The organism is Natranaeroarchaeum sulfidigenes, from assembly GCF_017094485.1.
Lineage (GTDB): Archaea > Halobacteriota > Halobacteria > Halobacteriales > Natronoarchaeaceae > Natranaeroarchaeum > Natranaeroarchaeum sulfidigenes.
The window spans coordinates 1,564,796-1,680,138 of record NZ_CP064786.1 but is presented as its reverse complement, the minus strand read 5'-3'; the positions used below and the strand labels follow the sequence as shown (position 1 = coordinate 1,680,138).

The 115,343-nt window shown below is 53.0% G+C and carries 93 protein-coding genes and 4 pseudogenes (2 of these 97 running past the window's edge); 49 read left to right on the top strand and 48 right to left on the bottom strand.

Annotated elements, in window-relative coordinates; translation table 11 throughout:
• Positions 1-179 carry the start of a DNA mismatch repair protein MutS gene (gene mutS / locus AArcS_RS08710; RefSeq protein ID WP_238477034.1) on the bottom strand. The gene continues 2,548 nt to the left of window position 1, outside the view, so only the first 179 of its 2,727 coding nucleotides appear in the window; the start codon lies at positions 177-179; its stop codon lies off the left edge, out of view.
• A 155-nt stretch (positions 180-334) separates the two neighbouring features.
• Between mutS and AArcS_RS08705 the strand changes: the two genes are divergently transcribed.
• Both AArcS_RS08705 and AArcS_RS08700 read left to right on the top strand, forming a co-directional pair.
• A complete protein-coding gene (locus tag AArcS_RS08705) occupies positions 335-565 on the top strand; it encodes a hypothetical protein (RefSeq protein WP_238477033.1) in 231 nt (76 codons plus the stop codon).
• Positions 562-954 (top strand): PIN domain-containing protein, encoded by a 393-nt coding sequence (locus AArcS_RS08700; protein WP_238477032.1) that lies wholly within the window; start codon positions 562-564, stop codon positions 952-954. The genes AArcS_RS08705 and AArcS_RS08700 overlap by 4 nt, the downstream gene beginning before the upstream one ends.
• A 47-nt stretch (positions 955-1,001) precedes the next feature.
• On the opposite strand, the gene AArcS_RS08695 is transcribed toward AArcS_RS08700, so the two are convergent.
• On the bottom strand, positions 1,002-1,793 hold the full coding sequence (locus AArcS_RS08695) for a mechanosensitive ion channel family protein (protein ID WP_238477031.1): 792 nt from the start codon (positions 1,791-1,793) through the stop codon (positions 1,002-1,004).
• Position 1,794: 1 nt separating this feature from the next.
• A complete protein-coding gene (gene dacZ, locus AArcS_RS08690; protein ID WP_238477030.1) occupies positions 1,795-2,610 on the bottom strand; it encodes a diadenylate cyclase DacZ in 816 nt (271 codons plus the stop codon).
• A 119-nt stretch (positions 2,611-2,729) separates the two neighbouring features.
• Here dacZ and AArcS_RS08685 point away from each other — a divergent pair, with 119 nt between their 5' ends.
• Both AArcS_RS08685 and AArcS_RS08680 read left to right on the top strand, forming a co-directional pair.
• Entirely contained in the window at positions 2,730-3,701 is a 972-nt protein-coding gene (locus AArcS_RS08685) for a deoxyhypusine synthase (protein WP_238477029.1), read from the top strand.
• Between the two features lie 40 nt (positions 3,702-3,741).
• Positions 3,742-4,467, top strand: coding sequence for a ribosome assembly factor SBDS (locus AArcS_RS08680; protein ID WP_238477028.1), 726 nt, complete (start codon positions 3,742-3,744; stop codon positions 4,465-4,467).
• Here AArcS_RS08680 and AArcS_RS08675 read toward each other — a convergent pair.
• Positions 4,464-4,769 carry an FUN14 domain-containing protein gene (locus AArcS_RS08675; protein WP_238477027.1) on the bottom strand — a complete coding sequence of 102 codons (306 nt, stop codon included), beginning with the start codon at positions 4,767-4,769 and terminating at the stop codon, positions 4,464-4,466. The two genes, AArcS_RS08680 and AArcS_RS08675, sit on opposite strands and share 4 nt — an antisense overlap.
• A 131-nt stretch (positions 4,770-4,900) precedes the next feature.
• Here AArcS_RS08675 and AArcS_RS08670 point away from each other — a divergent pair, with 131 nt between their 5' ends.
• From AArcS_RS08670 to AArcS_RS08660, 3 genes are read left to right on the top strand one after another with little or no spacing between them, the layout of a single operon-like run.
• Positions 4,901-6,352, top strand: coding sequence for an ATPase domain-containing protein (locus tag AArcS_RS08670; protein WP_238477025.1), 1,452 nt, complete (start codon positions 4,901-4,903; stop codon positions 6,350-6,352).
• Positions 6,342-8,546, top strand: a complete 2,205-nt coding sequence (locus tag AArcS_RS08665) for a PAS domain-containing protein (RefSeq protein ID WP_238477024.1) — start codon at positions 6,342-6,344, stop codon at positions 8,544-8,546. The genes AArcS_RS08670 and AArcS_RS08665 overlap by 11 nt, the downstream gene beginning before the upstream one ends.
• A 53-nt stretch (positions 8,547-8,599) precedes the next feature.
• The gene (locus AArcS_RS08660) at positions 8,600-9,565 is read left to right on the top strand and encodes an aldo/keto reductase (protein WP_238477023.1); all 966 of its coding nucleotides are present in this window, start codon (positions 8,600-8,602) and stop codon (positions 9,563-9,565) included.
• Between the two features lie 874 nt (positions 9,566-10,439).
• On the opposite strand, the gene AArcS_RS08655 is transcribed toward AArcS_RS08660, so the two are convergent.
• The 3 genes from AArcS_RS08655 to AArcS_RS08645 all read right to left on the bottom strand — a co-directional run bounded on the left by AArcS_RS08655 (position 10,440) and on the right by AArcS_RS08645 (position 13,455).
• On the bottom strand, positions 10,440-10,958 hold the full coding sequence (locus tag AArcS_RS08655) for a hypothetical protein (protein WP_238477022.1): 519 nt from the start codon (positions 10,956-10,958) through the stop codon (positions 10,440-10,442).
• 139 nt (positions 10,959-11,097) lie between these two features.
• The gene (locus AArcS_RS08650) at positions 11,098-12,546 is read right to left on the bottom strand and encodes a hypothetical protein (protein WP_238477021.1); all 1,449 of its coding nucleotides are present in this window, start codon (positions 12,544-12,546) and stop codon (positions 11,098-11,100) included.
• A 168-nt stretch (positions 12,547-12,714) separates the two neighbouring features.
• Positions 12,715-13,455, bottom strand: coding sequence for a DUF429 domain-containing protein (locus AArcS_RS08645; RefSeq protein ID WP_238477020.1), 741 nt, complete (start codon positions 13,453-13,455; stop codon positions 12,715-12,717).
• A 101-nt stretch (positions 13,456-13,556) separates the two neighbouring features.
• Here AArcS_RS08645 and AArcS_RS08640 point away from each other — a divergent pair, with 101 nt between their 5' ends.
• The 5 genes and pseudogenes from AArcS_RS08640 (at position 13,557) to AArcS_RS08620 (ending at position 18,995) form a co-directional block, all read left to right on the top strand.
• Positions 13,557-14,141: a DUF7437 domain-containing protein gene (locus AArcS_RS08640; protein ID WP_238477019.1), complete on the top strand. Its 585-nt coding sequence runs from the start codon at positions 13,557-13,559 to the stop codon at positions 14,139-14,141.
• Positions 14,142-14,152: 11 nt separating this feature from the next.
• Positions 14,153-14,347, top strand: a pseudogene (locus AArcS_RS15965) (PIN domain-containing protein); the annotation flags it as partial.
• Positions 14,348-14,791: 444 nt separating this feature from the next.
• Complete coding sequence (locus AArcS_RS08630; protein ID WP_238477018.1) at positions 14,792-16,567, top strand: transposase; 1,776 nt, start codon at positions 14,792-14,794, stop codon at positions 16,565-16,567.
• Positions 16,567-17,337, top strand: coding sequence for a beta clamp domain-containing protein (locus AArcS_RS08625; RefSeq protein ID WP_238477017.1), 771 nt, complete (start codon positions 16,567-16,569; stop codon positions 17,335-17,337). Before AArcS_RS08630 ends, AArcS_RS08625 begins: the two co-directional genes overlap by 1 nt.
• 614 nt (positions 17,338-17,951) lie before the next feature.
• Complete coding sequence (locus tag AArcS_RS08620; protein ID WP_238477016.1) at positions 17,952-18,995, top strand: HNH endonuclease; 1,044 nt, start codon at positions 17,952-17,954, stop codon at positions 18,993-18,995.
• An 83-nt stretch (positions 18,996-19,078) separates the two neighbouring features.
• Here AArcS_RS08620 and AArcS_RS08615 read toward each other — a convergent pair whose 3' ends face one another.
• Genes AArcS_RS08615 through AArcS_RS08605 form a run of 3 tightly spaced genes read right to left on the bottom strand, consistent with a single transcriptional unit; the run spans position 19,079 to position 22,020 of the window.
• A complete protein-coding gene (locus tag AArcS_RS08615) occupies positions 19,079-20,800 on the bottom strand; it encodes a HEAT repeat domain-containing protein (RefSeq protein ID WP_238477015.1) in 1,722 nt (573 codons plus the stop codon).
• Positions 20,800-21,708 carry an ADP-ribosylglycohydrolase family protein gene (locus AArcS_RS08610; protein WP_238477014.1) on the bottom strand — a complete coding sequence of 303 codons (909 nt, stop codon included), beginning with the start codon at positions 21,706-21,708 and terminating at the stop codon, positions 20,800-20,802. Before AArcS_RS08610 ends, AArcS_RS08615 begins: the two co-directional genes overlap by 1 nt.
• A 42-nt stretch (positions 21,709-21,750) precedes the next feature.
• Positions 21,751-22,020 (bottom strand): DUF8110 family protein, encoded by a 270-nt coding sequence (locus AArcS_RS08605; protein ID WP_238477012.1) that lies wholly within the window; start codon positions 22,018-22,020, stop codon positions 21,751-21,753.
• 194 nt (positions 22,021-22,214) lie between these two features.
• Between AArcS_RS08605 and AArcS_RS08600 the strand changes: the two genes are divergently transcribed.
• Positions 22,215-22,835 (top strand): hypothetical protein, encoded by a 621-nt coding sequence (locus AArcS_RS08600; RefSeq protein ID WP_238477011.1) that lies wholly within the window; start codon positions 22,215-22,217, stop codon positions 22,833-22,835.
• A complete protein-coding gene (locus AArcS_RS08595) occupies positions 22,832-23,599 on the top strand; it encodes a metallophosphoesterase family protein (protein ID WP_238477010.1) in 768 nt (255 codons plus the stop codon). The genes AArcS_RS08600 and AArcS_RS08595 overlap by 4 nt, the downstream gene beginning before the upstream one ends.
• Positions 23,600-23,616: 17 nt before the next feature.
• Here AArcS_RS08595 and AArcS_RS08590 read toward each other — a convergent pair whose 3' ends face one another.
• The 7 genes from AArcS_RS08590 to AArcS_RS08560 form a co-directional block, all read right to left on the bottom strand.
• Entirely contained in the window at positions 23,617-25,857 is a 2,241-nt protein-coding gene (locus tag AArcS_RS08590; RefSeq protein WP_238477009.1) for a methyltransferase domain-containing protein, read from the bottom strand.
• Positions 25,858-25,957: 100 nt separating this feature from the next.
• Complete coding sequence (locus tag AArcS_RS08585; RefSeq protein ID WP_238477008.1) at positions 25,958-26,551, bottom strand: hypothetical protein; 594 nt, start codon at positions 26,549-26,551, stop codon at positions 25,958-25,960.
• A 91-nt stretch (positions 26,552-26,642) separates the two neighbouring features.
• Positions 26,643-27,704 (bottom strand): ADP-ribosylglycohydrolase family protein, encoded by a 1,062-nt coding sequence (locus AArcS_RS08580; RefSeq protein WP_238477007.1) that lies wholly within the window; start codon positions 27,702-27,704, stop codon positions 26,643-26,645.
• A gap of 185 nt (positions 27,705-27,889) precedes the next feature.
• Positions 27,890-28,438 (bottom strand): GNAT family N-acetyltransferase, encoded by a 549-nt coding sequence (locus tag AArcS_RS08575; protein ID WP_238477006.1) that lies wholly within the window; start codon positions 28,436-28,438, stop codon positions 27,890-27,892.
• A complete protein-coding gene (locus AArcS_RS08570; RefSeq protein ID WP_238477005.1) occupies positions 28,435-29,970 on the bottom strand; it encodes a methyltransferase in 1,536 nt (511 codons plus the stop codon). The genes AArcS_RS08575 and AArcS_RS08570 overlap by 4 nt, the downstream gene beginning before the upstream one ends.
• A 158-nt stretch (positions 29,971-30,128) precedes the next feature.
• The gene (locus AArcS_RS08565; RefSeq protein WP_238477004.1) at positions 30,129-30,938 is read right to left on the bottom strand and encodes a M55 family metallopeptidase; all 810 of its coding nucleotides are present in this window, start codon (positions 30,936-30,938) and stop codon (positions 30,129-30,131) included.
• A 171-nt stretch (positions 30,939-31,109) separates the two neighbouring features.
• Complete coding sequence (locus AArcS_RS08560; RefSeq protein WP_238477003.1) at positions 31,110-32,051, bottom strand: hypothetical protein; 942 nt, start codon at positions 32,049-32,051, stop codon at positions 31,110-31,112.
• Between the two features lie 363 nt (positions 32,052-32,414).
• Here AArcS_RS08560 and AArcS_RS08555 point away from each other — a divergent pair, with 363 nt between their 5' ends.
• Entirely contained in the window at positions 32,415-34,049 is a 1,635-nt protein-coding gene (locus tag AArcS_RS08555) for an Hsp70 family protein (protein ID WP_238477001.1), read from the top strand.
• Positions 34,050-34,054: 5 nt separating this feature from the next.
• Here the strand turns inward: AArcS_RS08555 and grpE are convergent, their stop codons facing one another.
• The 3 genes from grpE to AArcS_RS08540 all read right to left on the bottom strand — a co-directional run bounded on the left by grpE (position 34,055) and on the right by AArcS_RS08540 (position 37,310).
• Positions 34,055-34,876: a nucleotide exchange factor GrpE gene (gene grpE, locus AArcS_RS08550; RefSeq protein WP_238477000.1), complete on the bottom strand. Its 822-nt coding sequence runs from the start codon at positions 34,874-34,876 to the stop codon at positions 34,055-34,057.
• Between the two features lie 50 nt (positions 34,877-34,926).
• Entirely contained in the window at positions 34,927-36,096 is a 1,170-nt protein-coding gene (locus AArcS_RS08545; protein WP_238476999.1) for a vWA domain-containing protein, read from the bottom strand.
• 329 nt (positions 36,097-36,425) lie between these two features.
• On the bottom strand, positions 36,426-37,310 hold the full coding sequence (locus tag AArcS_RS08540) for a hypothetical protein (RefSeq protein WP_238476998.1): 885 nt from the start codon (positions 37,308-37,310) through the stop codon (positions 36,426-36,428).
• A gap of 191 nt (positions 37,311-37,501) precedes the next feature.
• Between AArcS_RS08540 and AArcS_RS08535 the strand changes: the two are divergent.
• From AArcS_RS08535 to AArcS_RS08525, 3 genes and pseudogenes are all read left to right on the top strand, one after another.
• Positions 37,502-37,672: pseudogene (locus tag AArcS_RS08535) on the top strand (IS5/IS1182 family transposase); the annotation flags it as partial.
• 104 nt (positions 37,673-37,776) lie between these two features.
• Complete coding sequence (locus AArcS_RS08530; RefSeq protein ID WP_238476997.1) at positions 37,777-38,931, top strand: transglutaminase-like domain-containing protein; 1,155 nt, start codon at positions 37,777-37,779, stop codon at positions 38,929-38,931.
• Between the two features lie 249 nt (positions 38,932-39,180).
• A complete protein-coding gene (locus tag AArcS_RS08525) occupies positions 39,181-39,792 on the top strand; it encodes an SIMPL domain-containing protein (protein ID WP_238476996.1) in 612 nt (203 codons plus the stop codon).
• Between the two features lie 45 nt (positions 39,793-39,837).
• On the opposite strand, the gene AArcS_RS08520 is transcribed toward AArcS_RS08525, so the two are convergent.
• On the bottom strand, positions 39,838-40,413 hold the full coding sequence (locus AArcS_RS08520) for a metallophosphoesterase (RefSeq protein WP_238476995.1): 576 nt from the start codon (positions 40,411-40,413) through the stop codon (positions 39,838-39,840).
• A 134-nt stretch (positions 40,414-40,547) separates the two neighbouring features.
• On the opposite strand from AArcS_RS08520, the gene AArcS_RS08515 reads away from it, so the two are divergent.
• Positions 40,548-42,110, top strand: coding sequence for a hypothetical protein (locus AArcS_RS08515; protein WP_238476994.1), 1,563 nt, complete (start codon positions 40,548-40,550; stop codon positions 42,108-42,110).
• A gap of 37 nt (positions 42,111-42,147) precedes the next feature.
• Here AArcS_RS08515 and AArcS_RS08510 read toward each other — a convergent pair whose 3' ends face one another.
• The 3 genes from AArcS_RS08510 to AArcS_RS08500 all read right to left on the bottom strand — a co-directional run bounded on the left by AArcS_RS08510 (position 42,148) and on the right by AArcS_RS08500 (position 46,828).
• Positions 42,148-43,050 (bottom strand): hypothetical protein, encoded by a 903-nt coding sequence (locus AArcS_RS08510; protein WP_238476993.1) that lies wholly within the window; start codon positions 43,048-43,050, stop codon positions 42,148-42,150.
• A 120-nt stretch (positions 43,051-43,170) separates the two neighbouring features.
• Positions 43,171-45,708: a tubulin-like doman-containing protein gene (locus AArcS_RS08505; protein WP_238476991.1), complete on the bottom strand. Its 2,538-nt coding sequence runs from the start codon at positions 45,706-45,708 to the stop codon at positions 43,171-43,173.
• A gap of 235 nt (positions 45,709-45,943) precedes the next feature.
• Positions 45,944-46,828, bottom strand: a complete 885-nt coding sequence (locus AArcS_RS08500; RefSeq protein WP_238476989.1) for an IS1595 family transposase — start codon at positions 46,826-46,828, stop codon at positions 45,944-45,946.
• Between the two features lie 421 nt (positions 46,829-47,249).
• Between AArcS_RS08500 and AArcS_RS08495 the strand changes: the two genes are divergently transcribed.
• The 3 genes from AArcS_RS08495 (at position 47,250) to AArcS_RS08485 (ending at position 49,231) form a co-directional block, all read left to right on the top strand.
• Entirely contained in the window at positions 47,250-48,206 is a 957-nt protein-coding gene (locus AArcS_RS08495) for an AAA family ATPase (RefSeq protein WP_238476988.1), read from the top strand.
• A 264-nt stretch (positions 48,207-48,470) separates the two neighbouring features.
• Positions 48,471-48,740, top strand: a complete 270-nt coding sequence (locus AArcS_RS08490) for an AbrB/MazE/SpoVT family DNA-binding domain-containing protein (protein WP_004216296.1) — start codon at positions 48,471-48,473, stop codon at positions 48,738-48,740.
• Between the two features lie 11 nt (positions 48,741-48,751).
• Positions 48,752-49,231: a type II toxin-antitoxin system VapC family toxin gene (locus tag AArcS_RS08485; protein ID WP_375139657.1), complete on the top strand. Its 480-nt coding sequence runs from the start codon at positions 48,752-48,754 to the stop codon at positions 49,229-49,231.
• A 202-nt stretch (positions 49,232-49,433) separates the two neighbouring features.
• Here AArcS_RS08485 and AArcS_RS08480 read toward each other — a convergent pair whose 3' ends face one another.
• Genes AArcS_RS08480 through AArcS_RS08465 form a run of 4 tightly spaced genes read right to left on the bottom strand, consistent with a single transcriptional unit; the run spans position 49,434 to position 54,224 of the window.
• The gene (locus AArcS_RS08480) at positions 49,434-51,086 is read right to left on the bottom strand and encodes a DUF7519 family protein (protein ID WP_238476986.1); all 1,653 of its coding nucleotides are present in this window, start codon (positions 51,084-51,086) and stop codon (positions 49,434-49,436) included.
• Positions 51,083-52,396, bottom strand: coding sequence for a DUF58 domain-containing protein (locus AArcS_RS08475; RefSeq protein WP_238476985.1), 1,314 nt, complete (start codon positions 52,394-52,396; stop codon positions 51,083-51,085). The genes AArcS_RS08480 and AArcS_RS08475 overlap by 4 nt, the downstream gene beginning before the upstream one ends.
• On the bottom strand, positions 52,393-53,034 hold the full coding sequence (locus tag AArcS_RS08470; RefSeq protein WP_238476984.1) for a DUF7269 family protein: 642 nt from the start codon (positions 53,032-53,034) through the stop codon (positions 52,393-52,395). Before AArcS_RS08470 ends, AArcS_RS08475 begins: the two co-directional genes overlap by 4 nt.
• Positions 53,031-54,224, bottom strand: a complete 1,194-nt coding sequence (locus AArcS_RS08465) for a hypothetical protein (RefSeq protein ID WP_238476983.1) — start codon at positions 54,222-54,224, stop codon at positions 53,031-53,033. The genes AArcS_RS08470 and AArcS_RS08465 overlap by 4 nt, the downstream gene beginning before the upstream one ends.
• Positions 54,225-54,408: 184 nt before the next feature.
• Here AArcS_RS08465 and AArcS_RS08460 point away from each other — a divergent pair, with 184 nt between their 5' ends.
• The 8 genes and pseudogenes from AArcS_RS08460 (at position 54,409) to AArcS_RS08430 (ending at position 60,111) form a co-directional block, all read left to right on the top strand.
• The gene (locus tag AArcS_RS08460) at positions 54,409-54,720 is read left to right on the top strand and encodes a hypothetical protein (RefSeq protein ID WP_238476982.1); all 312 of its coding nucleotides are present in this window, start codon (positions 54,409-54,411) and stop codon (positions 54,718-54,720) included.
• Positions 54,721-54,750: 30 nt separating this feature from the next.
• A pseudogene (locus AArcS_RS15960) lies at positions 54,751-54,942 on the top strand (hypothetical protein); the annotation flags it as partial.
• A gap of 451 nt (positions 54,943-55,393) precedes the next feature.
• Positions 55,394-55,735, top strand: a complete 342-nt coding sequence (locus AArcS_RS08455) for a hypothetical protein (protein ID WP_238476981.1) — start codon at positions 55,394-55,396, stop codon at positions 55,733-55,735.
• A 137-nt stretch (positions 55,736-55,872) separates the two neighbouring features.
• Positions 55,873-56,112, top strand: a complete 240-nt coding sequence (locus tag AArcS_RS08450) for a winged helix-turn-helix transcriptional regulator (RefSeq protein ID WP_238476980.1) — start codon at positions 55,873-55,875, stop codon at positions 56,110-56,112.
• Positions 56,109-56,381, top strand: coding sequence for a type II toxin-antitoxin system HicB family antitoxin (locus AArcS_RS08445; RefSeq protein WP_238476979.1), 273 nt, complete (start codon positions 56,109-56,111; stop codon positions 56,379-56,381). The genes AArcS_RS08450 and AArcS_RS08445 overlap by 4 nt, the downstream gene beginning before the upstream one ends.
• Before the next feature lie 48 nt (positions 56,382-56,429).
• Entirely contained in the window at positions 56,430-56,651 is a 222-nt protein-coding gene (locus AArcS_RS08440; protein WP_375139599.1) for a type II toxin-antitoxin system HicA family toxin, read from the top strand.
• 785 nt (positions 56,652-57,436) lie between these two features.
• The gene (locus AArcS_RS08435) at positions 57,437-58,426 is read left to right on the top strand and encodes a hypothetical protein (protein ID WP_238476977.1); all 990 of its coding nucleotides are present in this window, start codon (positions 57,437-57,439) and stop codon (positions 58,424-58,426) included.
• Between the two features lie 431 nt (positions 58,427-58,857).
• Positions 58,858-60,111, top strand: coding sequence for a competence protein CoiA family protein (locus tag AArcS_RS08430; RefSeq protein WP_238476976.1), 1,254 nt, complete (start codon positions 58,858-58,860; stop codon positions 60,109-60,111).
• A 22-nt stretch (positions 60,112-60,133) separates the two neighbouring features.
• Here the strand turns inward: AArcS_RS08430 and AArcS_RS08425 are convergent, their stop codons facing one another.
• From AArcS_RS08425 to AArcS_RS08390, 8 genes are all read right to left on the bottom strand, one after another.
• Positions 60,134-61,198 carry an HNH endonuclease gene (locus AArcS_RS08425; protein ID WP_238476975.1) on the bottom strand — a complete coding sequence of 355 codons (1,065 nt, stop codon included), beginning with the start codon at positions 61,196-61,198 and terminating at the stop codon, positions 60,134-60,136.
• A 176-nt stretch (positions 61,199-61,374) separates the two neighbouring features.
• A complete protein-coding gene (locus AArcS_RS08420; protein ID WP_238476974.1) occupies positions 61,375-62,040 on the bottom strand; it encodes a ribonuclease H-like domain-containing protein in 666 nt (221 codons plus the stop codon).
• The gene (locus AArcS_RS08415) at positions 62,040-62,975 is read right to left on the bottom strand and encodes a hypothetical protein (RefSeq protein ID WP_238476972.1); all 936 of its coding nucleotides are present in this window, start codon (positions 62,973-62,975) and stop codon (positions 62,040-62,042) included. Before AArcS_RS08415 ends, AArcS_RS08420 begins: the two co-directional genes overlap by 1 nt.
• A gap of 6 nt (positions 62,976-62,981) precedes the next feature.
• Positions 62,982-63,308, bottom strand: a complete 327-nt coding sequence (locus AArcS_RS08410) for a hypothetical protein (protein ID WP_238476971.1) — start codon at positions 63,306-63,308, stop codon at positions 62,982-62,984.
• Positions 63,298-64,140 carry a DUF8168 family protein gene (locus tag AArcS_RS08405; RefSeq protein ID WP_238476970.1) on the bottom strand — a complete coding sequence of 281 codons (843 nt, stop codon included), beginning with the start codon at positions 64,138-64,140 and terminating at the stop codon, positions 63,298-63,300. Before AArcS_RS08405 ends, AArcS_RS08410 begins: the two co-directional genes overlap by 11 nt.
• Positions 64,133-64,507, bottom strand: coding sequence for a hypothetical protein (locus AArcS_RS08400; RefSeq protein ID WP_238476969.1), 375 nt, complete (start codon positions 64,505-64,507; stop codon positions 64,133-64,135). The genes AArcS_RS08405 and AArcS_RS08400 overlap by 8 nt, the downstream gene beginning before the upstream one ends.
• Positions 64,504-65,478, bottom strand: coding sequence for a hypothetical protein (locus AArcS_RS08395; RefSeq protein WP_238476968.1), 975 nt, complete (start codon positions 65,476-65,478; stop codon positions 64,504-64,506). Before AArcS_RS08395 ends, AArcS_RS08400 begins: the two co-directional genes overlap by 4 nt.
• Entirely contained in the window at positions 65,475-65,915 is a 441-nt protein-coding gene (locus tag AArcS_RS08390) for a DUF8112 family protein (protein WP_238476967.1), read from the bottom strand. The genes AArcS_RS08395 and AArcS_RS08390 overlap by 4 nt, the downstream gene beginning before the upstream one ends.
• Before the next feature lie 588 nt (positions 65,916-66,503).
• Between AArcS_RS08390 and AArcS_RS08385 the strand changes: the two genes are divergently transcribed.
• From AArcS_RS08385 to AArcS_RS08375, 3 genes are read left to right on the top strand one after another with little or no spacing between them, the layout of a single operon-like run.
• On the top strand, positions 66,504-70,385 hold the full coding sequence (locus tag AArcS_RS08385; RefSeq protein ID WP_238476966.1) for an Eco57I restriction-modification methylase domain-containing protein: 3,882 nt from the start codon (positions 66,504-66,506) through the stop codon (positions 70,383-70,385).
• A gap of 6 nt (positions 70,386-70,391) precedes the next feature.
• Positions 70,392-73,898 (top strand): helicase-related protein, encoded by a 3,507-nt coding sequence (locus AArcS_RS08380; RefSeq protein WP_238476965.1) that lies wholly within the window; start codon positions 70,392-70,394, stop codon positions 73,896-73,898.
• A 52-nt stretch (positions 73,899-73,950) separates the two neighbouring features.
• On the top strand, positions 73,951-74,301 hold the full coding sequence (locus AArcS_RS08375; protein WP_238476964.1) for a hypothetical protein: 351 nt from the start codon (positions 73,951-73,953) through the stop codon (positions 74,299-74,301).
• Between the two features lie 131 nt (positions 74,302-74,432).
• On the opposite strand, the gene AArcS_RS08370 is transcribed toward AArcS_RS08375, so the two are convergent.
• Positions 74,433-74,762: a hypothetical protein gene (locus AArcS_RS08370; RefSeq protein WP_238476962.1), complete on the bottom strand. Its 330-nt coding sequence runs from the start codon at positions 74,760-74,762 to the stop codon at positions 74,433-74,435.
• Between the two features lie 313 nt (positions 74,763-75,075).
• Here AArcS_RS08370 and AArcS_RS08365 point away from each other — a divergent pair, with 313 nt between their 5' ends.
• The 5 genes from AArcS_RS08365 (at position 75,076) to AArcS_RS08345 (ending at position 80,834) form a co-directional block, all read left to right on the top strand.
• Positions 75,076-75,300: a hypothetical protein gene (locus AArcS_RS08365; protein WP_238476961.1), complete on the top strand. Its 225-nt coding sequence runs from the start codon at positions 75,076-75,078 to the stop codon at positions 75,298-75,300.
• A gap of 14 nt (positions 75,301-75,314) precedes the next feature.
• Positions 75,315-75,596: an HNH endonuclease gene (locus AArcS_RS08360; protein WP_238476960.1), complete on the top strand. Its 282-nt coding sequence runs from the start codon at positions 75,315-75,317 to the stop codon at positions 75,594-75,596.
• Positions 75,597-75,971: 375 nt separating this feature from the next.
• The gene (locus AArcS_RS08355; protein ID WP_238476958.1) at positions 75,972-76,640 is read left to right on the top strand and encodes a hypothetical protein; all 669 of its coding nucleotides are present in this window, start codon (positions 75,972-75,974) and stop codon (positions 76,638-76,640) included.
• Positions 76,641-76,986: 346 nt separating this feature from the next.
• Positions 76,987-78,405, top strand: a complete 1,419-nt coding sequence (locus AArcS_RS08350) for a ribonuclease H-like domain-containing protein (protein ID WP_238476956.1) — start codon at positions 76,987-76,989, stop codon at positions 78,403-78,405.
• Positions 78,405-80,834 (top strand): DEAD/DEAH box helicase, encoded by a 2,430-nt coding sequence (locus AArcS_RS08345; RefSeq protein ID WP_238476954.1) that lies wholly within the window; start codon positions 78,405-78,407, stop codon positions 80,832-80,834. Before AArcS_RS08350 ends, AArcS_RS08345 begins: the two co-directional genes overlap by 1 nt.
• A gap of 184 nt (positions 80,835-81,018) precedes the next feature.
• On the opposite strand, the gene AArcS_RS08340 is transcribed toward AArcS_RS08345, so the two are convergent.
• Both AArcS_RS08340 and AArcS_RS08335 read right to left on the bottom strand, forming a co-directional pair.
• Entirely contained in the window at positions 81,019-81,756 is a 738-nt protein-coding gene (locus tag AArcS_RS08340) for a hypothetical protein (protein WP_238476953.1), read from the bottom strand.
• Position 81,757: 1 nt separating this feature from the next.
• Positions 81,758-83,146 (bottom strand): ATP-binding protein, encoded by a 1,389-nt coding sequence (locus AArcS_RS08335; protein ID WP_238476952.1) that lies wholly within the window; start codon positions 83,144-83,146, stop codon positions 81,758-81,760.
• A 550-nt stretch (positions 83,147-83,696) separates the two neighbouring features.
• Here AArcS_RS08335 and AArcS_RS08330 point away from each other — a divergent pair.
• A complete protein-coding gene (locus AArcS_RS08330) occupies positions 83,697-84,707 on the top strand; it encodes a hypothetical protein (protein WP_238476951.1) in 1,011 nt (336 codons plus the stop codon).
• Between the two features lie 255 nt (positions 84,708-84,962).
• Here the strand turns inward: AArcS_RS08330 and AArcS_RS08325 are convergent, their stop codons facing one another.
• The gene (locus AArcS_RS08325; RefSeq protein WP_238476950.1) at positions 84,963-86,048 is read right to left on the bottom strand and encodes an endonuclease NucS domain-containing protein; all 1,086 of its coding nucleotides are present in this window, start codon (positions 86,046-86,048) and stop codon (positions 84,963-84,965) included.
• 156 nt (positions 86,049-86,204) lie between these two features.
• On the opposite strand from AArcS_RS08325, the gene AArcS_RS08320 reads away from it, so the two are divergent.
• Positions 86,205-87,158: an HNH endonuclease gene (locus AArcS_RS08320; RefSeq protein WP_375139656.1), complete on the top strand. Its 954-nt coding sequence runs from the start codon at positions 86,205-86,207 to the stop codon at positions 87,156-87,158.
• 937 nt (positions 87,159-88,095) lie between these two features.
• On the opposite strand, the gene AArcS_RS08315 is transcribed toward AArcS_RS08320, so the two are convergent.
• Complete coding sequence (locus AArcS_RS08315; protein ID WP_238476948.1) at positions 88,096-88,470, bottom strand: hypothetical protein; 375 nt, start codon at positions 88,468-88,470, stop codon at positions 88,096-88,098.
• Positions 88,471-88,527: 57 nt separating this feature from the next.
• Between AArcS_RS08315 and AArcS_RS08310 the strand changes: the two genes are divergently transcribed.
• Positions 88,528-88,800 (top strand): hypothetical protein, encoded by a 273-nt coding sequence (locus AArcS_RS08310; RefSeq protein ID WP_238476947.1) that lies wholly within the window; start codon positions 88,528-88,530, stop codon positions 88,798-88,800.
• 91 nt (positions 88,801-88,891) lie between these two features.
• On the opposite strand, the gene AArcS_RS08305 is transcribed toward AArcS_RS08310, so the two are convergent.
• The 4 genes and pseudogenes from AArcS_RS08305 to AArcS_RS08290 form a co-directional block, all read right to left on the bottom strand.
• Positions 88,892-90,538: a histidine kinase N-terminal 7TM domain-containing protein gene (locus AArcS_RS08305; RefSeq protein WP_259372664.1), complete on the bottom strand. Its 1,647-nt coding sequence runs from the start codon at positions 90,536-90,538 to the stop codon at positions 88,892-88,894.
• A 153-nt stretch (positions 90,539-90,691) separates the two neighbouring features.
• A pseudogene (locus AArcS_RS08300) lies at positions 90,692-91,513 on the bottom strand (IS5 family transposase).
• Between the two features lie 4 nt (positions 91,514-91,517).
• On the bottom strand, positions 91,518-92,219 hold the full coding sequence (locus AArcS_RS08295) for a hypothetical protein (RefSeq protein ID WP_238476945.1): 702 nt from the start codon (positions 92,217-92,219) through the stop codon (positions 91,518-91,520).
• Positions 92,209-94,335: an AAA family ATPase gene (locus AArcS_RS08290; RefSeq protein WP_238476943.1), complete on the bottom strand. Its 2,127-nt coding sequence runs from the start codon at positions 94,333-94,335 to the stop codon at positions 92,209-92,211. Before AArcS_RS08290 ends, AArcS_RS08295 begins: the two co-directional genes overlap by 11 nt.
• A gap of 1,222 nt (positions 94,336-95,557) precedes the next feature.
• On the opposite strand from AArcS_RS08290, the gene AArcS_RS08285 reads away from it, so the two are divergent.
• The 4 genes from AArcS_RS08285 to AArcS_RS08270 all read left to right on the top strand — a co-directional run bounded on the left by AArcS_RS08285 (position 95,558) and on the right by AArcS_RS08270 (position 102,120).
• Positions 95,558-96,910 (top strand): hypothetical protein, encoded by a 1,353-nt coding sequence (locus AArcS_RS08285; RefSeq protein ID WP_238476942.1) that lies wholly within the window; start codon positions 95,558-95,560, stop codon positions 96,908-96,910.
• Between the two features lie 312 nt (positions 96,911-97,222).
• The gene (locus AArcS_RS08280; RefSeq protein ID WP_238476941.1) at positions 97,223-98,470 is read left to right on the top strand and encodes a PD-(D/E)XK nuclease family protein; all 1,248 of its coding nucleotides are present in this window, start codon (positions 97,223-97,225) and stop codon (positions 98,468-98,470) included.
• Between the two features lie 227 nt (positions 98,471-98,697).
• Positions 98,698-98,955 carry a DUF8139 family protein gene (locus tag AArcS_RS08275; RefSeq protein ID WP_238476940.1) on the top strand — a complete coding sequence of 86 codons (258 nt, stop codon included), beginning with the start codon at positions 98,698-98,700 and terminating at the stop codon, positions 98,953-98,955.
• 678 nt (positions 98,956-99,633) lie between these two features.
• Entirely contained in the window at positions 99,634-102,120 is a 2,487-nt protein-coding gene (locus AArcS_RS08270) for an MBL fold metallo-hydrolase (RefSeq protein WP_238476938.1), read from the top strand.
• A 114-nt stretch (positions 102,121-102,234) separates the two neighbouring features.
• On the opposite strand, the gene AArcS_RS08265 is transcribed toward AArcS_RS08270, so the two are convergent.
• Positions 102,235-102,666: a hypothetical protein gene (locus AArcS_RS08265; protein ID WP_238476937.1), complete on the bottom strand. Its 432-nt coding sequence runs from the start codon at positions 102,664-102,666 to the stop codon at positions 102,235-102,237.
• Positions 102,667-103,063: 397 nt separating this feature from the next.
• Between AArcS_RS08265 and AArcS_RS08260 the strand changes: the two genes are divergently transcribed.
• The gene (locus AArcS_RS08260) at positions 103,064-104,815 is read left to right on the top strand and encodes a hypothetical protein (protein ID WP_238476936.1); all 1,752 of its coding nucleotides are present in this window, start codon (positions 103,064-103,066) and stop codon (positions 104,813-104,815) included.
• Positions 104,816-105,023: 208 nt separating this feature from the next.
• Here the strand turns inward: AArcS_RS08260 and AArcS_RS08255 are convergent, their stop codons facing one another.
• Positions 105,024-105,248, bottom strand: coding sequence for a hypothetical protein (locus tag AArcS_RS08255; protein WP_238476934.1), 225 nt, complete (start codon positions 105,246-105,248; stop codon positions 105,024-105,026).
• A 375-nt stretch (positions 105,249-105,623) separates the two neighbouring features.
• Here AArcS_RS08255 and AArcS_RS08245 point away from each other — a divergent pair, with 375 nt between their 5' ends.
• The gene (locus tag AArcS_RS08245) at positions 105,624-110,429 is read left to right on the top strand and encodes a bifunctional RecB family nuclease/DEAD/DEAH box helicase (RefSeq protein WP_238476933.1); all 4,806 of its coding nucleotides are present in this window, start codon (positions 105,624-105,626) and stop codon (positions 110,427-110,429) included.
• A gap of 13 nt (positions 110,430-110,442) precedes the next feature.
• Here AArcS_RS08245 and AArcS_RS08240 read toward each other — a convergent pair whose 3' ends face one another.
• On the bottom strand, positions 110,443-110,937 hold the full coding sequence (locus tag AArcS_RS08240) for a hypothetical protein (RefSeq protein ID WP_238476932.1): 495 nt from the start codon (positions 110,935-110,937) through the stop codon (positions 110,443-110,445).
• A 620-nt stretch (positions 110,938-111,557) separates the two neighbouring features.
• On the opposite strand from AArcS_RS08240, the gene AArcS_RS08235 reads away from it, so the two are divergent.
• Both AArcS_RS08235 and AArcS_RS08230 read left to right on the top strand, forming a co-directional pair.
• Positions 111,558-112,853 (top strand): metallophosphoesterase family protein, encoded by a 1,296-nt coding sequence (locus AArcS_RS08235; RefSeq protein WP_238476931.1) that lies wholly within the window; start codon positions 111,558-111,560, stop codon positions 112,851-112,853.
• Positions 112,850-115,343, top strand: the 5' portion of a protein-coding gene (locus AArcS_RS08230; protein WP_238476930.1) for an ATP-binding protein. It continues 989 nt past the right edge of the window; 2,494 of the gene's 3,483 nt are visible here — the first part of the coding sequence; it begins with the start codon at positions 112,850-112,852; its stop codon lies off the right edge, out of view. The genes AArcS_RS08235 and AArcS_RS08230 overlap by 4 nt, the downstream gene beginning before the upstream one ends.

Here is a 115,343-nt window from a genome sequence, read left to right as displayed (position 1 = left end):
TCCAGAAGACGTGAGATGGCCTCGGCGGCCTCGCAGAAGGCCTCGTAGAAGTCGCCGACCTGAAACAGCACGAGTGAGTCCTCGTACTCCGAACAGAGCTCGTAGTACTGCGAGAGCATCGGCGTCAGCTCGTCGCTCCGCTCGGCCATCTTCTCGGGCGGTCCAAGCGCCGCGTCCATACGTATGGGCGGTGGCTCCGCGCAAAAATACTCTCCGCTTGCCAGTACCTGCTGAGAGAAGCTACGGCTGGTCGATAGTTGAGTGTGGTATCTCAATGATAGCCGACAGATTCGCCCGAAGTTTGATTGTTCCGTATACACGAGTATACGACAGGATGAGTAAATCAGTCCGCATCTCCGAGGAGTTCCACGAATTCGTATATGCACACAAGCGAGACGACGAGACCATGGAGGAGACCCTTCGACGTCTTATTGGGGGGCCGAATCCTGAGGATGTTGCCGGGATACTGTCGAGCGATACGGCAGCGATCATGCGAGACAATCTCGAAGAGAAGGAGGGTGCAGACGCCGAGGACAAACGCGAACTTCGGAAACGGTTCGAATGATCCTCGATACCTCGTTTCTCATTGATCTCTTCGAGGGCAAACAGAATGCATTCGAGAAGGGTGTCGAGCTTTCAGACGGACAGACAGTTCAGCGGATTCCCTCGCCAGTCGTCATGGAACTCACCTACGGATCCGAGTTTGGAGAGGAATCGGAGCGTCGAAAGGTCCGTAACGCCCTCGGAATGTATCCGGTTGTCGAACAGAATGAACGGATTGCGCGCCGCGCCGGACAGTTACTCGCGGGTGCTGACAAGCGAGCCGCCAGTGACAGTGGAATCGACAAGGTTGATCCGATGGTTGCAGCGGTTTCGGACATCTACGATGAGCCAGTCCTCACCGCCAACGTCAGGGACTTCGACGCACTCGGTGTTGCTGTGGAGACGTACTGACGTATTTTTCCGGGGTGGGCGCTGTGACCGCACAACCGGGGCTCCGATCAGTTCCGCATCCGGGCTATACCGTCCTCGAAAATGACCCGGTTCGGCACAATAAACTCGGCGTCGTCGTTCTCGATCCGCGTCGTCAAAAGCGTCATCTCCTGAACGATCCCCTGTCGGTCGCCGATCCGGACTTCGTCACCGATTCCGTAGGGCTGGTTGAGCAGGAGATACATCCCCGCGGCCCCTGATGATAGGAAATCCTTGAACGCCAGCCCGCCGATCAGGACGACACCGAAGACGTAGACGGTCAACAGGACGAGCAGCGCCGTCGTGTTGACGCCGACCTGTCCCAGCGCGATCAACAGGGCGATGTAGAGCACGCTGTACTTGACGATCAGCGGGAGGATGTTGATCTCGGGGAGCTTGACGTTTTTGAGGCGTTCGCTCACCGCCAGCTCGGCCTTGTCCGCGAGGATGAAGCCCGCGATCATCACGAGAACAGCGATGAACAGCCGGGGGACGAACTCGGCAACACCGAACCAGAACGTCGGCGCATCGAAAATGCCGGAGATGTGGATCGCCGTCAGAATCGTGACGCCGTAGATGAACCACGAGGTAATGCGTGCGATGAGCGAGACGGTCGAAGTGCCGATACTTCGCGCAGTGCGCTCGAAGGGTGTCCCTTCGACAGCATCCCCGATCCCCGCCGTCATGAGGATTTGCTTGTTAATCCGGCCGACCGCGACGCCGAGCAACAGTCCCAGAACCAGCACCAACAATCCAAGTACGATCGGCTGCTGGAGGAGCGTCCCGATCGTGCCAAGCTCACCGAGCGTCTGGTCGAACATCTCAGTAGTTCTCCGGATCTATCTCCAGAATCAGTTCGCCGCCCTTGAACGCCCGAACCAGACCGTCGCTCTCGCTCAACACGATCGCCGTCGCGTTCGTATCCCGGGTAATCGCCCCTGCTGCCATGTGTCGTGCACCCAGTCCCTTTGGGATGTCGACGCCCTCGGCGGCGGGTTCGAGATACCGGTAGGCGCTGACGATCTTCCCGGCGTCGCTGATGACAAAAGCTCCGTCGAGGCGGGAAAACTCCTTTAACATCACAGTCACGATCGGGTCGCCGACATGGACGTGGGACTTCTCGAAGGGGTTGTAGCTGAGCGGCCGGGACTTGTTCATCACCTTCCCGGCGTCCCCGACGACGAACAGCGCGCCGACGGGCTTGCCCTTCTGTCCCTTCTGGCCGAGTTCGATCGCCACTTCGAATACCGCACGGATTACGGACGGCTCCGCCCGGGACTGGGTAAAGAGGTCGTAGATCCCCGAGTTCTCACCAGCGCTCACCCGGACACGAGCGACCGTGTCGATATCGTCATCCGAGAACAGTTTTGCGCCACAGATTAGCTCGTCTCCCTCCTCGACCAGGTCGTCGTCGAGCGCACCCTCGATGGCGAAGGTTAGCTGGTCGGCGACATCCTCGAATGCCAGCGGGAGTTCGACGAACCGGTCCGCGCCGTGCTCGTTGTCCGGTGCGGCGACGATAACGTCGAGGTCTTCCAGATCGGTAAACGTCTGGTAGTACGAACTGCTCGGCGAGAACAGGACGATCCCGTCCGCGTCGGTAAAGAGGTCCCCGAATAACTCACTGACATCCGACATTGCTCGTACTCACTCTGCGTGACGGCAAAAGGTTTTGGTCATGAGAGGCAACGCCTGCGTCCGTGTTCCCGCTCGATCGAACTCAATCGATTCAAGGTCCGTCGTTCGCTAGAGCCGGTATGACCGACGACTCACGGGAGCACGTACTCCCCGATAGCGACCAAGAACTGGAGACCGCGGATGTCGAAGGGTTCGATTTTACCGGCGACATCACCCTCGATACCGTCCTCAATTCGTACGCAACGACCGGGTTTCAGGCGACCGCACTCGCAGATGCCATCAATATCGTCGAGCGCATGCAAGACGAGGATGCAACGATCTATCTCACCTGCACCTCGAACATCGTCTCGTCCGGTCTGCGTGAGGTCGTCGCCGCGCTGCTCCGCGAGGGGCACGTCGACGTCCTGATCACCACCTCGGGCTCGCTAACCGAGGACGTAATCAAGACCGCCAAGCCGTTCAAGATGGGATCGTGGGACGCCGACGAGGCTGAGCTCCGCGAGAAAGGGATCAACCGACTGGGCAACATCTACGTCCCCTCTGACCGGTACGTCTGGCTTGAGGAGTACCTCTACGACTTCTTCGACGATTTCTTCGCCGAAGCGGCGGTGCGGACGCCGACCGACTTTGCCGCCGAACTGGGCGCGACACTCGACGACGAGAACTCCATCCTGAAACAGGCCGCAGACAACGATGTACCCGTCTTCTGTCCCGCCCTGACTGACGCGGAGGTCGGCAACTTCCTCTACTACTACCGACAGCAGGCCGAGGAAGATATCGGCATCGAGATTCTGGAGGACTACGAGTCGCTGATCGAGGACGGTATGCTTGCCGACACCACGGGCCTGATCGCACTCGGGGACGGCGTCCCGAAACATCACGCCATCATGACCAATCTGTTCCGTGGCGGTGCCGACTACGCGGTCTACGTCTCCACGGGAATGGAGGGCGACGGGTCGCTATCCGGTGCACCACCGGAAGAAGCCGTCTCGTGGGGCAAGATCAAGAATGCCGACAAGAACTACACGCAGGTCGAGGCCGAGGCGACGCTCGTCGTCCCACTGCTGGTCGCGCAAGCGTTCGAGTTCTGATCGGGAAACACCTTTTTATCCCCGCCTGCTACTATCAGCCATGATATCGCTCGACGAGGCAGTGACGGCACGGTTGGAATCGCACGGTGAACGCTTCGAGGTGCTCGTCGACCCTGACGCCGCCCTCTCGATCAAGCGTGACGAGTTCGAGGGTGATCTGGAGGACGTAATCGCCGCCGAGGACGTCTTCGAGAACGCCAGCCGCGGCGACCGACCAGCAGAGGGCGATCTCGAAGACGTCTTCGGCACGACAGAGCCACTGGAGATCATCCCCGAGGTCATCAAACGCGGGGAGATCCAGATCACGGCCGACCAGCGCCGCGAGATGCAAGAGCGCAAGCACAACAAGCTGGTCAACCAGATCACGCGCAACGCGGTCAACCCGCAGATGGACGACGCGCCCCATCCCCCGGATCGGATCGAGAGCGCGCTCGAAGACGCCGGGTTCAGCGTCGATCCGATGGAACCCGTCGAAGAGCAGATCGACGAGGCGCTCGACGCCTTGCGGCCGGTTATCCCGATCCGCTTCGACGAAGTGACCGTCGCCGTGCAGGTCCCCCCGGATCACGCCGGGAGCGCACAGGCCAAGCTCCGCAGCTTCGGCGACCTGGAACGCGAGGAGTGGCAGGCAGATGGCTCCTGGATCGGCGTGCTCACCTTCCCTGCCGGACTGCAAAACGAGTTTTTCGACCGGGCCAACGAGGTCACGAGCGGCGAGGCCGAAACACAAATCATCAAAGACGAAGACGATATCAAGACGCGCTAGCCGCGTCGGTATCCGACCCAGAACCCGCCAATAAAGCCTGCACCGATCGACAGCGTCGAGATGATGGGCACGATCCAGCCCGGGTCCTGGACTTGATCACGCGTCGCGACCAGCCCGTGTGTTAGCCGATCGTAATCGACTATCACGATCCCTTTCGACTCCAGAAACCGAAAGAGCGCCAGTTGGACGCCGATGATGACGGCAAGAACTTTTGCGATCCGTTTTGTCGCATAGCCGATGATACCGCCGATCAACGCGCCGCCGCCGAACTCCATGGCCAGTTGCTGGGCCTCGATCTCCATACAGCAATGGAGGTAAGCCGATCATAATAAGCCCTTTGTGCCGGATCAGTTCGGCTTTGCGCACGGGGTCGGAAAACGAAGCGGAGAATCGGTCGAACAGATTTATGCTGGTACTACCCTATTCCAAGGTAATGACTACCGAAACGCCCCGCGTGAGCACCGGGATCGATGGTGCAGACGATGTGTTGCATGGCGGCTTTGTATCCAACTCGTCGACGCTAGTCCGGGGCTCGCCGGGAGCAGGAAAGACGATTTTTGGGCTGCACTTTCTCGCGGAAGGCGTCGCGGGCGGAGAAGACACACTCTATATCAATCTGGGCGAGCCAAAGGAGTATCTCCGGCAGACTGCAGCGGCCTTCGACCTGGATCTTGACACGGTAACGTTCCTCGACCTGTCCCCGTCTGCGGATCAGTTCCGGAAGTCGGAATCCTACGACCTCTTTTCGGCGAGCGAAGTCGAACAGCCAGCGCTGATAGATACACTCCGCAGTGAAGTCGAGTCAGTATCGCCCGATCGTGTCGTCGTCGATCCGGTAACCGAACTCAAATATCTCTCCTCGGAGGAACACCAGTTTCGGACACAGATCCTGAGCCTGCTCGATCTGCTCAAATCGGAGGGCGCAACCGTCCTGCTCACCTCGCAGGCCGCGCCCTCTGTTGCGGACGTCGACCTACAGTTTCTCGCCGACGCGGTTATCAACCTCGACATGAAAAACGGTCGACGTCGACTACAGGTGCCGAAGCTTCGTGGCTCCGGATCGGAACAGGGACCTCACACAGTCACGATCACCGGCACCGGAATACACGTCTGGCCACGGCTAGCACCGGCCGATCACGGTCGCGACGCTCCCCTTGGTCGACTTGCCTCGGGCGTTGACGGGCTCGATGGCCTGATAAACGGAGGTCTCACGACTGGGACAGTTACGTTCTTGAGCGGTCCCACAGGGGTCGGAAAGACGACACTCGGCCTGCAGTTCCTCACCGCCGCAGCGAGGGAGGACCGACGGGCAGTGCTCTATAGCTTCGAGGAAGTGCGCAAGACGATGCTCACACGGGCCGACGAGATCGGCATCCCTGCCCGTGAGATGGTGGAAGAAGGACTGCTCTGTATCGAATCGATCGATCCCGACGAGCTCACGGTCGATGAGTTCACGTCGCAGCTCCAGACTCACGTCACGGAGGGGGACATGGAAGTCGTCATGATCGACGGTGTAACCGGATTCGCCCGGTCCCTTGGCGGGGTTGAGGACGACGGTACCGAACAGCTCGTCAGGATCGGTCGCTATCTCCGAAATATGGGTGTCACCGCGATTATCTCCAACGAAGTCCACCAGATTACCGGATCGTTCCGGGCGACTGAACAGCAACTGAGTCACCTAGCGGACAACATAATCGCTCTCCGGCACGTGGAATACGACAGCGAACTTCGGAAAGTAATCGGTGTCTTGAAGATGCGAGCCAGCGACTGCACGCCAACGATCCAGGAACTGATGATCTCCGAGGACGGTATTTCCGTCGGCGAGCCGCTATCGGGCATGCGTGGGATCCTGACCGGAACGCCGGACTGGGACGATGACGGCTGATCAGCAATCTCCCGGGTGGACGGGGTTGACGACCGCTCTACAGGATCCGTCGCCACCGCTGATCTACCCACTGCTGGCCGATAGCGGGAACGAACGAGTGTTGCGGCAGTGGCTCGACGAGCACGGTGAGTACCGGGCTGTGGAGCCGGGTGTCACGCTCGAGGACGCCGAGTTCGATCTCTGTATCGTCGACCATCGGGCGCTGCAGCGAAACGAGGAGACCCTGCGGCGGCTCAAGTCGGCTGCGAACCCGGTATTACTTCCAGTGCTCCTCTTGCTTCCCGACCGCCGACTGGATGTCATCGACGTGGACGGCGGAGAGATCGCCGAGAACGTGTTCCAGACGACGGTCGACGAGATCGTTTCGCTGCCGATCAAACAGGCGGAACTCGGCTGGCGGGTGCAGGCCATGTTACGGCTCCGCAACCAGTCGCTGACTGTACAGGCACAGGCAAACGCCCTTCGACGGTTCAGGGAGGCCGTCGAAGCGTCCGGGCACGCGGTGTACATCACGAACTTGTCGGGCGAAATCGAGTACGTGAACCCGGCGTTCGAGGAGGTCACAGGCTATAGTGCCGACGAGGCGGTCGGTGCAACGCCGGAACTCCTCAACTCCGAGACGACCTCCGAAGCCTACATCGAGAGTATGTGGAATACGATCCTCGATGGCGACGTGTGGGAAGAAGAGATCGTCAACGAGCGGAAAGACGGGAGCACGTACACGGCCTATCAGACGATCGCCCCAATCGTGAAAGGGGGTGAGCCGATCGCCTTCGTGAGCATGCAGGCGGACGTAACCGAACAGAAAGAGCTCCGACGGGAACTCGGCCGGTCCGCCGCAATCATCGAGCGGCTCGACGATCCGATCATGATGCAAGATTGCGACGGGGAGTTCAAGTTGCTAAATGAAGCTGTGACCGAATACGCGGGGCTCTCGAAAGCGACGCTACTGGGTGAGGATGAAACGCCGTTTATGGACGACGCCACTGCTTCGACGATCGGCGCAAAAAAATCCGAGGTACTCGAGACGGAAACGCCAGTCCAGTACGAGCTTTCGCCCACATTCCCGAGAACCGGTCGAGAGCCGACCTTTAGCACGAAGCGGTTCCCCTACTACGATCCGGACGGAAACCTCGCCGGGACAGTCGCGATCTGTCGTAATGTGACGGATCTGAAACAGCGCGAACGGACGCTCCGACAGTACAAGCGTGCGATCACAGAGGCGAACGACCTGATCGCCGCGGTCGACCTCGACGGCGAGTATCTCTTTGCAAACCCGCAGTATCGCGAGTATCACGGGCTGTCCGCTGCGGAGGTATCCAGCCTCTCACTGTCGGAACTGTTCGATGATGATGAGTACGCCACGATCGTCGATTCGATCGAGCGGACCCTAAACGGCGATACTGTGCAGTACAGAACGGTCAGACACCATCCCTCACGAGGAGAACGAGTGCTGGACGTACGCTATCATCCGCTTCGAGGGGAAGATGGCGAAGTGATTGGCGTCGTCGGCGTGCTCAGAGACGTAACTGAAAACGAAGAGAAGACCACACAGCTGCGGGTCGTCGATCAGATCCTGCGACACAACCTGCGGAACAGCCTCCAGCTCGTCCGAGGGCAGGCCGAACGCATCAGTTCCGCTGGCGACGAGGATGTGGCCGAGATGGCAGCGGCAATCGTCGAGTGGTGTGACGAGCTACTCACGACTAGCCAGAAGTCGCGTGCGATCACCGAGAGCCTGAGCAAAACCGTGTCCGTCCGGGAAACGGCGGTCGACGAGGTCGTCGAGACGGCAGCGGCATCGGTCGCCGAATCGTATCCGAGTGCACGGATCGATCTGGACATCGAACGGCCTGCCACCGCCGCCGCGACGGAACAGCTCAATTCGGCGATCACCGAGCTGATCGAGAACGCAGTCTTCCACAGCGATCAGGAGGAGCCAACCGTTGAGGTGTGCGTCGAGCACGAGGGAGAGCGGGTCCTGATCCACATCGAAGACGACGGACCGGGGATCCCGGCGATGGATCGTGACGTGCTGGAGACCGGGAAGGCGACGGAGGATCTGTACCACGGTAGCGGGCTCGGATTGTGGCTCGTCTACTGGATCCTCAGGCGGTCCGGTGGCTCCGTCAGTGTCGAGAACAGAGAGCCTCGCGGGAGCGTCGTCACGATCAGCCTCCCTGCCGTAGAGTGACTGCCGGTTGCGAATTATGAAACTCTTAAGCCGGGCCTGTACGGAGTGCCTGTATGCGGACCACACCACTTGGGACGACCGGCGAAGAAGTCAGCTCGATCTGCCTCGGCCCGATGATCTTCGGCACCGAGGTCGATCGCGAAACGTCGTTCGCACTGCTCGATCGGTACTACGAGGCGGGCGGGCGCTTTCTCGATACCGCGAACAACTACGCGACGTGGATCGAGGGCTACGACGAGCCCCGGAGCGAACCACTGCTCGGCGACTGGCTCGACGAGCGCGGCGTCCGTGAGGAGATGTTCATCGCCACGAAGCTCGGCTTTAACTACGGCGAGACGCCCCAGAGCCTTGCGCCCGAGGTCGTCGAGCAAGAGATCGCCGGCAGTCTCGACCGCCTCGGGATCGATCAGATCGACCTGCTGTACGCTCACGTCGACGACTTCGATACGCCACAGGAAGAGACGATGCGGGCGTTCCAGCGCGCGATCGACGCCGGAAAGGTCCGCCATCTCGGCGCGAGCAACTTCCTCGGCTGGCGACTGGCACGAGCGAACCGGATCGCCGAGGAACAGGGACTGACGCCATACCAGTGCGTCCAGCCACGGTTTTCGTACTACGTGCCGAACCGCGGCGCGGAGTTCGGCGGGCAGGTGAAAGGGACGGACGAACTACTGTCCTACGCCACCCACGACGAGCTCACTGTTTTACCGTACTCACCGACCCTGGGCGGCTGTTACGGCCGTGAAGACCGCGGGATTCCCGAGGGCTACGTCAACACCGAGAACCGGGTCAAGCGCGATATCGTCGACAATATTGCGGATGAAAAGGGTTTGAACGGCAACCAGATCGCCCTTGCGTGGCTGCTTGACCGGGACCAGCCGACCGTCCCGGTGATCGGGGTTAGTACGCGGGAACAGCTCGATCAGAACCTCGCTGCGCTTGACGTCGAGTTCACAGCTGACGAGCGTCGTCGGCTGGATTCTGTTGAGCGGATGGGAATCTTCCCGTGGCGCGACTGAGGTATTCTGGATATACGTAGCTAGACGGCATACCGATAGTGTGGCCGTGTATCAAAAGAACAGCATCGGCTCGACACTCTAGTTTCTCGCAGGATGCTCCGACTGGGATTCGAACCCAGGTCATTGCCGTGAGAGCGCATCCTTAGCCTATCTGATATGTTCTCGCTCTCGTCCATCTTATCCTCCTGAAACGGCCGTTTTCAACCGTGTAGGGAATCATACGTGTCGGAAACGGATAAGGAACCCAGTTAATTGCCCGTGAGGACTCCCCGACTTATCCGAACCACTCTGTGTCCGGTTGGATCGACTCAAGATGAGTTGCCTCGACCTACAAACAGGGGCAACGAACCGGGATCGCTAATCTGCCGGTCTTTTTTATAAACACCCGGTTGTTTTCAGGGTCGGTGGTCTGTTGAACGTGTTTTGACCGAACTTCTTTATAAGGACTCGTCAGTTTGACTAAATCGGTTATAATTCACCACTCTTCGCACGAATTATATGGTGGTCCCATTATCCACCCCGCAGAAGATATTCTAGATGATTGGCACGTCCATAACATACGCGACCACTTCTACCCGCCCCCAGACGTACCAATCCCCGGAGAAGATGCACACTTTCCGGACGAATGGTCTGCCGTACTTGCCACTGTATTCTCCCAACTCGGCGAAGGGATCGAGGGCTTCTGGAGCGAGTATAGAATCAGAGCGGAAACGCATCCGTAAGACCATGGAGGATTAGTCTGCTGAATCACAGTGATCCGACTACCCATTTGGGTTTTGAGCGTATTCCGTGGTGTCTAATTTGGCCCGTACAAATCACTGGGCGTTGAAAAACTCAGTAGATATTTCCAGTACGCTGAATGTCTATTGTACTCCTATTCCTTGAGGTGTTCCAGAATTTGAAGGAACCGGAAAGCAAGTTCGTTCCGTTGGGAGTACGTAGAAGATGCTACTTTTCGCAGGTTGTTGATCTTCTTGGAGTAGCGTCTATTTGTGACCAACTCTAGCTCACAACCAGATTGTTTCTCGAACTGGTCAGACGCCTTTTCCAGTTCCTCCATTGACTTCGGTGGGACATTTGGGCTCCAGAATTGGTACCGTTGAGACTCAGACGAACCGAACACTTGGCTAACGTAGGACTCTGCGTTCCGAAATTTACTTTCGACTTTCTCACCGTTTTCTCGGGAACTTCCGTATCCGAGGCCTCTGAGGTGGGTCGCGACCTCGCAAACAATGATTTCTCGCTTTCCACCGGGATGTATTCCGATAACGTCTACTTCCATTTGTTCGCCTTCAATCGGGGAATGCTGTCCATATGCGACTATCTCACACTCTTCTACCAATTTGAGATACGCGCCGACTAACATCTCACCGGCCTTCGGTTGATTTGCCATGTACTGTGATTTGAGCAATTCTGAATAAAGGGTTGGGTAGAGATTGAGGGCACAGTTGTTTCACTGGTTGAGCGTTGACGAAAATCATGTAGAGAATTTTGAAAGATGGACTACCAATGAGCGAGTTGCGAAATTAGCACTATGGACTTCTCAATGCTTCTGGTGGTAGCTCGCTCTCTCGGGGTTCATTTTCACCACCATTGTAGATCCAGACGATGTTATGCACGTCGAGCATTGTTGCAGTCTCATCGACACCGAGTTCATCACATGCCTGCTGAATGCTCTTTTGTAGCCGACGAAACGGAGGAATAATAACACCATACTGATCGGGACGAAATCCATTCTTGAATTCGGGAAGCGTACTCTTGTTTTCCAGGAACCCAGCCGTGCGCTGTGAGGGCAGCCCAAGCTGATCCTCCAACTCGGTGAACATGAGGAGTGATGTCGCCATTCGCTGGAGCGAACCAGGACCACGACTGGGCTGGTCAGTGATGTGAATCGTGTGCTCTCGGAACGCTCGAAGTCGTGTTATTGCGTTAACCGTGTCATCGAAAAAGAGGGACAGCAAGCTGCTTGCTTCTTCTGGAGCACTTTGGAAGTGTTCTACCACGTCGTCCCACGCGTACTTACCCCACTGACTGCCCATTATGAACTTTGTGACAGAACGGCTGAGATCCGCTGCGTCCTCATCCGTCAAATCCTCAAATAGCGGCTCAATTTCACAAGGGTCGAGATCATCGAGTACAAACTCCGAGCGAACCTGATTGTTGATATACTCTGCATATTGCTGCTTCCAGGACTCCCAGTATGTACCGCCCCAGAATTCAGGTTGATCTTCCCGCTCGTATGCGTTGTGCTTCTTTCCCCACGCATACGCATACACGATCTCGCTCTCGTCCACCAGAGCCACCTTTTTTGTTCGGCCGCTCATTCCCTCACTCCCACCGTATAGGAAGCGGTAGAACGGTCCGTACGGTCCGCGAAGCTGTGCTGACAGGTCTCGTGGGGAGAGAGTTGCGGCCGCACCGAATAGTTCCTCAAGTTCAACGCTCACCGGAACCTCGTGATCAGTTCCCGCAGTCGGATGTCCGACGGTAGTCTGATACCAGTCGGCGAACTCTTGAAACACAGCAATTCGATCTCTATACGATCCAGAAGCTGAAATGCCAAACACGGCGAGCCCCTCCTCAGCCTTTCTCGTGATGATCGCGGCTTCTTCTGGTGAGAGGCGCGAGTATAGCTCCCAGAGCGCCCTCTCCCAAATTAACTGGTCAGACCATGAGGGATCGTACTTCTCTGCTTCCTTGAACGTGCGAAGAAAGTCAGCGAAATCATCTGCACCCCCGGTGAAGGATTGGAGCAAAATATCAGCGTTAGGATTGTCATGTTCAACGACAGCGTCATCACACCAGAGCTCTCGAAAGGTTTCCTCAGAGGGGTTGTTTAGAAATGACCTATACCGGTCAATGAATTGTGCTTGCCGTGGTTGCTGAAAATTGAATCCGGGTCCCTCAGATTCGGTAGAAATCATCTTCCCCCAGGTTCGAATTGCCTGAGTTGCCCCGATCCGATAGTCCATATCAACCATACTGAAGGACTGCGGTCACGATATTAATAGGTACTGGCGGATAGTTCAGGAGCGGCCACGGATAACTACCAAGTCATATTTATTCGACAATTAAAATAGAGCTTGCAGAGTTGATCCAACTGGCCAATCACTCCAAGCTGATCTCTGTATTCGTCATATCAGACCCGGCTACGGATACGCATATACCATCTCCATCGGGAGATCACCCGTTGGATCTCCTGTATCGCCATGTGTCAACTCCTCAGGAAGCGCTTGTAGTGGTCCGGTTTTCGGACTGGCAGTAAGCGCTAACACGAACGCGTCGATCACGTCGTCATTACCCACCTCAGCCATGAGGTCGGTTGATGCATCACGGATGTCATCGATGATCGAACCGTCGATGGTTTCGAGTATCTCAATTCGTTCCCAGAAGGCGGGTGCTGGTTGTCCTGTCTTCGAGTACTCTGTGGCCGATTCCCCGTTCAACGCCCAGAAGCAGACTTCGGGATGAGCCTCACGGATCGTTCCAACGGCTTCTGGCTCTGTCTCGCAGAGGAACGAATCGAGCTCGGCAATCTTATCGGCGATACCCCACGACTGAACACCGAGACTCCCATCCGTGCGCTTCTCCTGCGTCTCCTTTGCGTCCTCGTAGCTCCCCTCGTGAACGGCAGCCCGGACGGGAACGGGAAACACGCTGGAGTGGCGGTTCGGACTGAGTTTCTTGCGAGCGGCGTCGTCACATGGTCGTTTCGCATTTGAGTTTTCTCGGAGACCGATTGGTACGTCGATCAAGATCTGTTCTGCCACTTCGCCGTGAGCCTGCCAAAGTTCCTGAATATGTTCGTAGAGATTGGTGTCTTCGTAGCCTTCCTCGTCGAACTGGACAGCGACCCATCCCGTTGAACACCCATCGACGCCGATGTACATGCTGTTCTCCTCGTATTCGCACCTATTTAATGTTCGAGTCGATAGTAGAAGTCCGGCGGTCTCCCCAAGTGATATTACTCAAAACACGAACTATGAATTGTATGTCGAAGACTGTCGGCGATCCCGAGCGCGCCGTCAACGTCCTCTTGTCGGTTGCACAACTGCTGAAAGAGCCACGGCTAGCAAGTCTCTACACGTTTGTTCTCCGTGAGGGTGATGCTAACATTGATGATGTCGTCGACAAATTGGAGATGCCGCGAACGACGGTGTACTCGGATGCCGGCACGCTCGTCGAACTCGGGGTGCTGACCCGAGACGAAGAGCACAGCACTCACACGTATTCGGCGCTCCCGATCCTTCTCACCACGAATCTTGACGGAGACGAGTACACGATTACGCCGACGTTCATCGAAGCCTTCGGCCGATCACCCCGAGATCAAGACCTTGATTTGTTGATCGAGAAGCACGGACTGGGGAAGCTTGCAACTGCGCTCACGTATGCGATCCCATACGCAGAAGGCGAGATGTCGGAACGGGTCGCAGCCCGGGAGCTAGACCTCCAGCATGCGTTCTCAATAGCCGTGCTCCAAGCGTTGAGCGACATCGTTATTGACATGAAGACGGTTGATCCACACTTCGACGAAATTCGGAACGCCCGTGAACAATCCCCAACGTTGGAGGACTGAGGACGGGAACGATGAACTGGTCCTTCGATCTGTTGAAGGAGTCAGTAGCGTGGGTGGCGGATACGAGGCTCTTCATCAAGTGTGGTCGTCAGTGGTATAACAAGTATACCGCACTCGAACGGTTCGTCCAACGGAACGATCTCACTTTCGTTATTCCGGAACGAGTCTACGAGGAACTTGGTGGTTCCCTGGATCGGAGTACGCCGCGGTGCGCTTACAGTGAGGAAAGCTGCAAGTTCTATTAAAAACAACTGCAACTCCCTCCGGCTGTAACTTAGCGACAGATCTGCGACTGTGAGTTCAACAATATCTGGACAGGGCGACTCTGTAGCACCAGTATTTTAAATCAACTCTGCATAACTGATCGTGACGCAATAATGTTGGATTTACAACAGTTAATCGTTCCGTGCGCAGTATACAAATAATCGGAAAACATTAATTCAAACTCTATACCTGATGCTTTCGACCAGTTCAGAAACAGCGACTAGTATTTAAGCAACGAACTTAGCTGCTCAGGCTTGCTAACGGGTGTTTCCGGGGGGGACCGTGACCGTGAGGACGAGCTATTATGATTGCCGGATTCGTTGATGACGTAACTCACGGCGAGGGTTTATACGTAACTGGATCAGATAATTAGGATTATAGGAATAATGGCTGAGCATCAAGATAATTTCTCGAACAAAACACGACATTCGAAACAAGAACGGGTAGACACCTTTACAACTCTCAATTCGGGGGCGACTGAGGAGATCGTCATCTCCCATCCCTGGAGTCCGGATAAGATCGAACAACTGAAACCGCTGCTGGTCGCTATGGCGCGAGAAAACTGGGCGAAATTTGAGGAAGATGAGAGTACTGGCGAACAGTGTATAGATGCTAATTTCGACGAAGCATTGTGTGATGTCACTGAGCTCGCGCTAGAATCGAATGGTTTTGATCAGAATCTAGATGACCTCCACAAGTTACGGGCATTGATGATTCAAATAGCCCGCGACCTCCACTTCGAAGAGGTAGCCCAGCATGTTTCCCAGTATTCGCGTGACGACCTCAAGCAGTACGGACTACGGTATGCGTATGAGAAATCGACATACAGGAAAACAGCAAAAGCATTGAAAAAAGAGGGCAAGTATGCGTTGTTGGTTGAGGCGTGTTTCGTCGCAGTCCATGCTTTGTTCTGGAACGGAGTACCGATTCCTGAGGGTGTTAAAGACAGGTATGACCTGTCGTACAATGCCGGGCCTGCTGCGTCTGATTTCCCGAAACCAGCACGGCAGTTAGCGCTCTACAATCTTGTAGAAGATCTGATACAGATCGTCGTTGAGAACCTTGACCTACAACGTGGTAACAACAAATCACGGGACCTCAGAACGTTACTCGGCATATTCGCCTATGCCGCGCATCACGAGCAAAGCATCGAAGACTACCATCAGTCTGCCCAGCACTCGTTTGATCTCAGTTCAGCGTTTTCTGCCACCACGATCCGTGACCACATCGATGATTTAAATCGATGGAAAGTCGGAGACATGTTCGACGATATCAACCAAGCACTGCTTGAATACATCATTGAGTCAGGGGTCGTGTCGAGACCATTGATGATCTCGTATGACCTGACGGACATTCAGAGTCTTGGACTGTCTGAGTACGAGAGTAGGTTCCTCACCGAGGACGGGCGGTGGAGATTTGCTTCGTTATCATTCACAGACCCTGCGATCGAATACTCATTTGGGCTACGGTTGCTGAAATCAGAAGCACCACGGGCACGAGAACTGGAGAATTTCCTGCGCGACTTGACCTCGATGGTAGAGGTAGAACTCTTCATGGCTGACCGCGGGTTCGATGGGGCTGAAGACATCAAAGCCTGCCGGAAGTTCGTTCCCGGTCACTGGGTGATTTGTGCACAAGACGACAGTGATCCTCAGGGGCAGAGCTCTGATTTCAGTCGTCTCCGTGCTGAACTTGAACCCGGCAAAACTGCTGTTCGTCCAAGTGCTGGGTACGCGAACCTGAAACCGCCAGTCAAGCTGATCGGGTATTCGGGCGCTGACGAAGACGATGAAAGTCCTGGCCCGATTCGGGCGTTCTATAGCGGTATTTCACTACCTGATGATGAGGATGAGCGAGAGGAGGAGATCACGACTATCAATTTTCGCTACAACCAGCGCGGGAAGATCGAGACAATGTTCCGCATGGCAAAAAACCAGTTCGATCTCTCGACTGATACGGATAAATCGATACGCAAAGCGTTCTACTTCCAGATGTCAGTTCTGCTCTACAACCTGTATAAGATAGTGCAAACCGTACCCGCTCCGCGAAGTGGCGTTGAACTCGACACGACTCCGTCGGAACTGTTAGAAGTGGTACAGAACCTCGCCTTTGACGGTCCAACAGCTCCAGACGCACTAACCTACCATCGGGGACACTACTAATGCCGATCCGCATAGACCCGGACACACTCCAGCAGGTGATTCGTCCAGGAGTAGAACTCCGGAAAGACAGTGAATGCCGCGTCGACATCAATTCAGACACGGTTCAGTTCAGGTCCATGTCAGAGAGTCATGAAGCGTATCTGGATTACTCGATTCCGCGATCAGCTTTTACTCCCTCAGAGGACCTCGGCACAGGTAACTACTGGACAACACTTGATCACATGCAGGACTTCGTGCGGCTCGTTACTAGCAACGAGGTCACCATTATAGCCCCTATGGAGGCAGCCAGCTCAAAGATAACTCTACAATCCGACACAGTCACGTATCAATACCCACCATTGGCGAGTAATGCAGCCCACCCCGTATACCGGGACAACTCCAGTCGCCTCTCGGCAGCTCCAGTTTTGGAAGTCACACTCCTCAACGGTGTCTTCACGCGTGCGGTCAACGCTGCGGCCCTCGTTGGTGAGAGCATGCGGATCCAAGTCACGTCAAACACTCGCAGCGTAGAATTCTCGGCTAGCAGTACTACTGGCGACTCCTTTTTATTCTCAACGCCCGTTGACCAAGTCATCGCTGCAGAACAGCCCACTGCCAGTCTCACAATAGCCATTGACCGGCTTCGGGATATTGTTGCAGCCATCCCTTCTGCCACTCCAGTTTCTTTACAGTTGATGAATGACTATCTCGTATACCGTGCTGAATTCCCCGTCCCAGACGCTGAAATAACCGTATACATCGCAGAGTACCTCGATAGTATCTATCGGTGAGAAAAATTGACGACACGCCGGAAATGAAAATCCGGTCGCTCCCCGGATCGAGACAAGAGTCATAAACGGGTGATGGATGTCGCTGACCCCCATGCTCTTCTCCGGTACATCAGAGACTACACAGACATGAAGACTGGCGGACTGGAACGCGTCTCCGACTCCGACGTAGAGCAATTTGAGAACGGGGTTGGCGATCCAGTATTCGAAGACGCAGCGACACTCCTCCAAATCGAACCGTAACTCATCAGCGGCTCCATTACCCGGTCACTCCAGTAACACATTCACACCGAAGACCAGATAACTGTCCCTACGGGGTGAATAAGTTGCTCAGTTCGCACTCTTCAGTAAGCGGCTGATTCCGTATTTTTAGATCGAAGCAACAGTGACCATCAGGCGGCACTCATCTTCTGTATTTAGTCCAATATTCCTGTTCGATACATCCCGAACTGGGCTTTCGATGGGCAGCTGACGGAAAGCATCCAAGCAACGTCAACGGACGACTTCTGAGAGCAGCTGGGTGACCATATCAGAACGTTCGAACCGCAGGCTAAAACGGACGTGTAGCGCGTATCACGCAGGCATTTATTGACGGACAGACGTAATGCTACGATATCATGCAACACGCGTTTCGAGTCGGGCAACAATACCGCGACACTGGCAGTTACCGCAACTCGAACGACCAGTTCCTACGGTGGATTCGCGGCCCGCTCGACACCGGCATCAAGAATACCGGCGGCATCCGTGATCTCGGTGCAGACCGGTCTGAGACGCCTGCGGCGTTAGTACTCGTCTCCAATGATAGCGGCATCTCACAGCACGACGATCCGTGGGAAGACACGCTCGCTGTCAACGCCGGGTACATCAGCTACTGGGGCGACGCAAAGGCCACGAACCCCTACGATGAGTCCGCGCAGAACCAGAAGATCAAAGCCGCCTTCGACAACGCTGCAGCAGGTTGGCGCGAAGAGGTCCCGCCCGTCCTCGTGTTCCGTAAACCCGAATCAGGTGTCGTTGAGTTCTGCGGGCTCTGCGTTCCCGACCACTTCGAGGTTCACGCATACCAGGCCGATGACGGGACACAGGTCCCGAACTACCAGTTCCACTTCTCGATCCTCAATACCAACGCCGTCCCCGTCACGTGGCTGCACGACCGCGCCCAGCGGAACGACGACAGCGAGGCACCGGGCGTCTGGCAGCAGTGGGTCCAGACCGGGGAGGTGGCCCAGTGGCCGACCGGAGAACCCCTCGATGCAAGCGGCCGGATTCGCCGCTATGAAACGTCCGAAATCACCGTGAGTGACGCCTTCCGGGCAGACATATTCGACCGCTACGACCACGCGTGTACCCTAACCGGCATTCGAGAAGGCGACCTGCTCGATCTCGCACACGTCCTCCCACGAAGTCAACACCCAGAACTTGCAGAACATCCGGAGAACGTTCTCGTATTGAACTCGCTGCATCACCGCGCATTCGACGCTGCGCTGTTCACCATCGACAGCGACTACCGCATCCAAGCAAGCCCCTCATTCGACCCGGCCCATCCGTTCCTCCGAGAAACGATCCTTGACCGGGATGGCAAACAACTCTCGTTCCCATCCACGGTTCAGATCCGGCCATCCTTCCTCGAAGAACTCAACACTGGCCTCTCGTGGCTATAGTTCATCCAGACAATGTGGGCCGGCTAGACTCTGTGTTGTATAGAGTCTCGCTCCATCGCCGATGCTGACTCAACCCACACATCTCAGTCAAGACGTGAAATCGCCCAACCCGCTCGCTCGCGCACTGTCTCGTCCAGATCGTTCTCTTTCATTTCTGCAAGCGTCTCGATAGGCACGCTCACGTACGCGTTCCCGATCAAGGAGCACACGTTCGCCCGGACTTCCGGACTCGGATCCTCTAATGCGGCCTCCAACCGGTCCTGTTGTGCTCGAATTGCAGCCGGATCTGCCTCACCTGCTCGCTGGAGCGCTATCGATGCGTTCACACGCGCCTGAATATTATCATCCTCCAACTGCGCGGCGATCTGATCAGCGTACTCGATCACGACCGCCGGGTGTTCTTGCGCAAGATCACCAAGCAACCCGACCGCATTATTTCGCACGCGTTTTGCGTCACAATCCAGGACTGCCACCAGCTCGTCCACGGTGGGCTCTGCGGCGTCCGGATAGTCCGACGCGATCTTCCCAAGCGCCGCTAACGCGTTCGTCTGCGTCGTCTCATCCTCACTCTGCATCGCTTCGATCAAGGCATCAATCGCCGGAAACACCTCTTCAGGATGCGCTCCCGCGACGCGGGAAAGTGCGTACACTGCGTAACTCTGTGTTGCCTCTGTCTCTGCCGTCGCCGCCGCTTCCAAGGCAGGGACGGCGTCAAGAACGCTCGCCGGGTCAGCCTCCGCTAACTCCATCAAGCAACGCGTCGCAGCCTGCTGGTACATCGAGTCCTGACTCGCGTACGCCGCCAGGTCTCCCACGTGATCTGTCAGTACCGCTGGCTCACTGGTGGCGGCCTCGTGGAGTGCTTGGAGCGCTGCTCGGTCGAGCGCGGTCGGCTCCTCAGATAGTAACACGAACGTCGTATCGACGGCGACCTTCCGAGCGTCGGCACGGCTCTCTACTGTGGTGATCGCCAAACGGAGCGCTTCACGTCGATCCACGTTCACCGCGTCCGTTGCCGCATCGGTCAGCATCGTTTGAAGCGTGGCTTTGTCTACCGACGCAGGGTCCTCTTCTAATTGCTTTCGCACCGCCGCAAACGCCGCCCCGGATAGCGGGTCAGCGAGACGCTCATATGGGACCGGCTGCAACGCTTCAACCTCGGGGAGCCGTACGGAAACCCGCTCGCCGTTCCCGACAGGCTCGAACCAGAACGCTGGCGGACCTTTCAACGGCGTCATCGACGGGCGGTCCGGTTCGAAATGCGTGACAAGATGTGTCTTCCGTTCACCGTCCGTCCGATGTGTGAGCTCGAACACGTATCCGTTAGCAAGGACCTCCCGAACTGCGTCACCGGATTCAAATCCGCCATCCGGACTCAAATCAGTTGAGGGCGGTGCTGACAGCCCGAGCTGTCCTTGGCGGACATGCTCGACGAAGTCCCACGCGTGGTAGTGCTCCCAGCCGTCGACATGCCCCAAATCGAGATCGTCAACGACGATGTACCCCTCGGCATCAGGGAACAACTCCGCGAGAATCCGGAGGCGTTCTTTACGTTCAGGCCACCACTCATACTCCCCGTAGTCGTCCTGCTCACCAAGCGCATCGACGTGGCCATCTCGCCGCCGGATAGACTCCACCGTGCCCGGAATATCCGCCTCCTCGACGAGGTCTTGATTCCCGATCGCCCAGACTTCATGATTGGCCTCGTGTGCCCAATATCGCACCCACTCCAATGGTACCGCTTCTCGCCGAGGATGTGGATTCAGATCCACTGTCCAGTCTCGGTCGAATGCCAAGACGTACATCACGCCACCTCTGGGAGTCGCTCGGCCACCATTTCGAGTTCGTCAGTGTCGCCGATAGCATTCAGCCACCGGTCCGGAAGCTCTGATGCTCCGAATCGTGCGCCAGCGACTGCGCCGGCAATCGCCCCAATCGTATCAGTGTCACCGCCACGATTGACCGCAGTCACAATCGCTTCCTCGGCACTGTCCTCACCGAGGCCATCGTAGAGTGCCGTCTGCAGCGAATGTACGACGTACCCTGACGTTTCCAGTGTACCGGGTGAGTCGCCGCGAGCGAGCGGTCGGAGTGCCGTCACGAGCTCATCAGGCGCGTCTGAACCGACATAATCAAGCGCGTCTTGCAACGGCGTCTCCGCCTCTTCGAGGAGGCCAGCAATCGTGAGGTTCAGTACTGCACAGCCATCAGTACATCGTGGGTCAGCGTGCGTGATTTGCGAGGACTGCCGACTCACTGCCGCGAGTCGATCCCAGTCCGTCGCGTATAGGATAGCAAGCGGTGGACACCGCATTACGCTCCCGTTCCCTGCGTTCTGGCCTTCGGAACTGTCCGCCCAGACCTGCTGGCCTGCCTCGTCCCACGCGTCGCCGCGTTTGAGACGCCTGAGTGATCGCCTCGTCATCCCTCCAATGTCGAACGGCCCGCTATCGTACCACGCAACGAACCGATCCGCTATGTCTGCCGGATCGAACGCCTGCTGTTCGACGAGACTACGAGCGATACACAGCGCCTGGTCGGTATCGTCAGTGATCGTCCCAGCAGGCTGATTCCATGTGCCGTGCCCGACCATCTCGTCGAGCCGTCCATGTTCAGCGGCAATCCGGTCGGCAGATCTGAACTCGACTGGCCGTCCAAGCGCATCCCCACATGCCAGACCAAGTAGGGTACCGCGAGCTTGATCACGGTTCATACGTCACCAAAGGATAGTAGTCTCAAAAGTGCAGGGTGACAGTCACTCGTCCGGTTTGGTTCCTGTGCGGAGATTCTCTCGATACTCCGCCCTGGCCTGGTACATCTCCACCCGTTCATCCTCTGTCATGGCGTCGTGCTCGTCCTCGTCGTAGAACGGAAGTTCCTCCTTTTCGGGCATCGCCATCAGTTGCCCAAGCGGGTACAGTTGCTCGTAATAGTGTTCAAGCACCCAGTCTTCACTATGCTCGTCGACGGCTTTCTGGATATATGGGGCGGCTTCCGGGTATTCGTCAGCGAATGACTTACTCATTATCCGTCGTGTGTTCTGGGAGTTATCTGGTTCTGTACATCCACGAGCCGATGGTCCGGTATGCGTAAATTCGGCGGGTGTATAGTTCAGATATTACTTTGTTCTGGAGGGAATTGACTGTTGGGTAGGTTTGCCAACCGATCGCCCGCTACGCTGGCACAATATTTATGTATTCAAACCCGACAATAATCGCTGTGAACGAACACGACGAACTGGTCGCAATGGCCGATGACGAGGCTGAAGACACGTTCGATTCGATCACCGATCTAGACAATATCAGCGACACAACCGTCCTTGCAATTACGTTCCTGTTGAGCGCGCAAGTCTCTCTCTCTACGCTCGTTCTGCAGTCAGAAACCATGGTCACCGGTGGCGTCCAGTGGCTGTTCGTTGCACTCGGTATCACTGCGATGGCGCTGATCTTTCTGAGTTTGAACGCGATCGTTAACTCGTTGCTTCCTGTCGGGTTCTATTCAGAAGGAGTTGGAGAGCCACTTCTCAGCCACCCCTGGCTCCCTTGGTACGGAACTTCGGCCGAGCAGTACGACTCCGTAATGAAGATGCGCGACGGGGGTCACGACGATTTGGACCAGTCAACATACGAGTCATTTGTCGCCGATTTCGTCGCAGACTACGGGAGCGCGGACCGCGTTGAGGACTACGACGAGTTCCGCTTGGCGAAACTCTATCATTACAAACAAGTTGGAAAACGAAAGGCACAGTATGCAGGTCGTGGCCTTGCTTGGCTCCGTCTCGCCGTCTTACTGTTCCTCATACAGTTCATCGTCGCCTTCATCGGCGTTATCCTGTTATGACGCGGGTCGCCATCCTGACCGACCTTCATTACAACAAATCTGCACCCGAGCAGCTCACAGCTGAACTCCAGAAAGCAGTTTTCAGATTCGAAGAACGGATCCAGCCCGACCGAGTCGTGGTGCTCGGCGACATTGTCCACGAAGTAGACGCGGCTGCGACAGACCGTGAGAATGCAGTGACTATCCGTTCGATTCTAGATGAGATTTCCTGCCCAGTGCGGTACCTGCCTGGAAACCACGACGCGGTTCACCTCTCGATCGCGGACGACTGGCCCGAATTATTCGGTCACGAAGCCTGGGGGATCGACACTGACGCGTCGCTAGTGTATCTTGACTCGACGGCCCCGCACCTCGACGGTGGTCGTGGCGAGATCGGTGAAAGACAGTTACGGGCACTCCGGGACGCACTAGAGGATCTCTCGGATGCTCTCGTCTTCGTACATCACCCAGTCCACGAGTGTGATGTCAGCAATAACCGGTGGTTTGCCGACCGCCCGGAGGAGGCGTTCTGTGCTGACGGAGCGGCGGTTCGCAACGCTTTGGCAATGACTGATGCAGTCGCAGCGACGTTCAACGGCCACCTCCACGAATTCGGGTATGTTTGCTCCGGGGGCATTAGCCATTTCACCGTCGACGCATTCAACAAGCAATTAACCCCCAATGAGGCGTTCGGTGCGTACGCCATAGTAGATCGTAAAGAGGATCTCCGTGTTCGATTCGTCGATGGAGGCGGTAGAGAGAATACTTGGTATCGCCGCCTGTAGCCAATCAGTACTGGCACTCACGTATCAGGGCTTGCTTGAACAAGAAACACCGAGGAGGGGATATCTTCCGCGACGCGTTTTGCTGCGGTCTGGAACTCTGCTTTGAACTTCTGTTTCTCTACAGCGTTCGAGAAGCATTCAGTGTACGGCGTGAGGCCAACGTTCGTGAAATCACGAACGAGATCGTACACATCCACTTCGATATCGACGCGGTCAATCGACGGGTTCCACCGTCGGTTACTGAGTGCAGATTCGAGTTCTGACTGCTCGAAGAAGTCGATCGGGTAATCAAAACGCTCAAAGGTTCCTTCGTACTTCATCATCGTCGCAGCCTCTCTGGTGCTCTCTCGAAGCTTTGCGGTGAACGACGGCGGTGCTTGCTGAATTAGCAGTGCCCCGTTGTCTGCGATTACGGTGCGAGCGTCAGTCAGTGTCTCTAAATACGATGACTGGGAGTACAGCGGTGAATTCAAGAAAATAAGGTCGAACGGCTTGTCCGGTCGGAGACGCTCGACAGATGTCCGCTTGAACGTAGCGTTCGATAGTGCCCCGTCTTTCGCTGATTTGAGCGCATCAGGTGCAGTGTCGATACCGACGAACTCCACTGCTGGCCACTCCTCGGCCAGTTCGGTCGTCAAATCCCCGGTTCCACAACCGATTTCGAGGACACGTATCGCTTCCATGTTGGGCGATTCAAGACACGATACAGCTTTCCGTTTCAACGGCCGCGACCGGCGGTACTGGGTGTCGGTATACTCATATAGTGTACGTTTCGACCACGAGGCCCGGTCGTCTCGCTCAAACTTATCAAAACACTCGACTGCAAGCAGTTGCACTAGCGTCTGATTGTAGGGGTGTTGGTGATTCCCGTACGCTTCTGCGAAAAATTCGAGCGCCTCCGCGTAAAACCCCTCGTCCAGGTCGGCCGCCGCCTGGTTAAAATCGTGTACGTCGTCAGTATCGATCACTGACGAATCCGGACGGACGTAGACATCCTGCGGTGCGTTCAACCCACGCAGGGAGCGGCTGGGGACGTGGTACATCGCAGTCTTGTCACGGACGGTCTCGTATGTGTCCTCGTCCACGATTACTTGCGCGTCGAAGTCTTTACACAACCCTTCAAGTCGTGCGGCAAGGTTGACGTTCTCACCGAACACCGTCCGATCCACGTCGCCGACGTCAACCCGGCGGATTCGACCTGTAGCGATTCCGAACCCCATCTCCAGCTCGAACGGAGCTTTTGACCGTATATTCGGCAGGACAGTCTCAAGGATATCGACAGCACACGCTACCGCATTCTGTGAAGCGTTCTCGTCGGTCCAGACAGCCATGATGCCGTCCCCAAGCAGTTTATCTACTTCTCCCTGGAACTCCTCTGCGACCGTGCGCTCAATTTCTTGGAACAGTTCGTTGATCGTCGCGTACGCACCGTCGTACAACTGAACAATACTCGTGAAATTGCGAATGTCGCCGAACAGAACCGCAGCATTGGTGAGATACTCTTCTTCGGCGTCAGCCTCAGGTGTCTCAGCCAAATCTGACGGGAGCGATGATGGGTCGCCGCGTATCTCCTCCAGGTCGAGAAATAGTGCGGTGTCGAGCGTCTTGTAGTTGGTTTCCTCGATGATATCCAGCTCCGGATGATCGGAGAGGACCTGTTTGAACGCGTCCCGGTTCGTTCTGAGCGTCACTGAATTCGTGTCCAGGGCCGCTGCAACCTGTGATTGGGTGCAGTCGTCTTGATCGCTGATCCGACAGGCAAGGTATAGCGCAGTCGAGGCCGCACCCTTCGCAGTGACTGCCCCGACGGTCGACGGTTCCACTACCCGAACTGCACCAAGGATATTCTCAGCAACCGTCGCAGTCTCGTCTTCCAGGCCAAGATCTGTCGTGGCCCGTGTGACGAGCCCTTCCGGAGCCGTTGGGCGAGTCTTGATGGCCAGCGCGCGTGAAATATGGTTGAAAGCTCGCCCGACGGATGAGTGACTGAACGGTTCACCGACATCCGGATCCGGATCGATCGGCGACCAGGCATCGACAACCTCCGTCATCGTCACCGCCACTTCCTCCTGCCGACACGCAACAAGCAACACCGCTGCCCCGACGTTGTCCACGCCATGTGAGTGAACAGAGAGTTTCTCTGCAGCCGTCCGCAGAATTTCCATCGCCCGGTTCTTGGTGTCCTGGGACAGATCAAGCGCTGTTCCAGCACTTGTGAGGGGGTCAATAAGATTCGATACGTCTTTTTTGCTGACCATTTACTCTAACGCCAGGAGAGTACATGTAAATACATTGCTGTCTCTGCGCACGACTTCGTTCAAAGGAGCACTCTCGTTTCCTTCGAGTAGGTTTCGCGGCTCACGTATTTCGACGAGCGAGTCCATCCTGGATCATGACCTCGTCGATTGCTGGATGTCTGAGCGCAAATGCAATGAAATAGTGGCGTGCACGCTGGGCAGCCTCGTGTGCTGAACTCGTTGTGTCGACGAGCTGCTCGACCTCAGCGTGGGTTGCATCCAGCATAGCAAACACTTCGAGATATGTTGACGTGAGTTGGGCGAACTTCTGGCTTGCCCGAAGGAGTTCATCTGCGTTCGGTTCAGTGACTGATGTGTCGCGGAGAAGCTGCTCACTCAAGAACGGCGCATTTCGTGAGGATGCCGCGAGATAGCCATGAAGATGCGTAAACGCTTGTCCGCCTTCCGACCGTACATCCAGGATAGAGTCGGCGGCCGCCTGTAACGCTTCAGTCCCCATGTTGAACAACTGTTCGAGGCGGTTCCGATCCTGTTCGGGAAGCGCCTCAAACGTTGCTGATACTGTGTATTCGGGCAGCCTGACTCGGAGGGACTCCTCAAGCTGGTGTTTTACCTCTCGGACACGGTCACCGTCGGCTGCTGGCCCCTCATGGACTGGATACCCGTAATTCAACGACAGGTACATCCGTGCCATCCAGTCGAACCAGACCGTGTCAATCGGCGAGAGATCAGCTGGCGGTTCATCTGGTAGATATCTCGGCTCTGGTCGAGGGCGATGGCCGCCGCTAAACGGCGGAAGTTCGATATGGTCCGGAGTCGGCGGTTCGTGTCGTCGTGACAAATAGGTCGATGGCTCCAATTGGTTCCGTGCTGGGGTCGTCTGTATCGTCATTCCACGTCGTCGACGCCTCCCGTTGGCCGTACAGGTTCTGTGCGACCCTGTCAAGTTCGTTGACCTTGTCAAGTTCCGTGAGCCATCGCTCCGGAAGAGTACTCATACCGAACCGAGCGCCGGCGACAGCGCCGGCCACCGCACCGATCGTGTCGGTGTCTCCACCGGCGTTGACTGCCGTCACGATCGCTTCCTCGGCCGAGTTGGCTGTGAGACCGTAGTACAGCCCGGCTTGAAGCGTACTGACGACGTATCCGGAGTTGTCCAGATCGTCCGGAGAGAGGCCATCGAGGCCAGGCCTGAGTGCAGCTTCGATATCGTCCGGCAGGCCGAACAGCGGGTTCTCGACGACGCCAATGAGCGGATCGAAGGGTAACTTCCGGGCAGTCTCCTCGTCGACCAACATGAGTGTCGCAAGAATCCGGTTCAAGACACTACAAGCATGGGTGCACCGCGGATCGGCGTGCGTGATCGCTGATGAGCTGTGGCTCACAGCATCGAGTTCGATCGGCGAGCGGGCGTACCGAATCGCGTATGGGGCACACCGCATGAGGCTCCCGTTGCCAGCGTTGCTCCCCTCAGAACGTGACTCCCACACCACTTGGCCGGCCTCACGCCACGACATCCCATCGTCGATCGCTCGGAGTGCATCGGCAGTCATAAGGCCGATATCGAAGGGGCCACTTCGATACCACTCCACGAATCGTCGTGCAATATCGCCGCCATCGAACTCAGAACGGTCCGCCAGCGAACGGCCGATCCGAAGCGCTAATTCTGTATCGTCAGTGATCGTACCGGCTGGCTGTCCGTGGGTCCCGTCCCCGGCCATCTTGGTAAGCGTACCGTGTTCGCGTTCAATCCCTGCTGACGTAGAGAACTCGACCGGACGTCCGAGCGCATCACCGCAGGCCAGGCCGAGGAGCGTGCCCCGGGCGGCATTGACAGCACGTTCCATCGATACTTGCTGTTTCGAGCCTAACCCTCAAGAAACCTACCGGTAAGGTCGTCGTTGCGAGTATATCTATCGCCTCCAGATGTGCCGTACTAAGACAATAATATAGAAATCAAGAGAAAGGCAACAAAATTAATTTGGACTATGCTGACGGAAATGTACTCTCTTGAACGGAATGAGTGGCTACACTACCGCTCTATTGCATAGTACACTGTGTCGATACCGTCTCCCCGGTCGTCTGGTAGGTTCGTGACGTTCTCAAATCCGAGTTCTTCTAATAGCGATAGATGCGAGTGATTCGTACTCCAAGTCCGAGTCGTCACATACGGACACTCAATTCCTGGTGGAAGGTCCGAGAGAATCCGCTTGTACATTTTCCGGGCGAATCCACGACGGCGATAGTCCGGTGACACAATGACAGTTGAGATGTAGTTCGATGGCTGGTAGCCTTCGAGCTCTGAGGTTCGGTAGCCCTCCCGGAAAGACATGAACCCACGAATATCTCCTCTGTCATGACAGGCGATAAGATGTTGGTCCAAACACTGCGAGTGATAAGATTCGATTGCATCGCCAACATCTTCAGTATCAGCACTCGAAGCATCAGCTAGCCCTTCCCGCTGAGTCGTCCCTTCCCGTGCTGAGAGGCGCGGGACGAACTCGTCGTCTGCAGCGACTAACAATTCTCGGATACCATCGCTGAACCGTTCTGTTTCGGAAATATAATCGATGGTTGTCATTGGTTACTTGGTCGGACTGCAAACGCGTAAATTCGCGTAGTATCGATTTTGTCGTACTTTTCCGCTATTGATTTGTATCGTTCTACGAACGCCTGCTTCTCGGCGTCGTTGGCTAATTGTTTGCGATACGAAAGGAGCGATGCCTCCGCAAAGTCGTCGACCAAAGTATCCGGTTGTTCGGATTCCATCTGATTGATTTTCAGTGGCTCAAACCCATGTTCTCTGAGAAGATGTTCCATTTCGTCTTTGTCGTAGTAGATGAGTGGGAACTGGAAGTCGTCGAAGTACTCCTCAAACCCGAGCTCTTTGTACGCCTGCTCCGCTGCGTCGTGGAGTTCACTGTAACATCCCTTTCCTCCTTGATGAATAGCGATGAGTCCTCCGGGCTTCAGGTGCTGAAAAATGTTCTTGTAGGCTTTGTCCTGTGGCTGCACCCAATGCATCGTCGAGTTACTTACAATCACGTCGAACGGGTCTACTGGACCGTACTCGACGATATCTGCCGTCTCATACTGGACTCTAGAGTGGGAATGATCCTGTCTGGCCTTTTGGATCTGAGCCTGTGATTCATCAATACCTACTAACTCGGTAGTCGAGTACTGCTCGGCGATACCGACCGTCAGCGTCCCTGATCCACAGCCGATATCTAGCATCCGAGAAGGAACTAAATCACGTTTGTCGATGAACTGCTCCAGTCGCCAAAGGAGGTAATCCGCCTGTGTCCGCTGTGTTGTCGAGTTATTTTCGTAATTGTCTGCATTCTGAAAAAGACTGTCACTATTATCTAGCCGGTCGAAACACTCGCTGGCGAAGTGATGGAGAAGCGTCCGGTCCTGTTTCTGGCTCATATCGGAGTACGCCGAAACGAAGAATTCAAGCGCCTTAGAAAACTCTCCGGCGCTGTAGTGTTGAGCGGCCTCATTGTAGCGCGTTAAATAGTCGCCGTCGTACTCTTCAAGCGAACAGATTTCGAAAACGTCAATCCGTTCGTAAATCCCCTCGATACGTTGATCAGGAATCAACCGGAAAGTATAGCCCTGTGCTAAGCCATCAATATTTTCCCGTGTTTCTTTGTCGGTGATGATAGCTATATCAAACTTCTTACAGAGGCTCTGTAGCCGACTTGCAATATTCACGTTACGACTGATAATCGTCTCGTCTATGTCTGCAATGGTTGTTCGTTTGAGCTCACCGCTTGAGATACCGATACCAATCTCAAGGTTGAGATTAGTTCTATGTTCCAAGTTTGGGAGACGTTGGTGAAGCATTTCACCGGCCGCCCGGACTGCGTTCGCTTCGCAGTCTCGTTCCCTGTCGTCGCGGAACACCGCCATCATACCGTCACCGATCAGCTTGTCTACCGTCCCCCCGTACGATTCAACGACACGTTTGAAACTGACAAACACCTGGTCGAGGACTGACTCGAGTTTTTTTGTGCCGTAAAACTCCAGTAGATTAGTGAAATTGCGCAAATCAACAAATAGGACACTACCCCAGCCGTCCCGAATCTGTTCTGACTGTCGCGTTTCCATTAACCTATAGGAGAAGTGTCCGCATAATACATAAACTATACGCCGTCTGTACAACTGAATGACGGTGGTGATGATTGGTAGACTCCTTATCGAGACGATATTCGTGATGCTCGATTTTCCAGAAGTAATAAAACGTGCGCCCGCCGTTCTGATTGGAGTCAGACCTTACTTGCGGCTCTGAGAAACGAGTAGATTTCAAGATTATCGGTCGATTGGTATCCAATCGTTCGGCTGTCTATCCGTTCGACCTCCGGCCATAGAGCTGCCTTATCGGCTGTATCGGCTTGATGGTATCTGATTGTCGCTCGAACGTCTTCATCGACTCCGAGATTCAGCGGGTAGCCATTTTCGATCTCTGCTACTGTAGCGGCCGCTTGTGCCTCTATATCCTCCCGCACCGCTTCTGGGTGACGACACGCCGCAGATCGCATTCCACGACATTCTTTTGTGACTACGTACTTGGTCCGGGGAAGTAGCTCAGTAAGTTCATCCTCAAGACGATCGTCGCCGGTTACAAGACCCGTCGGGACATCGAAGTATTCCATTCCCATCGCATTCAGTTCCACCTCGCCAACCGGCTGCCCATTTAGGGTCACTTCCGACATCGTCGACGAGCTGAACACATGTTCTAATACACCTCCGTAACCTGGGCGTGTATGGGCACCGATTTGAAACCCAATATCGGCACTACCTTCGGCCCCCGAAATCATCCCATGTGGTCGGGGTCCGCCACGAACCAGTGTCGCCTTGGGATGTAGTTCTTCAAGTATTATATTACGCTTCCCACCATGGGAATCGTTCACAACGATTTCAGCTTTCCGCTCGGAGAGGACTCCTCTAATTGCCGCGTTAATATCCTCCGTCATTGCTCGGCGGACCCGTTCGGACTCCTCGTCTTCTTGTGCCCAGTCTACGAATCCCGATACACCCTCGATATCACCACAAATGAATACTTCGAAGTCGCTCATGTTCATCCTTACTCTCGTCATTTTAATAACTTTACGCTCATCAGGACAATCCGTAACGTATCTTTTCTTTATGATTTGGTCTCTATTTGCGGCGAATGAAAGATCAACATTCCCGTAGACGAGAGCCGAAACAGAATTTTCACTGCTGAAGATTCCAACAGAGCCGAATAATCATTCCAGTAAAACCCGACGGGCGTGGAGTCTAATTGAGAATAACGCTACGATTAGAGCCACAATGAACACGACAATCTTAAGTCTCATCGAGATATCAAATCCGATGATTATCGTTGCAGCGCCCAACACAATTGGAATTGATAACTTATCGAACAGTCGAACGAACACGTCGCTCGTATCTCTGTGGACCTTAACGGGTTGATACACGCCGTCACCCCGTAGTTGTAACTCGTTCCGGGCACTAGCACTAATGTAAATTCTTGGCAAATCAAGGAGCAGACCAGCACGACTGGCTTCGTTCGTATCAACGAACGGTGGTGGATATCGAGTCGGAGCTTCTTCTTCACGGTCTCGATACTTCTCTTCTAGTCGCTCGTGCAGAGGGAGTGCTTTCATCCCACGAAGACGAGCGTTTGCCGATTGTATCACAATTCGGTCGCCCCACTCAATACCAACAAGATCCTTCACTTCTGGTGGTATCCGACAAACACGATACCCTGCATCAGGTGAGGATGCTTTTCGAACTCGACACGAAGCGGGTCGAAACCTCAGCATGCTATTCATCATTCGCTGCCGGAATCCGATGGTCTCTAAATCGACTTCTTCCACAAGTACCTCATCGCCGATTGACACTGCGATTCCACGCCGACAATGAATCCCGACTCCGACCTCGTCTGGTTTGATTTCAGTGTCAAATCTGTCGTCAAGAGCCTCAACCCGCCCATAGAACTCCAGCGACCTCTCGTCGTGATCAGCGGTTATTTTGAGAAATTCTCCTTCTGAAACATTTGGAAACTCACCGAGTGTGTCGGGGTGAAGCTGGATATCGTGGAGGTTAGTAGTTTTTCTGTTGAAGCCAGCGCTAACAGTTGACGTAGTTGTAAGTTTTTGAGAGGATCTGTCGGCGGATTCCGGATCTCGTATCGCTTTATTCGCCACTGCTGATAGAATTTATTGAGGTGATATAAAACCTACTGCTAGTAACTCCCATCGGTTGAATCTTGTCCAAGGAGTAACCGCTTTGGAGAACCACGCAAGGACAGTCTAGTCGAGTGAACCAAACCGTAAAACAGCGTACGGGTGTCGGTGTACGATCGTTCTCTCAAACGTCTTCGTTCTTGATATCTAAACGTTCTTTGAGGAGGTCTGCCAGTTCCATGATCAGTTCTCGCTACTGTCCCCTTGTTTCTCGAACTTGCTGAGCTAGACAGTGCGCTTTTCAAAGTAATGAATATCTAAATAAAAATCAAACGTTAGTATCTACCCAAAGAATAATTACTCCTGCATTAATGGCTCACTAACATGGCAAGCGAGAAGATATTAGGAATAGACCTAGGCACAACAAACAGTGGGATGGCGATTGTTGAGGGCGGCGACCCACAAATGCTTGCGAACAATGAAGGAAAGCGACTGACACCGTCTGTTGTTCACTATAATGAGGACGGCAAAGCACTCGTCGGCCGACGGGCAATTGATCGTGAACCTGCCGAACCGGAGCAAGTCGTTCGAGAAATTAAACGTCATATGGGAGAGGAGGACCATACGGTAGAAATTAAAGGTTCCGAGTATACGCCTCCTGAAGTCTCCTCGGAGATCCTCAACAAACTCAAATCCGATGCGCAGGAGTATCTCGGAGATGATGTTGATGAAGCAGTTGTCACAGTTCCAGCATACTTTACAATCAAACAAACTGCCGCAACGAAAGAAGCTGCTGAGATTACTGGCATCGACGACATCCACCTTCTGAACGAACCAACTGCAGCAGCACTCGCATACGGGAACGGGAAGGAGCTAGACGAAACGATACTTGTGTACGACTTCGGGGGTGGAACACTGGATATCTCGATTATTGAGGTTGCCAATGACGAGTACAAAGTTCTAGCAACGGATGGGGACAACAGTCTAGGGGGCGCTGATTTTGATAGGGCACTGATGGAGCTGATTGCGGATCGATATGAAGAGGAACACGGCATTGACATTCTTGACGACGAGGAAGTCAGAGCAAACCTCCGTACAGAAGCCGAAGAAACAAAGATTGATCTCTCAACTGACGAAGAAGCTGAAGCGTTAGCACCGTTCCTCGGCCAAATCAACGGTGAAATCATCGAGATTGAGGAGAAAGTCACGAGAGAAACGTTCGAAGATACTGTCGAAGAACTCCTAGATCGGTCTATCGATCCCGTATCGACTGCACTTAACAAGGCTGACCTCTCCACCAATGACCTTGACACGGCACTACTGGTGGGCGGATCCACACAGATTCCAGCAGTTCAGGAACGTCTTGAACAGTTTCTCGGTACCGAACCGACACTAACAATTGATCCTGATAAGATTGTCGCGCAGGGTGCAGCAGTGTATGCACAGCGCGAAATCAAAACGGGGTACCGATGCAGTGTGTGTGGGAAAGAGTTCGATGCAATACTCCACCTTAACGAGCACTACGACGAAGATCATTCTGACTCCGAAGACGCTTTCGAGTGCACACAGCCAGATTGTGACGAAACTTTCCAATCCGAGGACGCTCGGAAAGCCCACCAAGCACAAGTACATACAGGTGGTGGAGAAGAGAGTATTACTGGTGCTGAAGACAGTATTACTGATATTATCAGCCACTCCCTTGGGACTGAGTTAAAAGATGGGAGTATGGACGTGCTCATCGAGCAAGGGACAAGCACGGACAACGCTGAAGGCACTGGGATGTACACGACGACGAGTGATAATCAGACTAGAGTCCGTGTCGGTGTGTATCAAGGAGAGAGTGGGATTGCCAGAGAAAACGAAGAAATCGGAGAACTCCTATTGACCGGCATCTCTCCACGGCCTGCCGGCGTCCCAAGAATTGAGGTCACCTATGACTACGATAAGAACGGAATTCTTCACGTTGAGGCTGTCGACGAGGAAAGTGGAGAAGAAGTTGACGGTGATTTCGATATTTAACCGGACTACTCACTAACAACTACCTGTGCTGGCCTGATCACTCGTTCGGAGATTGCGTACCCTATTTCGACCACTCGCACGATTTCTTCGGTGTCGTATGAGTCAGTTGCCTCCTTGTCGATCATCCGGTGAAGATCGTTATCGTATTCCTCACCGAGAGCGGGTTCAATCTTATCGATCTGTTCAGAGGTAAAGACCTGATCGAACTGCTTGGTGATGATCTGAAGTCGACGCTCTGGTCCTTCTTGGAGATCTTCAAGCTCAATGGCGTCTTGAAGATTGTCCTTGATATCCAGCATATCTCTCGCAAAATCTTCGATTGCGTAATTCTTGATTTCCTCGTGTTCGTGCTCGTTTCGTCGCTGATAATCACTTAGTAGAGACTCAAGATCGTCAATTCGCTGCTGGCTTTCTTCCACAGTTTCCTCTAACGTCTCAATTCTTTCCTCAAGCCGAGCAACTGATTTACTCTCCTTTTCTGGTTCTTGTGAGGAATGTGGTTCTGAGTTCGTGGACGCATCTGATTCGTTTGTGCTAACTGTACCATTCTCTGCCCGGTCTTCAGAACTGACTGCTGATTCCCCTTCGCTGTCTTCTAGATTTTTTGTCCCTTGTCGGCCTGATTGGGTTTCAGTACTCTCATTTTGTGGTTCCGGATCAATTGGAACAGTTTCACCTGTCTTTGAATTGCCGGTCTCTCCATCGTCGATTTTCTCTTCTTGTTCTTCGTTAGACGTACCGCTACTCTGCTCTGTTGTGTCTGTCGTGTCGGTACGCTCGGAGTTCTCGTCTGGATCTTGGTCTTCAGAAGGATCAGGGTCTATCATTGTTTCTCTAATTCGTGAATGTTGTTCTTTGTTTTTATTTTTTTTGGCGCTTAGTCTTCGGTATCAAGCCTATTTTTGCCCACCCGAATGATACCGCCTGCTTCTTCGGCTGTATTTAGCTTCTGTTTGAGCTCATCCGCAGTATCAATCCAGCCTTGATCCTCAATTTCTTTGATTTTCTCTCTCACTTCTGTTTCTGAAGTCTCCGGATCCTGAATACCTACAGTCACCTCCGCAATCGCCCGGTTTTCTTCTATGTCGACACGTTCGAGTCCCGCTTGATCTGTGTAGTCAACGTCAACGGTCGTTTCAGCTACTCTTGATCCTGATCCGTCTTCTACTCGTAATGTTGCAATTTCATAACTCAAGCCCCCAGCTTTGGGTTGCCCGAGTATTTTAAACGTCAATCGATGAGGATCGCCTACTTGTAGTTCGGGAAGACCAACTGATGGCGGAGATTGATCATGGTCGATCTCCCGTTGTTCGATTTTCGGCGCGTCAAAAAAGACTGTTTTGTCATCTAATATGAATCCGTGTGCCGGATGGATCTTGAGTTCCGGATTTGGTACAATAACCTGATCCGTATCGCTGACTGTCTCGTCGAGGAACGCATCGATATCCTCTTGTGACAGGTCTGCGGGAACACCACCTGACCCGTTCGCTAACGCCAGCATTACCTCTTCGTCGTACCCTCCTCCGATACCGGCTGCCATTATGGAAATCCCGCACTCGTTGTACTCTTCTGCGAGGTCGCGGTAGGTTTCGGGGTCGAACCGATCCTGGCCATCTGAAAGTAAGATAATTCGCTTGACAGCCTCTGAGTCATTGGGAGCGTGTTCTATAAGTTGATCCCTTGCGTTCTCAAGTCCTTTGTATATGTCAGTCCCTCCACCAGAATCGATATTGGTCAACTCTTTGTTTGCACCTTTTTGATCTATATTTGACCAAGAGTCTATTGGAAGTACGGTCTGAACCTCTGTATCGAAACCGAGGACGCTCACGTAATCTTCCTTATCTAATTTCCCAAGCGCACTCCCTGCACCATTTTTTGCGTTGTCTATTTTGTCACCGGCCATTGATCCGCTCGTGTCAATGAGTAATACAACGTGTCTCTTCGTGGGCTTTGTTTTGGCTAGGGGATCAATTCGTGCTTCGATCGTCGTTACTCCCCCAGATGTCGGAAGTGAGTTGCTGGTACCGCCAGTAATGTTCACCGTCATTATTGGCCACAAATACTACTCCCATTTTTATAACTATTGCTGAAATTACAACTATTAGTTTCAGTAGAGCATGTCATAGGATAGCCCGCCTGGTAGTCTTCGTATTCGATTCAACAGCCCTAAGACCGTATTCACCGTTCTCAAAGAAGCGTGCACCCCACGTCGGACCACCGCTGATACCAACGAACTATCAATATCCGCCACTGAACGGATGCTCTCTGACTAGTTCATACTCCGTACGCTTGGTGCACCCACTTCTAAACTCATTTCGAACTGGAACAATAATCAAACCGCCCACGTGTGAGGATTGTTTATACGTGCTATGGACATCAAAAAAAGTCAAGGATAGCTTCGATTGCAGACTCAGGCAGTCCGAGCACATCTTGTATTATCTCTATTATTAACACACGTATGTTCGAATATATCCCAATCATTATTTGCAGCATTGTTATTGTTATTGCTAATCCGGAAGAGACGACTATTAGCAATACAGTTAATTCGAAAAATGCCTGAAAAAACCCCAGAGATTCTCTCGTCATACTACCGTATTCAGAAAATCCTCCGCCCTCAATAGTATGTGTCTGTTGGAAAAAAAGGGCGAATGTCACCATATATGATCCAATCCAATAAAGTTTAGATGACGACGCGCGAACTCCTGTAATAGTACAATATAAGATTATGATCAGCGGCACAGCCCAGATCGGAGCTAACAAGACTTGTGATAAAATAGCAATAGCTAACTCTCCCGTATCGTAGCTACTCGGAAGGATATGGTATATTATTGCGAGTACGAAAACTGGGAATGTGTAAAAGGTCATTGCCAGAAAAAAATGCTGAGGCAACATTTTACGGTACCCCTCTACTATCCCCCCACGAATACCATCATTTTGTTCCTCTTGATACCCACAACTTGTCTCTTGAGACGATAGGTTTGCACTACACTCTTCGCAATACATACCGTTCCCGTTGACTTTTGCACCACACTCCTTACAGCGCAGACCTTTGTCCACTACCTTTCCGAGAATTCCTCCACCGATCGAGAAGATTATCCCTATAATTATAAATAAAATACCACCAGGTATAAAAGTAAAAATTGAATACCAAATAGGAAATACGAACAATCCTATATATAAAGTAAGAAATCCCAACCCTACAATCATTAGCCCTCCTGTCACACCAAATCTGCTGACAGATATATTTTCATCAATATCCATTTCTGAACCTCCGTATGGACACTCGGTTTCGTTGGGCGGAATCCATTGATATGTTGATTATATTGGCGTGGAGCAAATTCTTTGAGACTCAGTATCAAATATGGTTTCGCCTTAGTTTAAAAAACTTCGGACATATTTACGGCAAGTTATTGTTTAAGCGTGTGCTCATGAAGTAAATACAATTCCCTCTTACTAAGATCGAACGAACCAACTACACAGTCAAGCACTGCGGCCTCGGGCAGGTCCGCGCTCGAGGCCGCCTCCAATCATGAGCAGATGTGTTCCATGCGCTCTGTCTCCGGTTCGTTGTTGCAATCACCAACTACAAGCGGGAAAATGAACCGGGCTGTAAGAAGCAATGAGATGAATTCTATGGTTCCTTCTCGTATAAAATATTTGTCATAGATGGGCTATGTGTAGTTAAAACAGGAAAATTTTATCTTCTAATACGTTAACCTCCTATCGAATGGCTGACCAAACGATCAAAGCGGGGTCGTTGCTTGAAGCTGTCGAACAATTACGAGCAGAGCGAGACGCTGGAAACATCGAATCTGAGGAGTTCCGGGAATTACTCATGCAATTGAACCAGTCCTGGCTCACTCCAGATATGACCACATCGCCACCGACATCACAACCAAGTGATAATAATACCTCAGCCCAATACGAAGAGAGTCACCCGGGCTGGTCAGGACAGTCTCAGCCAAAATCCGACGAAGAATCATCAAACCGATCATTTGTCCGTAATTTCGATTGGCAGTATCAGTATCATTCAGAATCATTCGAACTTGATGTTCCAAAACGGTTATATCGATATTATGCTCGGAGATACCGTACTCGATCGTTTGCTACGTATATTGCCGACCCATTCGACCAAGGACTTATTCGAGATATCATAGACCGATTGAAAGAGTTCTGCACTGACTATGATATTCCAGAGGACCAGCTACACGAGGTCGCACGTAGTTTCGTTCAACATTTCGAATATGCCTCTGATAAGGTTACTCAAGGAGAACTCGAATATCCGAAATTCCCGATCGAAACACTGCTACACGAAGGGGGAGATTGTGAGGACTCCTCGATCATCCTTGGGGCCATTCTGCGGGAACTCGGTTACAATGTTGCAATCCTTGTCCTTCCAAGAAAACAACATATGATGCTGGGCGTCTCCTTCCATGCTAATATTGGTGGGGCATGCGTTGAACATGAGGGGGAGGAGTACACACTCGTAGAGACAACTTCTCCAGGATGGGACTACGGATCCATTCCTCCTCGGTACACAAATGCGAGCGTTAGAGCGTATCCAGTGAATGATCAGCCGGTACTTGTTCACAAGTGGTCAGCAGAACCCACTGGTGACGGAGACGTAGTGATTGACGGTCATATAGCAAACTTTGGAAATGCTCCTGCCAATAAGGTTACTGCTGTGTTTTATTTTGAAACTGAACGGGGACGTGCAATCTCAAGAGAGAAAATCTGTTCTATCGACTTATTATATAATGGGCAGTCGCACGAATTCTCGCAGACCGTTTTTGAGCCAAATAACGAGGGGGATGTCCGAGGCCGTCTCAAACTGTCTATTGACGGCTCACTTCATGATGTTAGTACGAGCTTCACACGATAGGGCAGTATTGATTAACGTCATGTCAGACGAGGGGAGGGGTCTAATAATGCTCAGGGATTGATTTCAAGTTGTTCACCAGAGGTGCAATTTTATTCCAGCCAGTACGACGCCCGAGAATAGCAAGAGAGTGATGTTGATGCAGTTCTACTGATGGCTGATCAATGATCTTGAAAACGAGATCGGCGCGGTGATTTCGGCTTGCCAACAATTAATTACCTCCGTAGCTATCTGATTTGTTGTGAGAGTACGATGACACGAACAGTTCAGGTTGATGCGACAGGTCAGGCAGAGGTGCTCCCGGTGTTAGCATTGATCAAAGTCGCCGCTTCCGGAACCGGTGAGACAACAGCAGCCGCTTACGCAAATGCGAAAGATCGAGCTGCTGCGATTCGGTCCTCGGTGACGTCGATCGACGAGGAGCAGGTTCGGACTGTTGATTTCACGGTTGAGGACCCTGCCGACTTCTACGAGTGCAACACCGATGCCCCGTTTGAAGCAACAGAACATCTTGAGATTGATTGCACCCCAGATGCTGTTGAGGGAGTTGTCATTGACGTAACTGACGCCGGCGGAATGGTGCGTGAGGTGAACTTCTCAGCCGACAAATCGGTAGCACGTCAGCTCGAAAAAGAGGCCCTCATAAAGGCTACGCAGAGGGCACGAGAGAAGGCTGAGAGTATCGCGTCTACAGAGGATCTTGAAGTCGGGGACGTATTGGATGTGACCGAAAAGCGTGACGGGTTGGGGATGGACAGTCTTGTTGATGAAGCACTAGAAATGAATCGGGGGACAGTCATTCAGCCGTCTCCTATCACTGCATCAGAAACTGTCGAGGTTGTATTTGAACTCACAGATGGGTAATACTGAGGACCGTTCAATTTCTTGGAAGACTCGGCCCTACGGCTATTACAAATTTATTTCAAGACGTTCTTTAGCGACGTTGATGTCACGGAGACGACTTCCCTCTGGACACTTATTGATGATACTCGTGATCGTATCAAGAGCGAGTGGCCGGAAATTCAGGAGTTCGCTACTAACATTCACCCGCTGATCATCAACGGCCACGAACGGGTACCCATCTGTGTCGTTGTTATGCATGTGGCCGTGGATAATCCACCCGTCCCAATCATCGGGAATATCCTCAGGCCGATGTGCACAATAGAACGTGTAGTCGTCATGATTGAGAACACACGAATCAAGCACCGGGAATGGTGCTTGCTCTGGCTCCAATCCCACATCGTGGTTACCTCGGACCAACAAATCACCGTCGAGTCGCTGGAAGTACTCGATCGTTTCCCGTCCGTCCTGCATATCCATCGCGACATCGCCCAGATGGATCAGGACGGCCTCATCGTCAACTGTCTCGTAATGACGGTCCAACAGTGTATTGTTCATGGCCCCGACGCTAGAGAACGGCCGGTCGCAGTATTCGATGATGTTCGTATGGCCGAAATGATGATCCGAAATAACGTATCTGCTCATAGTACCCCCGATACATACTGTCAAATTAACCCTTTGGGTAACTGAGACTTCTCCCTTGGTTCTCGAACATTAAGTCCTATTCATTACTACTTACGTCATATTTTTATCTAATAGGTCAAGATATAGTAAGTATCATGGGTGTCCTGAGGACGTCGTGGAAAGCAAAATTGGTGACGCTAGTCTGTGTCGATGCAGTCTGGCGGCTGCCGTCATTGACACCCACTGATGATGCACTCGTCGATATCGCAGTAGTGATACTGTCGTTAGGGATTGAGATTGCTGATGTTGACTGGCTATCATTCGTCACAACATGGCTCTTATTTGGCTATGTCGCGGCACTGTTTGCGCCAAGAGCATACTCCAATCAGAATCAGCTTCCACCCGCCGGTGGTGAACGAGGGTTTGTAGTACTGTTTGCTATCACGGCACTTCTGTCAGCTCTGGCAATCGCTTCCTTCATGGCCGACATCACGGATACACCGACCATCGGAAGCGCTGGCAGTCTCTTTTTTGTGATCATACTTGCATGGGTTCTCTATCTTTTTGTGTGGCGGCGCTGGAGAAGTACTGATCAGTACCGACAATTGCTCCGAAATCCACCAGATACCACCCAGCGGGGAGATGGTCAGATGCGCGAGCTTATTGGCTCGGTTGGTGACGTTATCGCGGGGACAAGTATGATTCTTCTCCCAGTCGTTCTCGCTGGAGTCGTCATATTGCTCCTCTTTCTGGCCTATCCTCTCAGTGATCTAATCGTCCTTGGAGGGGTACTGTTGACAGTTCTCAATGATCGGAGTCAGACGGTGCCGGATGCTGAACAGTATCTATTTGATCATCTGTCTATGGCTTCTCAAGGAATCCACGGTATGATTCTGACGTGGTTTATTGCCCTCACTAGCATCCAGTTCGTTCTTTTGTATGTCATCGGATTTCAGGCGCTTCTTGATCTCAACTACGGTTTGATCCTGTCAACCGAGACACTTCGAGCTACGCCGTTGCTGGGTTGGGGACTGCTCGGGTTTCCGGTTACGATTTTTGCTTGCGGGACTTACGGGTTGTGGGTCTGTTACCGGTACCTGGCCCGAGTGTCATCTTTCGTTACCACACCCACTGCAGGGTTAAGCACCGGTGGGTCGGCACCCAGTGTCACTGCAAGACCAGTAGGGGGGATCCTCCCTGCTGTACTGGGATGGGTCCTGATGACGATCGTCGCCGATCGTACATCCACGCTTGGTGACCTGTCGTTCGTACTCGTGTGGCCACTCATCATCGTAGGGTTACTCGCGTCAGTGGTTGTAACTCGACGTCGCGGAGAACATTCTGTTGGCAGAGAGCATCACGTGGTCGTCTGGAGTCTAGTGGTCATGGTGATGGTCTGGCCAGTGCTGGGAGTAATGACGGAAGCGATTTCTCCTAACCACTGGGCTGTGTATATGATTTTGCCGGTCCTGTGGCTTGGCTACTTTGGACATATCAGTCGAATTGCCAACCATGCTGATGATTGGCGTCGTCACAGTCTGCGATTGTACACCGTTGCCGGAGCAATATTGCACGGATTGGTGGCCGTTCTGGCTTCCGGGATAGCACGGACTGGGTTAGTACTCATTACCGTGGTGCTTCTGGGTGGCGGAGCAATTGAAATGTGGCTAACGGACCAGTCAGTAGATGACTGGGATCTGTCCAAATTGGACCCCTGACCGTAGTGGGATGATCAGGTTCGAAAAACGGCGACCGCTACCGATCGTCTAGTTCGTCCTCGAGTTGTTTAGCGATTTCCGCTGCCTGATCTGCAGTTCGTTCGTTACCGTAGCGTTCCGCGTTTTGACTCAGATCTTCAATATCGCTCTTATACCGTTGGAGATCGTACTCGGTTATTGGTGGATCGCTAGTACCGTTCCGTCGTGTATAGACGATGCCACCCACACCGGCAAGAAGGCCAAGAACCCCGACACCGAACATGATCCAAGGGAGTACCGAGTCATCATCTTCTACAACTTCATCGTCGTCAGCCTCAAGCTCTTCGACTTGTGTTTCCAGACTATTGACCTGTGTCCTGAGGTCAAGTAGCTGATATACAGGTGAACCAGAAATATCGGTTTCTGCGTCAATCGATGCGATACCAGCATCTGGTACAGACACACCGCCGCGACGGAATTCGTACTGGACCGAAGCTGCATCAATCATCTCGTCATCTGCCGTCAACTGACGTGGGTACGCCTCAAACCTAATTTCGACTTCCTCACCCGGTTCAAGCTCCGATATTTCGTACGATTTAATGTGGTGGGTCCCAGCATCTCGAAGCTCTTCATTAATCTCGGCTGCCCCGCTCGGTTCAACTGAAATCCCATACGAGTCATGATCGATAAACGACTCCTCTGATTGCCGGATATCGATTTCTACATCGGTCACAGTCTCCTGTTCTGGCGCAATCTGGACGGTCACGCCGATGGCCTGATTACTCTCGTCGGTCGGATATTCGGTCGTCACCTGAACGATTTCTTCTTCAGTGGTCGTGGTCTCAGCATCTTGTGACTGGGACAGGGAATCTCCACTATTTGCGTGGACAATGCCTGCACTACCAGCGCCCACGCCGACGGCTATGACAAGACAAATAAATAGCAGCTTCTGTAAGTTCATGGAGAGTAGATATTATGGATAGAACTAATACCTTTGGTTTGGTGAACAAATAGTCTGGATCTAGTGAAACGTGTGGTTCGGTCCGGCGGACTGCCTCTTCCACGCCTCAATTGCTTTGATCTAGCTACCTAACTCGGTCTCATCTAGTGATTCTATCGTGCCTCCCGTGGTGAACTTGCCTGCCAACTCCGGATAGGCCCAGTTAATTTCCTGTTCGGGGTCATCTTCGTCAGAATCCATGATACTGAGGATTCGATCATTTTCGTACCATGCTTCCATGGTCCGGAACTCGTTCAGAGCATCAAGTTGCACATCCAACTCTAGGTACACGAAGCGAATCGTGCCAGGTAATCCGGAGGTAACCTTTCCAGAGCCTTTGCCCCTGTCAGGCGTAACGATACTAGCTCGCAAATCACTAGCACTGAGGATCCCACCAAACCCGCTTTCGCCAGCCGCTGCTGGCCAGTTATCTTCCCCATGCGAGACAGGGACGACAATTGCTCCACCAGTACCAGGGGTATTGTGTTCTAATGCTCCGAGAACTGTCACAAGATCCTGATAAATCGTGTCTTTATCAACTATGGCCTGCGTTTCGAGTGTCTCGATCGACACCTCATTTTGAAGCTTCCGGCGAATCGCTGTCCGATTCGATTCGGTGTCGTATTCTTTTTGCAGGTTCTCAATCGACTCCTTGAAGTCTACCTGTTCACCGAAGACGAACTCCACCAACATATCCGGATCGGAAACCGGAATCTTAAGGAATTGTTTGTCGTCCCCCTGTGGTGGATGCCGTACCTTTTCCCTCTGATTGTTTACCGTGTTTTCTTGACGGGAAATAGCATCTTTAACAGTCTCTTGATATCCACGCACCTCCGTCTGCCACGTATGATACTGCTGTAAGAGGTCTTGTAGCTTTTCTCTGCGAACGCTGAGAAGTTCTTCGACAGTCTGCAGTGAAGCGGTCAGGTCCTCATAGGTCTCAATATCGTCGTCAATAGCACGGCTCCTGGCCTTAACCTCGTCAGCAACATCATCTTTTGAACCAATGCCCATGATACCGGAGTCACGGAGTTCGCTCACTCGGTTATTGACTGGGCGGCGCAGTACTTCCCACTGTTCGCTCGGCCCGTCTGCATCCGTGAAGTCGTCTTTGACCCGGCGAGCAAGCTCACCAGAAATGTGCTGGTTATTGTATATCCACGAAATGTCGTCATCAAGATTACTCTCGACACCGTCTCGCTCAAATCGGATTTCGGCTCTCGCCTGCGAGAGATAGAGATATTCGTAGACGAGCTCTTCCGGCGTGACAATACCAACCTCGTCAACGTCCCCTGAAAGGAACTGTCGCGGGGACTCTGGCCGGTACTTATCTGCAATGATCTCGCTGCGGGTTTTCTCAACATCAGCGAATATTTGCTTGAGAGACTGGAGATGACCATCCTCAATATCAACGGCCGAATGGAGGCTCTCATTGATCAACTCCTTGTCGTCCCAGAATGTGAAGCTCTCTCCGTTGAGTTCCCCAAGGAAATAGTCGAGGGCATTTTCGACGCGTGGATCATCGATTTCGTTCCGATTTTCGGCCTCCAACGAGTTGTCTACGACTCTTTTCCCCTCTGTAAAGGCTTCTTCGAGGGTCCCAAGACGTTCTTGATCATACTCAAGTTCTCTCAGCCGGGCATAACTGAGGACGAAATTAGTTGCTTCGTCGTAGGGGAAACTGTACTCAGACACGTTACAGGTCTTGAGGATTCGATTACTGTAATTTTGGTTCGGATGGTTCGGGAAGTTCTCTGTAGCCTGCGTGTGAATCAGGAGTGTTTGAGCCGCAATCTGCTCAATCTCCCGCTCGTAACTCCCATCGTCACGGTCAAGCCGGTCCTCATCCACGGTGAGCAAATAGAAGTTGTCGATCGAGTCTCGACTCAGCTTTAGTGGTTCCGAGTACTCATCGTAGAGGTCAACTAAGTCGATCTCCATCTCCTGTTCAATATTAAGCGACTGTTGCTCGGACCGGGTAGCGTCGATTAGATCGCCGAGCTCTGCTAGAGCCGCAAACGAATTGCCGTATGCATCGTTATCTATTGTCGGGACAGATTGCTGGTCTGGGGCAGCATGCAGTTCTGGGACTGTGGTAATACAATTCAGGGAAATTTTCTCCTGAAGCCGGCCGTTTTCCATATCCTGTAACGTGCCTAGCACAGTCGGGAGTATCCCGCTGCCCGTTCCCCCACCGAGTGCACTCAGTGTCCAGATCGACAGATTACTTCCAGACCCAAAGCTTTCGAGTTGGGATTCGAGGTGATTGACAAGTTTATTGAAATTCCGTGGGTCGTCAAGGACGGCCCGAGCTGCAGTACGATTTCTGTTGACACCGCCCTCTTCAGGTGGTGATTCATCATTATTGCCCAGATAGTGATATTGATCCTGTTTCTCTTCCCAGGCCCCCCGCGATGACCAGTTCAACTCAGTGGTAAACTGTCCCCAGCGGTCTATTTCGTCGACTTCTCCGACATCCCGTGAGTCAACTGCGAGAAGCAAAAAGTGACTTCGGTCGTAATTTTCTTCTTCAAGTACTTTGCTCACTCGGCGGAGCATCTTCAGTCCAGCCCCGCCGACCCCAATTATCACGGTTGGTGAGTCAGGTTCAATTCCCATGATCACTCCGTTGTGTTTAGAATAAATAAATCCACCGAGCAATTACAAGTCTCTAAATAATAACAAGGGTTTGGGAAATAGTGTCGTGAAAACAATAGACATGATATGGTCGTACGGCTGTACGCTGCTGTTGATCCGAAAATGAGCAAATTATTCTATATATCTTGAATCAACCGCTATCACAGTTCTCGCTCAGTCATTTCCTGCTACGCTCTTGCGTAGCACATTGTTGATTTCACAGCGTCGCTTTGATGGCGTGTTTGAGTGCGTCTCGTCCCGGTTTTCTGTATAATTCTCGGCGGAGCTGGAATGCTCTGAGATACTGTGTTAACTTGTCTTTCGAGTTACCCCGATGGGGCGAGAGCCACCGTCGCACCAGCGACGCGTGGCTCTCGCAGCTGTTGACGTGCACCTCGTCGTCGGCGTATTCACCGTCGCCGTGGACGACGTATTCGCGGTCGAATGCGTCGTCCTCTTCGAGCGGTTCGTACGCTCGAAAGCCGTCGGTATAGACCGTGAGCGACTCCTCTTTGCGGTCAGTCAGCAGGAGTCGAATCGTCGATTGGTCGGCGGCTTTCGCTGGGATCGCGTACCGCTGTCCGGTGCCTCGATCAGTGATGATGAACACCGGTGGCTTGTCGCCATCGTATGAACCACGCCCACGCGTGGACAGGCCACGCGAGCGCGACGGTTGGTCGCGCTCGCGGCCTTTCTTCCCAGCGGAGACGTACACTTCGTCGATTTCGACCGGGCCGACAAGATCGAGCGAAGGCGCATCGAGCGCGCTGGCGAAGCGCTCGATGCGCCGATGGATCGTTTTGTGTGTCACCTCTATTTCGCACTGCAGTTGTCGGAGACTCGTGTTAAAGCGCAGAAACGCGTAGATCGAGAACAGCCACCGGCGGAGTGCAACCTTCGAGTGAGCGAAGATCGTGCCTGTCTTGTCGTTGAACGTGCGGTCGCAATCCTTACAGAGATACCGCTGAAACTCTCCATAGCTGCCGTTTCTGACCGTGCGGTCAGAACGGCAGCGAGGACAGGTTACACCGTCACGCCAGCGAACCTGTTGGAGCAGGTCCGCTGCGACCGATTCCGAGCCAAACACATCGAGCGGAATCATTCGTGTCGGGCACCGCTACCGCGGTGCCCTTGTCCTCTTGGACTTCACAGCGACCGCTCAGCAGTATCAACAATCTCCTACGGATGAGCGTACGATGTAATATCTAGATTTCCCGTCGAGTCGAGAACGAGCCACACAACTAATGTGTTCATGAGGAAACAATGCGGCATGAGCATTGAGGAACGGCCACTCGTATCATCGGTCCGTGAACGCGATATTGACTTGCAGTTGGTTCAGTTACTGGAAACCTCACCGAGTTTTCGAGAGTGGTTTCTGGACCAGTTCGCCCAGGACCCGGAGATCAAGCAATATCTCAGTGTGACACATTCGGTCGATGTACAGTTGAAAAATCAGTAATAGGCATATAGATGATGGCCGCAGTGTCGGTGGCTATTTTGCAATGGCATTCATCTGAGAGGTCATGGACGTCGACGAAGCAGCGAGTAGTTGCAAATCGGTACTCGATGAGGTGTCACAGGCAGTCATTACGGACGAGTATTTGCTGGAGACAGTCATGACTGCAATTATCGGCGACGGACACGTCCTACTGGAGGACGTTCCAGGGACTGGCAAGACGCTCACCGCCCGAAGCCTGGCGACGGCACTGGATCTGGAGTTCAATCGGATCCAGTTCACGCCGGACCTGCTCCCTGCCGATATCACCGGATCACACATCTATAATGAGAGTGCTGGTGATTTTGAGTTCAATAAGGGCCCGATCTTTGCAAACGTGGTGCTGGCAGACGAAATCAATCGCGCACCGCCAAAGACCCAGGCCGCCCTGCTGGAAGCGATGGGTGAAGGGCAGGTATCCGTCGACGGCGATACGATGGAACTTCCTGAACCGTTTTTCGTTCTCGCCACGCAGAACCCCGTCGAGCAGGAAGGAACCTTCGAACTGCCTGAAGCACAGCGTGACCGCTTCATGATAAAAACGAGTATGGGCTATCCGGACCGTGATGGCGAGTTGTTGCTGCTCGAACGGCGCTCCGGCCGAACATCATCAATCCCGGAGACAGGAGTCGTCGTCAATCAGACGACGGTTTTGGAGATGCAAGGTGTCCCTGAGACGGTCGACGTCGATCCGAGTGTCTGTGAATATATCGTCGATATCTGTCGAGCGACTCGGACTGATGACCGTGTCAAAGTCGGTGTCTCACCGCGAGGGATCCAGCGCCTCTTCGAGGCGAGTCGAGCTCGGGCAACCATCGAGGGGCGCCCCTACGTTGCGCCAGAAGATGTCAAAGCAGTTGTCCACCCAACGCTCGAACATCGGATCGTCCTAACGACGGAGGCGACCGTCAGAAACGCAGACAAAGGGGATGTCGTCGACAGCGCCGTCGATAGCGTGGCGGTGCCCTCGATGGACGAATTCTAGCAGTTGCCATTCCTTGCCAACCGGAGGAACAGCAACACCACCGCTGCACGTCGGGAAATAATCGTAGGCTCTGTTGAAACCGCAGTATATGATAGGTGTCATGCATCCTGCTGAATATAGCGGATGAAGTTAGCATCTGGCAGAAGTTCAATTCACGTATGAGCAGCTGAATCAGCTGTTAGGTAGCCCTGCGAACTAATCAGCATTTCGGGTGGCGCAAGAGTTTTATATATCAACACAGTAGTGGGAATAAGGTGATTCAAAATGGGAAAGTCCGCATTTGAAGCGAACAACGGGGAAGAACTCACACTCACAGTGGACGATAGAGGGCGGGTAACACTCCCAAAAGAGGTTCGAGACCGATTAGGAATCGAATCAAACGATGAGATTCCTGCAACCCTCGTTGGATCGGTCCTTGAAGTCAACCCCAAACCAAGCTCGAAATTAGAGACAGCAACAGCCGGTCAGAAGAACTGGGAGAACACGACACCAACTGATGCCGGAGAAACCCTCTTCGGGCCGATGGACCAGTGAGCGACTATCTGATGGCTGATTCTCTCCCTACTGAAGTGACAGTTCTCACTGACGTGAACGTACTAGCAATCGCGCTCACCGATGATCACCCTGCACATGACGATGTGTATCCGTGGATCCAAAACGCAATTGATGGGCCAAACGTCTTGCTCGTGTTTGATTATTATCCGTTGCGAGCGCAGTATCTGATGACGAGCAATTTTGGAGTAGACGCAGTTGATGCTCGGAATGCTATCCAATCACTTGTTCGTAGCCCTGCACGAATCGTCAGTGCCACCGAGACAACGCTGCTTGAGGCGTACGAGATCAGCGCTGAGAAAAACCACGACGTGTACGATTCGTTCATCGTCGCGCTTGCACGAGCATATGACGCCGATTACTTGATTACAACTGACGGCGATTTCGAAGATCTATGTGACGACGAAGATGTGAAATACGTCAATCCAATTCCAACTGAGACACGTGAGAAATTAACCCTAATTGATGGATAGTCTGGTCTGTGATGCATATGCGGCCTATATTGACCGATCTGAATAACTGATCTTTCAGTCGAATACCCGTACAAGACTCGCGACCTATATATAGCATCCAGCTCATCTGAGGTTTGGCGGATTTCAACAGAGTATACAAATTGGAACCAAAGTGTCAACCAAATCGTTCTATGACTCCACCAGTGTCAGTATCCCGATTCAGTTACCCCCGGAGAGAAAACGTCACGAGCGCGGTAACAACCGCCGTGACGGCGAGGGCTACAAGAGCCAACTGCGGGTCGGGTGGTGTGAGATAGGCGGAAACCCAATCGTGCGCGAACAGCGCACCTGCACCAACGGCAAGTCCCGCAAGACCACTCGTTCCTGCATGGACGATCTCGACGCGGAAGGTGGGTGTACCGGCGGGGAGTTCCTCACGAAGCCCGGTACCGAATTCGCCAATGTCCCAGACAAGGAGGGCGGCCACAGCGGTGCCAACTGCCAGCGTCGGCTGCGAGACTAGTGCGGCAGTGATCGCCGTTCCAAACAGTGCAATACTAGCGAGTGCGACACCTGTCGCTCGCCCCGGTAGGATCCGTACCATACGCAGTACTGTAATGAAAGCGAACGCACTCCAGAGGACAGCTAGCGCAACGAGGAGCCCGATACCCGCAGCGACAAACGCCGGTGACTCAATGACGAGTGAGATGACCGACTCTGGAACACTTGGCGGCACGACCGAAACCAGCGTTGTAGTGAGCTCAGGGTCGGCGATCCGGGTTGCGATGATGACGGTCACGACCGCGCCGCCGATAATGGGTGCGACTATGTTGGCCAGCACACCGGCCATACCCCTACGGAGGGCAGATCGAACAAGGTCGATGAGGCCAATTGCGAGACCCATTGCACAAGCAGTGAGGAGGATCCACCGTGGCAGCGGAGCGAGCACGAACTCAGTGAGATGTTCACCGGCAGGTGCAGGAAGCTCAGTTCGGATCGTCTCGACGTGGGTGTAGGCCTGCTCCGGACCGTTCTCGATAGCTTCCGATGAGAGCAGTGTGACACCGACAGCAACGAGAGTGCTGAGGACGGATAGTTGAAACAGTCGGTGAAGAAGTGATCGACCACGCTCGAGTCCGCTGACAACCGACTTACGGCGTTCCGGTGGGAGGAAACGCTCAACCGGTAGTTTGCCAAGCCCCCACCGAACAATCAGCGCAGTCACCGCCACTAACACAAGCAGCGAAACCAGTGCGTCGCCACCACCGGGCCGGACGATCAGATCGATGCCGAAGCCAACCGCATCTATTGCCGCGACGAGTGCCTGCTCTCGGATCCCCGTTTCGGGGACGAGCCTAAGGGCAACGACGAGCAGGATACCGAGTCCCGCAAGGATTGCAGTTCGGCCCGCTGTTCGGACTGTCCCATCACCTGGAGCTCGTGTTGGCACTGTCACAGCGGCAAATGATGCCAGGACGAGCCAGAGCACCGTCACGCCCGCAATCATTCCAGACCCACTGTCTCCGAAGACGAATGCAACAGTCAATGTCAGTGGTGCGAGAGCGACCAACGCAGCACCCACAGTGACCATCCCGCCCAGTAATCCCACGAGTGGGTTTGAACTGTTGGACAGAACGACCGACAACGCCATTCCCACACCGGCACCGAACGTGAGCGTGGCGATAGCAGTGCTCGTCACTGACGCGCCGACGGTAAGTGCGACAGTTAGCGTGATCGCAATGACGATCGCATCGCTGGCATACAATCTATTCAATTGACGTCGGGCCCCGGTTCCGGCTTCGGATATTGCCGACGATAGTGTCCCCCACACAGCGCCAATGGTCGCCCGGCTTTGCTCGCCAGTGTTCTGGGTCATACGTCGCGCCCCCAGCGCCGGAGCAGGCGTTGCAGTTCAATCGGCAGCGGCTCGTCGAGCTGCCAGTCGATCACAGCAACGTCCATCGCTCGCAGTTTCGAGATCCGGTTCGATCGCCACGATCGCTCGACTCTGGTTCCGAGAGTCCGCTCGGTTTCGGTGATGCCCGTCGTGATATCCGGCGAGAGAACGGTTAGGTCGTGATCGCGGGCAGCCAGTTGTCGGACCGTCTCGACCGCACCGTCATCCGTCAGTGGCGAACAGAACACGACCTGTGCATTCCGCGGGAGTTGTTCAGAGAGACGGTTGAGCGCTTTCGTGGGAATAGTCGGTGATTGCTGCGATGGTTCGTTGGACGCAGTGCCTCCGTCCGTCATCGTCGGAGTTGCTCCATCAGTAGCACTGTTGAACAGGTCCTCAACACGTTGTCTCGTTCCCGCATCGGTTCCGGGGTCGATCCAGTGACGCCTATCGTACGTCGCAACACCGGTCCGGTTTCCGCCGTCCATCGATGCGGCAACCCCTTTCGAGGCAGCGTACAGCGTCAGGTCGAACGAGTTCGGTCCGCCACCCCGCGGTGAACGATGGATCCCGGACCTATCGTCGATAATAAAGACGACCGTTACGGCCTTTTCCTCTCGGTACTCGACGGTCGCAAGCTCGCCGGTTTTGGCGAGCCGGTGCCAGTCAATACGATTGATCGGGTCCCCCGGTCGATACTGCCGAGTCGCATAAAACTCGATCCCGTTGCCCCCCTCGTCCGTCGGCGAGCGGCCAACATACTGGATCGTCTGTTCACGCAGTGGGAAGGCATCCAGCAGCGTCTCACAGGTAACCGTTGTGAGTCCATCAACTTCGACATCCTCCGTGGCGGTGATCGTACCTGCAAGATTACGACGGCGGAGTGTGGGCGTTCCAAACCCGTGGTCTCCCCGTTGTGGGGCAATCTCATACTCGTGAGTCACTGATTCGTTCGGCTGAACCGACGTTGCAACAGCAGGGACTCCCCCCACGACAGCCGCAGAATCCGGCGGCTCGTCGACGATCCTAACATCGGGTTGGATGTGATCACTCTCATTGTGCAGCGTGAGCGTCACTGTCACTACCTCACCCGGCGTAGGTCTGTCGGGAGAAAGCTGGCGTTCGACTCGGATCTCCCCGCGGGGTGACGAGCTCAGGTAGCCAATTGCAGCGATCCCAAGTGCGACAACGCCAAGCAAAAACAGCGTGTCAACGCCGAGTGCGACGCCGAGTGTGACTGAGAGAAGCGTTGCGACAATCGCACCACGCCAGCGAACGAGTCGCCTCACGATGCCACCTCCTGGTGATCGCTCTGTGATCGCTGTATCGCGTCAATCGTGTGTTCGACACCGCGTTCGAACGTGTCACGCCCCGTCAGCAAGTCCACGAGCCAGAGCCTCAGGGGAGTTGTCGGTCCGGTATCGCCAGCAAGAAACGCTGCCGCTCTCGGATCATCGGTCCACTCACCCGCCTCGACATGCTCACTGGCGACGGACTCTTCACATCCGGTCCGGTCCATATAATTCGCCGTCGCCAATGCTCGTAGTTCGGTCTCGACATCATTACGGGCACGTTCGCGTTTGGAACGGTCACCATCGTCGTAGGCCATCGCAGCTTCGAAGCGGCTGTCTAGTGCTGCCCCAACTACCTCGTAGTCATAACTATCAAAAAGCGATGTCTGTTGCTCGGTCGTGTAAAGGGCCGATGGTGGGTTGGCCTGCTTCCGCCCAGAGACCCCGCGTGCAAGCGTGAAAACAGCGAGAAGCGCGACAAGCCCCAGCAATACAAGCGACGGCTCTACAGCGCTAATAATACTGTGTAGTTCCGGTACGGTGTCGAATAGTACGGCCGGCTCGACAACGCCGATGATTCCGATTCCAAGTGCACCAGCACAGACCAGCCCGATCAAGACCTGTTTGCGAGTCATTCTTCTTCCCCCGATTGCTCGTCTTCCTGCAGGCTGGTCTCAAGATCCATCCGCGCTTGCTGTGTTTGTTCGACATGGACCTCAGGGTCGATATCCCCATATTCGACATCACGGAACGCTTCAGTAATCGTTTGTACTGGACTGGTGGGCAGACCCGCACCGACCGCATTTCGTGCAACCTCACCGGGTGCTGCGGTCCGATATCGAGCTACAGGGGCCGCATCAAGAAGCGTCTCCCAAGCCTCGTGTATCTGGGCTTTCGCCGATTCCGGTTCCTCCGATGCTCTCCCGTCAGCGGTAGCGGTGTCGTCGGCCGTAGAGCCGCCTCGGAGCGACCCTAGTGAGACTGACTGCACACGTTGTTGTGCTGATGCGAACCAACCAGCGATAGCTCCAAAAACCAACGTAGGAAGTGCCACCACTGATTCGAGGCGTTTCAGAGCAGCGATACCCCGTTCTAGCTGGTTCGCCAGGGCAATCAATACCGCAATGGCTGCCGACAGCATTCGCCTCGGGAACTGTCGAAGCGCGGTGATCACGCCACGATCCGTTTGCCAGAGATACATACCAAGTGCGAGAAGCCCAATCACACCGAGTGCGTACGGACCGATCGAAGTGAGCGTATCGAGGAGGCCTTCGTCTGACTCCTCTTCGTCTAGCTCATTTTCATCATCGGAATCGTCAGTCGATTCGTCTTCGGACGAATCATCGTTAGTCGACTCATCTTCTGTCGAATCGCCGTTAGACGAGCCATCATCGGAATCCTCGCTGCTTTCCGCTGTATCATCATCGCCGTCCGCCTCATCGGAGCCTTGAGATGGGCTTTCGTCATCAGACCCATCGCCGGCCATCTCCGGCAGTTCAGGATCGCTATCTTGCCCCTGGATATCCATGGGAAGTGCAAACGGACTCAGTAATTCTCCAAGCGCCAGTAGTGCCTCTGGCGGTTCCACAGTGCCGGCATCACCACCCGCTCCATCGATATCGAGCTCCTCGCCCTGTCCATCAGCGCTGTCAGGACCAACTGGATCAAGCTCTTCTCCATCGCCCACCTCAGGGCTGGTGACGGATGCGCCAGGAGACTGGTCGCCGAGAGATGGCATCACGCTGGCACCGAGTAATAACGCAGCTATCGAGAGCGCAATGAGGATGACCGGTCCTGCAGCCACACCGGTTCCCTCTGTTGACATGAATCTTCTTTACGAGTGATAGTATTTACATCTTTATCAGTCTGCTTTGGGAGATTGTCCCAACAGGTGGTTGCCCCAAGTCCTTGTTCTTGGAGTTATATTTCACAGTGCGCACAGGGCTATCCATGTGCAAGCCATGTGCAGACGACGAAACAGTTATTCTCGTATCCGCAGAATATGCACCTTGAGCACGAGCGATGACCCAGGACGGGTCCAATTTCAGTCCCCAGAGTACATCGTTAACCGGCTTGATGCGATCGCCGATCTCTTCGGCAAAGATCGGACGGATCTGCTCGTCGAAGCCCTGTCAGATACCATCGATCAGATCAACAAGTACAGATCTCAGTTCGACGGTGACAACCCGGGTCAGGTTTCTCTTGTGGAAGCCAGCGAGGACATGGCAACTGAAGACGTGTGGGGGCACTTTCCGATTGGAAAATGTTCGAACGCAGAGCAACCCTCCTTGACGCAGAGCGGCGTAACTACCCAGCCCTAGGCGGCACTTTCGACCCCACCGATGCCTGATACGCCGGCTTCTCTCCGGACTCGATGGTTCGAGTCAGACGACTTCAGCATTCATTCCAGCGAGCAATACAAGACCGGGTCACCGTAGGAATGCCGTTGGGACCGTCATCCGAGAGATCATAACACACGAGTCCACTTCCGCCCGCCGCTACACGCACCAACCCCTGGAGAAGACGCAGACGACCCCGTCGAATGACGTGACGTAGTCGCCACTGTATCACTCATTTTGACGAACGGATGGAGGCCCTCTAGGGCGAGTAGTGAAGTAGAGCGGAGACTTGGTGTGCGGTTCTGCGATCAGAAGCGATCATCGCCCCTCAAAGGAACGCAGGGGGACCGAAGAAAACACACCGACGTGAGCAGTCTAGGGCGACTCACAGTATGACCATATCGTGGGAAGATTTCCCGGGAACGCTCACTCCGCTAACTCAATCAGATTCGCTATCTGAACACGTATTTTGTGCAATCTATCTGTGGTAATTGTACCTCTTCTGTCGGATGCTTCCGATCTGTTAACCGGTTATTCTAGAACGTTCAATTGTATGTGGTCTCGTATCTATTCGTTGTTCAATTTCTGAATAGAACCTGGTAAAGCGCTATCTATAAATACAGTGCTGCTGGACTCAGTAGTCCGCACAATGCCCGTGACCGCTACCCCAACGATCCAGTACGAGTGGTCGATTGACGCCGTCGACGCCAATCACGGAGCGCTCTACTCCGGTGGGTCTAGCAAGAAAATGCTGACCGAACTGTTCGCACTCTGGCTCAAAGACCGAGGTGATCTATCTGACTGGGACCAAGCACCACGATTCGGGAAAATCGTCCACACATACAGCACGCTTTCCCTACCGATCATCGCCGTCTGGCTCGGCATCACCGAACAAGCGATTTATGAAGAGCCCGCACCCGGGACCCCACCATTCGAATTCCACGGTCCGAACTGCGACTTACTCGAACTCAATCGGGAGCTCACTGACTCCAAGTAAAGCACGCCGCGAGCTAAACTATTCGGGTTCAGATGTGATGTTTGAGCTACTCGTCTGCGCTTAATAGGATGCGCTATCGGTTGACCATCTACTTCGTAGTAGATGGATTTTTATCCTACGCATCCGTACGCCAAAGTATGAGTGAAAGCGAACGTGATGAGCGCGGGCGTTTCTCCGCGAAACACAGCGACGACGAGGTCCTCGCCGCCGTACAAAAGCACGGGCCTGCAGGCACGACGGAGGTTGCCGAAGAGCTGGGAATCAAGCGCCCCAGCGCTGATTACCGACTTCGTCAACTCGAAACCGACGGTAAGGTGGAGAGTAAGATGATCGGGAACTCTCTCGCATGGAGTCTGACTCCGGAGGCTAAAGCATGAGCACTGACTCCAGCAGCAATCACGACCCGCCGACGGGCACCACGATCACGCTTACCCGTGAAACCAACTGGTGGGTCGCAAAGGATGAAGAAACCGGCGTCGCCAGTCAGGGTAAGAGCCGCCAGGAGGCTCTTGAAAACCTCGATGAAGCACTTCAAGGCTATCACGGAGATGGCGACCCTCCTAGCGACGAGGATCTCCGCGAGATGGGGATTGACCCCGAGAACAACACCTCCGACTCTCTGGATGACTCGGAAATTTTCGATTGACCTCTCCTACTACTAATGTCGTACTCGCCGTTCTCAGGACGAGACGTAGTGAAGGTGATGGTCAACAGCGGAATCTACGAGTGGAAGCGCACGCGCGGCCACCATGCGATCCTCCGCTGGGAGCCGCCCGAGGACCACGACGCCGAAGCGCGTACCGTCCCAGTCCCGCTTCACGACGAGATCAGCGAGGGCACGCTCAAAGACATCGCAGATCAGGCCGGCGCGAACGATTACCAGAAATTCAAAGCCTGGATCGACCAAAACCGATAATTGACGGGGACTGGAACCCACTCGACCGTCTACGCGGCGAGTAAACGCCTTATTCTAACGCGATCGCTCGAAACCCACATTTTGGAGACTGACACGTCCAATTCCCGGTTTCGGGATCGCGCTCAAGCTGGCTGCCACACTCACGGCAGTGTCGTTTTGCAGTGCCAGATTCTTCGTGGCACCGAGCAGTCTCTGAGGGGGTACCCTGAACAGAGGTGGCGTAGCCAATCACGTACCAGCTATCAGCGTGAAAGATCATTGCTGCGGTCTCATCATCACCCCATGCGAACCGCGGAGTTGACTCGACTGAAGAGAGTTGATCAAACACGTCGAGAACCTCTTGCCAACGATACGTCGCTGTTCCAGAGCCAGTACTTTCTCCCCACGACCAGTACGCATGTCCGTCCCGGGTAGTTACGACCGCTCTGTCCATAGTGAGTGAGATCTGTACATCAGAAGCGTCTGCGTGACAGTCAACGAATTCTTCAAACTGGCAGTCGGTAATACGAGCTTCAGCAGTATGCTGATCATGGACTGCACGGAGATCAGAATCAGCAATTTTGGCGTGCTGGTTAGAGTCACTGGCAGGGATCTCGGTCAGGACAGTCCCACCAAACCCGTTTGCTTCCATCATCAATCGGTCACCGTGCAGTGCTACCGAAACGTGATCAGGGTCTGTAGACAGCGTAGCAGAGCAAAGCGTAGAGACCTGCGACGGGGACACCGCAACAGCACCTTCACAAGAGGCTAAATGATTAAGTAGTTGGTATGGCTCTTGGACAATTATGACATCTTGGCTTAGCGACAACATGGCCGGGTTTCATCAACAGACAAAAAATGAGTACCGAAATAAACTTGCTAATCAGTTAGAAGACGGAAAGGAAATTACTTCGGCTGCAGAATATATCGCGGAATACTCTTCTTACCTGTCTCGGAGCAGTGGAAAAACAAGACCAGCTGACAGCCATCCGATCAATAAAACTGTACAGACTCTAGCCGATCAAGCGCACATTGATTTATTCTATCGGTGTTTCCCGTATACTGGACAGCCGTATATGCTGGTGACCACTAATCCAGGCTTTCCCGACCCTTATTACTATCTCAAGGTCGGCGAGGGGAGGCTATACAATCAGGTAGACAAAACTGGCGGCGGTCTTGACCCCACAGAGATGGCTAGGATAGGGGCTCATCATATCGTTGGTTGGCTTAGTGGTACAAATCTAACAAACCTGTTTGATGAACTGGTTGATTCCAAAAATAAAATTCTGGATCTTAGCAAACCTCCTGAAGGAGAGACATATTTACAAGAAAGAACTGCACAATATTGGAAATATTATGCAAGAGAACAAGTCATACGGGGAAAGGATTTGGAAGAGATCGATTTCGACCGCGAAATTGATTTAACAACTGGATTCTTTAACGACTTTTATTATACTACAACATATAAATTTTCAACTCCTGATAGTGGTGGCACTAAGAATTTCACTACGGAGATTGAGAATGATATCCGGCACGAAATCGAATGTGCAAAACCAAAGTTGGTGATCGCAGCAGGGTCTAAAGGATGGAAACAAATATATGATGCTTATGAGTCGAATCTCGAACCGCTCCAGGGAAGTGTAATCTCCCGAAAAATCAGCGAGGCAAAACGTGGACTCTATAGAGTCAAGACAAACAACTCACCACAATATATCGTGGCACTCAAACACCCTTCCTACGGAGGGAACTACACCGAGGAACTCATTCCGAAGCTTGAACAAGAACGGCCGCTTTGATCCAAAATTAATAGTCAATTTGAGACCTCATTTTCGATATTACTGGATGGTGACATCAACAATCAACTTCACAAGAGCGGACGGACAATTTGATTAGGTTCTACGCTCTTCCGTAGCACATTGTTGATGTAGAGCCTCCTTGCGGTTCTGAACTGGAGTACGTTGCAGTAACATCTACTTTTGTGCACAGTTAGACCGCCATTCGCTGTTACAGATCCCCTGAAAGGAACTATATCAACAATCTCCTACGGATGAACGACATACAAAGCTGTTGTGCTGCATCCACCCTCGAAGTCATGTGTGTGTGTGACTGTCTTTAGTTAGTAAACTGCCTCGGAGTCATGCCCGTGGCACTCGGCTTCTTCCCATTTACACGTAAGGAAGTGCCTTTGATTAAAAATATATAGTCTATCACTCCCTCAGTGATATTGATGCCCTTCATTGCGGTTGATCCCGTCGATAATCGGCCTCGGATCCCTGTCGGCGTCGGCGACGACGAAGAGGTTCAATGTCCCAAGTGTAATGACATGATGAGTGTTCGTGAAGGATCCCGTACCCGTCATTTCTACCATCCGGCAGACCCCTCTTGTAATGGTGAATCCTCTCTCCATCTCCGGATGAAATCAATCGCTGTTGAGAAGCTTACAGACGAGTACCCGAACGCATCGATACGCGTCGAGTTCGTTACCGACGACGTTCCGCGTCGTGCTGATGTGTTCGTTGAATTTGAGCAGCCACAATTCCCTTTCGGGAAGGGAATCGCTGTTGAGGTACAGTACCGGAACGACCAGAAGGACCTCACAGAAACGACTGTCAGCTACCTCACCGCCGATATCAGTGTGATATGGCTCTTTGAGGAAAACTACGTTGGGACTCGCCCTGAGTACGAGGATGTCGAACTCCCTGACCCAATCCCTGTCTGGCCATACAGCGTCCCTCACGGTGATACGCCATCGCCAGACTCGTCACCTGGAGAGTATCTAGATGTCACTGAACGTGATCTTGTTGCCTTTCTCCCGAATCACGTGGACGATCAAATTTCGTTAGGTGAATTCCGCGCCAACTCCGATACTACTGAAAAATGTGCTAATACGGCCGAGTGGGCTCGTGAGAAAGAACTGAATCTCAATCTTTCAATAACGTCTCCAGGCGTCCAAGAGGTCTACAAATCATGGCTTCAGAGCAGAATCCAAAGTTTACGCAGCGAGCACCGAACTGCAGTCGAAGAACGCAGTGACATAGTTCAGTTAGAAACCCGACCAACTTCTTTTTCTAGCTGGTTCAACGAAGGGCCTGGAGAAACCTTTTCGCTCACATTTCGAGTCAACCGCACAAACGTCAGTCAGTTCACCGTTCGAAAGATCGTTGATGGAACAGAAGTCACGACACTGTTTGACGAGAATGATGTTGAGTCATTTATCGAGTTCGTTCTAAACGTGGGCTATGAATTGGAGTGTTCCCGAATATCAACACCCGGGAAGCAAGCGGTGAGGCAGTCAGTTAAATCACATCTTAGCAATCTCTCGTATTCAATCACACCAACATGGTCCGAAACAGTCACTGTCGAATTGAATAGTTCCACAGAGACCATCCATCTGGAATTCTGCCCAGAGCAGATGCAATCACTTCTTGATCTCTGCGCAAAAATCCAACTCTGGTATGATCTCCTGGCCCACAGTGGTTGAAACTAGTTGGGCCAGCTGAGACTTACAGCCGCTCGTTCACGTCCTCTAATGCGTCGATTGCTTGCCGCAGATGCTCTCGCAACTCGTTGCTGTCAGTGCCATCACTTGCTACCTGATCTGTACGCTGCCCGTTCGCATCATCGGACTGTACCGTAGACTCTGCTTCGGCGACCCCCCACGTTTCAGTCCGGGCCAGCGAATCGTCTTCTCCCTCAGCAACTGCATTAAGCCGTTGCTGTCCATCACTCTCGTCCGTCGGTGGCTCCTGTGGTCCGTCTAAATTCGATCGCGTGTCTTTCGCTGGGCGGCCCCCGCGACTGAACGCACCCAGCGGAAAGTCATACGCGTTCGCTCGTTTGACCTTGTTGAACGTCGTGCGGCGCGTGATTCCGAGAACGTCCGTGACTTTCTCCCGGCCGCACTCGCGGTCCAGTGCTTGCCGGACTTGCTCGTCTTCCATACGTTGCAACAGTAACTGCGGGTCGTCCGGGATATGCCCGCGGGCGGAGTTTTCAATATGTTCTGCAAGGCCCCACTCACCGGTTTCAACGTCTTTGTCTACGACCTGCCTGTCACGAGTCTCCACGAGATTGTCGAGCCCCATCAGCACCCACAAGCGTTCCCGGACAGATGACACCGCCAGGTCACTCGGCACGCCTGACACGATATCACCCGTCCGACTCGGACCGTGTTCGGACAAGTATCGAAGGATTTCGATATCTTGGGGCAACAGTACGCTCTGATCTTCTTCAGTGATCTCGACAGGCGAGTCGTCCGGCGTGGACTGCCGATGGAACCAACTGTGACACGATCGACACAACAACGTCAGGTTGTCCATCTCATGTTCGTCCAATTCGTCTGGGTCCCGCTCGATGTGGTGTGCGTGCAGCGTCGCCAAGCCGCCCTCCTTCGGACCACGCCGTCCGCATACCTGACACCGTGACTCGTACTTGTCCAGAACCGCGTCCCGTGTCTCCGGATCCACCGTTTCGTGGCACTCGACCGGCGCTACGCGGTCAGTTCGCTCCTCGGTTGCATCGTTCGTACTACTCGTCTCCTCGTCGTTCGGTGACTCTGTCTCTGTCATGAATTGGTCTTCGAGTTGTTGATCAGCTAGCAGTTTCAGCGCGCCCGATTCCATGCTGTATCGCTTCAATCCGTACGTCCTGCAGTTGCCCTGCCACTCACCCGAGCGCCGACGGCACAACCCAATCGCGTATGCGGCCACGCTGTATTGCTCCCAGCACTCGATATACCGCCATCTTAGATCGACCTCGTCGGCGTCAACGATTTCACGTTAAAATCCGACTTCGAACAGTACCGTTCCGCAACACGGCCAAGCGCTCGTGTCCGCAGCACGTCCGACACGTTATGCAACACGAGCGCATCGACCCGCCCGTCCTCGAACGCCGTCACAGCCTCGGCACTGTCGTCAAACGGATCTAACTCGCCGTAGGACCCGTCACATAACACGTCGTACGTCGTGACGAGCCCGCCGCACTCCTCACCATCAACAGTCGTGTTGAATCGATCCGTGATGAGCGGCATCACGTCCGCGTACGGGACATCCTCAAACGGCCAGTCCAGACCCAGTTGCGCGTATCGGGTTCGAAGAAACGGGATATCGAACCCGCCCTTCCACTTCTCCCCGTTGTACGCCACGAGCAACGTATCGCTATCACGGAACCGTTCAGTAACGAACGCGGACACGGCGACCAAGAGTTCGCGTTCGGACGCGACCGTCGACACGTTCACGAGCGTGTCCGGCACCTCGGCCTCCACCGCTGCTTCAAGCTGAGCCGCCTCCTGCTCGCCGGACTGGACGAACACTTGCACCCCCATCGGCACCGCAAACCCGACCGTTGTCACGACATCATCTACGTCGAACCCGGTCGTCTCAATATCAAACGCTACTTGCTCTAACACCATCACGCATCACCTTCCATCCCGCTACGCTCGGGCACACGATCTTCACATGCCGGTCGAAGCCGGAACTCACCGAATCCGAACCGCGAATGCGTCCCGACACGCGTCACGCCATTTTTCGCGGTGGCCACCGGATCGTCACCGACATATCGAACAACTTGCCCGTGATCAACCGTGTTCACCGTGTATGATTCACCATCGTCAGCAAGCCGTGTCTCCCGACGCCGCAGCTCGCCCGATTCGACACGCCACCACCACGGAATGGACTGGTCGTCGCCACCGGGATACTCCGTCGCCAGCACGTACGGCGTCATGAGTTCGATCCGGAACGCGTCACCACGCTCCGCAGCTGTTCTGACGCGTGAGTACTCCAACGCATCCAGATCCACGACCTGTGAGTCTGCAACCGTCAATCGCCCGAACCCGTAGTTCCGTGCGCCCCCAACACTGATCCCATCAAGCACGTCCTCGGCTACCGGGAGCACACCGTCACGATCGGCGTGCACGTAACACTGCACGTACCACGACATGGATCGCCGCCGATTCCGCTGCCCGGGCGGCCGGCCAAACCAACATGTATCGTCGACCGCGAGCCGGCCACCGTGATCCTGCACCGCAAGCACGTTATGCGCGTCTCGCGGCCGTGACTCCAGTAACCAGCGTTGCGCCGCATCTCGAAAGACGAACAGATCCTCGTACGACGCGATCTCGGGCAGCGACTGCCCAAGCTTCCCAGCATACCCGTCTTGCGAGGCAGCCGCCGGGTACTCACCGTACTCGCCCGGCACAAACACACCGTGACTCACGCGCAGTGAACGTCGCGTCTCATCATCGACCCGCCGCGCCAACGCATTATACAACGCGTTCCCAGTCACAGCATACGGGTGGCCCAGATAATGACCGTCCAGTTCGAACAACACCTGTTGAATTCGGGTCACACTAGATCACCACCGGATCGAGTCCCACCACACGCACGCGACCACTGCGGGGCCAGCGTTCTCCCCAGTCGCCATCCCGCAGCGGACCGAGCGCGTACCAGTCTTCGCTGTCGCACACGCCCACTCGCCCCCACCACAGAGCGAGTCGGCGAACACGTCGGTCGAGACGCCACCACACGTCCCGACCGTCCCCATCGGCAACGTCCCGCTGATCGACTCACAGTGACAGTCCCACCACGGCCTGTCACGCGAGCAGTCACAACTGAACGGTGCCCCACCACGAACACCGTTCTCATCCCACCGTACCCCCGACCCGCCGGCATCACCTCTCACCCCCGTGCTCACCGCCACGCCCCGCATCGCCTGCGGGGTCGAAGCGGTGACAATACTCTGCGACGAACTGCAGCGCCGCCGACCACGACCGGATGCGACGCAACTGCGCATCCAGCACGCCCCACCGACGCGACACGCTCACATCAAACGGGTACTCGGGCAAGCGCGCCCACACGTCAGCAAAGCAGCGTGTCGGAGTCTCACCGAGCCGAGCCGCCGGGCGATCCCCGGGCTCGGCAGTCACTTCCAGTCGAATGTCGGGCGTCGACAACACCGTTCGATGCGGCGTCGCCGAACCATCAGTTTCCTCGACGACCAGGAACAACTCATCGAACGCGAAACCCGCGCGGTAATTATCCAGCAACGCCGCCGCCAGCAACGTGTGATACTTCAGCGACGTGTACGGGTAGTACACTGACTCGTTGACCAGCGCCGGCACGTCCGCGGACAACCACGCCTCGTGCATCGCCTCGGCATCCTCGATACGAACCAGCTTCCGCACCGCCGCGTCACGCCCACCAGCGCGGAGCCCACCCGTCATCACCACTTCACCCGTCAGAAACGACACGCGAGGCGGCGACGCGTACGCATCCAGCGTCTGCTCAGGATCACCACGCGGCCGGCTCAACAACGCCGCATCCCGATCCGCACCGTGAGGGACTGTCTCGTTCACCCTGACGCCATGCACCCGATCACGAGCAGACGCATGCGACCGGCCGAACAGTTTATGCACATCATGACGATACACCGCAAGCATCGGCGCAACGTCCGTCTCACCCTCACCGTCGACCGAGTCACGACCAGCGCCCGCCGCGCCCGTCGAATCAGTCATCAGTCCCTCCGTCCGTGTCCGACGCCCCCGATTCGTCGTCAGCAGCCGTATCGGCATCGCCCCCATCAGGCCGGTACCCTACCGGGAGGATTTCCGTGACCGGCGGAGCCAATTCATTGAATTCATCTAACTCTAATTCGTCTAATTCATCGAATTCATTGAATTCATCTCGATCTGTCATCGCCGCGTCGTCCACGCCGCCTCGCGCGTCGCCCGCAGCGTCCGCTTGATCAGGCGTCTCACCCGACCCGTGTCCGACCGGCATGATCGTTTCCACAGGCTCGGCAAGTTCGTCGACACCCGCATCAACGCCCGACGCTTCCCCGTCACCATCAGACCCAGACTCACCATCAGCAGCGTCCGTCACGCCGACTCACCTCCCGACCCACCGTCAGGCATCGGCAAGTCACCATCACGCGCCGCCGTCCGCGCCTGCAACGCCCGCACGAACTCATCACGACACTGCTCACGCCAAACATCGTCTTTCGTCTTCATCCCGCTCGTCGCGTCCTGCGCGCGATTATACACACGCCGAAGCTCCGCCTCAGTATACAGCGGATTCACGACCGCAGCATCAGCGATCCCAGCCCCGAAATTCCGCGCGCCGCCAAGCTGCATATCGTACTCATCACTATGCGCATCCAGGTACTCAACCGCCTCAACAAGCAACCCCACGTACTCGGGTTTCAGCTCTCGAAGCGTCAGTCGCCACGTCCCCACCAAGTTACCAACGACATCCCGCGTCGCCTGCCGCAACGGCTGCCCCTCATCCGCAGCATTACGCGACCGCACATGCGTATTCAATTGCCGGTAGTGCGCTTCAGCCTCGCCGTTCGTGACATCCACCTGTCTACGGATCGGTGAGAACCGAATCGGGCGGCGAATCACCCGGCCCGCACGATTCCCGAAGCCACCGAACAAATCATGAATCACACAGCCCGTCTCCGCATCATCATCAACACACGCCCCTTTCTCATGATACCCGTTCGCAAGATCACGCTCGTACACGTCATCCAGCATGTAATCACCGTTCGCCTCACCCGGATGACACGCCGACGCGCCCGCCTCCTGCACCACTCGCTCACACCCATGTCGAAGCCAGCCTGAGAGTGTGAACGGCGAAATCTGCCCCGCAATCTGGTTCTGCGGATCATCCGCCTCGTACCGATCCGCCGACGCATGATGCCGATCAGTAACGATCCCATCACCCGGCGCAAGCAGATCAATATCCAGACCGACGTACAAATCCGGCAGCAGCATTTCCTCAACCGACCGCGGGAAATCCAGCTCGATATCGAGCTGCGACGAGTCAAACTCCACGTCGTCACCCGACATCATCGCCCCACCTCGCCTTCCGCACTCCGCACGCCTGATTCAGCTTGATCGGCAGCAGACGCACACCACCGAATCGACTTCGTCGACGCCGCACTCACACCCAGTATTTCCGGCGCAAGCAAAACCGGCCACGACGACTGCGTCGCCCCGTCAGTACACACTCCCACACGGCCCTCAACAAGCAATTCACGCACGCCAAGCGTACCCTCCGACAAATACCCGTCCCGATCCTCAGCACACAACACATAACCAACCTGAAACACCGTCTCGTCAGCCGGACGAAACACGTACACAACAACCGTATCACCCTCACCAAAAGAAGAACCGCACACTAGACACTTCGCGGCCCCTTCCCCGAGCGAAAATTGTTGTAATTGTGATATGTCTTCAATCAGCTGGTCACCGACAGTCTCTTGATTCGGCGGATTTGAGTCTTCCATGGGTTCTTACATCCTGTGAGAAACCCAGTCCGAGTGTCCTTAGCACTCGGGCGTTTTTACCGTGCCTACGCCCCACTGGGACTGAGCTTCTCTACCATCTCCTACATTGTGTAATGGTATAAATGTTTCCCATCTCCTCCGTAGGAGAAGGCAATGAACCCATCACCTACATAGGTGATGTCTACAAATCAAGTAGCGTGCCGGGGAAAGATCGAGAGGAAGACTCTGGGAAGTATACGACGAGCTACCCAGATTCGGATTTCATAGATGCCATCCAAACACTTGATGGGATGGCAGGAACTTCAGAGATCGCCGAGACTGTCGGTTGCACTCGGCGGACAGCATACACACGTCTTCAGTCGCTCGAATCCGAAGAGGAAGTTACCAGTAGGAAAGTGGGGAACTCCCTACTCTGGAGCGTCTCTGATTAAGTCCGGCATTTCCTGGCAGTAACGCCCCATCCGATCCAAAGGTTTGCGCCAAACTCAGTGAGGGGAGAGTCTTGATGAAGTTTTAAGACATGTGACTGAGCATAGTATTATATGCCCATTTACTTCGAAGAGATAACCTCCTCCAAACTCGATATCCATGACTGACGAGCAAACCGAAGAGATTCGACAGCGATTAGATGAGGACCTCTCCTTGGATGAGTTTGAACGCGATTACCGATCAACTGGGGAGGCAGCGACCCAATTCTTTCAGGACCTGTTCGTTCAGGTTCTCAACTTTGAAGAGACGACTTCACCTCTAGGTGACGCCACTTGGCAGGATATTCCTGTTCACGAGTGGCCAGATACAGCTCCAGCGAACGCTGCTCGACTTTTCGCCGAATCAGGGAACTTCCGCGTAATCTACGTCGAACTGGAGAAGCTGACCCGGACAGCCGAACGGAACGCTATCCAGAGCCTCACGCGGTCGGACCGAACGAGTGGTTGGGCCATCGAAGGCTCCTTCTTGACAGTGTTCCACGCACCGGACGAGGACATCTGGCACCTCGTTACTCCCTACGAGGAGGGCACCGACGACATCACGACTGGTCGTCCCGTGCTACGCCGGTATACGCTCGGTGAAGGTGAGACCCACCGCACCGTCGCCGATGGACTTTCGAGCATGGACGCCAGTAAGGGTCGGCTGGCAGAACGCATTGACGAGGCGTTCCGAGTCAAGCCCGTTACCGAGGATTTCTACGAGAACTACAAGAGCGCCTTCGATATGCTCAGTAAGGAACTTCGCCGTAAGGGGCTGGAAATTGAGGACGCCGACCGATACGCACACACCACGCTCAACCGGTTGATGTTCTTCTACTACCTCCAGAAGAAGGGCTGGATCGGTGACCGGAAGGACTTCGTCCGATGGTTCCACCAGCAGTACGAGGAGTCCGACGAGGAGGGCGTGTTCCACGAGAAGTGGCTCTCGGCACTATTCTTCGAGGGAATGAACAGCCTGGAAGGTGGAGAGATAGATGCTGATCTCCCATCGGATGTCGAGTCGGCTATTGCAGGACTTCCGTACATGAACGGTGGACTCTTCCAGCCGACTGAGGAGGACCGATACGACACGTTCCTATCTGATTCTGCGTTGAAGTCGGTGATCAAAGAGTTCCTCGAACAGTACAACTTCACAGTTACCGAGGAGAGCCCCTACGATATCGATGTCGCTGTCGATCCAGCTATGCTAGGAAAGATTTATGAATCCCTAATTGCCGAGCAGGAACGCGGTGAGGCTGGGATCTTCTACACGCCTCGTGTCGAGGTCGATCTGATGTGCCGGATGGCACTGTACGAGCAGTTCTGTGACCATGCAAACGATCTCGATGCTGAAGGAAAACAGCAGATTGTCGAGTTCATATTCAGTGAGCCACAGGACTGGGATGCGGACGGTAGCGGGAAAACAGAGCAACTAGAGAGTATCCTCCACGAACTGCGTATCGTTGACCCGGCCTGTGGTAGTGGTGCGTTCTTGGTGGGAATGAAGCAAGTGGTCACCGAACTTTACCGAAAGCTCGGTACGACTCCGGATTACCACCTCAAAGAGCAGATCATCAACGAGAACCTGTACGGAGTCGATATCAAGGACTGGGCGGTTCGGGTTGCTGAGTTCCGTCTTTGGCTTTCGCTCGTTGAAGGGGAGGAACAACTTCCTGACCAGCGCCCAGTGCTACCGAACTTCTCCTTCAAGCTCAAGGTAGGCGATAGCCTGATTCAGAAGCTCGATGGAGAGTTTGTTTCCCTAGATACGGTCACACGAACGCTTGATGGTGATACTGGTGGCCTCCTCACGGAGCTAAAAGAACTGAAGCGCGAACACTTCGCAGGAGAGGCTGACCGGACACAGGAGATTGAAGAGAAGCAGGTGGAACTTCTCAAAAATCACATCAACGGTCTCATCGATAATCTCTCAAAGAACGGTTCTCAGCAAACACTCTTTGGGGACACAAAGGACGAACAAGCGGATGACGATGTTGAAGAGCGGATTGAAGAACTCAAAGAGACTCGTGACGCGATTGACTCAGCCGGGGCTACTGGGTTCTTCATGTGGGATATCGATTTCTCTGACGTGATGGTTGAGGGTGGGTTCGACATCGTTATCGGTAATCCTCCGTATGTTCGGCAAGAGGACATTATTGATCAGGGAATCCACCCTGAGCGGCTTGATGAGATGGACAGTGGAGAGGTTCGTAACCTGAAGAAGCAGTACAAGAATGATCTCGTAGAGTTTGTCGAAGGGACGTTTGACATTAAGCCCTACAAGAGGAGCGACATCTATGTGTATTTCTACTTCAAGGGTATCGATTTGTTACGGGAGAATGGGACACTATCGTTTATTACGTCCAACTCTTGGATGGATATCGGCTACGGGAAGCGACTTCACGAGGGGCTCCTCAAGCTTACTGATCTCTCCTATATCCTTGGAAATACGAGCGAGAAATCGTTCGAAGATGCTGATGTAAATACGTACATCACAATAGCAAACCGGAAGCAACAAGAGATTCTTGCAAATTATACCCGGTTTGTTAGTTTCTCGCGTCCTTTCTTCGACTATGATTTTGCTGGCGAGTATTCGGAGTTCCTGGTCAATCCGGAATCGGGAGCTGAAAGGATTGGGATGGACGACGAAACTGTTCAAGTCTCGACCTCAGACGGAATCCGGACGGTTTCACTCGGTCACGATAGCTTGTGGAGACTGGGTGGTGGATCAACAAAACAGATTGACGATAGTGATTCAGAGAAGGTGTTCTCTGAAGAAGTCGGGTTGGTGAATAATCAGGCGGGTATAAGTTCCTACTCGGGAAGATCCGCTGCACTTCCAACCGGGTCATATGATGGCGGGACTTGGGGCCGCTTCATCGATTCGCCAACACTTTATTTCAGTCTGTGGAGAGATCACGGGGATCGATTTACACTCCTTGGTGATATCTCTGAGCCAGAATACGGTTTGAAAAGTGGTGCAAATAAGTTCTTCTTTGTGCCTCGTCCAGGGACTGAAAATAGCCGCCATCAATCTGAAATGGATTGCTCTACTGGTGAGCTCCTTCTTCATCATAAGGAAACCGGACGGGACTTCCGTATTGAACCCGAGTTCTGGATGCAACCGATTGAGGAAATCCCGAGTCGATACCACTCTCAATACAATCATAAATACACGGACGACGACGGCCGAACCCTTGTCCCCGACTTGATCCTAGTCAAAAATCGGGAAATAAAAACAAGCCCGATAGAACCGGAGCATCTAAACAATGTCCATATTGATATTGAATTATCGCGCCCTGAATTAGAATCGAAGAATGCAAACGTACTAGAATATATTGAATTTGGTGAGGAATCACGGTGGGGTAGGAGTTCAGATGGTAAATTATCGAACCGTAGCTCACTACGAAATCGGAACCCTGAGTGGTATTCTCAGCCGTCGGTCAGGGACCCATATGTTCTCCTGACCCGCACCTTCAACGCAGAATTCCAATTCCACTATAACCCATGTGGATTCCAAGTTGCAGATAATTTCTACTTCATTTCTACTCTTGGTGATTTTAACCCCGGATACATTGCGGGTTATCTTAACTCAACGATAGGGTGGTTCTTAGAGGAGGTTACCGGACGATCTTGGACGAATACACTACGATTTGACAAGCCAGAGTATCTAATACTCCCCATAATCAAGACGAACGATGAAGTTCAAGCACAGGTAGAGTCCCGTCTGGAAAGTCTGATGGAGCGCGATATGGGACATGTGTTTGAGGAACTCGGTGCATACAACCCGGATGATGTCTCCCTAGAGTCAGTCAAATCTGACCGCAAGGCGCTTGATTCTGAGTTCTTCGATGATTTGGGGATAGATGAAGAACAACGTCTGAGTCTGTACAAAGAAGTTGTGCGTTCTGCCCGAGACCGTCTCATGCGACAACCGGACGAAAACCCCTCCCTATGCGAAACTATCGCTGAACACAATCCGCAATACGACTACTCACGGTGACTCCTGATGAGTGACGAAGACAATATCGGAATCATCGATAACCGACGCTACTCGCACCTTGACCAAGTCCTGAAATCCGGTCTTGAAGGCAACGGAGTGGACCGAATTCGGATTGCTGTCGGGTATCTATACATGAGCGGTCTGAAGCGGCTCCGTCCAGAGCTGGATGAATTCCTCGATAATGGCGGTACGCTCCAAGTCCTAATGGGGAATCCAGATCAGCAAGGATTGGACGAACTCATAGAGGCCCATCAGAACCTCCGTCTCACGGGTACGAAATTCAAACAGTCACAAAATGTCAAGTGGAGTGAGCGCACAGAAATCCGTGCCGAGACTGCGAACAACTACTCGAACCAGCTGCTTTACGAAAATCCGACTGCGGAGAATCAAGCGTTCTTCACGAAGCTGATCGATTGGCTTGAACAGGGGAGTATCCAGCCGAAGCTGTACCTTCAAGAACGGTTTCACGCGAAGGCGTACCTCTTCGAGAAAGACGAAGGAGATATCTTTGCGCCTAAGGATGTCGGCGTCGTTGGTTCGTCGAATCTCAGCCTCAGCGGCCTCCACAGCAATACGGAACTCAACGCTCCAGTCTACAACGAGAAGGTCACCCAACTCAAGGATTGGTTCGACGATTTGTGGGACGACGCCGTCGAGTTCGACGCCGATCTCCTGGACGCGTTCGAGGACTCTTGGGTCTCGAACAATCCAGGCCACGTTTCGGCGGAAGACAAGCCACCGGCACTTCCGGGCGATTCACTCCCTGACGACACGATTGAGACGCTTCGAGATGTCAGCAGTGGTACTGGACTTCCTGCACCGTATCTGGTGTACACGAAGATTCTCTACGAGCTTTACAAGGAGACGCTGGAGACTGCCGAGGACTATCTCCAGTCGTTCGATGTGTACGAGGACCTTTACGAGTTCCAGAAGTGGGCGGTAAACCGGGGTATCCGAATCGCCAACAAGCACGACGGTGTTCTCGTCTCCGATGTCGTCGGGATGGGGAAGACGTTCGTCGGCCTCGGGCTGCTCGAACACTTCCATGCGCGGAATCGGCTCCGTGGGAACAAGGGAAAGATGCTGATCATCTCACCGAAACATCTCCAGCCGATGTGGGAGCGGATGGTCAACAAGCGGTACAACTTTAACGCGGAGGTCATCAGCCTGGGGATGGTCTCGAAGGAGGATTTCCACGAGACGCTTTTAGAAGAGCACGACGACGCGTCAGTGTGTCTCGTCGACGAGGCCCATCACTTCCGGAACGACGACACGCATCGGTACGACAATCTGCAGTCGTTCCTGCCGACGGTCAATCAGACAATTCTCCTGACTGCGACGCCGTATACGAAGAGTGCGTGGGACGTGTACAATCAGATCAAACTCTTCCATATCGAAGATCTAACGCAGATTCCGATTACGCCACCAAACCTCTACGACTTCACGAAGATGGCAGAGAACGACGAGACTGACCTCTCGAACCTTCTCAGCCACGTCATGGTGCGACGGACTCGTCAAGACATCATCGACCAGTACGGCGAGGAGGATGAGGATGGCAATCTGTATCTCCAGATGGGCGGTGAACGCCGATACCTCCCAGATCGGCACTTACAGACGGTCGATTACAATCTACACGAGACGTACTCGACGGCGGACGGTGTCAATGATTCTCTGTACGATGCGATTGTGGAGACGTTAGAGGATCTCACGTTCGCTCGGTATTCCCTGGGTCAAGAAGAGTATCTGAAGATGGGGTATGCGAATCAGGACCCGTATCAGAATCTCTCTTCGATGGGGAAGAGCATTCGTGGGTTGATGAAGTCCAACCTTCTGAAGCGGTTGGAAAGTAGTGTTCATGCCTTCTACACGTCTCTCAATCGGATGCTTCGGAGTTACCGGATGTTCCGGGATCTTCTTGACGAAGGAACGGTGGCTGTCGGGAGTGATGTTTCCGAACTCATTAACAGTGGAGAGCAGATCGACACTATCCTTGATGAGATCGACGATATGGTTGAGGATGGTGAGTACGCTGCATACCAAACAGAGGCCTTCCATCTTGAAGAACTGAAGCGGGATCTGGAGACCGATATCCAACTGTTGGCTAATCTGCAAGACACGCTGGAACCGTTCCATCAGGATATCCAGAACGACTACGCGATGGATGACAAGGTCGAACAGCTCCGGGGACTCCTTGGAAATCTCCGAGTAGGTACCCATAATATTCTCCAACGCGGTGACCGTGCTGAGAAGCTCATCGTGTTCACCCAGTTTACAGACACTGTAGAGTATCTGGAAGCGGCGTTTGAGCAGTTCCAAGACCGCGAGCTAATCTCTGATGACATTCGGTTTGCCAGTGCCACCAGTGACACGTCGAACGTAGAGAAGATCATCCAGCGCTTCGCTCCCGATGCGAACGATGCGCGAGATGAAATCGACCCGAGCGACGAAATTGATGTCCTCTTTGCGACCGACGTAGCCGGGGAGGGTGTCAATCTTCAGGATGCGAATTTAGTCATCAACTACGACCTCCACTGGAATCCCCTCCGATTAATTCAGCGAATCGGTCGTGTTGACCGCCTCGGGAGTGGGCACGACGACATCTACGCGCTCAACTTCCTGCCGGAAACGGAACTTGAAGAGGAACTTGGCATCGTTGACCGTGTTGAGTCTCGGGTTCAAGAGATCAGTAGTGTTCTCGGTGAAGACGGAGAGATCCTAAGTCCGGAAGATAACGTGAACAAGTCGTATATGGAGGACATCTACGCCGAAGAGGACATCGAGAAGGTCGAAGACGACGTGAATGAGATCATCGGGAGTGATGACCTCATCGGTCCCGCGAGTAGTCTTCAGGAGCTCAAACAGGAACATCCCGATCTTCTTAGTTGGTTGGATGACCGTGACGGCATTCGGAGCGCGATGGGTTGGGATCGAAAGTACGACGGGGTCGTCGTTGTCTATCGACAAGGGGAATACACGACTCCGTACCTCGTGACCTTCCCAAGCGAAGGAGGTCAGGATCTCTCCACACAAGAGAAAGATACCATCGTCGAGACAATCACATGCCCTGTCGATGAACCAGTCGCGTCTGTTGATGCAGAGGCGTTTGACAGTCGATACGAACAGGCCGTGCAGGTGGCACGGTCAGAATTTGAGGTGAATATGGGTAAGCGCCGTCAGTTCCAGCGGGAGGCCCGAGAGGGTGCAAGTATCGACCGAGATTATGTGGTTGACGAGCTCGGAGAAGTCGCGTCATCTGTGGAAAACACCGACCAACAACAGACACTAGCACAATTCCAAGACATCGTTGAGACAGTATCGGCAGACCAGATTCTTGACGAGTTCAGGGACCTTCGAAACGAGGAAATCACAGGCGAAGAGCTAGTAGCGGCTGTTCGAGAGGTCATTTCTCGTTACAATCTAAAAGAAAAATACGAGGACCGCCAGGAGTGGGCGGAGAAACAGGAAGAACCTCCGCACGTCGTCGCGGGGATGTATTTGAAAGGGCAAGAGTAACTCGGCTTAAACAGCGCGGAGGTTCAAATACTATTACGTACAACTTGGTGGTGTGAGTGAGTTAGAGCAACTTCCCACGACGGATTCTGGGCACGTAGTGAAGCGGCATGCAATTGACTGGCTGGGCGGTCTGGATGAGGCTTCTGAACAGGAGATTCGAGAGGCAGTCGTTGAGAAACCTAACGGATTCACGGGGAGTAAATACCCGACTGAGATATCTGACGTTCGGGCCACAGGGTCTCCTGAGTTCGTTGAAGCAGTCGGAAGCCTGTTCAAACCCCTCTTGGAGTTCGAGGATGAAAAGACACGACTTGAAATCAATCTCCAGCGGACCGAAGACCGAGACACAGGGGAACTGACCGATAATTATGCACTGTACTTGTCCGTCGCAGAGCGAGGATAGCGACGTATCAGATCCGAATTCGAGGTTGACTTCCTCAGGAGGCGGATATCAGGAAGAGTATGCTGTAGAATCGTTCGTGAGTGGAAGATGCGGACGATGATGGAGCAAATCGGAATTGTCTGTGAGCCGTTCTATTCTTCGACCACTTCGCCTTTCGGGACCTCGACAGTCACCTCTTCATCCGGTGCAAGCTCGTCGAAGTTGGCTATCGCTGTCGGTGTTCCGTTAGGAAGTCGTAGAACGAATTCGAGGTCGCCATCGGATGGAACTCGGACTTTGCCGACGACACCGCCCGGGCCACCGCCATTGAAATCTTGGAGCTTCGGGGACCGCACGTAACTAGTCCCGTAGGCCATCTCGTGCATCCGTTCTAATTGTTGGTCCCACGTCCGTTTCCCTTTGTCTTGGGCGAGTTTTTCGAACACGTCTGCGCTGACTTCAATGGTTTTCTTTTCAGTCATAATTAGAATCTGAACACACTGTACCTCCAACTCCGGACAAAAAATGGTACTCATTGATGTGGGGATCAGGAACCAAGCAAGAGCGGGGAGTTTGAGGAGGGGTATTCGTTTGAGGCGGGTGACGGGACGCCGGTGTTCTACGGGGGTAGAGCGATGCGGATTAGCAAGCTGTACCGGGATCACGACGCGTTCGTGACTGAGCTCTCGATCTCTGATATGGGGGTGCCAACAGCTCGACACACAATATGACTGCAAACACTACTGTGAGTGCAGACTCATATCGTCCTGATTACACCACCCGTGAGTCACGTGAGTGATTCTCGCATCAGAAAACGTCTGGCAGGGCCCCGGCTTGCTCGACCATGTCGTGGGTGTTTCGGATGTCGTCAAACGAGAGGTATCGGAGACTACAGTGATCAGCGTTTTCCAGGACGTGCTGGAACGTACGATACGACTGTCCGCGCTCGATCGGCCGATCCGGAGTTCCGTGCGACGGTACTATCTCGTCATGACCGAACGTGCCCTGTTTCTGGGGTAGACCATCCTGGCCTGTTGGACGTTGCGTATGTCTTGTCGTGGAGTGACTATCTGAAACACATGGCCGATATCTCGAACGTGCTGGCACCCAGTAAGACACACCACGCGGCCTTCGACCGGGAACTATTCACGATAGATCGGGACTACCGACTGAGGGTGAATCCGTCGTTCGAGATGCAGAGTGACTTGTTGCAGCGAACGATTATTGACCAGGCTGATGATCAAGTGGCATTGCCTGACGGAGACTTAAACGTTGAGTACCTGGATATGCATAATTCCAGTCTCGCTTGGGTGTGATATAGAACCAAGGCGTGCGAGTATGGCCGGAAAAAAGTCCTTGATCATACTGCAGAAGATGTGAGACGATCTGATATCGCTCATGTGTAGCACATCGTTGATGTAGAGCCTTCTTGCGGTGCTGAACTGGAGTGCGTGGGAGTAACACCGGTTCGTTGGGTAGTTAGATCGCCATTTGCTATTCCAACTATCTTGGGGTGATTGTCTCGACAACCTCCTACCGATGAGCGTTATTCATTATCTTCTATTTTAGCAACCCATCTGGGGAAGTCGTACATAAGAGTGATATTTATGCCGCCTTCATATACATAATAATTGTATCTAGCAGTAGTAATTTATTGAAAGCATTATGTTCTATTAGAATAAGTACAAGATATGAAACCACTATTTACGCCTCCTAACAAACCTTCGCGTGATTCTTCTCCGTCATCAAAACAGGATGACGATAGAAAGTTGTGGAAAAAGAGACGACGTAGTCCTCACTTAAAAAGTTCTAACTATCAAACTACGAAACTCTATTGGGAGGTTATTAATACGCTTCCTGGATACTACCGAATTCCTGAAGCACTAATCAAAATTGGATTTATTGCGAGAGAAATACGACTAAAGGATGAATTCATATCTATAAACACGTCCAGAGAAAAAAACCTACAAACACCAATTGCTCAGGTCCCCAGCGAAACAATCGTGAAAATGAATCGTTTCCTCTACGAAAGGGGTGTAGAACAGGACCTTTTAAGTAACGAATCGAAAAGTGTTATCGGAGATATTTGGGAAGCATCTAATCTCAATATACCACCTTCTCACGCAGATGGTGCTGTCTCTGAACACAATAATGATATATATGTGTCCATTGAGCTGAAATCTAATTCAAATAATATCCGAGGCTTGGCTGAGGAGACATTGTCTCACTCACAACAAGTTAATATACTCACAGATTCTGTGTCAAATCGAGAGAGGGAGTTAGACAGAGAAGTTGATAACGAGGACATGAATTTTGGATCAGACGTTTTAGAAGATACCGAGCTGCACAAAGGCTCCTGATGAATGTTAGTCCTTTGTATCAATTAAATACCCATACGCTGAGCCGAAGCAGTTTCTCTTCGACGTGCTGGAGAGCACTCCAGTTCAGCACTGCAAGAATGCCCTACATCAACGATGTGCTACACATGAGCGATTTGATATTTATTCCGAGAATTTCATCACGGTTATAACTGTACAATAAAATCGCAGGATATAGGATCAGCGAGGCAGGGTGTGGGAATGTAGCGATTGGTTGTTCTTCTCCACAGTGGGAGTTTATATGGCAATGGAGAAAACGATGCTGTATGATTATAGAAGTGTTCGTAGTGGTTGAACGATCTGTGGTTGTGATGGGTGAGCTGGTGGCGTGATTGAGCTCACGGTGCTTTCGGAGGCGGCAACGAATCGTTGTTCTGAGTCGCAACTGCAGGATATGGTGCAGTATTTTGGGACGGATATTTTGTATACGCGGCAGGTTCGGTACGCGCATTTTTTGCGTGATGCGACGCCGGAGTCGGTGTCGGTTGCGTGTCATAACCCGCGGTCATCGCATGCGGAGGTCCTGGGTTCTGAGCAGGAGGTGACGCTTGTGGCAGTCACATCACCGACAGAGTTGCGGGAGTTTGTCGAGGAAAATACTGAAGACGAGCTAACGTATATATTGTCTGACTTGCTTACGTTGTCGGTTGATTTGATACAGCTTGAAACAGAGTTGCACGGCTTGCCAGAATATAAAGAGGCGCTTGCGGAGGCGGTAGGAGAGTTGGTTCATTTGACGACGGGAGCAAATCCGACGTACGAACAGGAGTGGGGTGGCTTACCTGTGCACGGGGTAATGCCCGGAGCGAACGAGCAGCAGGGGATGTCCGAGGCAGGCGTGGGGCATGTGCAACTTCGTGAGGATGGGACGGTGTTGTGTAAAACCCGGTCGCTGAGTGATTTCGGGTTGGAGACGGTGACAGGCGTTGCGAGTCGGCGGGCGGAGGCGCTTCGTGAGGAATCGATCGAGTCGCGGGCGGAGTTGGCTGCGGTTGACTCGCATGAATTGGCGCAATTGGATGGTGTTGGAACGAAAACGGCCCGGAAGATCGTTGAATCGGCCGAGGTCATCGAACAGCAAGAGATCAGGGTTGCGCCTGGTGCGTCGCTTCCTGATGTGGATCCGATTTTTATTGATATCGAGACGGACGGGTTAAATCCGACGATCATCTGGCTGATCGGCGTTTTGGAGCGTGGGTCTGATGACCGGTATATGCCGTTTCTTGAAACGGATCCGAGTGAGCCAGCTCGTGCGGTGACGGCGTTCATGGACTGGCTTGCAGAGCACGGCCGGGGTCGCCCGGTCGTGGCGTATAACGGGTGGAAATTTGATTTCCCAGTCATTGCTGAACACGTAGCAGAGCATTGCCCAGAACACGTGGAGACGTGGGAGGACACGTGGAAGTTCGACCTGTATCATTGGGCAGTGAAACAGTCGAACGCGTTGCTACCAGGGATCACGAACAAACTCGATGACGTTGCGTCGGCGGTAGGGTGGAGTGGAGCAGAGACTGGGTTGACCGGTCGAGCTGTTGGACGACGGTTCCAACAGTATGCGGAGAATCCAAGTTTGGAAACGGAGTTGGAGTGGGAGCGGCACAAGCAGTACTGCGAGGATGACGTTCGGGGGTTAGCACACATTTATGATCGGATTGCTGAAACGGATAACTTGATCGCGCAGGCGGGTAGTGGGGGGCAATCGGACTCGTCGGATAGCATGCAAGGCACGTTGACGGATTTTTCATAATGAGTCAAAATAACGAAACTAGGTTTGGATCGGTGTTAGATGCTGAAGCGCTTGAGGAATCGTTCCCGCAGTATGAAGAGCAATTGCAGGGGACGGAGGTGGATCCGCCGCGCGAGGCTGAAACGGTGCCGGCAGAGACTGTGTTGCCGGATGAGCTGGCGAGTAAGCTTGAGTACGACTTGTACTCGCATCAAGCGGAGGCGTTACGGAAACTGAAAGATGGGAAGAATGTGAGTGTAGCGACATCAACGTCGTCAGGGAAGACATGGGTGTACACGTTGTACTATGCGTTGCGGAAACGGGAGAACCCGGATGCGCGGGCGTTGTTTTTGTACCCGACAAAGGCATTGAGTGCAGATCAGGAGCTTGCGGTAAACGAACTGTTCAGCCAGCTTGGCGTGGCTGCGCGAGCAGAGACGTACGATGGGGATACGAGTCAGGATCGGCGGCAAGTAATTCGGGAGCAGGTTGACGTGCCGATTTCGAATTTTGCCGGGATTAATGCGTATCTTGATTCGCATCCGAAGTGGCGGGAGGTGTTTGCGAACTGTGAGCTCGTCGTGATTGATGAGGCACACACGTATTCTGGGGTGCATGGGATGCACGTGTCGTGGGTGATTCGCCGGCTGCGTCGATTACTTGCGTACTACGGTGCTGACCCGCAGCTAACGTGTACAACGGCGACGATTGGGAACCCAGAAGAGCACGCAGAGTTGCTGACCGGGGCGGAGTTTGAGGTTGTTGACTCTGATGGGAGCCCTCATGGTCGGCGGGAAATCGCGTTTTGGGAGCCGCCGCTACAAGAGTCGGCAGATGAGCTTGTAGAGGAGGTCTCTGAGGATGAAATATTGCCGTCCATGCGGAAGAGTGCTTCTGATGAGGCGGCTGGCGTGCTGGCACATCTAACGAAAAACGAGATTCAGACGCTGATGTTTGCCGATTCTCGTCAGGGGACTGAAATCGGTGTGAAACGCGCGGTTGAGGCGGCGACTGCGCACCCGGATTCTGACACGTATGCTAAGTACGCGCCGTATCATGCGGGGCTCAGTAAGGACAAGCGGAATGCGACTGAGCAAGCGCTCCGTGACGGGGAGGTTGACGGGGTGATTTCGACGAGTGCGCTCGAACTCGGGATCGACATCGGGTCGGTTGATGCGACAATCATTTCAGGGTACCCGGGAACACGGCAGTCGTTCTGGCAGCGGATCGGGCGCGCTGGTCGTGGTACGTCTGATTCATTGTCGGTGTATGTCCCGCAGTCGGACGGGATTGATCAGTACATCCTCGATAATCCGGAGTACTTACTAGGGGACAATATTGAGGATGCGGTGGTGAACCTCTCGAATAACTCAGTTTTCGCGCGGCACTTATTGTGTGCAGCGTCAGAACGACCGATTACGCATGATGATCTTGAGTGGTTCGGACCAGAGGGCCGTCTAGAGAAGGCGATTGACATGTGGAAAGCGGCTGGTCAAATGATCGGTGATTTAGACCGGGGTGCGCAATACAGCGGGACTGCACGGCCGCAAAGCGATATTTCGATGTACACGACGACTGACGAGCAGTACGAAGTGCGGCAAGTTGACGGTGAGATCGACATGGAACCGCTCGATAAAGAGCGAGTGTACCGACAGTACCATCCTGGATCGTTGATTGTGTATGATGGTGAACAGTACGAGGTGCAACGGATCGTCGAGGATACGTATCAACCGTTTGTTGAGCTGCAGTCGAAGCACTCTCGAAACTACACGCAAGCGATTCACGATAAGAGTATCACTGGCTTAGATATCGATCGATGTCGGGATTTGGGCGGAGGGTATCAACTGGCTGCAGGGACGGGGACAGTCTTTCTGAATTACAGTGCGTACAATGTGCTCGACATGTACGACGGGACGGTTGTTGAAGCGATGCTCCCAATTGACCTACCGCCAATTTCGTTCCGAACGCAACTCATGTGGATTTCGTTCCCTCGGTCCATTATTGACCAAGTCATTGCGGAGATCCCTGACGAGACGCAGGTCACGCCGGATTCAGACAGTGATTTTGAGCACCTCGGGATGCGAGAGTACACGCTCGCTGGGGGGTTGCACGGCGCGGAGCATGCGATGATTAAAATGTCTCCGCTGGAATTACGGCTTGATAATGACGACATGGGCGGGTTATCTCAGCTTGACCATCCGGAGCTTGAATCACCGGTGTGGTTCATCCATGATGCTGTTGAGGGCGGTGTTGGGTTCGCACATAGTGTGTATGATCACTTCGAAGCTGTTGCCCGGCGAGCAGACGACCGAATTACACAATGTGATTGTGGGCGGACCGAAGGCTGTCCCGCCTGTCTCATGAGTAGTCAGTGTGGGAATCAAAACGAGCCACTTCACCGGTACGCTGCGAGTTCACTCTTGAACGCAGCGTTAGATCAAACGTCGTGAATTTCGATCGGCACGGCGCAGCCGAGGAAATTGATTCGTACCCAATACCCTAGCCCGCGTAGTATACTGCGCGGTTCGCTTCTAAGTCCATGATCAGGTAGTGATTGGGGAGATCCGAAGCCTGTCTATCGGAGCATCATGCGTACCAGCTCGTATAGTTCCCTGAACCGTCAAACAAGTTCTTTTACTCAATCTCAACTGCTGTCCGACGAAATGCATCGTCGATTGCTGGGCCGCCAAGTGTGGTGTAGAGTTCGATGAGGTCAGCAACGTCGCTCGTGCAGTAATCTTCCAGTAGCCGTGTGAGTTCTCGGTGGACGCTGGTCTCTTCAATACCTGCTTCTACGTTGTCGACGTATCGTTCTCCGAGGACTTGGCCGATGTGTTTGCCTTGGACGGCGGATCCGTCGATCTCTGAGAGGTATGTGTCTGGGAACTCGTAATCGTCGTACCAGACGCCGTCGTTGTCTATTGCTGCGAGTTTGTATGCTTTCCAGTCTGGGAGGATGTGCTGGTCCTCCCACAGTTCCTCAGAGTATTCGTCAGCTGCTGCGAGTGCAACATCGATGTGATGTTCAAATAACCTCTCCGTGCGGCCCCGGTAATCGTGTTCGGTAGCAGCGTCTGTTTCTGTGGCCCAGTTGAGAAGGTGCTTCCCGTCGAACCAGGCTCCGTTATAGGTGAGTAGTCGCTCAACGTCCCGTTGGTCGCACCACTCGTACATCCGCTGGTAGAGGTCGATGGTGTAGGTATCGCCCCAGTCTCCGCGTCGGAACAGGACCTCGGTTTCTGGCGTGTTCTCTAACTCATCAGCGTATGCGAGACTGACGGCAAACCATTCGTAGTACTTTGTGTCGTTCGAGTTCTCGGGTGGTTCTTCGAATGGGCTCGCGGTTTCGATGTCAAGGACAAGTGTTCCCATGTTACGAAAGTGCCTCCACACCTACCTCCCCGAGTAGTTCTGTAAGTACGTTCTCGAACTCACGTGTTTGATCAGGGAACGGAGTTCTGGTGTGCGCGAGTTCATGAAGGAAGACACCGATGAATTCCGCCTGATCGGCTAAGACATCACGATGGACGATGATTCGTTGTTCACCGGGCTCGTGAAGTCCTTGTGTCTGGTCATTGTCGGTGGCTCGGAACTGACTCGCTATGCGATACTCGTAGTCCTGTGGTCGCCCGACGATTTCTAGGATCTCGTCTCGTGACTCCCAGATTGCCAGTTCTTCAGCGGTAAGTGAGGAGTCGTCGACCCAGTCGAACTCGAAGCTGTCGTTGTATTCGTTCTCGTAGACTGTGACATCGCGGATTTGGTTGCCGTCGACGTCTGCAGTCTCTGAGAGTTCGGCTCGGATTCGGTCCGGCACGGTTACCACGGAGTGCCCGTCGTCTTTCGCCTGGTCGAGGAGCTCCCGATGCTTCTGCTGCTCGTCAACGGTTGTGACGACGACATCTTGTCTGGCGTTGAGAATCCGAACCGCGTGCAACTGTATCGGCTTCCACCCGAGCTCGTCATGTGTTTCACCGTCGGTGAACCGTTGTAGGTCATCGACGAGGCGTTTGGCGACAGCTTCGGAATCACAGGCTTGGAGGATCTTTTTAACGCGGGACGTGTACGCGGTTCGCCCGACGTTGGATCGCTCGCGGTTCAGCGCGTCACGGATTTTCTTCGTTGTGTTCGTGATGTCGTACGAGAACAGAAAATTCGGTTCTTCAGCGACTTTGAGACCGGTTACGTACACTCCCGCTGCTTCCCCTTCTTCAACTTGATAAACATCACCAAATCCTGTAGATTCCAGGAGATCCAGGTTAGAGTAACGGATGAAGTTCGATTTTGCATCTTCGATTGCGGTTTCAGAAATCCCGTCAAGGACGACATCCGTACCGTCGATATCTTTTTCTGGCGGGTCGATGGTTACATGCAGGGTAGAGATCTCTTCAAACCCGTGCTTTGGAGCTTCTTCGATTGTGAACGTGTTGTGTGAGGAGTGAATCGTGACTTCGATGCCGTGCCGATGGTAGGTGGCGAGAGCGTCTTTCAGGCCGACACCGAATTTCCCGATGACAGTATCAGGGTTCGCCAGCTTTTCATCGTCTTCTGATTGGGTGAGATGCTCATAACGCAGGCCTCGACCGTAGTCTCGGATGTGCCAGCGACCCTCTTCGTCTTGTGACACCTCGGGATCAGATCCGCCGGTGAGTGCGTGCTCATCAAGGGCGTTCGCAAGAATTTCGCGGGTAGCATCAGCTGGCCCCCATGCCTCAAGGACTTCCTCCATATTCAAGTCGAACTTTCCAGTTTGAGTCGCCATGGCCAATCATATCAGCCAACCGGAATAAGCCTTCTTACCGAGGTGAAGATATCCCAGTTTCTATAACCACACAGTTAGCCTGTGGGGGAAAGGATCATCAGCTATCCACGTTACTGTGTCTGCATGCCTCGGATCGCCTCCGTAGTATTGTCCCGATGTTCGGTGGTGGGACGCGGTATGTTGAGACGCTGGATGCGGTTCTTGAGTTAGTGACCAATCATCAGCTGACGACGGATGAACTGGTGGGGTGGCATCGCAGTTCGTTTTCGAACGTATCGAGTCAGGACTCAATTATGCGGCGGGTCTCGTATTTGCAGCAGGCTAGGTTCGTACGGGAGGAGAATGATCAGTAGTTGTCGGCGTGCGCTCGCTCTTCCAACCGTCTTGGTTCTACACGTATAGACGTTCTTTGAGGAGGTCTGCGAGTTTCATGACCAGTTTTCGCTACGGCCCCATCGCTTCTCAATCTCTCAACCAGACAGTACCCTATGATATCAATCTATTAATTGTGGGTGGGATTTATAATCTATTGACATAATAGTAGTACTACATGCCGGTCCTCCACTCGTATGAGAATAAGCCAGGTTTCTACGTCCGGAGTCAGGTAGATGGGAATCCCATTACCTTCCAGGTTTCTCCAGCAGGTGCGGAGGTACTCGAAGATCTCGGATACTGCAACCAATCAGACATTCCGTGGAATGTTCTCCGACCCTTATACAACAAGGATGATCTTTACACGAAGAATACCGGTATTGATGAGTCCCAGATGGGTACGCAACAGGAAATTGACTTGTCCCAATTGAACCAGAAGCAACGTGTTCGTTTTGAGGCCTACCTCAACGAGGAGACTTCCTCAGTACCTATCCGCGAAATCAAGAGGGATGTCCAGGAAGTCCTCGGATTGAGTCTTTTAGTGCTGGCTAAGCGAGAGATGGAGTCACTCACGGTTTCGTCGGTGCTTGCGCATTCACTCAAATATTTTGCTGCTATCCCTTATACGGCACAGAGCATCAAGACGCCAACTGACCATGATATTATATACGAGTTTGAAGTTGATGAAACGGTATTCCAGTATACCGATTCACGGTGGCGAGATGATTCTCGCTACGATTTTAAAATAACCTGTGAAACACCAAATGAGGAGAAACAGATTATTCATATCCGGGATGGATTCTTGACGAGGCTGTATATTGATGGCAAGCAGCGACAATCCGGAGAAAATATCGAACAACGTCATAAATCAATTTACGAGAAATCAAACGCACTCCAAAAAATAAGAGAATTATTTTTTCATCTCCCTCATTATGATATCCGGCCAGATCCAGAAGATCTCGGACATGGAGACTTGCAGTCAGGATTTCAACTGGTTGGAAAGCATATCTGGGTGACGCCACAAAAATACACGGGTTCAAGAACAGAAAATAAGAAGAAGATTGTAGGGTCTGAGTTTAAAGATATTCTTGTCCGTAGTGACTGTTGGGATCCGATACTAGTTGAGGTAACTGAGGAAACAAGCTTCCCTAATGCGGTGTTGGGAGAGCAGGTAGAACAAAAACCGTGATACAAAATGTTCTGTTTATAGTCAAGAGTGCCTAGTCTCGTATTAACTCTCTAACACCGAGATAGTAAGCAAAATGTCGAGACCAGACTCATTCTTTGATCTGGGCGAATGCCTAGCAAGCATTCTTACGTATGAGCGGAATCGTCCGACAATAACTCCAGGAACGTCGGCATGACGTGTTCGACCCAGCCAGGAATCCTGAGCTACACGGTTAAGAGCACTGTTCGACTACATACTAGGAATTGTCTATGCAAGTTACTCGGCAATGTCGAAGTGTTGGTAGAGATGTTCGATGGTGTATTGATTGCGGAGTTTGGTGACGGTGTTTTGATTGGCGTACATGCCGGATTCCCAGTAGGCGTCTGTCAGAGGATGCGTGTCGATCCAATCGATACGGACGAGATACTCTCGGAGTGATTCGTCGTCTTTGTTCGCGCCCATGTGCGGGGTGTTGAGGTCGGCGTCAAGGATGTTGGCCCGGCTGTTGTCAGTGTCGATTTCGAAGTCGGTGACTGGTGTTTTTTCTTGGGTGACGGTGCCGACGCCGACGTAGCCTTCGCCCGGGATGTGGACGAAGACGCGGTCGTCGATTGAGAGTTGGTTGAGAGTGCGGCTGTACCACTCGCCTTGGCCGCCGGAGATGAACCCGTATTGTCGCGCGTCGCTCCAGTGACGGTGTTCGCCGTGGCCGAAGGAGACGTAGTAGTCTTGGCCGTTCCAGGGTTCGCGTTTTGTTGGTGGTTCGGGCGTGTCTTGTGGGTCGATGAGCCAGCTGCGCCCAATGTATTCGTGTCCGTCGTCTTCGTAGTAGTTGAAGCGGACGGCGTTGACCGGAACGCTGTATTCTTCGGCGAGGTATTGGATGATGCGTTCAGTGCCGGCGTCGAGTTCAGACGCGACGATCGTCACGGTGTGGGTTTGATTCACGTCTTCTGGAACGCCGGATTCACCTTCTGGTCTGTGGGACCCGAGGGTGTCGCTGAATGCTTCTTCGAGTTCGCGCTGGTCGTCGAAGTCGTTGTAAATCTCGGTGAGATCATCGTACGTGAGTGTGCGGACCCAACCGGCGTAGTCGAGTGCTTGTGCGACGACATCACGTGGTGTTCTGTCGCGTTTGAGTTCGATGATGTGTAGGTCGCCGTCGGCATCCATCCCGAGGAGATCAAGGCGGTTCCCGCTGGCGGTTCGAACTTGTTGACCGATAACCAAGAGATCTCGGCCGAGAAGGTTTGGATCCTTTGTTAATAATCTTTCAAGCCGTGATTCGTCATCGAGTTTCCCACTGGGAACACGCGTGAACTCGTCGTTGTCAATTCGCCACAACCCAAATTCAATCGGCATACGAGTACTATATGTGATCGGTATTTAGAATGGTGTCCCGGTATGTGGTGGACTCGACTCGACAATGCTGAAGACGTATCTGTAAGGGAAACGATCTTGTTCTGACGCTAACATGCGTACGGTATGCCTCCGGATCGCCTCCGTAGTATCGTACCGATGTTCGGCGGTGCAACCCGGTACGTCGAAACGTTGGATGCGCTTGTGTCGTTCGTAGAGGCTCATAGGCCGACAACTGACGAGCTCGTAGGGTGGCACCGCGGCCAGTTTGCGAACGTGTCGAGTCGAGACTCGATTATGCGGCGGATTTCCTACTTGCAACAGGTTGGCTTCATTGAACAGGTTGGTGAGCAGTGGCGACTCGGTGATGCGGGCCGGGACTACATTCAGAACGGCGATACGGAGACGCTGCTGCGGATCATGTGTGATCGGAATGTTGGCTTGCGAAGTCTTCTATATGCGCTCTCTGCTGGGCCGATGACGATCGCTGAGGTCAGTCACCAGCAGTTGGATACACACCCAGAGCTGGGATGGAGTCGTGGAGAGACGGATATGGCGAAACAACGGACGAACTGGTTGCGGAGTATGGGGCTCGTTGAGAAGCGCGGCGACGAGTACGCGTTGACGGAGGACGGCCTACGGTTCGTCGAGGGCGCTGTTGTGGAGTGGGCTGACTCTGAATGGATGTCGACACCGAAAGAGGGTGAAATGGTTGCTGGGACGTACGCGACGACAATCCACGCTCGTGCGGTTGATCCTGAGTTCCGTGCGACGGTGATTTCGCGTCATGACCGGGAGTGCCCGGTTTCGGGTGTTGATCATCCAGGGTTGTTGGACGTGGCGCACGTGCTGTCGTGGAGTGAGTATCCGAAGTACCGGGCGGATTTGACGAACGTGCTCCCGTTGAGTAAAACGCATCACGCTGCGTTCGACCGGGAACTATTCACGATCGACCGGGACTACCGGTTGCACGTGAATCCGTCGTTCGAGACGGAAAGTGAACTCTTGCAACGAACGATTATCGAGCAAGAAGGTGAGCGAATCCCACTCCCTGATGAGAGTCTGGACCCGGAGTATCTTGAACAACACAACGCGGCACTCGCGTGGGTGTGACGTATCGGTCGAATTGACGAGCTCATGTTGGTGGCCTAGCGTGTTTTGGGAGTTGGATTCTAACGAAGTTGAAAGTAGAGTCTCCCGTCGATTAGATCACTACCAAGCTGTACGGAGTAAGGCAATATCGTTTGTTGGTGTGGGACTCTCTGTTCCTTCTTCCACCGTCGATTTCCAGTGTGAAACCGCTCGATGAGAGGCACCGTGATCATTGGCAATCTGTACTTGGGTCTTCTAACCTTCCCGAAGTTCCTAAGCAGCGGTGAGCCGCTGCTACTCTTTCTGTTCACGCATGAGGGTGACTGCTGGTGAGAGAATTCAGCTCATCGAATGTTCGATCGGTTAGACACTAACGATTACTGATTCGGTTCTAAGTGTAGGTCCAGTAGAGCAGGAATTAGACCAGAGGTTCAGTACGTCGGATCGTCGGTGAGTGCTGTGTCGACCACGTCCTGTTTGGTTCGCTTGGGCCGGTCTTCTTCGGCGTCAAGGCGGCCAAGCTTTGCAGCATCGCAGAGGTTGTTTGTGATGGCGGTTCTGTGTGCTCGGTCTGCTGTCTGTACTAATGTTTGTACTGCTGGGTACGAAATCTGACGTGGGGTATCGTAGTGCGATTCGTATAGTTCGTAGGCTATTGCTTTGTAATTCTGTTCGCCACCGATGGTCTGTCCGATAGGTACTAGTCCTGTAAACTCGTCTTGGCATCCGTCGCGGGTACATGTGCGTTTGACCCAGTATACTCCGCAGGTGTCGAGATCTAGCTTTGGCGTCTGCTCGACGATAGTCAGGTCATGCGCGGCAGGCGGTAGCAGTGCACCGCCAGACTGACCATCAGTACAATTTTGCGCTTCACGGTTGTTTTGATTTACCATCATGTGCCACTGAATGCTGATGGTTTATATGTTTGGGGGTGGTTTTGGTCTGGATCGGCGTACAGTTATTTCGTAGGGCGTGTCACGAGCAGGTCAGTAGCGAACGAACGGAGTACCTCGACATCATCGGTGAGTAACTCGCTCCCGTTGAGATGCGTGAGCTCGTCGGCAGTGCCGGTTGTGGAATACCCGTTGGTTACGAGGAAACTGCTGAGTGATACCGTTGGGTCGTCGACAATGTAGCCATCGTGATGCGCAAACCGTCGGTAGGTGGCCAGTTCTTCGAGTCCTTGTCGGAAGGTTTGTGCTGAGGACGAATATTTGACCTCACCAATGAGTACGGACACGAGTTCGGCGTCCGAGGTGCTCGTGTCGTAGATTTCGATGACGATGTCGGGGCGTCCTCGATACAGGACCGGGGCTTTGTCGGTTCCGGTCAACCCTCGAAGCGCGTCGGTGTAGTCGACGAGTGCATCCTGGTACCGTTTGAACGTCGGATGAGTGGGTTGAACGTTTGGATCAAGGGTTTCGTGGAATTCGATCGCGCCGTTCTGGTCGTGGTAAATGTCGATGCGTCGGTCGGCGGTTTTGAGCTGTGCCAGAGCGGTAGTTTCGCCAGCGATTGGGCGGAGTTGGACGCCGGGGGTTTCGTCGTTGAGGTATCGGAGAATACGAAAGACACAGAAGAGTTCGAACAGTGTTGGGGTGGACGTTGGGATGATGAGTGTCTCGGTCAGGAGCTTGGTGATGTCTGGATCGAACTGATCTGATTGGCTCTGTTGAAATCCTCTTCTTTAGAGAATTGTTCACGTGAATCTACTGCATACTACACGTGCGTGTTGACCGTACAGGAATAGATCGTTATGTCACGATCCGAATACGAACTCCCCCTTGATAAGCCGTCTCAATCGTTACGTTCCATCCGTGCGCGTCAGCAAGCGTTCGTACGACCGGAAGCTGCATTCCTGATTTGGCGTCGGGAACGGCCTCCCCGTATGCGAATGCTCTTTCAGCGTCCGTCTCTGTTAGTGGTTTTCCATTATCAGTGACGACAATGGTTCCGTCCATGACTTCAATTTTAACCTCAGTCGCCCCGTTGCTGAGGCAAAAAGTAAACAGCGTCTCGAAGAGCTTTTTGAGACGAGTCGGATCCGCCTCAACCATCTCGCTGGTTGGCACCTGTAGGAATTCGTTCGACGACGAGGTCATCTCCCAGCCTTCCTGAGCAATGGTTCCGAGATCGACCGATAACGTCTCCTCAACCGGCTGGCCGTACTCCGCGATCATCGCCAGATTGCACACGATTTGTTCCATCCGATCCGTCATAGACACGGCTATATTGAGGCTGTTAGCAGTCTGACTGTCTTCCTCCGAGTTGAGATGCGTCTGTACTAATTCGAGGTGGCCATTGGTGACGTTGATTGCGTTCCGCAGTTCGTGTGTAATCGCTTCTGCGAACTCATTTCGTTGGTTCCTATGGCGTTTAATCTCGCCGCGCTGCCGTTCGAGTTCGGTAATGTCGGTGCACACGACTGTCCGCCCGATTATTGTCTCACCGGCGGTTAGTGTCTGTGTTGATAACAGATAGTGTTTCTCTACGTTGGATCTACTGACCGTGATTACCTGAGGTGATTCGACAGAGAGATACTCTGTGAGTTCGGGTACTTCCGTCGCTACGGACTTTCCAATTGCATCCGACAGCGAAGGGAACAATCGCCGGGCGGGATCGTTTACGTCTTGGATGATCCCATCACTGTCGAGAATAATAATCGCCTCGTTGAGTTCGTCAATCAGTTGTTCACGACCGAATCGCTGGACTGCGAGAAACGTCCCATCTGCGAAGTTGAGTACCCCAAGTGCAAACAGAGCCACGCCGACGGGCTCGTAACTCACTGTGGAGATGGTCGGGTTCAGATAGGCATACACGGTGAACACACCAGATACCCCGGCGAGTCCGACTAGCACGCTCAATTTCGTGGTCACGTAGTTAGACTCTTTGAACAAATCAAACAACATGTAAAACCCAATCGCTGAGAGGGCATATGCGAACCCAGCGACGACCCAATGGACAGTCCCAAGTTCAATCACGAGTTCCGTGGAAGTGGGACTACTCGTTGTGAAGTAGAGTCCGTGAATCGGAGAAGTGACCTTCACCGCAACGATTATCAGGAATAGACTGAACGCAGTCCAGCGATATATCGATTCTTGGTGGTACGTACGACCAGTAAATGCTGAACAAAAATACAGCCACGCACCGACGGTGGACAACCCGACGATCAATCCGAGCATATAAAATGTGAGTTTGAGTTCGGGAAGTGGTACGCTGAGACGACCGAGGCTAAATGCCGACCAGAACCCGCACAGAGCCAAGAGGCTCGCTAAACCCCATTGCACGTCCGGATCATCGATCTGTGTTCGGACACGAACGACCATACCGAAACAGGCCAGCGCCGTTAGCCCAAATAATACAAGATGGCTAATATGAGCTAATCCGAAACCATGATACATAATGCAGCTTATTGTTGTTTTAAAAGTATAATACAGTTTGGTATTCCAGCTTTTTTTTCCGACTAGTTTGATTTCTGTATTCAGGAGATGGTTTCTGACCCCTTTTCGAGAGGCGCGTACCTACTTCGGTAATGCCATCACCTGTACTGGTCGTTAGATTGCTTGGTCAAGATTGTGGACGATACACGCAAGAGCGAGTTCACGGAACTGTTTCCACCAGCGGCGTGAGCGAACGAATGCACCGTACTTTCGCTTGAGTGTTGAGTTGATTGTCTCTGATTGACTCCGTTGGCCGTAGAGGTCGGCGTCTAAGCGTGCATTCCATGCCTTGTGAAGCGGTGTGAATTCACGATGCTTGATTAGTGGACGAATCTCGTGTTGACGGGCAAGTCGTCTGATTTTCTGGTCGTCGTAGCCTTTGTCCCCGAGCAGAATGTCGATAGTCTCGGCGTTGCGTTTGATCAGCGACGGAGCGATCTGGCTATCGTGTTTCCGTGTCGTCGTCACGTGCAAATCAAGGACTGCGTTCACTTTGGAATCGACCAGCAGTGTTACTTTTAGTTGCTGAATCGTGAGTTTGGCTCGTTTCGTGTAGTGTTTCGAGGCGTGACTGCGGTCGAATCACGACGCATCAATCCCTGCAACGCCGTTGGTCGGGAGCAGTGAAACAGAGAGATTGAGCAGCACTCGCCAGACAGCCATATCGAGTCTATCGAACGCCTTGCACAGTGTTGATGGAGCAGGCAGTTCAGTGAGATTGATCGCGTTCCGGATACGGGGCATTTCGATGAGTTCGTCGAGGAGTGTACGATAGGTCGTGTTCTTCCGAACCTTGAGACAGAGGAGAACGATGTGCTGATGGAGCGTGTAGCGTTGTTTCGAGAACTTCGAGGAGTATCGAGCTACGGCACGTTTCGCTAACTGAAGTACTTCCTCGACAAATCGGAGCAACCGAGACTTTGGGAGAGTCTGCATCTACTCAAACTACCGACTGAACCTGTAACTCACTAAGGATTTCAACAGGGCCATCTGATTGTAATCGCTGGTATCGGTCGAGGAGTTCGTAGGCTTCCGTGTACAGGTCAAGGCGGGAGCGGCGTGCAGCCGTGAGATCTTGGTCGGTCACGGAGATGTGTTGCCCTGCAGCGATCCGGTTCAGGTGAACGTTTTGCTTGTAGAGCCGGGAAAACCGGTCGATCTGGTCGTCGGTCCAGTACTGGCGACGCCAGTCATACTCGACACCGCGGAGATCCGTTGTGACGGTACGGTGGATCTGCCAGAGCAGGCGTTTTAGCACGCGGTTTTCCGCAATATCGTACTCAGTATATGGTGTATCGCAGACGAAGCGGCTCCGGTCGGCGTAGCCGCTGTCCGACCAGGTGCGAAGCGTCCCGCTCCAGTTGATCGAGCCGCGGATTTCTCCCCGCGTGTCGACGTGCTGTCGTTGATTTTCGGTTTTGACCCGGCGGACACGTTCCGGGAGTTTGTTGACGAAGTCGTGAACGTCTGCGTTCAGGCAGAAATGAATGCGTTTGATTCGATCCCAGTCGTCGATGTCGAGGCCTTCGTAGTCGATCGACTCCGTTAGCGCACGTGTGTTGATCGCACCGCTTCGGAGATACGTAGCGAGTTCTTCGGTGGTGGCGTCGACGAGCGTGTCGGCAGTCAGGCTACGCGTCATCGTCGAAACTGATCCCGAAGAAGTCAGCGGCTTTCGTTTTCAATCGTTCCCCGTCTAAGTCAAGGTCAACGTCTCCATTGTCAGTGTCGATACCTGTGCCTGTGAGTGACCGGATCAACCGTTTTTGATCATCGGGTCGCATCCCTTCGAGCTGTGGGTAGACGAGTGAAACCATCGCGGACGTGAGCGCGTCGGTACGTGTGCCGCCGGTGTCGTCGTAGGAGTCGAGGTACCGGATGATGTCGTACACGATTGACGGGCCGATGACGCGGTGTTCGTTGATACGTTGCCACAGGACTGCCACGACAGGATACATGTCTTCGAGGACAGCCCGGAGTGACGGGTCATCAGCGAGCCATGCAGTCGCGTAATTGTTTGTTCCGTTCGGGTCCAGAATCGAGGTGCGAACGCCGTCGTCGGTGGTGAGCGGCGGGACGCCGACGTGGACGAAGTTGAACCGTCGCATGAACGCGTACGACATTTCGTACAGCGAGGTTTTGTCGTACGTGTTCATCGTAGCGATGAGTCGCCATGACGGGGTGACGGGGAACGCGTCTGGGTTTGCAATGATGTCTTCGAGGTCCTCTTGCGAGGTGGATTCGGAGAGTGATCGGAGTTCGACCGTTCGTTCGCGTTCGTACGGGAGTTCGGTTGAGTCCCCGGAGAGGACGGAGAAGAGTTGACCGAAGGCTTTGTCGATGTCTGATCGGTTGATTTCGTCAATGATGAGCCACTCGTTGACGACACGGTCCTGGCGGAAGCATTTCAGGAAGAGCCGCGGTTCGAAGAGGAGTTCCTGCCCGCCGTCGCTTGTCGAAGGGACGTATCCGCCGATCGTGTCGAACGCAGTCCATTCGGAAGTCGCTGTGGTGAACCGGTAGTCATCGACTTGATCGTACGTCGTTGCGGTCTCGCAGATCGCTTTGGCGAGTTTGGTTTTCCCGGTGCCTGGCGGGCCAGTGAAAATGATGTGTTTGCCGGAACGCAGTGACGCTTCGATTTCGCGGCGAAGTCGGTCCCCGTCGTCGAAGTAGAGACTATCAGGGATGGTGACTTCGATTTCTGGAGCGGTGAGTTTCATAGCGAGTTGATCGATCGCGTCCTGTGAAACACCGTCTCTGACCGAATCGTCTAACGGGGGGATGGTATCAAATTCGTCTTTCAAACTCAACAGAAACTCCGCCGCAGACTGGGATAGATTCGTCAGGTATGCCTCGTTGAGATGTGAGTTCTTATCGATTGGATAATATTTGTCTAACCGATACTCATCCTGCCCGAGAGTCGTTTTCAACTCATCGTCAACAGGTATCGGCTCGTCGAACGACCGCAAATCAACGTCAACTCGATAGTATTCTTCTCCCTGTGCTGTGTACGTTTCAGCACCGCCAGCCACAGTGGAAACGCCAATGAGTTCATTGTCAAAGTTGTGGAACACTATGTCGCCGACGGATAGTTTCGTCAAGTTGTGATGCCAGAGGCCATCGGTCTTTGCTCTGAGGTATCCCTCCTCAATTTCAGGCTGATTGTGCTGGTTAACCCAATAGACAGCTGCATCGTTGGGGATCTGAATGCTTGGTGTTGTTGTTGTTCCGGTCGCTGGTGTGTCCTGTTGTTCGATCCAGTTGAAGAAGCTATCCAGGTGTCTAAAATCCTCTTTGAACGGGTGCTCAGCACGTACTTCGTAGAATCTCTCGACTTCGTCGAGGTAGGATTTGAGTAGCCCGGACATCTCATAATCGAAAATCGTCTGCATCCCCGTGCGTGAACGGTCGTTACTGATCGGGTATTTAGTAGGGTGAAGAAAGTAGAGTATCGGTGAGAGAATCCCGTTTTGTATGCCTTCAATGTCTTGTGCGGCGAATTCTTCGATTGCTGCATCGATTTCAGTACGGTCATCGGAGTTGATGGTTGTTGAGAGAAAGTTGAACACTGCGTCCTCGTGACCTTCGATCGGCACCGAGTACGTCCCTTTCCCGATGATCCCGGTTCCTTGTTCGATTCGGTCCTTGATTTCGGTTTTCGCGTCAGCGTCAATAGCGAGATTGTCAATCTGCTTCTGCTTGGTCTCCGGTTTCAGCGCGTTATCGTTCTGACACAGATTGTACACTGTCCGCATGGCTGGTTCGTCGACAGACCCGCTTTCGACGATTGACCGGACTAACGTGCGAATTGCTTCAGACGTATTTTGCACATGAGCTTTGTCTTGTTCCCAGTCATGCTCTGTAACGTATCGATCGATTAGGTCCTCAAGATCTACAGATTCGGGTGTGGTAACCATATTGACGGAAACTAACACGCACGAGATTCATAAAGATACACCGTTGACGGCATTCAGATCGTCAGAGAGACCACGGTGAATACTGACGGATCGTTGCAGTTGTGGTCAAAGACGGTCAATGTTCCGTGAGTGTCTCGCGTAATGGAATCACTCCGATTTCCAGAGGTTGCGAGGATAGTACTGAGGCCCATTGGAAGACCTGTGCACAACGCATAGCATTCTCTAGATGGGTCGGGTTGCAGTAGCGTGTTCCTTTATCAATGAGATCTACCTATGAGGCTGTATGACCTCAATTTCTGGGCAGTTGGGTGACGTAAGTACCTATGAACTCTCCCCTTCCGACGTAGATGATCCTGAGAGTGCTCGGGGAACGCTGTGTTTTACACCCGCTGTGTCTCCTGATCACGTTGAGTACCCAGAAATTGTAGAAGTAGGCAACGACGATTGGGGTCACGGACAACTACAGCTTATGGTCACAGCAGACGGGAGGACACGAGAAAGCATTCGGATACAGACCGATAGCGAAAATTCCACTTTGAAAAACGTGTAAGAGAAAGGTTCTCACAGGTCGAATACCACCCAATAGAAGGAGCACATGTGCCGTGGTGAGTAGGAACGCATATTGAATCCGTCAGAAGACCGGTGAAACATGCAGAGGTCGAGTTCAGTGGAGTCACGTTTTGTGTTTCGAAATCGTATTCTTTACCGGCCTGTCAACACTCATATGGAAAGAGAGCTGTATCGGAAACTTGTCAAAGAGCTCCCGGATATCGCACCGATCCTCGGTTTTGGCGTCGAGACGGAACGACCTGCTACGAATATAGAGACTATGAGACGACTCGTCTCCTGTCGATATACACGATTCACGAGGTCGGAGCGTTGGACGAGTATCTGATTAAAACGGCGGTTGAGTCACCAAGAGAAGCCATCCAAATCATCGCTCAACTCACTCATTCGTCCTGAAAGATGTATTCCAAAAGGCTCGACGCCAAGTTACTCGGCGTTCGCTCTGTGTCGAAGCGGTGGAAAAGAATAAGAGAAACTCAGACGGATATATGATATGAATCAGCCAAACCGTCGTCATTTCGTCTCTTCGATTGCTCTCGGAGGGATTGCGGGAATCACTGGCTGTATCGGTGATGGAAATGATGACCCTCGCCCTGATGACAGCCATGAACCCGAATCAGGGGATGATGAACAAGAAGGTGAAATTACTGATGTTCGAGGCAGCGCTACGGACAGAGGTTCCGAAAAAAGAACATGGTCTGTTGTCGAGGTAGAGTTTGATGTAAGGGGGGAACTCGAAGAGTCTGTTGAGTTGGTTATTCAAGCCGTCCCGCAAAAATATACATCTCCTGAATTTGAGTCTGAAGAACCAGATGATGTTAGAACACTTGATAAAATTCAAATCGTGGATGGAGGTGGTCGTCCTGACGATGTACAAATCGAACTACTGGATTATTGGTATGATATCCCAGGAGTGAACGAACAGGCGTTTCGAGTGCGACTCGGGTTGGAATTAGAAAGTCGCCAAGGAGTTACTATCAAAGATGTTGTTGAACGCCCATTTATCGCTTATACGCATCGAGAGAACGGAGAAGAATCTCGGAATATTGACTCAGTGGGTAATAATCATACATGGGTGGAAGAGGGTGAACAACACTTTGTTTTCACTTCCGCTATACCCAGTAACCTTCATACAAAAACTTCAAACCGTTATGAAGAAATAGAAATACCTAGAATCCCGTTTGTGGTGAAGCATTCCATTAGTATTGAGGATATGGATTCCTTAGAGGCGATTCATGAAAATGACCCGATAGCGTGGCAGGACTATCTTGACACGAGAAGCGAGGGGTCAGTAAGTGGCGTCAGATACTTAGAACGCCCTATTTTCGCTGATATTGCTGATGCGATTCAGGGGGTATTTGAACGGAATAATCTAACCGACGATGATGATATTATTGTTCGGACGGCATATAATCTAATCAACAGCACAACAAGTTATGCCCAGCCGTGGGATACGGTGGCGGAATCGGTTCGAGTGCCATACCCTGAATTATTCTTCAGAGATGGAGAAGGGGATTGTAAGGCACAAGGATTCGCTGCAAATGGTATCCTTCATCATCTCGGATACGACACAAGCCTCTTCCTCTTTCGAATGCAAGACGCTCCGCCAACGGCATACCATCACCTGTCTGGTGGCGTTGGGATTGATTTAGACCCTGAAACCAGCCACATCGGAGAGCGAGTGGAAAGCGGGATTGGAAGAGATGGAAATTGGCGGCGTCCAGAGTTCACAGAGACAGACGAGCGAAGTGCTGACCATATCTCTATTGACCCATCCACGAACTCTATTGCCGCATACTCAAATGCCCAGACTGCAGCGACATACCATTTTGTTGAAGGGAAATGAGCATATTCCTGAGCGGGTAATGTCCGCCTGTGGCTTGTGGAACTGTAAGCAATCGACTAATACTTTACAAGATGTGAATATGTATGAGGTAGTTCGCTCCCTCAAGTGCAAGATATGCGCGTTCTACCTTGAATGTGATTTTAAATATAATATTTATCTACTATTTCCTCACCGGTCAGTTCGCATGTGGAGTGTACAGTAGATTCACGTGAATAACTCTCTAAAGATGAGGATTTCAATAGAGCCACTAAACACTATCAACGAGACGGGTGGATTTTTTAAACCACGTTATCAATATCAATCGAACATAGGATGGACTCTTCGGAGATAGAGAACCAGCTTGGCGACTTCGCTGCAGCGTTTGCTGCAATTCCAGAGGTTCCTGAACCACCGCAGACGACATTAGATATCATCAGTGAACGAACTCGTGAGAAGTACTGGAATCGTCTCTTACGGTATTTTCTCGACCCGTCTGCGCCACACGGCTTTGGCAGCGACTTTTTGCGGGAATTCATGAAGCTTGTCGAGGACCGGACAGAGTTTGGTGGATATTATGACACGGGCCTCGACGCAGTTCAAGTCGAATCAGAAATTAGCAGTGACCGCGGTCGTCCGGATCTCCTCTTGTATCTTGATGACGAATGGTTCGTCTGTCTCGAACTCAAAGTGACAGCGTCTGAAACTGGGCAACAAACGAAAGAATATGCCACCTCGACCCAACTTGGAGACCTCGTCGTATCCGAGTATACTGAGGAGAGTCGTGTGTACGTGTACTTGACCAAGCAGGGACGCGCAGCACCGGCAGCAGCAGAGTTCTCTCGTCTCCATTGGCGTGATGTGCAGGCGACGATTGATGCATTTCTCCAGCAAGACCGTGGACAGTACCCAAGCAAATCCACAGCGCAATTGGCCGACTTCCGCGATACACTCAGAGAGGAAACTATGACCGACCGACCATTCGATACCCAACAGGCTGAGTTCGTCGAACTGTACTTAACCCACCAAGACGCAATCGATACGGTCCATCGGGCGTTTGATCGGATGGTTGAAACCCAAACTGAAGAGTGGGTAACCCACTTTCAGGAACAGTACCTGCCAGAGAGTTGGGACGACTCGTGGAACTGTGGGGCGGACAAATACGGCAAAATCTACAAAGATGAGTGGCGGATTGACGAAAACGGTAAGCAGGTCAAAGGGTGGTCGGATGCTGCGTTCCGACTTGAGTTCCGTCACGACATTCGGAAGGAATCGTCGTGGAAGAAAGGCGAAGTGCGGTTCCGGACAGATGTCCCGAAGAATTCAGACGAGCCATACCGGGACCGGTGTCAGTCGGTGTTCAACTCTTACCGCGACGAAGTGCGAGCCACCATCGACTCGTCAAAAATAGCAGTTAAGGGAAACAAGCGCGTGCTCACAGAAGCCACGTATTCGTTCGATCCGACACGGGGGCCGGACGGGTATTATACTGCACTTAGGGAGGCATTCGAGGAACATGTCCGCCTCGTTCCCCAGCTCACAGAGATCTTCGAGGGGACATATATGACACTTATCGACGAATGAATAACGAAGTTGCAGGGCAGATCAGCCCCCTGGAATGTGAACCACGCCGAAGAGCGATACGATAGAAGATTTCTGAATCGTTCGAGAACACTGTCAACGACAGAGCTACGCCATAATGGTTCCTCGGATTGGCGTTGCGATAGTGAGTGGCAGAACCCTTCGGCTGCTGTATGCTCGCTGTAAACATAGCGATGGACTGATACAGGTGGTCGTTTCAAAAGCAGTCAATGGAAGATATCCCTCAGCCTTCAAACAAACCTTATACGGTGGGCGAAAAAGTGCGGGTCTATATCGCCCCAGAAGACGCTGATCGACAGTATCATGATACAGTCTGTGAAGTCATGGCGGTACTTACAGACGACCTTGGTATAGAAACAGGCCGATCTACAGAGGCATATTCATACACTCTACGAGATATGGACTCAAAAGAAAAACTACCAATTGAGTTTCGTCACCACGATTTAGTTCCGGTTGAAGATGATTAATAAGCTGTACTGATCGAAAGATAGTCCCAGTCTATCACCTGCTAAGGACTTCAACAGAGCCATATAACCACTAATCTAGACCGAGTAATTGAGGACGGTTCTTGATAGCCCCCCTGTTGATGGCCCGCAATTATACGATTCCTCGATAAGAGAACTGGGTCCCAGAATATCTCCAGTGAAATTGATTTTGATGATTGGACGCCATTGTTACACTACCACGGCTGCATCGACGACCTCGTATGAAAGAGCGATTGTTCAAAATCTTCTCCAAATCTCCATCCACTTGTCAAACTTGAAACTACATTCCGCCAGCTTCTGTTCAAAGAAGTTCGATCTCTCTCCAGGTGTCTCCGAAAACGCGTTATGCACTTCTCTATGACAATCATGGCAGAGTGGCTCAAGCGCCCAATCTGGCACGGTCCAATCTCCCGGGAAATATGTACGATGATGAGTTTCCAACTCTGATGGTGGATATTCTTCCTCGCACTTTGCACACTCCTGTTCTTTTTCTCGGAGTTCTCGACTACGTTTCTTCCAATTCTTTCCCCTCTTCCGGACCATTACCTGTCAGTTGATAAGAAGGTATAAAAAAGGCACCCCTACTTGGATAGGTGGCAGCGTCTTGTCTTACCGATGGGAGGTGGTGTATCGAACGCTGCATTTGACAGCAGAATTACTATGTTGATGGCGGAAAGACATGGCTATGTGCGTATATCGTTCCATCATGCTAATCCAACCGCTGGGAACGAATCGTTTTTGTTGCGGTTTGAATCCAGCACTGGCGAGGCGTCTTGTATTCTAGTTGATGCCGGAAATGGTGTTGATGTCGATGCGCTTCTGCGGCCAGAGGATGATCTTGTAGGAATTTGTCTTACGCATGCTCATCTTGATCATTACAAAGAACTCGCCGCTGCACATCGGGGTGATGTTCCGATCTTTGCATCGCCGTGGACGGCGGCGATCTTGGGTGATGTTTTCGAGATCGCAACGACCGAGTATGCTGTGACCAGTTCTACGTCTGTCTCCGATGCCGTTACTCCGATTAGCGAGTGGACGGAGCTCGCTACCGGTATTGAGATTCATCCTGTTCCGGCTGGCCACGCACCCGGAGCAGTCGGATTTCTCGTTCGCGTAACAGATGGTGATCAGAGTCATCACCTATTGGCAACCGGTGACTTCACCTGTCGTAGTGCCGCTGGGTTTCCAGGGTTCGATCCACACGGGTTTGTTGATGTCGACGTCCTCTTTTTAACTGGGGCGACGAATGAACAGTTCGGAGATTCGCTTACAGAATCACTTGGAACTGCCGTAGAACATGCTCACGGTGGGTCCCAAACACTCGTCACGACCAGTGGCATTGTGGGTGTTCAGGTGGCATATCTACTGTCAGCACTCGTTGAAAAACATGATCTGCAAGTGCCGATTCGAGTTGTTGGTCACGTAGCTAAACTCTACGACGCGTTTGAGTACGACTGTCCTGGTGTCGAAGCGATTCCAAAGTTCGAACATACTGACGAGTGTCTCGAAACAGGCACGATTGTCATTGCGGGTCCAGAGGTGCCTCGTGAGCGGAGCAGCGGTCGTCTCTTCGGTGTCCTCCGCGAGGATCCAAATGCCTGTGTGGTCCAACTAATTGGTTCTGGTGAAGACCCGATTCATAATGGGCAGTGTACAGTCCATGATTATGAACTCGTGAATCATCCGTCGCTATCGACCCTCCGTGAGGTTCACGACGCGATACAACCCACTGAGACGGTAATCACTCATCGTCGCCACGGAGCGAAGGACACGTTCAATGATCTATCGAGCCCTGTTTGGGGTGCGGGCGATCGAGACGAGTATCTTCTGTTTGATGGCAACCAGTGGCAACAGCCACCCTGGATGGGCGGTGGAACAGCTGGTGAGCCGGATCAAACCATGCAACAGTTCGCAAGTGCAGAACTCATGGCCTCCTTCTCAGTTCCATCGATGGAGCGCCATGATACTCCTGATCTGGGCGCAGAGGGTATCGACGAGGAACGAATTGCAGATCTCCTCAACCAAGGACCGAAAGCTGTGGTAAGTCCTGATGTGCCGGAGAGTGTAACCGACCAACCAGACTCCAAACCAACTGACGAAACGACTGACTCACCAATCATGACTGCCAACGACACCGATCACTCTAACTCGAAAACAGAAGACGCTGAAACCGCCAATAAACAGCCAAAGGGCGGCCTTGTTCGCACAACTGGTGCCAGTGTGGGTGGTGAACTTGACCCCGCATTACAACATGCACTCGAACAGGGTGAGTTAACGAAAGAAGATCTCACTGAGATGCTCGATGCGAGCAAACACGTTGCTCAACAGAACGCGGACACGAACAGTGAGGAGACATCCGGAGAAACAAATCAAGAAAACGAACCGAAAGAAAACGCAGCAAGTGAATCGGAAACCAGCTCAAAAGAAGAAGAAGCTGAGAGTGGTGATGAACCAACCGAGCCTGAAAGCCCCTCCGACACGGGGGAAGATACCAGCTCCGACATTGCTACGGAGGAGACCGGATCAAATGAGGAATCGAAGGTAGAAGCCACCACCAATGCCGCTGATGAGGGATCAGACACGTCGAAGTCGAACGGGTCGGAATCTGATATAATGGCTGAAAATCCCCAAAGCCGGAACGAGACCGAAGACGTAACGCCAAGAGCGATGGCTGATTCCGAGACCGATTCAAATATCGTGGATGTCGATAATTCACTCACATTGGAGCTGAACCCACTCGCTGTGAAGCTCGTTGACGTAGCTAGTAGTAACTCTGCGATCGCGGACGAAGGTGACTCCGTTGACGACATAATCGTGTCTGCCACTGGCGATTATATTACGGCACTTCTTGCTGGCGAAGCCTCGGGTAACAGTGACGAGCAATTCATCGTGAATTTCGAGGCGAGCGCGTCTGTCGAAGCGGCCCTGCATTCGGTCGGCACCGATCGGCTAATCGATTCATCGTCGAGCCTCGACGGAGCGATCGGTGCAATAATCGGCGAACAACGATACCCATCAAGAGAAATTGCAAATCTCAAGCAGTACCAACAGCTGCTTGAAGCGATCGTACAAAATGAGGAGTATAGTTTTGAGGCTACTTCCGAAGTAGTCGAAGCGGCTATTGTCTGGTTCTTAGCTTCTCAATGACCTGATTCGGATAATATGCCAGCTTTGGTTCTGTTGAACTCCTCAGCAGGTGATAGCTTGAGCCCACCCAGCGAGCAGTACACATAGTATCGATAACAAACTTTGTGACCTGAATCAGCTCCGATTTTCTTTTTCATTTAAAACCATTCCAGCAAAGAAGATCGCTGGAATAGTAATCCAATCGATGAATTGGTAGGGTGAAGTAGGTAATTCGTGAGGTGGAACGCTAACCGGACCCATGGCTGTAAATACAGCATGTAATAGAGCTATAATCCAAATCAATATGATCAGTCCTGTTCGTGGGTCAATTGGTGCCTTGATATCTCCTGACCTGGCTATTTCCCAAGTAATGTAGTGGATTGCAACCACCCCGACTGCCGACATATATCGAACCAGCGGAGCAGCCGAGTACACTTCTGTTGATTGTCCCAGTCCGATTACTTCGAACATAACCGTAACCAGTGTCCAAAAAAAGATTATCCCTAGTCCGACAACCCATAGAATCATTTTCCGTCTCTTTTTTGGCATGTCAGTGATATCGACCATACGAGTTGCTTACACAATCTGCTACTATTATTCTTAGTTTTCAATATACGCAGTCCTATGTGACGGCCTTTTCAACGAGAATAGTATCTAATGAACGGGATTTCAACAGAGCCACAGCTTTGGAAAAGACCTAGCCTGTTACTGTTCAGATAAGCTTGTGCGTGACATCGGAGTTAGTTTGCGAAGGTGTTGAGTCGAGATGCGGTTATAGGATATGACTCGTTTCTGCGTAGGTTGGTTTTGAGTCGAGATGCGGTTATAGGATATGTCTCGTTTCTGCGTAGGTTGGTTTTATCGAACTGGCATAGGGTCGATGAGTTCTGATTGGGGTCTTTTTGGCCACGCTACACTCTATTTCTCCAACAGATATATACGGTCTCTGTATACTGAGATGAGTATGGCTATTGTTCACGAATACGTCCCATCTAGTTCGAAGTCAGGGCTTTATCTCCGAGACGGATACGATGGGAATATTGTAACCTATCAGGTTTCTGCGACCGCTGAACATATTCTGTATACATTGAAATATGAAGATGAGGACCAGTTACAGCAGGAGATATTTAATGTTCTCCACCGGTTAGGACTAATATATACGCATAACTCTGGGGTCACTCCGCCTGATTCTCTCCTAGATTTGAATTTGGATAGTTCAGAGGTCCAATCGATTACTGATTCGGATCGGGAGACCATGCTCTCATATCTTCTTGAGCAATCTGAACTCTCTGAAGAAGAGCATGAGGAAATTCGGATATACGCTCAAAACAAAGGAATTGATATAGAGTCGCTTCTGACTGAGGAAGCCGAAGAGGAGGAAGGACAATCAACCACTACAGATTCTACCAGCGGATCTGACTCCAATGATTCCAGACGAACATCGACGAATAAGCAAGAGGGAGCTAAAAACATCGAAAGAGTTCCGCATGTCGAGTGCGAGTACTGCGAAATTGTGATTGAGGCAACTGAATATATCACCCACGTCTGTCAAAAAAGCGGGGTACATGGTCGCATAGGCACTTACCCTGATAACTTCGCTCCCGACTCCGCATCAGTAACACAGGATGAGGGAGTTGATATAATCTATCCAGATGATTTTGATGCCGAGTACAGGTATTACCCTGTCTGCCGATGGTGTGGTACTCGTTTTCTCCGTTTGGGATCGTATGAGACGCATCTACGGAGTACTGGGCGGGAAGGTTTCGACGCTGAACTTCATAAGCGGAACCCAGATCAATATCAACGTCCAATACTGTTGCCGTTTGATGGAGACAACTGTCTTGTTCATCCGGACAGAATTTCAGAGTCTCTCTCATCAGAAGCTCAGGCCGCTATCGAAAGCGGTTATCGTAGGACATCTGTCCCCAGTAATCACCAGGATGAAGACCCGGATCGTGATACTAAATCATCGTCTGACACATCGCCAGAGAACAGATCATCCACGGATGATAAAGAAGAGACTGAGAAAACAGATTTTGAAGAGCGAATCCTTGCGTACGAGCAGAATTGGCTATTTACAGATCTGTCGAGGTTTGTTGATATTCTATCAAGAGATTATCCAGAGGAATCAGCGATCCACTCGGCGTTAGGCAGTCTTCATAACGACCTGCTTTCAATACTTGAAGAAAAAGTCAACAAGACAAAACCACTCCAGGGCTCGCTTCGAGAATATAAACGGAGTTGGGAAGCTCCAGAAGTAGGTGTGCGTGTTCCGGATACCATACTTGAAGAACACAATGCCGGGGATTATCGGGGTGAGCTCTATATTCCACCGGGGTATCCAATTCCGATCAAATCAGTACACCGGCGTCTGAGAGAAGCATTGGTCAAAGAGGATACGTCAGACATCGATACAAAAAAGTTCAGTTCAAGATTGGAGACCTCTTCTACGGATGAACAGAGTTCAGATAGTGTAACTGAAAAAGGTACAAGGGAATCAGAGCCGGCTTTAGATAATAATGACGAGGAACCAGTCCGGCAGTTAGAGGAACAGGTGCCGGCCTCAGTCATCGTGGAGGTTCTGAAAGAATATAGAAAATACGAAAAGAACAAACGCGAGGCCTCATGGTTTCACGCTAACAAGATTCTACGACAGAAGCTTGAGACCGAAACTGATATTGACATTAAAAAATTCAGAGAAGATAGTATAGACTGATAGTTTTGATAAGACGATGCTGTCCAGCTTCCTACGGCCCGCGAGTACTCTCGGAAGCCGTATTATGTGAAAGGCGGCGACAAATCGGAGCCACACGGTCCGGATGCTCGCGGTGGGGACGGGGGGACAGTGACTCTACCCCTCATAATTGTCTCGGACCCGCCAACTGAAGAGTAGCCGGCATCCGCGAGGCTGGCCACTGCACCCGTCACGCCCAAGCCCGGGATGTCATCGTCGTCGGAGGAAGTCCTCGCACCTTCCGGGTCGGAGTCGTCGAGATCGCCATCATATCCTCGGGGTCGCCATCGGAGTCATCAGAATCGCCGTCAGTATCGAGCTGATCGTCACCGGAGTCCTGATTGCCCGGGGAGACGCCGGCAGAGGTCATGTCACCGGTCCATCCCTCGTGATGGCCCAGCGTTCCCAACATCACGCGAGAGCCCTCGCTGGAGCCTCCGACCCGTGCCTCTCGCAGGTATTGACATTGACCTCGTCGTCGACAGCGTATTAGCCGTCCAAGGGACGACGTATTCACGGTCGAACGTGCCGTCGCCCTCCAATAGATTATACGCCCAAAAGCTGTCAGTATAGACGGCGAGTGCCGGGAAGCAGCCCCAGTGTTTGGCGCAGATATATTCTTTGTGGGCCACTACTCCACGCTTCCGGACTCTGTGTCCGACTCTCTGAGTTGCGGTAGATCAGGAGCGGAGCAAGACGGTGGAGATGACCCATCCGTGGTTCATCGGAGCTCTGATGGACGAACAAAGTAAGTAGGTTCAGACAGAAGTCAAGCAAGTGGTCCTAGTTCATGAGCGAGTTTGACGCCACTACTATTCCGGAATATTTGTCGCCAGCGGCTCTCGGGGAGTACATTAGCTACGGTCAGTGTGCTCGGTTCGCTAAGCATCGTATCCAAGAGGTTGAAGCAACGGACTCACACGAGGCTAATGAGTTCCGGGAAGCGTTCGAGCCGTTGAATATCCTGTTTTCGGCAGCTGGTGATGAGTTTGAGACGGATATTACCACGCGTGCTGAGCGACATACACGGGAGACAGTCGATTTGACTGATCCTGACGATGACGATGTTTTTCGAGATACCCATGCTGATGTTCTTCACCATATTCGGACTGCCGTGCAAGCTGAGGCGAGTTGGGAAGAACAACCAATCATGCTGTATCAGGCGAGTTTAGTCGGCTCGATCAACGGGCAGGGGGTTCGAGGGGATTCGGATAACATATTCATTTGGTCAACTGCCGACGGTGCGGAGGTTCGCGTCATCGATATTAAACGAACCACGGAAGAGAAAGTGTATCACCAAGTGCAAGCTGCAGCATACGCTGCGATTCTCCGTCAACTTATTGAACGCTCCTCGGATATCTCGGCTGGCGACGTGTCTCTTTCCGGGGGTGTGATTACTCAAGAGACATCGGTACTACCGCTCACTCGGGAGAGTATTCCGTCATTCGATGTGGAGCCTCGTATCGCGGATATCCATCGTCTTGTTGAATCGGGGTCCCAACTCATGACTGCTTTGAGAACCGACGAGCAGGCTGTTGATTTTCAACTTGACAATAAATGTGGGACGTGCCCGTACAATGAGGGCTGTGTGACGGAGTTATTCGAACAGGGCGATATCCGGCTTCTGGGCTTGACCGTCTCGCGGCAACAAACGCTTCGTGAGCACGGCGTTGAGACGCTCGCCGAGGTTGCCGCGCTGGGTCGGACACCCGATAACGATCAGTGGCGGCCGACAGAGTATCCGGACGTGAGTTTCCCATCAGACCAGTACAAGAAGCTTGCTCGAACGCCTGGAATCGGCGAGCTCTTGCCTCATCTCGTGTACCGGGCGGAAGCGATGCTGGATGCCTTACAGAGGCGGTCGGAGGGAATCAGTGATCGGCCGCAGAACTGGCTTCCGGGAAGTGGTCGGTGTTCACTACCAGATGATGCGCCCAGTGATGAAGCCCCTGGTACTCACGACTTTCAGCACGGGTCCATGGTTCGTGTCTATCTCAACGTGCAGTATGACCACCTTCGAGATCGGCTCGTTCAATTGAGTGCACGGGTCACAGCAACGGCGACTGATTCGCAAGCTAAACGCATTTCAGTAGTTAGTGAGGGTGCATCAGAAGATACGGAGATCGCTCATGAACAGGAAGCAACGCTGTTCAGGCGGTTTATTACGGATCTGTTCGAGGCGATTCACGCTGTTGCAGATGAGTTGTCGCTGGAATCAGCAGCCCATGATGATCCGCCAGTGCATTTTTACTTGTATACGCAGCAGGAGTACGACACGCTCATCGAGGCGTTCGATCGACATAACGAACAGTGTGTTGGTGCCCTCCGCTCGGCGCTTGAGGGGATTGATCAACCAGACGATGGAATGGTGTCGATTCTCCGGCCAGAAGTCCAGTCTCACGTTATTATGGAGACACCATCGCCGGGGCTTCTACATGCATATCAAGAACTCCATCCCGGCGGAACAAGTGGATTCAGCAAGGCTCGTGATCAGGATTCGTGGTCTTACTCACCGCCAGAGTCTGATTCGACGTACGATCTTCGTCATGTGTTTTCGCGTCGTCTGTTTGACATTGGTGCCTCTGCGTCGTATCCTGACGGTGATCCAAGCACATTGGTCAGCAACGCCAAGCAACGACTTCGAGCGCATTCCAATGATGAAGATGACGCTAATGAACTTCCAGACAGGGTCGGTGTAGACGTTCATCCTGGCGAGTCTGATCGATATAAAGGTATCAATACCCGAATGCGCCTCGGCGCTTCCATCCCCTTGGCATACCTTTGGGCAGCTGTTGGCCGGATCGATGAACAGTGGGCGACGAAAGACAGCGTCGACGAGTCAGCACTCGCGGAATTCGAATTGAATCAGTATCGGTACCGCGATAATAACCAAGATGAAGAGATCACGCTCGCTGATGTGAGAACATTGGGGAGACATTTGTGCGACGTGCTTGAGCACGTGGAACGGTCACTGCAATACAGGGATTCACTGTACACAAAGGCACCGTATCCACTTGACTCGTTGGAGACCGATACGTTTGAGTTACCGACGTTGGCTGAGGGGGCCGAGCAGTATCTTGTTGAGGAATACGAAGCCAACCGCGAGGAAAAGTATCAATTGTACCGTAACTTCCCGGTTCAACGGATCCTCTCTGGTGAGTCCATCCCTGTCTATGTGACTGATGTCGAAGAACGGAATCAAATAACGCTGGAGGTTGAAGGAGTTCTCAGATATGACGATCAAACGCTCTTTGGGGACGGCGCTGACCGTGTGAAACGGGCCTGTCGACAAAAAGGCGGGCAAGGAACTTCTAGTGGGTCTTGGATGGTTGCCAATGCGTTCCGCCCTGGACGGACCAATACGGAGACTAGCCAGCCATATAAACTGGAAAAAGGGGCTAACGCAACGGTTGAATATCTCGACACCGACAGTGACAGGATTCGGATCTCGTTACGAAACTTTTGGAATGACGGCGGGGACTTCGGCCAACGGCATGCAAAATGGACCACTGATTCCGACCGGTCGAATAGCGATGACCGCCTCTACGTAGAGTCCGGAGAGTGGCTGATTCTAGACCCGCAGACAGATGACCTGACTGCTGAACGTGTTCAGCGGGCACTGGACCACGCCGACACAAACGCACTCCACCAGCGGCTTGAAGCCATCCGTCACGGACAGCTTCACGACCCGACTACGCCGCTGTTCACTGTCGATGATACAGAGTCCGTACCGAGCGGACCGGATGGTGTGGAGGCAGTTGCTACCTGGCTGCGTGAAAATGTCGACGCAGACACGTACCCTAGTGAACAACAGCAGCGATTCATCACTGAAACAACCAGCCAGGTAGTCGCATTGCAAGGCCCACCTGGGACTGGGAAAACCGCAGCGACCATGGCACCGGCCCTGCTCGCTCGTCTGTATGGCGGAGCTCGGAATGGAGTGAGTGTTAACGGGCTCGTGACAGCGCCGTCGAACACGGCCATCGACGAAGTACTTGCAGACACTGCTGACCTGCTTGCACAAGCTGAAGAAGACGGCCCACTGAGTAGCAGTAATCTCGATATCGAACTCGTCCGGATCGGAGAGGAACCCGCAGATCCGATCGACGGTGTCACCTATGCCAATTACAATAATGATGACCACGACGAACGTGTGCGTCGGGTCATACAGCGTTTGCAGACAGCCGGGTCACCGCCGACCGAGATGTCGGAATCGGCGGCTGCAGATGCCCACCCATCTGAAACAGAGGTGGGGTTTAGCGTCGCTGGAGACGAACAATCTGCACTCTCGGCATTCAATACGGATGAACAGAAGACTGGTAGCGATGGCGAGGAAGTCAGCGAAGACGCATGGACGACTGATACGCCACTTACGCTGGTATTTGCGACGACAACTCGGTCATGGCGGTTCTTGAAAGAGCTTGCTTCAGGATCAAGTCCTGATGACCGCGCAGTGGCTGAACAGCAATTATGGCATCTCTTGGCTGTCGACGAAGCCTCTATGCTTGAACTGCCGAACTTTCTCCTTGCAGGAAGCGGGTTCCGTGAGGATGGGCAAGTTCTCGTCGGTGGGGATCATCGACAGTTGCCGCCAGTACAAAAGCGAGACTGGGATGACGTTAGGCGACGAGATATTCGGTCGACAGTCGCTCATCTGTCGACGCTCGACTACGTCCGCTTCCTCCGAGGCGATGACGTTCTCGACGAGGAGCACGAATCGTGGGTCACGTGTAAACGCGATCCGGAAGCAATGTGTTTGCCGCTGGTGCAGCTGGATACGACCTATCGTTTCGACGAGTGGACAGCACAGTTCATGCAGCAAACCATCTACGAGAAAGACGGGATTCCGTATACATCGGGACGCTCTCCTGCTCCTGTCCCCGCCGCTGAATCAGATCCCGACGCTCCGTTTGATTTACTTTTCAGCGGCGAGACGACAGTTGCCTTACTCACCTATGATGGAAAGGAGGGATACAAACAGTGGAACCCCATCGAGAGTGTATTGACGGAAGCATTGATTATGGCGACCGAGGAGACTGCTGATGTTGGGGTTGTCACCCCACATAACGCTCAGCGAGGGAGAGTACAGTCTCTATTACAGGAACGAGGGTACGCTGTTGGTGATGATGAGGCCAAAGACGGTGATGAAGAGACAGTACAGGACATCCAAGTTGAGACGGTGAATCGGTTCCAAGGAGGTGAACGCGACCTAATGGCTGTAAATGCCACCGTCTCGGATCCGAACTACATCGCTGCTGAAGAGGAGTTTCTGCTGACGGAAAACCGTATCAATGTTTCGTTCACACGCCACCGTGACCTGTTGGTAGTGCTTGCCCCCGAAGCGTTGCTTGGATACCTTCCTGACGACCCTGACCTGTACGACCAAGCCTGCCTGTGGAAAACACTGGCAATGGAACTCGGAGAATCACCAGGAAAGAATAGCACTAACCCAGACTGGGAAGGTAATCTGAAACAAGTCTTAGCTGCCGTAGACATGCAGAGTGTTGAACCAATGATTCGTCCGGAACTGGCGACAACAATCAGGCTCTATACGAACACAAGCAGAGAAATGAGTCCGGCTCCGATGCGGTTCTAGGACCGACGTTGTATCAACCGACTTCCTCAATGACAGTCGCTTCACTAAGCCCGCCGTATTGGGGTTCGTAGTATAGCGCATCGTCGGTAACCGCGACAACGCGATAGTAGCGGTGTTTCTTATTATTGTGACTTGCACCACTAACTTTGATGATATCGCCCTCGGACACTGGCGTGATATCCATATGGGTAGTGCCATCGATTTTTTGTTTTGATAGCCAGTCGCCGTCAACCCCGTATTTGTCGTGTGTGTCGGTAACGCGTAGTATCCAGGGCTTCACTGCTTTTGAATTTGCATGTGCTGAGAGCGTGACCCATGAGACGAATTGCCCGTTTACCAAATTGACTCGTTCCGCTTCAGCAAGGTCGGTGTCGTGCGCTCGACGATCGAGTTCTTCAGTAAGGTCGTCAAGTAGGCTTTCCAGTTCGCTGGCAGTGTACTCATCGAAATCGAGTGCTGTTAGTTGCGAGTCACGATTCGCCCCTGAGTGTGAAGTGTTTGACACCATATCAGGTGGACAGGATTATTTACCAGCCACTTATAAAGCCTAGCCCCGGTAGAGAGATCATTCGGCACTATTAAGCTCTAAAACCGACGATTACAGACTGGCAGTATAGTCATCCGACTCACAGTACGACCGTATTGCTCACAGCCATCTGTTTTCTTGGTATGAATTGTACGATGGGTAAGTCACGCATTTAGCAACGCTTCAATACTCGCATACGATCCTGTTGTGATCACTGCTGAAATGAAAGACGCTAAACGTACGTTATTACCCCTGTTTGCTGCTCGCTGCTTCCGAACACGGAAACGGTTTTGCGGGTAGATAGAGGGCTGTATGAGATTGGCACCTTGGAGTTGTCCCTCGATTATGCAGAAATCATTAAAATCCATGCTATTCGCACACCACCGTTTGTGAGCTAGAGACCTCAGGATCACGATGAAGCGCTCCGACTGACGTGTAAACATTTCAGCTCCCGTCGTAGAGCTTTTGATTCAGTCAACTCATCACCTCGTGGCAACGCAGGGTTGAGGCCTAGGTGCTTGCCCGACCATGCGACGGTAGAGTGTTGTCGAGCACGGGATATTGATAGGTTTTTAACGTTTTCACTACAGTACTGTTATTCAATGGAAATGGTTGAGGTTCTTTGTACCGGTGATTTGCATTTGGGTCGGCATCCGACACGGATTCCTGATCGGTTGGATGGACCGTCGATGTCTCCTCGGTCTGTGTGGCAGGATGTTGTTCGGGAGGCTATCGATCGAAAGGTAGACGCCGTGGTGCTTACTGGAGATGTTGCTGACCGTGAGAATCGGTATTTTGAGGCCTATGGAGCGTTCGAGGCTGGTGTCATTGATTTGGATGATGCCGGGATTCCGGTGGTTGCCGTTGCAGGGAATCACGATTCTGAATTTCTACCTCGGATGATTGATGATATCGATGTGGATAGTCTCCATCTGTTGGGGAAAGGAGGTACGTGGGAGCGGTGGACACTCCAGAAAGGCGGAGCTGCTGCGGTGCATTTTGACGGCTGGTCATTTGATCGTCCACACATTTCTTCGTCACCGATGGATGGTTATGATCTTCCAGAGGCACCAGATGTGCCTCAGGTAGGGGTTCTTCATGCGGATCTCAATTCTCCACGAAGTGAGTATGCGCCGGTGACTTCGTCGGAGTTGAAAGACGTTCCTGTGTCGGGCTGGCTGTTGGGGCATATTCATGTTCCCGGCGTTCGTATTGAGTCGGATCCGTTAACGCTGTATCCCGGGTCGCCGCAAGCTTTGGATCCGGGCGAGCAAGGGGTGCATGGACCGTGGCTTGTGAGTGTTTCTTCTGATAAAATCGACGCAGAGCAACTCCCGCTTGGAACAGTCTGTTATGACGAAATTCAGGTGGATGTGACAGATGCCGAGGATCTGCAGGCAGTCGGGTCGAAGATATCAACGGCACTGCAAAAGCATGTGCAAGAGGACTTGGAAACGCGGAAGTTGGCCGCGTTTCTGCCTCGTGTTCGGCTCACGGGACGCACGCCCGCACACACGGAACTCGTTGAAGAGAGTCAGACACTCGTAGAGCAACTTGCGACCAAACAGGGGTCAGTTAATATCCAGATAGAATCGATCACGGTTGACACGCACCCAGATATTGATCTCGAAGCAGTAGCGGACGGGGAGGGACCAGTTTCATATTTAGCGGACCTACTGATTGCTCTGGAAAACGGGGGATCAGATGGGCAGTATAATCAAGCGGTTGATGAGGCTCATGAAGCGATGCAGCGGGCACATAGTGCTAGTGCGTATGATTTACTGCGGCGTGAGGCGGATGTTGGGCAGCCTAGGCGGGAGGATGCGGTAAAGGCCGTTGAGCAGGAGGCACGCGTGTTACTTGATACGCTTCTCCAACAGAAGGAAGACCAGTTATGACAGCAGAAAACGAACCTGTTACAGTTGAGCAGTTGGATATTGTCCGTGCTCCCGGGTTTGAGACTGGAGGGTTCGAAATTGACGGGTGCTGTCCAGGGATTAATCTTGTTCATGGGCCGAATGGAGCTGGGAAGACGACGACAGCGAACTCGATTATGCGGGTGCTGTGGCCAGATGTAGTGAGTAATGGCGAGAAGCTCGTTGGGCAACTTTCACTGAACGGGGAGCAATGGCGTGTTGACGTATCGAATACTCGTGCTGAGTATCAGCGTAATGGGCAGGAAGCATCAGCGCCGAACCTGCCTCCGGTTGATCAGCGAGATCGGTATCTGTTGTCACTACATGATTTGCTCCAGCGAGATACACGAAATGAGAGTTTTGCTGAGACGATCGAGCGAGAATCAGCTGGCGGGTATGATCTGTCTGCGGCGCATGATGAGTTAGGCTACGGGGAGTCACCGATCACGCGGCGAAAAGGTGTTTATCAAGATGCACAAGACGCGGTTGAGACGTGGCGAGACGAGCGTACCGATGCCAAAGGGTTGGAAGAGGAACGGAGTCGGCTGACGAAGCTTCGAAGCGAGTTGGAGGAAGCAAAACAGGCGCGGGATCAAAAAGAAGTCCTTGCCCAGGCGATCACGTACCGGGAAGCAAAATCGGACCACCAAGATGCGAAGGAAGAGCTAGGTGAGTTCCCGGGCGTGCTGGAACAGGTCGGTGGGGATGAACTGTCTCAGGTTGAAGAACTTGACGAGCAGATCGATGAGTGGGAAATTGAGAAGCAGGAGTCTGAGGCCAAACAGGAGGATGCTGAAGCGACTCTTGAAGCAACGGCGCTCCCCGAAGACGGGGTCTCTGAGGGAGTCATTGCGCGTCTGAAAAGGCGGCGAGATACGTTGGAAGAGGCCGAGTCTAGAAAAGATGAGGTTGAGGAAGCGTTAGAGGGGGCGAAGGCGGAACGACAAAGTGCTCGTGAGGGGATTCCGCTCGAAATCGACCACGATGCGTTAGTCGATCTGCAGCCAGGAACGTGGAAGGACGTGTCTGAGTTCGCTCGCACGGCCGAGCAAGTGCAGGCAGAACGGCAACGACGGGAAACGATCGAGCAGTGGGCGGATACCGAAGAACCGCCAGAGGCCGATCTTCGATCATTGGAACGCGGGAGCAAAGCGTTGGAAGAGTGGTTAATGGCGGGACAAAACGTGGAGGTGGCGAGTGGTGGTGAGGCTGCGTTCCGCATCGGGGCTGTCTCAGCTGGGGTCGTGTCGTTAGCCGGTGTCGCACTTGGAGTCCTCGTAAATCCGCTTCTGTTCAGTGTCGTTCTCGTCGGGGTGGCACTGTTCGTCTACGGATATCGGCAACAGGGAGATACAGAAACCTCTGGGAGTGGGCGAGAACCTCATCGTGAGTCGTTCAAACAGACTGGAGTCGAATCGCCTGCGTCATGGACTGAAAATGAGGTGCGGGACCGGTTGGTGGAGATTTACGACGAGATAGCGGAACACAAGGTGGTTGAAGAGCGACAACAGAAACGAGACGCACTGGTTGCCGAGCAAGATATTGACAGCAAGCAAGAGGCATTAGCGGCAAAGCGCGAAGACCTGCGGGAGGAGATCGGGGCTGCTCCCGAGACGACGGATATTGAACTGGCGGTTATCGTCCGGCGAGTGCTTGACTGGCAGGAAGTCAATGATGAAGTCGTTCGCTTGGAGGCGGAACTTGACCGTGTGCAGGAGAATCTGGAGGAAGGACGAGAGACGATCCAGAGTGAACTAGGCGAGTACGGGTCTGACGAGGTGAATGATTCAGCGACTGCGACTGAACGAATCCGGGAGTTAGAACGGCGGCAATCTGATTACGAGACTGCGACGCGGGAGTTGACTGATGCGAAGGAAACCATCGAGAAGGCAACGGGGAAGCTCACAAAGCTACAGGACGAACAGGAGGAGATCTTCACGACGTTAGATTTGGATCCTGGTGATCGGGACGCGTTAGAAGCGCTTTGCGAGCAAGTTGAGGAATATGGGGATGCGAAAAGCGAGGTAGAGCAGACTGCAGCGATTGTTGAGCAGGAAGAAGAAGAGCTTGAGACGCTGCCAGCGTTTAAGCCGGAACTCAAAGAGGAGGAGCTGCCAGCATTGAAACAGGAGTTGCGCCAAGCGAAGGAAACCGCGGAACGCTACGATAGCATTCAGGAACAAATCTCGGGGATCGAGGCGAAGATTAAGGAGGCCAAGTCCGGGTCCGAGGTTGAAGAGGCGATTACTGAGAAGGAACGTGCGCTGACAGCGCTAGGAGAACAGCTTGATGACGATTACTCTGCGATGGTCGGCGATGTACTGGTTGAGCACATCCAAGAGAAAACGGTTGAAGCGAGTCGCCCGTCGGTGTTCCAGCGGGCTAATGAATTGTTAGCCACGATTACGCATGGTCGATACGAGCTAATGCTCGCGGAGGGCGAGCAGACGTTCCGTGCTTACGATACAGCGA

Excerpts from the sequence above, each read along its gene's own strand:
- AArcS_RS08705 (WP_238477033.1), top strand. The coding sequence starts at position 335 with ATGAGTAAATCAGTCCGCATCTCCGAGGAGTTCCACGAATTCGTATAT.
- AArcS_RS08700 (WP_238477032.1), top strand. The coding sequence starts at position 562 with ATGATCCTCGATACCTCGTTTCTCATTGATCTCTTCGAGGGCAAACAG.
- AArcS_RS08695 (WP_238477031.1), bottom strand. The coding sequence starts at position 1,793 with ATGTTCGACCAGACGCTCGGTGAGCTTGGCACGATCGGGACGCTCCTC.
- dacZ (WP_238477030.1), bottom strand. The coding sequence starts at position 2,610 with ATGTCGGATGTCAGTGAGTTATTCGGGGACCTCTTTACCGACGCGGAC.
- AArcS_RS08685 (WP_238477029.1), top strand. The coding sequence starts at position 2,730 with ATGACCGACGACTCACGGGAGCACGTACTCCCCGATAGCGACCAAGAA.
- AArcS_RS08680 (WP_238477028.1), top strand. The coding sequence starts at position 3,742 with ATGATATCGCTCGACGAGGCAGTGACGGCACGGTTGGAATCGCACGGT.
- AArcS_RS08675 (WP_238477027.1), bottom strand. The coding sequence starts at position 4,769 with ATGGAGATCGAGGCCCAGCAACTGGCCATGGAGTTCGGCGGCGGCGCG.
- AArcS_RS08670 (WP_238477025.1), top strand. The coding sequence starts at position 4,901 with ATGACTACCGAAACGCCCCGCGTGAGCACCGGGATCGATGGTGCAGAC.
- AArcS_RS08665 (WP_238477024.1), top strand. The coding sequence starts at position 6,342 with ATGACGGCTGATCAGCAATCTCCCGGGTGGACGGGGTTGACGACCGCT.
- AArcS_RS08660 (WP_238477023.1), top strand. The coding sequence starts at position 8,600 with ATGCGGACCACACCACTTGGGACGACCGGCGAAGAAGTCAGCTCGATC.
- AArcS_RS08655 (WP_238477022.1), bottom strand. The coding sequence starts at position 10,958 with ATGGCAAATCAACCGAAGGCCGGTGAGATGTTAGTCGGCGCGTATCTC.
- AArcS_RS08650 (WP_238477021.1), bottom strand. The coding sequence starts at position 12,546 with ATGGTTGATATGGACTATCGGATCGGGGCAACTCAGGCAATTCGAACC.
- AArcS_RS08645 (WP_238477020.1), bottom strand. The coding sequence starts at position 13,455 with ATGTACATCGGCGTCGATGGGTGTTCAACGGGATGGGTCGCTGTCCAG.
- AArcS_RS08640 (WP_238477019.1), top strand. The coding sequence starts at position 13,557 with ATGTCGAAGACTGTCGGCGATCCCGAGCGCGCCGTCAACGTCCTCTTG.
- AArcS_RS08630 (WP_238477018.1), top strand. The coding sequence starts at position 14,792 with ATGGCTGAGCATCAAGATAATTTCTCGAACAAAACACGACATTCGAAA.
- AArcS_RS08625 (WP_238477017.1), top strand. The coding sequence starts at position 16,567 with ATGCCGATCCGCATAGACCCGGACACACTCCAGCAGGTGATTCGTCCA.
- AArcS_RS08620 (WP_238477016.1), top strand. The coding sequence starts at position 17,952 with ATGCAACACGCGTTTCGAGTCGGGCAACAATACCGCGACACTGGCAGT.
- AArcS_RS08615 (WP_238477015.1), bottom strand. The coding sequence starts at position 20,800 with ATGTACGTCTTGGCATTCGACCGAGACTGGACAGTGGATCTGAATCCA.
- AArcS_RS08610 (WP_238477014.1), bottom strand. The coding sequence starts at position 21,708 with ATGAACCGTGATCAAGCTCGCGGTACCCTACTTGGTCTGGCATGTGGG.
- AArcS_RS08605 (WP_238477012.1), bottom strand. The coding sequence starts at position 22,020 with ATGAGTAAGTCATTCGCTGACGAATACCCGGAAGCCGCCCCATATATC.
- AArcS_RS08595 (WP_238477010.1), top strand. The coding sequence starts at position 22,832 with ATGACGCGGGTCGCCATCCTGACCGACCTTCATTACAACAAATCTGCA.
- AArcS_RS08590 (WP_238477009.1), bottom strand. The coding sequence starts at position 25,857 with ATGGTCAGCAAAAAAGACGTATCGAATCTTATTGACCCCCTCACAAGT.
- AArcS_RS08585 (WP_238477008.1), bottom strand. The coding sequence starts at position 26,551 with ATGGCACGGATGTACCTGTCGTTGAATTACGGGTATCCAGTCCATGAG.
- AArcS_RS08580 (WP_238477007.1), bottom strand. The coding sequence starts at position 27,704 with ATGGAACGTGCTGTCAATGCCGCCCGGGGCACGCTCCTCGGCCTGGCC.
- AArcS_RS08575 (WP_238477006.1), bottom strand. The coding sequence starts at position 28,438 with ATGACAACCATCGATTATATTTCCGAAACAGAACGGTTCAGCGATGGT.
- AArcS_RS08570 (WP_238477005.1), bottom strand. The coding sequence starts at position 29,970 with ATGGAAACGCGACAGTCAGAACAGATTCGGGACGGCTGGGGTAGTGTC.
- AArcS_RS08565 (WP_238477004.1), bottom strand. The coding sequence starts at position 30,938 with ATGAGCGACTTCGAAGTATTCATTTGTGGTGATATCGAGGGTGTATCG.
- AArcS_RS08555 (WP_238477001.1), top strand. The coding sequence starts at position 32,415 with ATGGCAAGCGAGAAGATATTAGGAATAGACCTAGGCACAACAAACAGT.
- grpE (WP_238477000.1), bottom strand. The coding sequence starts at position 34,876 with ATGATAGACCCTGATCCTTCTGAAGACCAAGATCCAGACGAGAACTCC.
- AArcS_RS08545 (WP_238476999.1), bottom strand. The coding sequence starts at position 36,096 with ATGACGGTGAACATTACTGGCGGTACCAGCAACTCACTTCCGACATCT.
- AArcS_RS08540 (WP_238476998.1), bottom strand. The coding sequence starts at position 37,310 with ATGGATATTGATGAAAATATATCTGTCAGCAGATTTGGTGTGACAGGA.
- AArcS_RS08530 (WP_238476997.1), top strand. The coding sequence starts at position 37,777 with ATGGCTGACCAAACGATCAAAGCGGGGTCGTTGCTTGAAGCTGTCGAA.
- AArcS_RS08525 (WP_238476996.1), top strand. The coding sequence starts at position 39,181 with ATGACACGAACAGTTCAGGTTGATGCGACAGGTCAGGCAGAGGTGCTC.
- AArcS_RS08520 (WP_238476995.1), bottom strand. The coding sequence starts at position 40,413 with ATGAGCAGATACGTTATTTCGGATCATCATTTCGGCCATACGAACATC.
- AArcS_RS08515 (WP_238476994.1), top strand. The coding sequence starts at position 40,548 with ATGGGTGTCCTGAGGACGTCGTGGAAAGCAAAATTGGTGACGCTAGTC.
- AArcS_RS08510 (WP_238476993.1), bottom strand. The coding sequence starts at position 43,050 with ATGAACTTACAGAAGCTGCTATTTATTTGTCTTGTCATAGCCGTCGGC.
- AArcS_RS08505 (WP_238476991.1), bottom strand. The coding sequence starts at position 45,708 with ATGGGAATTGAACCTGACTCACCAACCGTGATAATTGGGGTCGGCGGG.
- AArcS_RS08500 (WP_238476989.1), bottom strand. The coding sequence starts at position 46,828 with ATGATTCCGCTCGATGTGTTTGGCTCGGAATCGGTCGCAGCGGACCTG.
- AArcS_RS08495 (WP_238476988.1), top strand. The coding sequence starts at position 47,250 with ATGGACGTCGACGAAGCAGCGAGTAGTTGCAAATCGGTACTCGATGAG.
- AArcS_RS08490 (WP_004216296.1), top strand. The coding sequence starts at position 48,471 with ATGGGAAAGTCCGCATTTGAAGCGAACAACGGGGAAGAACTCACACTC.
- AArcS_RS08485 (WP_375139657.1), top strand. The coding sequence starts at position 48,752 with ATGGCTGATTCTCTCCCTACTGAAGTGACAGTTCTCACTGACGTGAAC.
- AArcS_RS08480 (WP_238476986.1), bottom strand. The coding sequence starts at position 51,086 with ATGACCCAGAACACTGGCGAGCAAAGCCGGGCGACCATTGGCGCTGTG.
- AArcS_RS08470 (WP_238476984.1), bottom strand. The coding sequence starts at position 53,034 with ATGACTCGCAAACAGGTCTTGATCGGGCTGGTCTGTGCTGGTGCACTT.
- AArcS_RS08465 (WP_238476983.1), bottom strand. The coding sequence starts at position 54,224 with ATGTCAACAGAGGGAACCGGTGTGGCTGCAGGACCGGTCATCCTCATT.
- AArcS_RS08450 (WP_238476980.1), top strand. The coding sequence starts at position 55,873 with ATGAGTGAAAGCGAACGTGATGAGCGCGGGCGTTTCTCCGCGAAACAC.
- AArcS_RS08445 (WP_238476979.1), top strand. The coding sequence starts at position 56,109 with ATGAGCACTGACTCCAGCAGCAATCACGACCCGCCGACGGGCACCACG.
- AArcS_RS08435 (WP_238476977.1), top strand. The coding sequence starts at position 57,437 with ATGACATCTTGGCTTAGCGACAACATGGCCGGGTTTCATCAACAGACA.
- AArcS_RS08430 (WP_238476976.1), top strand. The coding sequence starts at position 58,858 with ATGCCCTTCATTGCGGTTGATCCCGTCGATAATCGGCCTCGGATCCCT.
- AArcS_RS08425 (WP_238476975.1), bottom strand. The coding sequence starts at position 61,198 with ATGACAGAGACAGAGTCACCGAACGACGAGGAGACGAGTAGTACGAAC.
- AArcS_RS08420 (WP_238476974.1), bottom strand. The coding sequence starts at position 62,040 with ATGGTGTTAGAGCAAGTAGCGTTTGATATTGAGACGACCGGGTTCGAC.
- AArcS_RS08405 (WP_238476970.1), bottom strand. The coding sequence starts at position 64,140 with ATGACTGATTCGACGGGCGCGGCGGGCGCTGGTCGTGACTCGGTCGAC.
- AArcS_RS08395 (WP_238476968.1), bottom strand. The coding sequence starts at position 65,478 with ATGATGTCGGGTGACGACGTGGAGTTTGACTCGTCGCAGCTCGATATC.
- AArcS_RS08390 (WP_238476967.1), bottom strand. The coding sequence starts at position 65,915 with ATGGAAGACTCAAATCCGCCGAATCAAGAGACTGTCGGTGACCAGCTG.
- AArcS_RS08385 (WP_238476966.1), top strand. The coding sequence starts at position 66,504 with ATGACTGACGAGCAAACCGAAGAGATTCGACAGCGATTAGATGAGGAC.
- AArcS_RS08380 (WP_238476965.1), top strand. The coding sequence starts at position 70,392 with ATGAGTGACGAAGACAATATCGGAATCATCGATAACCGACGCTACTCG.
- AArcS_RS08370 (WP_238476962.1), bottom strand. The coding sequence starts at position 74,762 with ATGACTGAAAAGAAAACCATTGAAGTCAGCGCAGACGTGTTCGAAAAA.
- AArcS_RS08355 (WP_238476958.1), top strand. The coding sequence starts at position 75,972 with ATGAAACCACTATTTACGCCTCCTAACAAACCTTCGCGTGATTCTTCT.
- AArcS_RS08345 (WP_238476954.1), top strand. The coding sequence starts at position 78,405 with ATGAGTCAAAATAACGAAACTAGGTTTGGATCGGTGTTAGATGCTGAA.
- AArcS_RS08340 (WP_238476953.1), bottom strand. The coding sequence starts at position 81,756 with ATGGGAACACTTGTCCTTGACATCGAAACCGCGAGCCCATTCGAAGAA.
- AArcS_RS08335 (WP_238476952.1), bottom strand. The coding sequence starts at position 83,146 with ATGGCGACTCAAACTGGAAAGTTCGACTTGAATATGGAGGAAGTCCTT.
- AArcS_RS08330 (WP_238476951.1), top strand. The coding sequence starts at position 83,697 with ATGCCGGTCCTCCACTCGTATGAGAATAAGCCAGGTTTCTACGTCCGG.
- AArcS_RS08325 (WP_238476950.1), bottom strand. The coding sequence starts at position 86,048 with ATGCCGATTGAATTTGGGTTGTGGCGAATTGACAACGACGAGTTCACG.
- AArcS_RS08320 (WP_375139656.1), top strand. The coding sequence starts at position 86,205 with ATGTTCGGCGGTGCAACCCGGTACGTCGAAACGTTGGATGCGCTTGTG.
- AArcS_RS08310 (WP_238476947.1), top strand. The coding sequence starts at position 88,528 with ATGAGTGGGTTGAACGTTTGGATCAAGGGTTTCGTGGAATTCGATCGC.
- AArcS_RS08305 (WP_259372664.1), bottom strand. The coding sequence starts at position 90,538 with ATGTATCATGGTTTCGGATTAGCTCATATTAGCCATCTTGTATTATTT.
- AArcS_RS08295 (WP_238476945.1), bottom strand. The coding sequence starts at position 92,219 with ATGACGCGTAGCCTGACTGCCGACACGCTCGTCGACGCCACCACCGAA.
- AArcS_RS08290 (WP_238476943.1), bottom strand. The coding sequence starts at position 94,335 with ATGCGGACAGTGTACAATCTGTGTCAGAACGATAACGCGCTGAAACCG.
- AArcS_RS08285 (WP_238476942.1), top strand. The coding sequence starts at position 95,558 with ATGAATCAGCCAAACCGTCGTCATTTCGTCTCTTCGATTGCTCTCGGA.
- AArcS_RS08280 (WP_238476941.1), top strand. The coding sequence starts at position 97,223 with ATGGACTCTTCGGAGATAGAGAACCAGCTTGGCGACTTCGCTGCAGCG.
- AArcS_RS08275 (WP_238476940.1), top strand. The coding sequence starts at position 98,698 with ATGGAAGATATCCCTCAGCCTTCAAACAAACCTTATACGGTGGGCGAA.
- AArcS_RS08270 (WP_238476938.1), top strand. The coding sequence starts at position 99,634 with ATGTTGATGGCGGAAAGACATGGCTATGTGCGTATATCGTTCCATCAT.
- AArcS_RS08265 (WP_238476937.1), bottom strand. The coding sequence starts at position 102,666 with ATGGTCGATATCACTGACATGCCAAAAAAGAGACGGAAAATGATTCTA.
- AArcS_RS08260 (WP_238476936.1), top strand. The coding sequence starts at position 103,064 with ATGGCTATTGTTCACGAATACGTCCCATCTAGTTCGAAGTCAGGGCTT.
- AArcS_RS08245 (WP_238476933.1), top strand. The coding sequence starts at position 105,624 with ATGAGCGAGTTTGACGCCACTACTATTCCGGAATATTTGTCGCCAGCG.
- AArcS_RS08240 (WP_238476932.1), bottom strand. The coding sequence starts at position 110,937 with ATGGTGTCAAACACTTCACACTCAGGGGCGAATCGTGACTCGCAACTA.
- AArcS_RS08235 (WP_238476931.1), top strand. The coding sequence starts at position 111,558 with ATGGAAATGGTTGAGGTTCTTTGTACCGGTGATTTGCATTTGGGTCGG.